This window comes from Streptomyces sp. NPDC048270 (assembly GCF_040652335.1).
Lineage (GTDB): Bacteria > Actinomycetota > Actinomycetes > Streptomycetales > Streptomycetaceae > Streptomyces.
Genome location: NZ_JBEZLV010000002.1, coordinates 56194 through 171536, shown reverse-complemented (window position 1 = coordinate 171536; position 115343 = coordinate 56194). Strand labels below are relative to the sequence as shown.

The 115343-nt window shown below is 73.5% G+C and carries 83 protein-coding genes (2 of these 83 only partly in view); 35 read left to right on the top strand and 48 right to left on the bottom strand.

What is annotated here, in order from left to right; genetic code table 11:
- From AB0D66_RS02220 to AB0D66_RS02195, 6 genes are all read right to left on the bottom strand, one after another.
- Window positions 1–34 carry the beginning of a bacterial proteasome activator family protein gene (locus AB0D66_RS02220; protein WP_362295309.1) on the bottom strand. It extends 500 nt beyond the left edge of the window, so the window shows 34 of its 534 coding nt (coding positions 1–34); its start codon is at window positions 32–34; the stop codon falls past the left edge of the window.
- A 98-nt stretch (window positions 35–132) separates the two neighbouring features.
- On the bottom strand, window positions 133–2973 hold the full coding sequence (locus AB0D66_RS02215; RefSeq protein WP_362295306.1) for an ABC transporter permease: 2841 nt from the start codon (window positions 2971–2973) through the stop codon (window positions 133–135).
- Window positions 2970–3713 carry an ABC transporter ATP-binding protein gene (locus tag AB0D66_RS02210; RefSeq protein ID WP_362295303.1) on the bottom strand — a complete coding sequence of 248 codons (744 nt, stop codon included), beginning with the start codon at window positions 3711–3713 and terminating at the stop codon, window positions 2970–2972. Before AB0D66_RS02210 ends, AB0D66_RS02215 begins: the two co-directional genes overlap by 4 nt.
- A 21-nt stretch (window positions 3714–3734) precedes the next feature.
- Window positions 3735–4391, bottom strand: coding sequence for a PadR family transcriptional regulator (locus tag AB0D66_RS02205; RefSeq protein ID WP_362295300.1), 657 nt, complete (start codon window positions 4389–4391; stop codon window positions 3735–3737).
- Between the two features lie 97 nt (window positions 4392–4488).
- Window positions 4489–5010: a hypothetical protein gene (locus tag AB0D66_RS02200; protein WP_362295297.1), complete on the bottom strand. Its 522-nt coding sequence runs from the start codon at window positions 5008–5010 to the stop codon at window positions 4489–4491.
- Window positions 5011–5202: 192 nt separating this feature from the next.
- The gene (locus AB0D66_RS02195; RefSeq protein WP_362295294.1) at window positions 5203–6864 is read right to left on the bottom strand and encodes a protein kinase; all 1662 of its coding nucleotides are present in this window, start codon (window positions 6862–6864) and stop codon (window positions 5203–5205) included.
- A 261-nt stretch (window positions 6865–7125) separates the two neighbouring features.
- On the opposite strand from AB0D66_RS02195, the gene AB0D66_RS02190 reads away from it, so the two are divergent.
- A complete protein-coding gene (locus AB0D66_RS02190; protein WP_362295291.1) occupies window positions 7126–8670 on the top strand; it encodes a protein kinase in 1545 nt (514 codons plus the stop codon).
- A gap of 94 nt (window positions 8671–8764) precedes the next feature.
- Here the strand turns inward: AB0D66_RS02190 and AB0D66_RS02185 are convergent, their stop codons facing one another.
- Entirely contained in the window at window positions 8765–9181 is a 417-nt protein-coding gene (locus tag AB0D66_RS02185; protein WP_362295288.1) for a pyridoxamine 5'-phosphate oxidase family protein, read from the bottom strand.
- A 152-nt stretch (window positions 9182–9333) separates the two neighbouring features.
- Complete coding sequence (locus AB0D66_RS02180) at window positions 9334–9996, bottom strand: response regulator transcription factor (protein ID WP_329382554.1); 663 nt, start codon at window positions 9994–9996, stop codon at window positions 9334–9336.
- A gap of 325 nt (window positions 9997–10321) precedes the next feature.
- On the opposite strand from AB0D66_RS02180, the gene pdhA reads away from it, so the two are divergent.
- The 6 genes from pdhA (at window position 10322) to AB0D66_RS02150 (ending at window position 18752) form a co-directional block, all read left to right on the top strand.
- Window positions 10322–11539 carry a pyruvate dehydrogenase (acetyl-transferring) E1 component subunit alpha gene (gene pdhA, locus AB0D66_RS02175; protein ID WP_362295284.1) on the top strand — a complete coding sequence of 406 codons (1218 nt, stop codon included), beginning with the start codon at window positions 10322–10324 and terminating at the stop codon, window positions 11537–11539.
- A gap of 5 nt (window positions 11540–11544) precedes the next feature.
- Complete coding sequence (locus tag AB0D66_RS02170; RefSeq protein ID WP_362295281.1) at window positions 11545–12525, top strand: alpha-ketoacid dehydrogenase subunit beta; 981 nt, start codon at window positions 11545–11547, stop codon at window positions 12523–12525.
- A 12-nt stretch (window positions 12526–12537) separates the two neighbouring features.
- On the top strand, window positions 12538–13944 hold the full coding sequence (locus tag AB0D66_RS02165) for a dihydrolipoamide acetyltransferase family protein (RefSeq protein WP_362295279.1): 1407 nt from the start codon (window positions 12538–12540) through the stop codon (window positions 13942–13944).
- 116 nt (window positions 13945–14060) lie between these two features.
- Window positions 14061–15026, top strand: a complete 966-nt coding sequence (locus AB0D66_RS02160) for a GNAT family N-acetyltransferase (protein ID WP_362295277.1) — start codon at window positions 14061–14063, stop codon at window positions 15024–15026.
- A gap of 26 nt (window positions 15027–15052) precedes the next feature.
- Window positions 15053–15817: a hypothetical protein gene (locus tag AB0D66_RS02155; protein ID WP_362295275.1), complete on the top strand. Its 765-nt coding sequence runs from the start codon at window positions 15053–15055 to the stop codon at window positions 15815–15817.
- A gap of 175 nt (window positions 15818–15992) precedes the next feature.
- Window positions 15993–18752, top strand: coding sequence for a PKD domain-containing protein (locus tag AB0D66_RS02150; protein ID WP_362295273.1), 2760 nt, complete (start codon window positions 15993–15995; stop codon window positions 18750–18752).
- A 94-nt stretch (window positions 18753–18846) separates the two neighbouring features.
- Here the strand turns inward: AB0D66_RS02150 and AB0D66_RS02145 are convergent, their stop codons facing one another.
- Window positions 18847–19266: a PPOX class F420-dependent oxidoreductase gene (locus AB0D66_RS02145; protein ID WP_362295271.1), complete on the bottom strand. Its 420-nt coding sequence runs from the start codon at window positions 19264–19266 to the stop codon at window positions 18847–18849.
- A 239-nt stretch (window positions 19267–19505) separates the two neighbouring features.
- On the opposite strand from AB0D66_RS02145, the gene AB0D66_RS02140 reads away from it, so the two are divergent.
- Together AB0D66_RS02140 and AB0D66_RS02135 are read left to right on the top strand one after the other, a co-directional pair.
- Complete coding sequence (locus tag AB0D66_RS02140) at window positions 19506–20720, top strand: C1 family peptidase (protein WP_362295268.1); 1215 nt, start codon at window positions 19506–19508, stop codon at window positions 20718–20720.
- Window positions 20702–21418 carry a hypothetical protein gene (locus AB0D66_RS02135; RefSeq protein WP_362295266.1) on the top strand — a complete coding sequence of 239 codons (717 nt, stop codon included), beginning with the start codon at window positions 20702–20704 and terminating at the stop codon, window positions 21416–21418. The genes AB0D66_RS02140 and AB0D66_RS02135 overlap by 19 nt, the downstream gene beginning before the upstream one ends.
- A gap of 89 nt (window positions 21419–21507) precedes the next feature.
- On the opposite strand, the gene AB0D66_RS02130 is transcribed toward AB0D66_RS02135, so the two are convergent.
- A complete protein-coding gene (locus AB0D66_RS02130; RefSeq protein WP_362295264.1) occupies window positions 21508–22683 on the bottom strand; it encodes a DUF418 domain-containing protein in 1176 nt (391 codons plus the stop codon).
- A 209-nt stretch (window positions 22684–22892) separates the two neighbouring features.
- On the opposite strand from AB0D66_RS02130, the gene AB0D66_RS02125 reads away from it, so the two are divergent.
- Genes AB0D66_RS02125 through AB0D66_RS02115 form a run of 3 tightly spaced genes read left to right on the top strand, consistent with a single transcriptional unit; the run spans window position 22893 to window position 25974 of the window.
- Window positions 22893–23549, top strand: coding sequence for a GntR family transcriptional regulator (locus AB0D66_RS02125; RefSeq protein WP_362295260.1), 657 nt, complete (start codon window positions 22893–22895; stop codon window positions 23547–23549).
- Window positions 23546–24886: an MFS transporter gene (locus AB0D66_RS02120; RefSeq protein ID WP_362295257.1), complete on the top strand. Its 1341-nt coding sequence runs from the start codon at window positions 23546–23548 to the stop codon at window positions 24884–24886. The genes AB0D66_RS02125 and AB0D66_RS02120 overlap by 4 nt, the downstream gene beginning before the upstream one ends.
- Window positions 24887–24945: 59 nt before the next feature.
- Window positions 24946–25974, top strand: coding sequence for a helix-turn-helix domain-containing protein (locus AB0D66_RS02115; protein ID WP_362295254.1), 1029 nt, complete (start codon window positions 24946–24948; stop codon window positions 25972–25974).
- Window positions 25975–26251: 277 nt separating this feature from the next.
- Here the strand turns inward: AB0D66_RS02115 and AB0D66_RS02110 are convergent, their stop codons facing one another.
- Entirely contained in the window at window positions 26252–27076 is an 825-nt protein-coding gene (locus AB0D66_RS02110) for a maleylpyruvate isomerase family mycothiol-dependent enzyme (RefSeq protein ID WP_069921006.1), read from the bottom strand.
- Window positions 27077–27232: 156 nt separating this feature from the next.
- Between AB0D66_RS02110 and AB0D66_RS02105 the strand changes: the two genes are divergently transcribed.
- Both AB0D66_RS02105 and AB0D66_RS02100 read left to right on the top strand, forming a co-directional pair.
- Window positions 27233–28030: a carbon-nitrogen family hydrolase gene (locus AB0D66_RS02105; protein ID WP_362295249.1), complete on the top strand. Its 798-nt coding sequence runs from the start codon at window positions 27233–27235 to the stop codon at window positions 28028–28030.
- On the top strand, window positions 28027–28689 hold the full coding sequence (locus AB0D66_RS02100; RefSeq protein ID WP_362295246.1) for a GNAT family N-acetyltransferase: 663 nt from the start codon (window positions 28027–28029) through the stop codon (window positions 28687–28689). Before AB0D66_RS02105 ends, AB0D66_RS02100 begins: the two co-directional genes overlap by 4 nt.
- A 54-nt stretch (window positions 28690–28743) precedes the next feature.
- Here the strand turns inward: AB0D66_RS02100 and AB0D66_RS02095 are convergent, their stop codons facing one another.
- Complete coding sequence (locus AB0D66_RS02095; protein ID WP_362295243.1) at window positions 28744–29238, bottom strand: LURP-one-related family protein; 495 nt, start codon at window positions 29236–29238, stop codon at window positions 28744–28746.
- A gap of 32 nt (window positions 29239–29270) precedes the next feature.
- Between AB0D66_RS02095 and AB0D66_RS02090 the strand changes: the two genes are divergently transcribed.
- On the top strand, window positions 29271–30071 hold the full coding sequence (locus AB0D66_RS02090; RefSeq protein WP_362295240.1) for a hypothetical protein: 801 nt from the start codon (window positions 29271–29273) through the stop codon (window positions 30069–30071).
- 28 nt (window positions 30072–30099) lie between these two features.
- Entirely contained in the window at window positions 30100–30621 is a 522-nt protein-coding gene (locus tag AB0D66_RS02085; RefSeq protein WP_362295237.1) for a DUF4240 domain-containing protein, read from the top strand.
- Window positions 30622–30759: 138 nt separating this feature from the next.
- On the opposite strand, the gene AB0D66_RS02080 is transcribed toward AB0D66_RS02085, so the two are convergent.
- Complete coding sequence (locus tag AB0D66_RS02080) at window positions 30760–31476, bottom strand: hypothetical protein (protein ID WP_362295234.1); 717 nt, start codon at window positions 31474–31476, stop codon at window positions 30760–30762.
- 74 nt (window positions 31477–31550) lie between these two features.
- Here AB0D66_RS02080 and AB0D66_RS02075 point away from each other — a divergent pair, with 74 nt between their 5' ends.
- Window positions 31551–33392, top strand: coding sequence for an NHL domain-containing thioredoxin family protein (locus AB0D66_RS02075; RefSeq protein WP_362295231.1), 1842 nt, complete (start codon window positions 31551–31553; stop codon window positions 33390–33392).
- Between the two features lie 66 nt (window positions 33393–33458).
- On the opposite strand, the gene AB0D66_RS02070 is transcribed toward AB0D66_RS02075, so the two are convergent.
- From AB0D66_RS02070 to AB0D66_RS02035, 8 genes are all read right to left on the bottom strand, one after another.
- Window positions 33459–35729 carry a hypothetical protein gene (locus AB0D66_RS02070; RefSeq protein WP_362295228.1) on the bottom strand — a complete coding sequence of 757 codons (2271 nt, stop codon included), beginning with the start codon at window positions 35727–35729 and terminating at the stop codon, window positions 33459–33461.
- An 87-nt stretch (window positions 35730–35816) separates the two neighbouring features.
- Window positions 35817–36563, bottom strand: coding sequence for a hypothetical protein (locus AB0D66_RS02065; protein WP_362295225.1), 747 nt, complete (start codon window positions 36561–36563; stop codon window positions 35817–35819).
- Between the two features lie 165 nt (window positions 36564–36728).
- Window positions 36729–37070, bottom strand: a complete 342-nt coding sequence (locus AB0D66_RS02060) for a hypothetical protein (RefSeq protein ID WP_362295222.1) — start codon at window positions 37068–37070, stop codon at window positions 36729–36731.
- A gap of 136 nt (window positions 37071–37206) precedes the next feature.
- Window positions 37207–38502, bottom strand: coding sequence for a M18 family aminopeptidase (locus AB0D66_RS02055; protein ID WP_362295220.1), 1296 nt, complete (start codon window positions 38500–38502; stop codon window positions 37207–37209).
- Window positions 38503–38604: 102 nt separating this feature from the next.
- Window positions 38605–39336: a hypothetical protein gene (locus AB0D66_RS02050; RefSeq protein WP_362295217.1), complete on the bottom strand. Its 732-nt coding sequence runs from the start codon at window positions 39334–39336 to the stop codon at window positions 38605–38607.
- A gap of 101 nt (window positions 39337–39437) precedes the next feature.
- Entirely contained in the window at window positions 39438–41264 is a 1827-nt protein-coding gene (locus AB0D66_RS02045; protein WP_362295843.1) for an acyl-CoA dehydrogenase, read from the bottom strand.
- 67 nt (window positions 41265–41331) lie between these two features.
- A complete protein-coding gene (locus AB0D66_RS02040; RefSeq protein WP_362295214.1) occupies window positions 41332–41748 on the bottom strand; it encodes an ATP-binding protein in 417 nt (138 codons plus the stop codon).
- Window positions 41745–41951 (bottom strand): hypothetical protein, encoded by a 207-nt coding sequence (locus tag AB0D66_RS02035; RefSeq protein ID WP_362295211.1) that lies wholly within the window; start codon window positions 41949–41951, stop codon window positions 41745–41747. Before AB0D66_RS02035 ends, AB0D66_RS02040 begins: the two co-directional genes overlap by 4 nt.
- A 117-nt stretch (window positions 41952–42068) precedes the next feature.
- On the opposite strand from AB0D66_RS02035, the gene AB0D66_RS02030 reads away from it, so the two are divergent.
- Genes AB0D66_RS02030 through AB0D66_RS02020 form a run of 3 tightly spaced genes read left to right on the top strand, consistent with a single transcriptional unit; the run spans window position 42069 to window position 43608 of the window.
- Window positions 42069–42920, top strand: coding sequence for a helix-turn-helix transcriptional regulator (locus AB0D66_RS02030; RefSeq protein ID WP_362295208.1), 852 nt, complete (start codon window positions 42069–42071; stop codon window positions 42918–42920).
- On the top strand, window positions 42901–43104 hold the full coding sequence (locus AB0D66_RS02025; protein WP_362295205.1) for a DUF397 domain-containing protein: 204 nt from the start codon (window positions 42901–42903) through the stop codon (window positions 43102–43104). Before AB0D66_RS02030 ends, AB0D66_RS02025 begins: the two co-directional genes overlap by 20 nt.
- 48 nt (window positions 43105–43152) lie before the next feature.
- Window positions 43153–43608, top strand: a complete 456-nt coding sequence (locus AB0D66_RS02020) for an SseB family protein (RefSeq protein WP_362295202.1) — start codon at window positions 43153–43155, stop codon at window positions 43606–43608.
- Window positions 43609–43642: 34 nt separating this feature from the next.
- Here AB0D66_RS02020 and AB0D66_RS02015 read toward each other — a convergent pair whose 3' ends face one another.
- A complete protein-coding gene (locus AB0D66_RS02015) occupies window positions 43643–44113 on the bottom strand; it encodes a hypothetical protein (protein ID WP_362295199.1) in 471 nt (156 codons plus the stop codon).
- Between the two features lie 135 nt (window positions 44114–44248).
- On the opposite strand from AB0D66_RS02015, the gene AB0D66_RS02010 reads away from it, so the two are divergent.
- Entirely contained in the window at window positions 44249–45232 is a 984-nt protein-coding gene (locus AB0D66_RS02010; protein WP_362295196.1) for a pirin family protein, read from the top strand.
- A 171-nt stretch (window positions 45233–45403) separates the two neighbouring features.
- The gene (locus tag AB0D66_RS02005; RefSeq protein ID WP_362295193.1) at window positions 45404–46423 is read left to right on the top strand and encodes a hypothetical protein; all 1020 of its coding nucleotides are present in this window, start codon (window positions 45404–45406) and stop codon (window positions 46421–46423) included.
- Window positions 46424–46437: 14 nt separating this feature from the next.
- On the opposite strand, the gene AB0D66_RS02000 is transcribed toward AB0D66_RS02005, so the two are convergent.
- Window positions 46438–48585 (bottom strand): SpoIIE family protein phosphatase, encoded by a 2148-nt coding sequence (locus tag AB0D66_RS02000; protein WP_362295190.1) that lies wholly within the window; start codon window positions 48583–48585, stop codon window positions 46438–46440.
- A 159-nt stretch (window positions 48586–48744) separates the two neighbouring features.
- On the opposite strand from AB0D66_RS02000, the gene aspS reads away from it, so the two are divergent.
- Complete coding sequence (gene aspS, locus AB0D66_RS01995; protein ID WP_362295187.1) at window positions 48745–50562, top strand: aspartate--tRNA ligase; 1818 nt, start codon at window positions 48745–48747, stop codon at window positions 50560–50562.
- 62 nt (window positions 50563–50624) lie between these two features.
- Here the strand turns inward: aspS and AB0D66_RS01990 are convergent, their stop codons facing one another.
- Window positions 50625–52148 carry a VWA domain-containing protein gene (locus tag AB0D66_RS01990; protein ID WP_362295184.1) on the bottom strand — a complete coding sequence of 508 codons (1524 nt, stop codon included), beginning with the start codon at window positions 52146–52148 and terminating at the stop codon, window positions 50625–50627.
- A gap of 294 nt (window positions 52149–52442) precedes the next feature.
- Here AB0D66_RS01990 and AB0D66_RS01985 point away from each other — a divergent pair, with 294 nt between their 5' ends.
- On the top strand, window positions 52443–54530 hold the full coding sequence (locus tag AB0D66_RS01985; protein ID WP_362295181.1) for a PhoX family phosphatase: 2088 nt from the start codon (window positions 52443–52445) through the stop codon (window positions 54528–54530).
- A 25-nt stretch (window positions 54531–54555) separates the two neighbouring features.
- Here the strand turns inward: AB0D66_RS01985 and AB0D66_RS01980 are convergent, their stop codons facing one another.
- The 4 genes from AB0D66_RS01980 to AB0D66_RS01965 form a co-directional block, all read right to left on the bottom strand.
- The gene (locus tag AB0D66_RS01980) at window positions 54556–55830 is read right to left on the bottom strand and encodes a HAMP domain-containing sensor histidine kinase (RefSeq protein WP_362295178.1); all 1275 of its coding nucleotides are present in this window, start codon (window positions 55828–55830) and stop codon (window positions 54556–54558) included.
- Entirely contained in the window at window positions 55818–56528 is a 711-nt protein-coding gene (locus AB0D66_RS01975; protein WP_362295175.1) for a hypothetical protein, read from the bottom strand. Before AB0D66_RS01975 ends, AB0D66_RS01980 begins: the two co-directional genes overlap by 13 nt.
- A gap of 86 nt (window positions 56529–56614) precedes the next feature.
- Window positions 56615–58618 carry an FUSC family protein gene (locus AB0D66_RS01970; protein ID WP_362295172.1) on the bottom strand — a complete coding sequence of 668 codons (2004 nt, stop codon included), beginning with the start codon at window positions 58616–58618 and terminating at the stop codon, window positions 56615–56617.
- A gap of 81 nt (window positions 58619–58699) precedes the next feature.
- On the bottom strand, window positions 58700–59527 hold the full coding sequence (locus AB0D66_RS01965; protein WP_362295169.1) for a hypothetical protein: 828 nt from the start codon (window positions 59525–59527) through the stop codon (window positions 58700–58702).
- A gap of 219 nt (window positions 59528–59746) precedes the next feature.
- Here AB0D66_RS01965 and AB0D66_RS01960 point away from each other — a divergent pair, with 219 nt between their 5' ends.
- Genes AB0D66_RS01960 through AB0D66_RS01950 form a run of 3 tightly spaced genes read left to right on the top strand, consistent with a single transcriptional unit; the run spans window position 59747 to window position 62006 of the window.
- Window positions 59747–60160: a hypothetical protein gene (locus AB0D66_RS01960; RefSeq protein ID WP_362295166.1), complete on the top strand. Its 414-nt coding sequence runs from the start codon at window positions 59747–59749 to the stop codon at window positions 60158–60160.
- Window positions 60157–61119: an ATP-binding cassette domain-containing protein gene (locus tag AB0D66_RS01955; protein ID WP_362295164.1), complete on the top strand. Its 963-nt coding sequence runs from the start codon at window positions 60157–60159 to the stop codon at window positions 61117–61119. The genes AB0D66_RS01960 and AB0D66_RS01955 overlap by 4 nt, the downstream gene beginning before the upstream one ends.
- Window positions 61116–62006 carry an ABC transporter permease gene (locus tag AB0D66_RS01950; protein WP_362295161.1) on the top strand — a complete coding sequence of 297 codons (891 nt, stop codon included), beginning with the start codon at window positions 61116–61118 and terminating at the stop codon, window positions 62004–62006. Before AB0D66_RS01955 ends, AB0D66_RS01950 begins: the two co-directional genes overlap by 4 nt.
- Window positions 62007–62161: 155 nt before the next feature.
- Here AB0D66_RS01950 and AB0D66_RS01945 read toward each other — a convergent pair whose 3' ends face one another.
- From AB0D66_RS01945 to AB0D66_RS01915, 7 genes are all read right to left on the bottom strand, one after another.
- Entirely contained in the window at window positions 62162–62335 is a 174-nt protein-coding gene (locus AB0D66_RS01945) for a hypothetical protein (protein ID WP_362295158.1), read from the bottom strand.
- A 65-nt stretch (window positions 62336–62400) separates the two neighbouring features.
- A complete protein-coding gene (locus AB0D66_RS01940; RefSeq protein ID WP_362295156.1) occupies window positions 62401–62766 on the bottom strand; it encodes a hypothetical protein in 366 nt (121 codons plus the stop codon).
- Window positions 62767–62868: 102 nt separating this feature from the next.
- Entirely contained in the window at window positions 62869–63579 is a 711-nt protein-coding gene (locus AB0D66_RS01935; RefSeq protein WP_362295153.1) for a hypothetical protein, read from the bottom strand.
- Between the two features lie 201 nt (window positions 63580–63780).
- Window positions 63781–64026, bottom strand: a complete 246-nt coding sequence (locus AB0D66_RS01930) for a hypothetical protein (protein WP_362295151.1) — start codon at window positions 64024–64026, stop codon at window positions 63781–63783.
- Between the two features lie 187 nt (window positions 64027–64213).
- A complete protein-coding gene (gene pucL / locus AB0D66_RS01925; RefSeq protein WP_362295147.1) occupies window positions 64214–65131 on the bottom strand; it encodes a factor-independent urate hydroxylase in 918 nt (305 codons plus the stop codon).
- A gap of 258 nt (window positions 65132–65389) precedes the next feature.
- Window positions 65390–66751 (bottom strand): aspartate aminotransferase family protein, encoded by a 1362-nt coding sequence (locus AB0D66_RS01920; protein WP_362295144.1) that lies wholly within the window; start codon window positions 66749–66751, stop codon window positions 65390–65392.
- 82 nt (window positions 66752–66833) lie between these two features.
- Window positions 66834–67574, bottom strand: coding sequence for an SDR family oxidoreductase (locus AB0D66_RS01915; protein ID WP_362295141.1), 741 nt, complete (start codon window positions 67572–67574; stop codon window positions 66834–66836).
- Window positions 67575–67742: 168 nt separating this feature from the next.
- Here AB0D66_RS01915 and AB0D66_RS01910 point away from each other — a divergent pair, with 168 nt between their 5' ends.
- Window positions 67743–68165, top strand: a complete 423-nt coding sequence (locus tag AB0D66_RS01910; RefSeq protein ID WP_362295139.1) for an ATP-binding protein — start codon at window positions 67743–67745, stop codon at window positions 68163–68165.
- Between the two features lie 112 nt (window positions 68166–68277).
- On the opposite strand, the gene AB0D66_RS01905 is transcribed toward AB0D66_RS01910, so the two are convergent.
- From AB0D66_RS01905 to AB0D66_RS01895, 3 genes are all read right to left on the bottom strand, one after another.
- Entirely contained in the window at window positions 68278–69129 is an 852-nt protein-coding gene (locus AB0D66_RS01905; RefSeq protein ID WP_362295136.1) for a SigB/SigF/SigG family RNA polymerase sigma factor, read from the bottom strand.
- A 277-nt stretch (window positions 69130–69406) separates the two neighbouring features.
- Window positions 69407–69787, bottom strand: coding sequence for a hypothetical protein (locus tag AB0D66_RS01900; protein ID WP_362295134.1), 381 nt, complete (start codon window positions 69785–69787; stop codon window positions 69407–69409).
- A gap of 95 nt (window positions 69788–69882) precedes the next feature.
- Window positions 69883–70086 carry a cold-shock protein gene (locus AB0D66_RS01895; protein WP_030011983.1) on the bottom strand — a complete coding sequence of 68 codons (204 nt, stop codon included), beginning with the start codon at window positions 70084–70086 and terminating at the stop codon, window positions 69883–69885.
- A gap of 398 nt (window positions 70087–70484) precedes the next feature.
- Between AB0D66_RS01895 and AB0D66_RS01890 the strand changes: the two genes are divergently transcribed.
- Window positions 70485–70910: a hypothetical protein gene (locus AB0D66_RS01890; protein WP_362295132.1), complete on the top strand. Its 426-nt coding sequence runs from the start codon at window positions 70485–70487 to the stop codon at window positions 70908–70910.
- A 36-nt stretch (window positions 70911–70946) separates the two neighbouring features.
- On the opposite strand, the gene AB0D66_RS01885 is transcribed toward AB0D66_RS01890, so the two are convergent.
- On the bottom strand, window positions 70947–72323 hold the full coding sequence (locus tag AB0D66_RS01885; RefSeq protein ID WP_362295129.1) for a chloride channel protein: 1377 nt from the start codon (window positions 72321–72323) through the stop codon (window positions 70947–70949).
- Window positions 72320–72859 (bottom strand): potassium channel family protein, encoded by a 540-nt coding sequence (locus AB0D66_RS01880; protein WP_362295126.1) that lies wholly within the window; start codon window positions 72857–72859, stop codon window positions 72320–72322. The genes AB0D66_RS01885 and AB0D66_RS01880 overlap by 4 nt, the downstream gene beginning before the upstream one ends.
- 149 nt (window positions 72860–73008) lie before the next feature.
- On the opposite strand from AB0D66_RS01880, the gene AB0D66_RS01875 reads away from it, so the two are divergent.
- Window positions 73009–73935 (top strand): YhjD/YihY/BrkB family envelope integrity protein, encoded by a 927-nt coding sequence (locus AB0D66_RS01875; protein ID WP_362295123.1) that lies wholly within the window; start codon window positions 73009–73011, stop codon window positions 73933–73935.
- Here the strand turns inward: AB0D66_RS01875 and AB0D66_RS01870 are convergent.
- Window positions 73853–75142 carry a hypothetical protein gene (locus tag AB0D66_RS01870; protein ID WP_362295120.1) on the bottom strand — a complete coding sequence of 430 codons (1290 nt, stop codon included), beginning with the start codon at window positions 75140–75142 and terminating at the stop codon, window positions 73853–73855. The two genes, AB0D66_RS01875 and AB0D66_RS01870, sit on opposite strands and share 83 nt — an antisense overlap.
- A 212-nt stretch (window positions 75143–75354) precedes the next feature.
- Between AB0D66_RS01870 and AB0D66_RS01865 the strand changes: the two genes are divergently transcribed.
- Window positions 75355–75630, top strand: a complete 276-nt coding sequence (locus AB0D66_RS01865) for an isoamylase early set domain-containing protein (RefSeq protein ID WP_069920970.1) — start codon at window positions 75355–75357, stop codon at window positions 75628–75630.
- A 7-nt stretch (window positions 75631–75637) separates the two neighbouring features.
- On the top strand, window positions 75638–76165 hold the full coding sequence (locus AB0D66_RS01860; protein WP_362295116.1) for a histidine phosphatase family protein: 528 nt from the start codon (window positions 75638–75640) through the stop codon (window positions 76163–76165).
- Between the two features lie 28 nt (window positions 76166–76193).
- On the opposite strand, the gene AB0D66_RS01855 is transcribed toward AB0D66_RS01860, so the two are convergent.
- Window positions 76194–76934, bottom strand: coding sequence for a protein phosphatase 2C domain-containing protein (locus tag AB0D66_RS01855; RefSeq protein WP_362295113.1), 741 nt, complete (start codon window positions 76932–76934; stop codon window positions 76194–76196).
- Between the two features lie 84 nt (window positions 76935–77018).
- On the opposite strand from AB0D66_RS01855, the gene AB0D66_RS01850 reads away from it, so the two are divergent.
- From AB0D66_RS01850 to AB0D66_RS01840, 3 genes are all read left to right on the top strand, one after another.
- Window positions 77019–77318, top strand: a complete 300-nt coding sequence (locus AB0D66_RS01850; RefSeq protein WP_362295110.1) for a hypothetical protein — start codon at window positions 77019–77021, stop codon at window positions 77316–77318.
- A gap of 492 nt (window positions 77319–77810) precedes the next feature.
- Window positions 77811–78653, top strand: a complete 843-nt coding sequence (locus AB0D66_RS01845) for an RNA polymerase sigma-70 factor (RefSeq protein ID WP_362295840.1) — start codon at window positions 77811–77813, stop codon at window positions 78651–78653.
- 147 nt (window positions 78654–78800) lie between these two features.
- Window positions 78801–79415, top strand: a complete 615-nt coding sequence (locus AB0D66_RS01840; RefSeq protein ID WP_362295107.1) for a TetR family transcriptional regulator — start codon at window positions 78801–78803, stop codon at window positions 79413–79415.
- A 40-nt stretch (window positions 79416–79455) separates the two neighbouring features.
- Here AB0D66_RS01840 and AB0D66_RS01835 read toward each other — a convergent pair whose 3' ends face one another.
- The 6 genes from AB0D66_RS01835 to ccrA form a co-directional block, all read right to left on the bottom strand.
- Window positions 79456–79656, bottom strand: a complete 201-nt coding sequence (locus tag AB0D66_RS01835) for a hypothetical protein (protein ID WP_362295104.1) — start codon at window positions 79654–79656, stop codon at window positions 79456–79458.
- A gap of 159 nt (window positions 79657–79815) precedes the next feature.
- Complete coding sequence (locus tag AB0D66_RS01830) at window positions 79816–103359, bottom strand: amino acid adenylation domain-containing protein (RefSeq protein ID WP_362295101.1); 23544 nt, start codon at window positions 103357–103359, stop codon at window positions 79816–79818.
- A 66-nt stretch (window positions 103360–103425) separates the two neighbouring features.
- Window positions 103426–113154, bottom strand: a complete 9729-nt coding sequence (locus tag AB0D66_RS01825; RefSeq protein WP_362295098.1) for a type I polyketide synthase — start codon at window positions 113152–113154, stop codon at window positions 103426–103428.
- 44 nt (window positions 113155–113198) lie between these two features.
- A complete protein-coding gene (locus AB0D66_RS01820; RefSeq protein ID WP_362295837.1) occupies window positions 113199–113399 on the bottom strand; it encodes a ferredoxin in 201 nt (66 codons plus the stop codon).
- A gap of 5 nt (window positions 113400–113404) precedes the next feature.
- Complete coding sequence (locus AB0D66_RS01815) at window positions 113405–114589, bottom strand: cytochrome P450 (protein WP_362295095.1); 1185 nt, start codon at window positions 114587–114589, stop codon at window positions 113405–113407.
- 228 nt (window positions 114590–114817) lie between these two features.
- Window positions 114818–115343, bottom strand: partial view of a crotonyl-CoA carboxylase/reductase gene (gene ccrA, locus AB0D66_RS01810; protein ID WP_362295092.1) — the 3' portion only. 725 nt of this gene lie beyond the right edge of the window; only the last 526 of its 1251 coding nucleotides appear in the window; the start codon falls outside the window, past its right edge; it ends in the stop codon at window positions 114818–114820.

The following is a 115343-nucleotide window of genomic DNA, read 5'->3' as shown; positions in this document are numbered from 1 at the left end:
TGTCCTGCGACCGTTCACTCCTCGGCATCTCCATGCCGTCATTCTCTCGCACACCTCCGTACTCACACGGTGTGCCCCCGTACAGGCGTGATCCAACCTGTACGGAGGCACGGGGTTACCGCGTGTGTCCGGCTATCCGGCGGCGCGCCGGGCCAGCGCCCCGCTGGAGCGGGTGACCAGGGCCGCGAGCAGGCCGGCGCCCAGCGGGACCGCGACGAGCAGCAGGCCGAGGGTCTCCCACGGCACGGCGATCGGGACGTAGACCTCCTTGCTCGCGGAGCCCAGGACGGCGGAGTAGCCGTCCTCCAGGCGCTTCTTCATCTCGTGGGCCTCGGTGAGCCGGAGCCCGACCGCGGGCAGCATGCCCGCCGCCGACCCCAGGACCACGCCCATCAGGGCGACCACGCCGCACTGGAAGCCGCTCAGCGTGCGCCGCACGCGCGGGGCCGCGCCGACCGCGGCCAGCGTCTTCAGGTCGGCCTCGGCGTCGGCCTGGGCCAGGCCGGTGGCGATGCCGGCGGCGCCGATGGTGACCAGGCCCGCGAAGATGGCCAGCGCCAGCATCACGACGGAGTTGTCACCCTGGTAGCCCTCCTCGATCTTGAACTCGGCATCCACGCCCATCGTGTCGAAGCGCCCGTCCAGTGCCTGGCGCTGCTCGGTGGTCGGCAGCCCGTCCAGTGCGAAGTACGAGCCGAAGGGGACGCTGGCCAGCCCGGCGGCCTTGGCCGCGGCCGGCGGCAGCACGAGCTCGACGCCCCAGCCCTTGACACCCTCGGGTGCCTGGTGGACGGCCAGCACCTTGTCCTCGCCCGGCTCCTCCTCGCCCTTGCTGCGCGCGGCCTCGGCCGCGTCGGGGTCGGTGATGACCCGCAGGGTCGCCTTGCCGTCCTTCACGTTCTGCTTCGAGAAGGAGACCGGCTTGCCCGACTTCAGCGCGGCGACGGTGCCGGGGTCGGTCACGGCCAGCGCGGTCAGCAGCTTCTCGTCGGCGACGACCACGGAGTTCGGCGTGAAGTGGGCGGAGTACTGGCAGCGCCAGTCCTTGCGGAGCTCCTTGCGCTGGTCGTCGGTGAACTCCGTCGACCGGTTCGCGGGATCGTAGAGCGGGCAGCGCAGCTCCTTGGGCTGGACGAGCTCGGCCCGCCCGCAGCCCGCCTCCGAGGAGTACGGCGCGCAGCCGGGCCGGCCGACCACGATCCGCTCCACGTCGGCCCGTACGGACAGCGAGAACTCCCTGGACAGGGCCTCGCGCACGGCGGGCACCTCCTTGTGGGAGCTGTTGTCGTTGACGGCGACCAGACCGTGCCGGCTCGGCAGTTCGGCGACGTACTCGTGCCGGTTCTGCAGGTCCTGGCTGTTCTGGTACGTGGCCACGGCCACGGTGCCGGCCACGGCGGCGAGCACGGCCGCGACCGCGGGCGCCGTACGCCCCCGGTTGCGCACGGAGTCGCGCAGCGCGAGCCGCGGCGACAGCGGCAGCCAGCGGCCGATCCGCCCGAAGAGCCCGACCAGGACCGGGGTCAGGGCGACGACGCCGAGCTCGGCGAGGGCGCTGCCGCCCGCGACGACCAGGCTGCCCATGTCCGACACGGCCCCGTAGAGGGCGATGGCGGCGCCCGCCACGACGGCGACCAGGCCGATGACGGGCAGCACCCGGTTGGCGCGGCGCACGCCGCGGCGTCCGGTGAGCGAGGCCAGCACGGTCTGCCGGGAGGCAGTGATCGCGGGGGCGATGGCGGCCAGCAGACCGGTCACGATCGCGAGCAGGGCGATGGCCAGCAGCTCCAGCGGCCGGACCTCGAACCCGCCCCAGCGCAGCCCCATGTACTCCTCGAGGAGCGGCCGCAGGGCGACGGTGAGGCCGATGCCGAGGACGGTGCCCGTGACGGCGGCCGCGGCGCCGACGACCAGGCCGCCGGAGAGCACGATGGCCCGGATGTGCCGCCGGTCGCCGCCGTTGGCGCCGACCAGTCCGAGCTGGCGGCGCGAGCGCCGGGCACCGACCGCGAAGGCGGGGCCGGCGAGCAGGCAGATCTCCAGCATGGCGAGGCCCACGACGGTGGCCAGGACGGCCATCTCGGCGGCGTTCCCGTCGTCCATGCCGTACGGGTCCTTGCCCTCCTGCGCGTACAGCGGCACGTCGGAGTCGGCGGGCGGGTTCAGGCCCACCGACCGGGACACCACCAGCAGGCCCTTGGCGTTGGCCTCCTTGACCATGTTCCACGTGAAACCGTCGCCGCCGACCTTGACGAGGTACTTCGTCTCGGCGCGCACCCCGGGCGCGTCGCCGGCGCGCAGGGCCTCGTCGACGGGCGTGAGCAGCGTCTGCGGCGGGGCGATGACCTCGACCGCGTCCAGGGCGCTGGGCCGTTCGTAGGCGCCCACGATCCGGTACGAGAGGTCGGTGCCGCGCGGGCTGACGGTGGAGCCGACGAAGAATCCGGAGTCCTCGAGGAAGGCGGTGCTGGCGATGATCTCGCCCGCCTCGCGGGGCAGCCGGCCCCGGTCGAGGGTGATGCGGCCCTTCACCATCGGGTCGGCCGCGTCGACCTCGCGCAGCTCCGTGGCGAGGAGCCCGTGGGTGGTGCGGATCTTGGCCTGGCCGACCGCGTCCTTGACGACCTCGGCCCCGGCCGGGAGCGCCTTGAGCGGGTCGGGCTGTTCGGCCTTCCCGCCCGGTACGTACGTGTCGTAGCCCCCGACGGGCGCGTAGCGGTCGCCCTTGGGGTTCTGGTGGATCGGCGCGTCCATCGAGGAGGCCGAGATCTCCGCGTCCGCGGCGCCCAGGTGCCGGTCGAGCTGCTGCGCCGTGGTGAGTTCGGCGCTGCGCACGGTCAGGTCGGCGGCGCTCACCCCGACGATGGGCAGGGCGATCATCGCGAGGACGAGGATGCTGCGGCCCTTGGCGCGCCAGGCGTCGCGGCGGGCGATGCGGATGGCCGCGACCCAGGAGTGGTACCAGGAGATCACTGTGCGGCCTGCCCCGAGAGCAGGGAGTCGGCGTGGCTGCGCAGGGTCTCGTCGACCACGCTGCCGTCCCGCAGGAAGACCACCCGGTCGGCCCAGGCGGCGAACCGCGGCTCGTGCGTGACCAGGACCCCGGCGGCGCCGGCGTCGCAGCGGGAGCGCAGCAGGGCGAGGACGGACTCGCCGGTCTCGGAGTCGAGGGCGCCGGTGGGCTCGTCGGCGAGGACGAGGCGGCGGTCGCCGACGAGGGCGCGGGCGATGGCCACGCGCTGCTGCTGGCCGCCGGACATCTCGTCGGGGAAGCGGTCGGCGAGCTGCCCCAGGTTCATCTCCTCCAGCGCGGCGAGGGCGGAGACCCGGGCCTTGCGGGCGGACATGCCGTCGAGTTCGCGCGGCAGGGCCACGTTCTCGGCGGCGGTGAGGGCGGGTATCAGGTTGTAGTCCTGGAAGACGTACCCGATGCTGCGGCGGCGCAGGGCGGCCAGCTGCTTGCGGTTGGCCGTGGTGATGTCGGTCCCCTCGACGACCACCCGGCCGCTGGTCGGGGTGTCGAGACCGCCGGCCAGGGTGAGGAGCGTGGACTTGCCGGAGCCGGACGGGCCCATGACGGCGACGAGTTCGCCGGGGTGGACCGAGAGGTTGATTCCGCGCAGGGCGTGCACCTCGGTGGCGCCGCTGCCGTGGGTGCGTACGAGTTGGTCCAACTGGAGCACGGGCTGCTGGTTCTGACGCTGGTCAGGCATGAGAGGTCTCCGGACGGTGGTTCAGCCCCGCCGCGTGCGGGCGGTGCGGGGCCGGTTGATGGTGGTCGGGGCGGGAGCCTCGGCTCCGGCGGCGGCCTGGGGTGGCTGGGGCTCGGCGGCTCCCCCGTCGGCCGGCCGGGAGAGCCGGACGAGCCGGGCTTCGCAGTGGTCCAGCCAGCGGGCCTCGGCCTCCGTCTGGAAGATCAGCTGTTCCAGTACCAGCAGCCAGGCCACGTCGTCGCGTTCGCGGGACTGACCGCTCTCGACCGCGGCCAGCGCGGTCGCCTTGAGCCGGGTGTAGTCCTGCATCGCCTTGATCGTGGCGTGCCGCTGGGACTGGATGACGGCGCGGATGTCCACGCCGGGGGAGCCCACGGCCATGGCGAGCTTGATGGACAGCTCGTCGCGGGGCGGGTTGGCGCGGTCGACGGGGCGTTCGTACCACTGGCGCAGTTCGGCGCGCCCGCCGTCGGTGATGGCGTAGAGCGTGTGCCCGGCGGTGTCCTCGCCGCCGGGGGCGACGAGGCCGTCGCGCTCCAGACGGGCGAGCGTGGTGTACACCTGCCCGACGTTGAGGGGCCAGGTGGAGCCGGTTCGGGATTCGAACTCGGTGCGCAGCTGTGAGCCGTACCGAGGACCCCGTTCCAGCAGGGCGAGAAGCCCGTGGCGGATCGACATACCGAGTATGTATACCGAGTATGTTCGGCTCGGGCAACCGTCTCGGGGCCTACGCCGGAAGGGGGACGCCGTGCGCGGCGCCGTGTGCGAGGTGGTGCTACAGGCCCTTGCGCAGCCGCATGCCGAGGTAGCCCAGGCCCACGCCCATCAGGGCGAACCCGGTGCCCAGCGGCAGTATGTGGGCGGCCAGGTCGGCGGCCCGGTCGTTCGTCCCGGTGCCGAGGGCGTTCACCACCGCGGGCGGGGTCGGCGCGAGCGGCGGCCGCGCGGGGGGTTCGGGGCGCTCGGGGCGGTCGGCGCGCGGCCGGACGGGCAGGGGGCGGGAGGCCACCAGCATCTCCGGGTTGGCGGGCTCGGTGACGGGCCTGCCGGGACGGGGCCGGCCGGCCCCGGCGGCACTGCCGGCCAGCCCGTCGCGAGGGGCCTGGGGCGCGGCCTGCGGTGCGGCGTCGGGCGCCGCCGGGCGGGGTCCCCAGGCGCGGGGCGCGGGGGCGGCGGGCGCGGCGGCGCCGGGGAACGGCGAGAGCGCCAGGGCGTGCGCGGGGGCCAGGGAGGCGAGCGCGGCGGCGGTCAGCGCGGCGCAGGCCAGCCGGCGCGGCGGACGGAAGCCTTGGATCACGGGTGCCCCTCCCGTCCCGCGGGGGTCCCCCCGGCCGGAGCCCGGGGAGGCCAGGATGTCTCGCCCAGATTTACATAGTGGGACAAAAGCGGCATCCCGGGCTCCTCATCGAGGTGCCCGGGATGCCGGTGTGTCGCGTGTGTCGCGCGGAAGGGTGCGCCGGGGCGGCCGTGCCGCGGCGCCGTGGCGGGATCAGCCCGGGTTGCCGCTGGACACGGTCAGCGTGTACTCCGTGCCCTCCTTCTCGATCTTGTCGTCGGGCTGCGGGCTCTGCTCCAGCACCATGTCCTGGCCGTACACGGACTCGTCCTTGTAGACGATCTTGTACTTGCCGCCCGAGGCCTGGATGCACTCCTTCACGGAGAGCAGGTTCTTGTAGCGCAGGTCCGGCGCCTGGTACTTGCCCGTCTCGCTGTAGTGCTTCGTCGGCTCCTTGCACTTCTTCGGATCGATCGTGCGCGTGGGGTCCGGCCCCTTGAACCCGGGCTTGGCGGAGCCCGACGCGGCCGTCGAAGCCCCCGGGCCCGCCTCGTCGCCGCCCTTGTCCTTGTCGTTGCCGTTCACCGCGATCGCGGTGATCAGACCGCCGACCGCCAGCAGGGCCACCGCGACGGCGCCCACGACCACGGGCATGTTCCGCTTGCCGCCGCTCCCGCCCTGGCCCGAGGCGCCCGTCGGGGAGATCGTGTACGGCGGCGGGGTCTGCGGCGCGTACTGCTGCTGCGTCGCGGGCGTGTGCGGGTAGGCGTAGCCGCCCTGGGCGTGCGGCTGCGGGGCGGGCGTCGGGGCGTACGGGGACGGCGTGGGCGTGTGGGGCGCCTGGTACGGGTGCTGCACGGACTGCGGCTGCGCCTGGAACCCGGAGTCCACCGGCGGGAACACGGCCGAGGCCACGCCCGCGCCGCTGCCGCCGGCCAGGGCGCCCGGGACGATGACCGGAGCCCCGGTCTGTCCCGCGCCCAGGATGCGCGCGATCTCGTCACCCATGGCCGCGGCCGTGGGGAAGCGCTCGTTCGGGTTCTTCTTCAGGGCCCGGGCCACCAGCGCGTCCATCGCCGGGGTGACCGCCCGGTTGATGGAGGACGGCGCGACCGGCTCCTCCTGCACATGGGCGTACGCGATGGCCAGCGGCGAGTCCGCGTCGAACGGGATCCGCCCGGTCAGCAGCTGGAACAGCATGATGCCGACCGAGTACAGGTCGGAACGGGCGTCGACCCCGCGCCCCAGCGCCTGCTCGGGCGACAGGTACTGGGGGGTGCCGACGACCATGCCGGTCTGCGTCATCGAGGTGACCCCCGACTGCATGGCCCGGGCGATGCCGAAGTCCATCACCTTGACGATGCCGCGCTTGGTCATCATCACGTTGCCGGGCTTGATGTCGCGGTGCACCAGGCCCATCTCGTGGCTGGTCTCCAGCGCGGCCAGCACGTCGGCCGTCACCTTCAGGGCCTTGTCCGCGGGCATCGCCCCGTACTGCCGGATGTCCGCCTCGAGCACCGAGCCGAGCGGCCGGCCCTCCACGTACTCCATGACGATGTACGGCATGACGGTGGCCTCGCCCCCGCCGGAGCCGGCGAACGTCACCTCGCCCTCGCCCGTGTCGAAGACCGAGACGATGTTCGTGTGCGACAGTTTGGCAACAGCCTGGGCCTCGCGGCGGAAGCGCTCGCGGAAGGACTGCTCGCGGCCGAGATCGCTGTGCAGCGTCTTGATGGCGACCTGCCGGTCGAGCGCCGAGTCGTACGCCAGGTACACGGAGGCCATGCCGCCCGCGCCCAGCAAGTCCCTTAGCTGGTAACGGCCACCGGCCAGAGAGCCGCCCGCGTACTGGCCCTGAGTGCCGTCCTGGCTCATGACTGTTGCTTCCCCTCGGGATGTGTCCCCACGCCACTGGCTGAGCGCATGTCGCGCCCAGTCTGCCGGAGGGCAAGCACACGTCAAGCCAGGTGCCCGTTCCGTGACCACACGGCCACGCTCGCCCTTGTCCGAACGGTGACCGGTTGCGAGGCTGTAGCGTTCGTCGGAACACCAGGGCAGAGGACACCGCTGAGCGGCGGCCGAGAGAGACGACGGCGAGGACTGATGGCACCCGAACCCGAGGGAAACGGCGCCGGGATGGCCGATGGTCCTGAGCACTGGGGGGCCGGCGGCCTCGTGGGAGACGGCCGCTACCGGCTGACCCACCGGCTCGGACGCGGCGGCATGGCCGAGGTGTTCGCCGCCGAGGACGTGCGCCTGGGGCGCACCGTGGCGGTGAAGCTGCTCCGCGCCGACCTGGCCGAAGACCCGGTGTCCAAGGCCCGCTTCACGCGCGAGGCGCAGTCCGTCGCCGGACTCAACCACCACGCCGTCGTCGCCGTGTACGACTCGGGCGAGGACCGGGTCGGCCCGAACACCGTCCCGTACATCGTGATGGAGCTCGTCGAGGGCCGCACCATCCGCGACCTGCTGATCAGCGCCGAGGCCCCGGGGCCCGAGCAGGCGCTCATCATCACCTCGGGCGTGCTCGAGGCCCTCGCGTACTCGCACCAGCACGGAATCGTGCACCGCGACATCAAACCGGCGAACGTCATCATCACGGACACCGGTGCGGTGAAGGTGATGGACTTCGGCATCGCCCGCGCGCTGCACGGCGTCCAGTCGACGATGACCCAGACCGGCATGGTCATGGGCACCCCGCAGTACCTGTCGCCCGAGCAGGCCCTCGGCAAGGCCGTGGACCACCGCTCCGACCTGTACGCGACCGGCTGCCTGCTGTACGAACTGCTCGCGCTGCGGCCCCCCTTCACCGGCGAGACCCCGCTGTCGGTGGTCTACCAGCACGTGCAGGACGCACCCGTGCCGCCCTCGCAGCTGCCGGAGGGGCGCCACCTTCCGCAGGAGCTCGACGGTCTGGTCATGCGGTCGCTGGCCAAGGACCCGGACGACCGGTTCCAGAGCGCCGAGGAGATGCGCGGGCTGGTCCAGTACGCGCTCCAGATGCTGCACGACCAGGGGCCGAACACCGGCACCTGGAACACCGGCCCGGTCACCATGACGCTGCCGCACGGCCGGGGCGGGGCGGCGGCCACCACGGCCATGCCCGTGGGCGGGGCCGGCGGGCAGCAGAACTACCCGGCGAACGCCTCGACCTCGCAGTTCCAGCAGCCGATGGTGCCGCCGCTGAACCCCGACGACGGCTCGGCCTTCCCGGGCGGCGGCGGAGGCAACGGCCAGGGCGGCCGCGGCGGCGGCTACGACGGCTACGAGGACCGCGGCGGGAGCCGCTGGAAGATGTGGCTGTTCGCGGTGCTCGCGATCATCGCGGTGGCCGGCGGCGTGGCGTACGCGGTCAGCAGCGTGGGCGGCAAGGGCGGCGGCAACGACCCGACGACCCCGGTCACGAGCCAGTCCGGCCAGCCGAGCGCGCCGACCACGCCGCCGACCAGCCCGTCGCAGCAGACTCAGGACAACAGCCCCACGCACAACGAGTCCACGTACACCCCGAGCCGCCGTCCGACGCAGACCTTCAGCCAGTCGCCCACCCCGTCGACGTCCCCGTCGACCTCCCCCTCGACCTCCCCGTCGACGTCGAAGTCGCCCTCTTCCTCGCCGTCGAAGAGCCCGTCGTCCACACCGTCCAAGCCGGTGGAGACGGGCGGAGGACTCTCCGAGGAATGACCCGGGCCCCCGGGGACCCGGGGCGGCCCGCATACGGGGACGGGCCCGGCGGAATCCATTCCGCCGGGCCCGTCCCCGTATCGGGATTCCGGTGTCAGAGCGCGTGCTGGTACTGCCGGGCCGGATTTCCGGCAAGGGCGTGCACGGTGACGAACTGCGGTTCGATTCGCATGTAGACCGGGTCGAAGACCGCTCCGTCGACGAAATGCGGACCAGGTCCGAAAAGCTCCAGTTCGGCGTTGGTCGGTTCGACGATCTGTGCGGTTCCGGTGAACTGGACGGACCACAGCCGGGGGTCTCCGGAATTGAAGTTGTCGGCCCCGTAGGCGACCACGCTCCCGTTGCACGCCTGGTGGTGCCCGAAGCCCGAGTGCATTCTCAGGACGACCCTGCCGTCCACCACGATGTGGCGGGCCAGGGCGAGGAAGGGCAGCGCGCGCATGCTGGTGGCCACCCTGCCGTACGGCACCCGGCGCAGCAGTTCGATGGCGTGGAGTTCCTCTGGGGACATGCGTCCACTCTCCGGCACCGACAGGCGGTCGGGAAAGAGGAGCCCGCCCCGACGATCGGGGACGTTGGTCCCGAGTGGAACCGCGCGCTCCGTGGAACCGCGCCGCCACGGGGGGTCACGCCCGGAGCCGGAGCCGACGGCGCCGGCCGCCGTCAGTGGCGCTTCTCGGCCTGCAGCCGGGCCACGTAGGCGGCGGCCTGCGAGCGGCGCTCCATGCCCAGCTTGGAGAGCAGGCTCGAGACGTAGTTCTTGATCGTCTTCTCGGCCAGGTGCAGCCGCTCGCCGATGACGCGGTTGGTCAGGCCCTCGCCGATCAGGTCGAGGATCTTCCGCTCCTGCTCGGTGAGGTTCGACAGGCGGTCGTCGCCCTTGCCGTTCTTGCCGTCGCGCAGCCGCTCCAGCACCCGCGCCGTGGCCACCGGGTCCAGCAGCGACTTGCCCGCCGCCACGTCCCGTACGGCGCTGAGCAGCTCATTGCCGCGGATCGCCTTGAGCACGTAGCCCGAGGCGCCGGCCATGATCGCGTCGAACAGCGCCTCGTCGTCGGCGAACGAGGTCAGCATCAGGCACTTGATGTCCTCGTTCTGGGAGCGCACCTCGCGGCACACCTCCACGCCGCTGCCGTCCGGCAGCCGGACGTCGAGGACGGCGACGTCGGGGCGGGTGGCCGGGATGCGGACCAGGGCGTCGGCCGCGGTACCCGCCTCACCGACGATCTCGATGTCCTCTTCGACCGACAACAGCTCATGGACACCCCGACGTACCACTTCGTGGTCGTCCAGGAGGAATACCTTGATTTTTCCGTCTTCGCGCACGAAGTCAGTTTCACACACTCACCCCTTCCCTGCCGGAGTTACCCGGGATAACGTGCCGTTGTTCCCGGCCCCTGCAAGGCTGTGACCAGTGGTTGTTCCCGCGCCGGCGGATTTACTTGGAAATCCAAGCAAAATCCCAGGTCAAACGGGGTTTCGCAGATATGCGGCGCACTGGGTAACGTGCATTGCGCAGGGCACTCGCCGGGGCACCTGTCACGCCTGAATCCCGTACACAGCGCGCACCCACCCCGTGCGCGGGTACAGGTTCAGGTGAGCCGCACTGGACCCCGGAGAACCCGGGTGCCGGACCGACGGAGGAGCACACGTGACCGTGGAGAGCACTGCCGCGCGCAAGCCGCGACGCAGCAGCGGCACCAAGCGGGCGGCAGGTGCGGCGGGCGCCGCCAAGCCCGCCGCTGCCACCGCGCAGACGCAGAACGCCGTACCTCAGCTCGTACAGCTGCTGACGCCAGAAGGGGTTCGGATCACCGATGCGGACCACCCCGAGAACACCGAGTACGCGGAGTTCGCCCCCTTCGTCGCCGACATCACCACCGAGGACCTGCGCGGGCTCTACCGCGACATGGTCCTGACCCGCCGTTTCGACGGGGAGGCGACCGCCCTGCAGCGCCAGGGCGAGCTGGGCCTGTGGGCCTCGCTGCTCGGGCAGGAGGCCGCCCAGATCGGCTCCGGCCGTGCCCTGAACGACGAGGACTACGTCTTCCCGACCTACCGCGAGCACGGAGTGGCCTGGTGCCGCGGGGTCGACCCGACCAACCTGCTCGGCATGTTCCGCGGTGTGAACCACGGTGGCTGGGACCCCAACACCAACAACTTCCACCTCTACACGATCGTCATCGGCTCGCAGACGCTCCACGCGACCGGCTACGCGATGGGTGTGGCCAAGGACGGCGCGGACTCCGCGGTCATCGCCTACTTCGGCGACGGCGCCTCCAGCCAGGGCGACGTGATGGAGGCCTTCAACTTCTCCGCCGTCTACAACTCGCCCGTGGTGTTCTTCTGCCAGAACAACCAGTGGGCGATCTCCGAGCCCACCGAGCGCCAGATGCGCGTGCCGCTCTACCAGCGCGCCCAGGGCTTCGGCTTCCCGGGCGTCCGCGTCGACGGCAACGACGTCCTCGCCTGCCTCGCGGTCACCCGCTGGGCCCTGGACCGGGCCCGCCGGGGAGAGGGCCCGACCCTGGTCGAGGCGTTCACCTACCGGATGGGCGCGCACACCACCTCCGACGACCCGACGAAGTACCGCCGGGACGAGGAGACCGCCGCCTGGGAGGCCAAGGACCCGATCCTGCGCCTGAAGGCCCACCTGCTGGCCACCGGCGGCGCCGACGAGGCCTTCTTCGAGGGGCTCGAGGCGGAGAGCGAGGCGCTGGGCAAGCGGGTGCGCGAGGTCGTGCGCGCCATGCCCGACCCCGACACCATGGCGATCTTCGAGAACGTCTACGCGGACGGGCACGCGCTCGTCGACGAGGAGCGCGCGCAGTTCGCCGCCTACCTCGCGTCCTTCGAGGGTGGGGAGTGACCGCCATGGCCATCGAGAAGATGTCGATCGCGAAGGCGCTCAACGAGTCGCTGCGCAAGGCCCTGGACACGGACCCCAAGGTCCTGATCATGGGTGAGGACGTCGGCAAGCTCGGCGGCGTCTTCCGTATCACCGACGGACTGCAGAAGGACTTCGGCGAGGAGCGGGTCATCGACACCCCGCTCGCCGAGTCGGGCATCGTCGGCACGGCCATCGGCCTCGCGCTGCGCGGCTACCGGCCCGTCGTCGAGATCCAGTTCGACGGCTTCGTCTTCCCCGCGTACGACCAGATCGTCACGCAGCTCGCGAAGATGCACGCCCGCGCCCTCGGCAAGATCAAGATGCCCGTCGTCGTGCGCATCCCGTACGCGGGCGGCATCGGCGCGGTCGAGCACCACAGCGAGTCCCCGGAGGCGCTCTTCGCGCACGTGCCGGGCCTCAAGGTGGTCTCCCCGTCGAACGCGAGCGACGCCTACTGGATGCTCCAGCAGGCGATCCTCAGCGACGACCCGGTGATCTTCTTCGAGCCGAAGCGCCGCTACTGGGACAAGGGCGAGGTCGACACCGGGGCCATCCCCGGCGAGCTGCACAAGGCGCGCGTGGCGCGCGAGGGCTCCGACATCACCCTGGCCGCCTACGGTCCGATGGTGAAGGTCTGCCTGGAGGCGGCGGCCGCGGCCGCCGAGGAGGGCAAGTCGGTGGAGGTCGTCGACCTGCGGTCGATGTCCCCGGTCGACTTCGACGGGATCCAGGCGTCGGTGGAGAAGACCCGCCGGCTCGTGGTCGTCCACGAGGCGCCGGTGTTCCTCGGCGTGGGCTCGGAGGTCGCCGCCCGCATCACGGAGCGGTGCTTCTACCACCTGGAGGCGCCGGTCCTGCGCGTGGGCGGCTTCCACGCCCCCTATCCGCCGGCCCGCCTGGAGGACGAGTACCTGCCGGGCCTGGACAGGGTGCTCGACGCCGTCGACCGCTCGCTGGCGTTCTGAGGAGCCACGTTCATGACCATCCGCGAATTCAAGATGCCCGACGTGGGCGAGGGCCTCACCGAGGCCGAGATCCTCAAGTGGTACGTCCAGCCGGGTGACACGGTCACCGACGGCCAGGTCGTCTGCGAGGTCGAGACGGCCAAGGCCGCCGTGGAACTGCCGATCCCGTTCGACGGTGTCGTGCACGCGCTCCTCTTCGAGGAGGGCACCACGGTCGACGTCGGCCAGGTGATCATCTCGGTGCAGACCGGCCCCGGCGACGCCGCCGAGGCCCCCGTCCAGGAGGCGGCCCCGGCCGCCGCCGAGCCGCAGGAGGCGGCCCCCGCGGCGCGCCAGCCCGTCCTGGTCGGCTACGGGGTCTCCACCGCCTCCACCAAGCGCCGCCCGCGCAAGGCTCCGGCGGGCGCGCCCGCGCAGAACGGCACCGCCCCGGCGGCCGCCGCGGCTCCGGCCGCCCCCGCCGCCCCGGTCCTGAACGGCAACGGGCACGCGGCCGCCGAGCGGCCGCTGGCCAAGCCGCCGGTGCGCAAGCTCGCCAAGGACCTCGGCATCGACCTGGCCGCCGTCGTCCCCACCGGTGACGGCGGGGTCGTGACCCGGGAGGACGTCCACGCGGCGGCCGCCGCGGCGATCGCCCCGCAGGCCGCTCCGGCCCCGGTGGCGGCGCAGGCTCCGGCCGTGGCCGCCCAGGCCCCGGCCCCGGCCGTGGAGTCCTCGGCCCGGGAGACCCGTATCCCGGTCAAGGGCGTCCGCAAGGTCACCGCCCAGGCGATGGTGGGCTCCGCCTTCACCGCGCCGCACGTCACCGAGTTCATCACGCTCGACGTGACCCGCACGATGAAGCTGGTCCAGGAGCTCAAGGACGACCCGGACCTGGCGGGGCTGCGGATCAACCCGCTGCTCCTCATCGCCAAGGCCGTGCTGGTGGCCATCCGCCGCAACCCGGACGTCAACGCGTCCTGGGACGAGGCGGCCCAGGAGATCGTGCTCAAGCACTACGTCAACCTGGGCATCGCGGCGGCCACCCCCCGCGGGCTGATCGTCCCGAACATCAAGGACGCGCACGCCAAGTCGCTCGGCGAGCTGTCGACGGCCCTGTCCGAGCTGGTCTCCACGGCCCGCGAGGGCAAGACCTCCCCGGCGGACATGCAGAACGGCACCCTCACCCTCACCAACGTCGGCGTCTTCGGCGTCGACACCGGTACGCCGATCCTGAACCCGGGCGAGTCCGCGATCCTCGCGATCGGCGCGATCAAGCTCCAGCCGTGGGTCCACAAGGGCAAGGTGAAGCCCCGTCAGGTCACCACCCTGGCGCTGTCGTTCGACCACCGCCTCATCGACGGCGAGCTCGGCTCCAAGTTCCTCGCCGACATCGCGGCGGTCCTGGAACACCCCCGCCGCCTGATCACCTGGGCGTGACGGGCGACGACGCACACCCCGGAGGCCGGCCCCGCGACACGGGGCCGGCCTCCGGCCGTTTCCGGCCCGCGGACAATCCCCTGGCCTGCCCGTCCGGCAGATGTGATCATCACCGGATGCGCTTTCGACCCGCCACCGCGGACCCCGCGGACCTGGACCGAGCCCTCGCCCATCCGGCAGAGGGCCCCGTCCCCGCTCTGACCGCCGAGCGGATCCGTGAGGAGCTCGCCGGGAACCGGCTGCGCCCCGAATGGACCTGGTTCGCCGAGGACGAGGACGGCGAGGTCCTGGCCCGCGCCCTGTGGTGGGGCCGCGCCGACAGCGAGCGGCCCATCGCGCTCGACTGCCTCCAGGTGCGGGCCTCGGTGGCCGACCCGGCCGCGCTCGCCGCCGGGCTGCTCGCCGCCGGCCACGCCGCCTTCGGCGGGCTCCCGCTCTACAACCTCTCGCTGCCCCGCGACTGGCAGTGCGACCCTGCCCTGGCCGAGGCCGTCGCCTGGCGGCGGAAGGCGGCGAACGAGGCCGGTCTGACCACCGAGATCGAGCGCCTGCGCTACGAGTGGACCCTCCCCCAGCCACCGCCGGGAGTACCGCCGACCGTCGGAACCCCGGCCGGGCCCACCGGCCGGCTGGTCTTCCGCGAGGGCACGGACGAGGAGTTCCTGGAGGCCTTCGCCCGGCTCTCCGAGGGCAGCCTCGACCTGGGCACGCAGAACGAGCTGCGCGTGATGGACCACCGCCAACTGGCCCGCGAGGACTTCGCCTTCTACCTCGACTGCCCCGGCGAGCGCTCCTGGTGGCGCCTCGCCGAGCTCCCGGACGGCACCCTCGCCGGCATGGCCGTCCCCTCGGCGACCCCGTACCACCGCAACGTGGGCTACCTGGGCGTCGTACCGGAGCAGCGCGGCCGGGGCCTGATCGACGAGATCCTGGCCGAGATCACCCGCTTCCACGCCGCCGCGGGCGCCGAGCGCGTCACCGCGACCACCGACACCGTCAACGTCCCGATGGCGGCCGCCTTCGACCGGGCCGGGTACGAGGTGACCGAGATCCGGCTGGTCCTGGAAGGCCCGTCACGCTGAGGGGACGGACCCGGTAGCCTCCCGGCGTGCCGATAGCCGAGTTGCAGGTGTACTCCGTCGAGGAGGCCGACGTCACGGGCGGCGTGTGCGTGGTCCGCTGCGTCGGCGGGGTGGCACGGGCCGGACAGGTCTACGCAGTCGGGGAACTGCGGCTGGGGCTGCGCCGCATCGAGCGCCACGGGCGCCCCGTCGGCTCCTTCGACGCCGGACACGTCGCGAAGGTCCACTTCACGGGCGCCGTGGCCGCGCTGCTCAGCCGGGGGCAGGTGCTGACCTCGGTGCCGCCCGACGGGCACTCCCTGGAGGAGCTGGAGGAGTGGCTGGCCACCGGCCCGCCCCTCGGCGACGAGCCCCGTCCGCGGGCGCTGCGCAGCCTGGCGGTGGGGTGGATGCAGGACGACCTGGTGCCCCAGGCCCTCCGGCTCCGCTGGGGCCGGGTGGCGCTGGCCGCCACCTCGCGCTGCGCGGAGGCCGAGGGGACGGACCGGCTGGCCCGCGGGGCCGAGCTGGCGGCCGTACGGGGCTACCTGATCCGGGAGTTCGGGCCGGAGCACGGCGGCGACCCGGCGGCCCTGTGCCGGGAGCTGCTGGCGCTGATCGACCTGACCCCGCAGCAGGCGGCCGCGGAGTCCCGCACCTGGCGCGACCTGCCGCGCCCGCGCATCGTGCACCTGCGGCGCATCAAGGTCCTGATCGCCCGGATGGGCCTGGTACGCCCCTGCCTGCCGGACGGCGAGCCCCTGGCGGAGGCGGTCGACGCGTGGGCGGCGGTGCGGCCGCGTCTGCCGTAGGGGCCGGACAACCCCCTGGGGGTGACATCGGCTTTCGGCCAATGGATGATGAGCCTGGTCTTCCCGGGTTTGCGTGCGCCCGACTGACGCTGGGGGAACAGAAACGTCTACCAGTCGTGCGGCGCCGCGCCCGTGATGGCCGGAAATGACCTCTTCGATGAAGGAAACCCTTCTGGTGCGTCCCACACGTGCGACGGTCCTGCTGACCGCAGGTCTCGTCACTCTCCTCGGTCTTCCGGCCGGCGCCGCGGCCGCCGCCGAGACCCCGGCCTCCCTCTACGTGAACAACCAGGACGGCTCGAACTGCTCCGACGCCGGGGCCGGTACGCAGGCCGTCCCGTACTGCTCGATCGCGGCCGCGGCCAAGGTCGTGGCACCGGGCCAGACGGTGCGGATCAAGCCGGGCAAGGCGTACGACGAGGCCGTCACCATCACCCGCTCCGGCGAGCCGGGCAAGCCGATCAGCTTCGTGTCCGACGTCCAGCCGAACCCCAATACCTACGTACACCTGGCCACCGGCAAGGGGCTGACCGTCAGCGGGGCCTCCCACGTGGCGGTGAACCGACTGCTGATGCGCGGCGCCGGCGTCCAGGTCAAGGGCTCCTCCGACGTGGAGCTGGACCGGGTCTACAGCCGCAACGGCAGCCTCGACTCCCTCGTGATCGGCGGGGGAAGCTCGAACGTGCGCGTCAGCCGCGCTTCGCTGCTCGGGGTCCGGATCGACGGCGGATCCCGCGACACCGTCCTCAGCCGCAACACGATCCTGAGCCAGTCCGGTCCGGCGGTCGCCGCGGTGGACGCGCCCGGCACCGTCGTCACCAACAACACGCTGATCGGTACCTGTGCGGCTACCGTCTCGCTGACCGGCGGCTCGACCGCTTCCGGCCTGTTCAACAACGTGCTCACCAACGGCGGCTGTGTGCTGCCCGATGCGCGCACCGCCGTCCTGGTGTCGCAGAGCGCGGCGGCGGGAACCCGTGTCGACTACAACGCGGTGGCCGCCGATCCCGAGTTCTACCCGGCGCCCTACAACTGGTCCGGTACCGCGTACAAGGACCTGAAGGCGTTCCAGGCCGCCACCGGCCAGGGTGCGCGGGACATCGTGACCGATTCGTCCGACAAGGTGGGCAACTACGAAGGCTCCCTCGTCATCGACTCCGCCGACGCGACGGCTCCGGGCGTACTGCTCACCGACGTCACCGGCAAGCCGATGGTGGACGACCCGCTCGTGCCCAACACCGGGAAGAACGGCGGGTACCTCGACCGGGGCGCCACCGAGGTGCAGGACGGGCTGACGCGTGTCTCGCTGACCGCCGACCCGACCCACGCGCCGGTCGGGACCGAGGTGGCGGTGCAGGCCGTCTCGGACAGCCGCTGGCCCACCACGGTCACCTACCAGGTCGACTTCGGTGACGGGTCGGCCCCGGTCGACGCGCCGCGGGGCGGCGGCGACCACGGCAGCGCCAAGCACACCTACGGCAAGCCGGGCGACTACGTCGTCAAGGTGACGGCCGTCAACGCCGCCGGTGTGAAGGTCACCACCGAGGGGCGGGTCAAGGCGGCCCCGGCGGGCCCGGGTACGGCCGCCTTCACCGCGAAGCAGGTCCTGCCGCCCGCGGGCGACACCGAGGAGCACGTCCCTCCGCTGACCTACGTCTTCGACGCCTCGGCATCGGTGACGCCGTGGCCGGTGGAGAACATGGAGGTGGACTTCGGCGAGGGCTGGTCCTCGAACAACGGGGCCACGACCAGCGTCCGGCGCACGTACGAGAAGCCGGGCGAGTACAAGGTGACGGTCAAGCTCACCGACACCAAGGGCGGCACCGTCACGGCCACCCAGACCGTGCGGGTGGACTACGCGCCGTCCGGCTACGTGGCGGTCACCCCCTACCGCGTGCAGGACACCCGCAACTGGGGCGGCCACCTGAAGGGCGGCGAATCCACCGTCGTCGGCATGCCGCTGGGCCTCAAGACGGGGGACACGACCGCGGCCGGCATGGCCGCGGTGGTCCTCAACGTGACCCTCACCGACGCCTCGCAGGACACGCACCTCACCGTGTCGCCGAACCGCGAGGACCGTCCGACCACGTCGAACGTCAACGTCCGCAAGGGCGGCACCTCGTCGAACACGGTGACCGTCCCCGTCAACGACATCGGCTGGGTGTGGATGCGGCTCAACTCCGGCCAGGCCCACATGATCGTGGACCTCGTCGGCTACTACCGGCCCAACGGGGGCGAGCGGTTCAGCCCGGTCACCCCGGCCCGCCTCTCCGACACCCGTACCTCGGGCGGCGCGCTGGGCGCAGGTGCCACCCGTACCGTCAAGGTCGCGGGCGTGGGCGGCATCCCGGCTGACGCCAAGGCCGTCGCGCTGAACCTGACGGGCACCGGGGCGACGTCGGACACGCACGTCATCGCCTACCCGGACCCGGCGAACCGCCCGACGACCTCGAACCTGAACCCCGAGCCGGGCAAGGACAAGTCCAACCAGGCCATCGTCCCGGTGGGCCCGAACGGGACGATCACCCTCTACAACAACGCCGGTTCCACGCACCTGGTCGTCGACGCGGTCGGCTTCTACGGCAAGGACGGCAAGACCCTGTTCACCCCGGTCCCGGCCAAACGCCTCGCCGACACCCGCACCACGGGCAAGGTCGCCCCGGGCGCGACCACGACCGTGGCGGGCCTGCCGGCCGGCGCGGTCGGCGCGGCGCTGAACGTGACCGCGACCGACACCACCGGTCCGGGCTTCCTGACCGTCCACGCGTTCGGTACCCCGCGCACGGACGCGAGCAGCCTGAACACGCTGCCTGGCCTGACCGTCCCGAACCACGTCACGACCCCGGTGGCGGACGGCAAGGTCAGCGTCTTCAACAGCTGGGGCGGCCCCAACCACGTGATCACCGACCTGCTCGGCTACTTCACCGCGGGCTAGCCGCAGCGGCAGCACGCACCGGAGCCCCGGCCCCCGCACCCGCGGAGGCCGGGGCTCCGGCCGTGTGCCGGCGCCTCAGCCGTCGGCCGGCGCCTCAGCCGTCGGCGCGCGCCGCGTTGCCGAGGACCTTGTCCGGGGTGATGCGGACGACCACGCGGACGGTGTCGGCCGGGGCGTCCTGGTACTCCTTGCCGGCGCCCGGGCCGAGGTACTCCTCGGCGATGCGGACGGCGACCGCGCGGTCCGCGTCCTCGGCGAGGGTGGCCCTGCCGCGGATCTCTGCGTACACGAAGGGGTTGGCCAGGTCGAAGACCGTCAGCCCGACCCGCCCGTCCCGGGCGATGTTGCGCTCCTTGCGGCGGCCCTGCTCGGTGGAGATCAGCAGCTCGCCGCCCTCGCGGGAGACCCAGACCACGGAACTCTGCGGGCTTCCGTCGGGGTTGATGGTCGAAAGGACGGCGGGATGCGGCGCGTCCAGCAGCCCGCGCACGGTCTCGTTCAGCTCAACAGTCATGCCGCTCACGCTAGTTGGAAGCCCCTTCATCCGCTCGCCGACTGCACGAAGTCGGGGCGCGGCCGGGCCGCGGACGAGGGGCCCGGGCCGCCGGCCCGGCCCGGGGACGGGCCCACGCGGAGCGCCGGGTGGAGCCCCCTCGTGCCACCGCGCGACCGTCCCGCCCCCCTTGACGGGGCCCGGGCGCGGGGAGACGCTCGCCCGTCGGGGATCCGAACGGGTGCAGCTGGGGGGCCGCCATGCCGGAGGAGTCTGTCCAGACCGCGGGGGAGTTGCGGGCACGGCTCGCGCAGCGCGGGGCCCGGTGGTCGGTCCTCGAGCACCTGGCCGACGAGGAGCCCGTGCCGCGGCCCTCGCTGGGTCTGGAGCCCGGGGTGAACCTGACCCCCGCCGCGGCCGTCCGGGCCGTCGACCTGCGGGCGCTGATCGGCCACGAGAGCGGCAACCCGCACCTCGACCGGCGCCGGGCCGCCCACGGGCTGCTCCCCGGCAGGGCGGAGGGCCCCGACAGGGCGGCGGGCCCCGGCCCGGCGGCGGGCGCGCGGCCCGCCGCCGTCGACTGGCGCAGCCGCTGGGGCCGGCCCTGGATCACCAGGGTGAAGGACCAGAACCCGGGAAGCTCCTGCTGGGCCTTCGGCGCCGTCGGCCTGGTGGAGTCCATGGCCCGCATCGAGCACTGCGTCTGGGCGGAGCGCTCCGAGGGGGACGTCCACGACGGGCTCAGGTCCAGCTGCGGGCAGGGCGGCAACCCCGAGACCGCCCTGGACTGGATCAGGACCCACGGCGGGCTCGCCGACCCGGAGTGCTGGCCGTACAGCACCCCGCCCGAGGGCCTGCCCGCCGCGCGGCGGGACGCCTGGCGGGCCGAGTACACGCCCAGTTGGGACCGCTCGGGCCGGACCGTCCGCATCCCGGACCACGTCCGCCTCGGCGACGTCGAGCAGCAGAAGGTCTGGCTGGACACCGTCGGCCCGCTGACCGCCTGCTTCGACGTCTACGACGACTTCTTCGCCCTCGGCGCGGGGGTCTACCACCGCACCAGCGACCGGCTCGCGGGCGGCCACTGCGTGCTGGTCGTCGGGTACGACGACGCGGCCGGATGCTGGCTGTTCAAGAACTCCTGGGGCACCGGCCACCACGTCGGCGGCTACGGCCGGATCGCCTACGGCGAGGTCAACATCGACTACTGGGCCAAGTGCGGCCTGCGCGGCACCAACATCGACCCGTGGAGCAAGCGCCGCCTGCACACCGGCAACGTCTACGAGAGCGGCAACGGCCGCGGCCACCGCAACTTCGAGCTGCTCTCCCGGGCCGGCGGCGGCCGCCTCCAGCACTGGTGGCGCGAGGGCGGCGCCCCCTTCGCGTGGGCCCGCGCCGGCACCTTCGCGACGCCTCGGGCCCGCCCGCCTTCACCGGCACCACCTACAACCGGAACATGGAGTCCCTGCACGTGACCACCGGCGGCCGGCTGCGGCACTGGTACTACGAGCAGTCCGCGGGGGTCTGGCGCGACGGCGGGGCCTTCGGGCCGGGCGACGCGTCCGTCGGCTCGACCCCCGCCTTCATCCAGAGCGACTACGGCAAGCCGGGCAACTTCGAGGTGGTCGTGCGGACCGCGGACGGCCGCCTGAACCACTGGTGGCGGATCAACGGCGCCCCCTGGGCCTGGAACGACGGCGGCCGTTTCGCCTCCGGCATCGCCCACTACGGCCCCGCCCTCGTCCAGACCCGCTCCCGGCGCCTCGACCTCGTCGCCGCCCGCGCCGACGGCCGGATGCAGCTGTGGTGGCGGGACGACGGATGCGGCTTCGTCTGGCGGGCCGGGGAGGTCTTCGGATCCGGGGCCGCCTCGGCGCCCTGCCTGATCGAGTCGCAGTACGGGGCGGTGGACGAGGACACCGCCGGGAACTACGAGCTGTGCGTGGCCGTTGCCGACGGGCGCGTCGAGCACTGGTGGCGCGGCAACGCGCGCGGCTCGGCGTGGACCCGCGGCGCGGTCTTCGGGCACGGCGTCCGGGCGGTCACCGGGATGCTCCAGGGCAGTTTCGGGTTCAACCTGGAAGTGGTCGTCCTGCGCACCGACCGCCTGCTGCAGCACTACTGGCGGGACGCCGCCGGCTGGCACGAGGGGGCGGTGATCGGCCCCGGGTGAGCGGCCGCCGGGCCCGGACCGGCTGCGCGCGGATCCGGCCGCCCCACCCGGACGGGGCCCGTACGACGGGTTCGTCCCGGACGCGGAGGTCACCTGAGCACGAACCGCTGTACGGATTCCAGCGGGCCCCGGTCGAAGCGGCGCAGCCACAGCCACGACCCGGCGGCGAGGAGCAGCCCGACGGCCGCCCACAGGCCCATGACCCACCAGGGGCCGGTGCCGGCGAACCGTGCTGCCAGGCCCAGTCCGAAGCCGTAGCAGAGCAGCATGCACAGCAGGTTCTGGGCGACGTAGCAGGTCAGGGCGGTGCGGCCGATGGAGCCGAGGGCGGTGGTGACGGGCCGCGGGATCCACAGCCGGTCCAGGGCGATGCCGATCAGGCCGATGTAGCCGACGGCGAGCAGCGGCGCGGCCCCGTAGCGGCCCAGGAGGAAGAAGGCGTCCCCGCCGAGGGCGGTCGCGGCGTTCAGGGGCAGTCCGAGGCCGAGTCCCCAGGCGGCCATCCGGCCCCGGATGCGGCGGCCCGCGGCGGTGGCGGTGAAGGCACCCGCACGGTGCAGCCGGACGCCGAGCAGGAAGAGGAACACGAGCAGGGCGAAGGAGAAGACGGGCTCGACGCGCAGGACGGGGAAGTTCTCCAGGCGGAAGGCGATCTGCTCCGCGTAGCCCCCTCGCGCGTACAGCTCGACGGCGGCCGGGTCCGGCCCCTCGGGCGAGCCGCCCCGGGCGCTCAGGGCGGCCAGGGTCAGCAGGGCGAGCAGGGCCAGGTGCACGGAGGCGGCCGTCCACAGGGCCCGCCGGCGGACCTTCTCGGAGCGGGCGAGCAGCCAGGCGACGAGGAGGGCGGTGACGGCGTACCCCATCAGCACGTCCCAGGCGAAGACGAGCACGAAGTGCACGGTGCCCTCGAGGAACAGGAACGCGGCCCGGCGCGGGTAGCGGCCGGGCCACGGCTCGCCGCGGCGGGCGGCGGAGTCGTACTGGATGGCCAGGCCGACCCCGAACAGGACCGTCAGCAGCGCCAGGAACTTGCCGTCCGCGAGGAAGCGGAAGACGCTCTCGGCGATGTTCGCCGGCGAGGGGTCGGCGACCGGGTCCGGGGTGGTCAGCCCGCCCGTGAGCACGCCCCACTCCGAACCGGGCGAGGCGAAGATCCACACGTTGGTCATCAGGGTGCCGAGGATGGCGGCGCCGCGCAGGACGTCGAGGAGGGGGAGCCGGGCGGAGGTACGGCTCACCGGGACGGTGGTCAGGGTGTCGGCCATGACTCCAGCGTCCCGGCGGGCGGGGCTCCGTACGTCGTGCCGGTGGACGAACCGGCGGTACATCCTTCGATGCAGTGCGGGGCGCTCGGAAGGCGGTCCTCGAAGCCGTCCCGGACCGGGGCGTGCAGCGGTCCTCGAAGCCGTCCGGGAGCGGTCTTGGATACTGAGACACGACAAGGCTGTACGCAACATGTATCTATGCTGTGCCCATGCCCGCATCCGCCCCAGCCCCCGCGGCGCCCGCCGCCGACCGCGTCTACCGGCACGTCAAACAGGGCGTCCTCGACCGCCGCTACGAGGGCGGCACGCTCCTGACCGAGGGCGAGGTCGCCGAGGCCGTCGGCGTCTCCCGCACGCCGGTGCGCGAGGCGCTGCTGCGCCTGGAGACCGAGGGGCTGATCCGGCTCTACCCCAAGAAGGGCGCGCTGGTCCTGCCCGTCTCGGCGCAGGAGATCGCGGACGTGGTCGAAACCCGGCTGCTGGTCGAGGAGTTCACCGTACGGCGGGCCGTCCCGGCCCCGGCCGCGCTCCTCGAGCGGCTGGCGGAGCTGCTGCGCGCGCAGCAGCGGCACGCGGACAGCGGCGACCTGGCGGCCTTCGCGGCCGAGGACCGCTGCTTCCATGCCGAGATCGTCCGGCACGCCGGCAACCAGATCCTCTCCCGCCTCTACGACCAGCTGCGCGACCGGCAACTGCGGATGGGTGTCGCGGTGATGCACGCCCACCCGGACCGGGTCGCGCAGAACCTCGCCGAGCACCGCGAGGTCCTGGCGGCGCTGCGGGCGGGCGACGCGGACCGCGCGGCCGCCTGCGTACGGGCGCACCTGGGCCGGGTCGGCATCCTGATGCGCGGGGACGCCCGGTGAGCGCCCTCGACCCGCCCGGCGGGCGCAGGGCCGTCGCCGTCTGGTCCATCGGCGTCGCCGTCTACTTCGTGGCGGTGATCTTCCGTACCAGCCTGGGCGTGGCCGGACTCGACGCCGCGGACCGCTTCCACGTCAACGCCTCGGCGCTGGCCACCTTCTCGCTGCTCCAGCTCCTGGTGTACGCGGGGATGCAGATACCGGTGGGGCTGATGGTGGACCGGCTCGGCACCAAGCGGGTGCTGACGCTCGGAGCCGTCCTGTTCACCGCCGGACAGCTCGGCTTCGCGCTGTCCCCCTCGTATGAGATGGCGCTGGCCGCCCGGGCCCTGCTGGGCTGCGGCGACGCCATGACCTTCATCTCGGTGCTGCGGCTCGGCACCCGGTGGTTCCCGGCCCGGCGCGGTCCGCTGATGGCGCAGCTGGCCGGGCTGGTCGGCATGGCGGGCAACCTCGTCTCCACCCTGGTCCTGGCGCCCGTCCTGCACGGGGCCGGCTGGGTTCCCGCCTTCGCCGGGAGCGCGGCGGCGGGACTGGTGGTCCTGGTCCCGCTGGTGTTGTTCCTGCGCGACCACCCGGAGGGGCACGCGGCGCCGCCCGCCGCGCCGGGCACGGGCGGGGGCTTCGTCCGCCGCCAGATCCGCGAGTCCTGGAGCGAACCGGGCACCCGGCTCGGCCTGTGGGTGCACTTCACCACGCAGTTCCCGGCGATGGTGTTCCTGCTGCTGTGGGGCATGCCGTTCCTGGTCGAGGCGCAGGGGCTGTCGCGGACCACCGCGGGCGGCCTGCTGACGCTGGTGGTCGCCTCCAACATGGCGCTCGGCCTCGTCTACGGCCAGGTCGTCGGCCGCCGCCAGTCCGCGCGGATACCGCTCGCCCTGGGCACGGTGGGCCTGACGTCCCTGCTCTGGGCGGCGGTCCTCGTCCACCCCGGCGACCGGGCCCCGATGTGGCTGCTGGTCACCCTGTGCCTGGTGCTGGGCTCCTGCGGACCCGCGTCGATGATCGGCTTCGACTTCGCCCGCCCGGCCAACCCGGCGGAGCGTCAGGGCACCGCCTCCGGAATCACCAACATGGGCGGTTTCATCGCCTCGATGACGACCCTGTTGGCCGTGGGCGTCCTCCTGGACGCCACCGGCGACAACTACCGCATCGCGTTCTCGACGGTGTTCGTGGTGGAGGCGCTCGGCATCAGCCAGATCCTGCGGCTGCGCGGCCGGGCCCTGGCCCGCGAGGCCGCCGGCGCCCGCGCCGTGGTCCCCGCGCCGCAGGCCGCGCAACCGGAGCGGGCCGCTCGGGCGTGTCCCCTTCCGGAGACGTCCGGGCGCGGGTCACAGTAGGCCCGCCGGCCGGGGCCGCGCGCACTGCCAGAGGGGGGACTGCCGGAATGTGGAGCCGTGTGTCCGCCGACCGCGTGCCGGTGGCCGACAGGTTCGAGTGGTTCAACGACCTCGTCGCCTCCGCCCTGATACCCACGGCCATCAGGAGCGAGCGGTCCGCCGACTTCCGGGCCGAGGCGGCGATGCTGGACCTCGGCGCCGTCCAGGTGTCCAGCTTCTCGCACTCGCCGCTGAGCTCGCGCCGCACACCCGCCCTGATCCGCCGCGGGGACCCGGAGCAGTACCAGCTGGCGCTGATCACCGGCGGCCGGTGGTGGATGTCCCACCAGGGTGGCGACGAGGAGATCGGCGTCGGCGACATGATCCTCTGGGACACCTCCCGCCCCCAGGAGACCGTCGCCCACCCCGGGGAGGGCTTGAGCCGGTCGATCATCCTGCACCTGCCGAAGGACGCCCTGCCCCTGCGCTCCGGCAGGGTCGACGGGCTGCTCGGCCGGCGCATCGCCGCGCACAGCGGCATGGCGGCCGTCCTGGCGCGGTTCGTCTCCTCGCTCGGCGAGCACGGCTCGGCCTGCGAGCCGCAGGAGCTGCGCCGGCTGGGTTCGGTGGCCGTGGACCTGGCCGCCGCCTGCCTCGCCCACCGGCTCGACGCCTACGGGGAACTCCCCGCCGAGGCCCGGGAACGGGCCCTGCGCGAGCGGATCGACAGGTTCGTCGAGCACAACCTGGGCGATCCGGCGCTCACCCCGGGGCTGATCGCCGCCGCGCACGGCATCTCCGTACGCAGCCTGCACGCGCTGGTGCGCGAGCGGGGCGAGAGCATCGGCGCCGCCGTCCGGCGCCGCCGCCTGGAACGCGCCCGCGCCGATCTGGCCCGCCCCGAGCTGGCCGGCCGGCCCGTCCACGAGATCGCGGCCCGCTGGTGCTTCACCAGCGCCCCGGCCTTCAGCCGCGCCTTCCGCGCCGCGTACGGGCTCAGTCCCACCGAGTTCCGGTGGGCGGCCGCGCGCGAGGCCGCCGCGGCGCGCCGAACCCGGGCCCCGGGCGGGGCGGACCCCCGTCCCACCCCGCCCGGACGCGCCGGGTGAGAACGAGACTAGGGAGGGCCGGCCGCGGGGCGTGTGCCGTGCGCGCAGGATCCGTTGATCTTCCGTGCGGGCGGGGCGGGGCGGGGCGGGCGGCGCAGGCCGCGCAGGCCGTGCGGGCCGCGCAGCCCGTGCGGGCGGCTCACGGGCGGATCGGCCGACGCGGCGTGGCGGGCCGCGGTGACGGGGTCACGGCCTCGCGCGCGGGCCGCGGTTACGGGGTCACGGCCTCGCGCGCGGGCCGCGGTGACGGGGTCACGGCCTCGCGCGCAGGCCGCGGTTACGGGGTCACGGCGAACCCGGCCAGGATGGCCTCGGCCAGTTCCGCGTCGCCCTCCACCTTCACCCGGTCGGCCACGGCGTGCGCGCGGACCCGGCCCGCGGCGAGGCGCACGTACGTCTCCCAGTCCAGCGTGAGCGTCACGGCCGGGCCCAGCGACGGGGCCTTGTCCACCGTCCCCCGCCCCTCCGCGTCGACCCGTACGGTCCGCATGAACTCCAGCGCGCCGTGCACGTCGACCACCACCGCCGAGTTCGCCGGCGCCCCCGCCCGCTTCGCGACCACCTTCGGCAGCCCGGCGAGCAGGAGGTCCCGTGCCACGTACGCGCCCGGCGAGTCCCAGTTCCCCGGCACGCCCAGCGCCGCCCGCAGGTCCTGCTCGTGCACCCACACGTCGAACGCCCGCAGCCGCAGCGCCTGCTCCAGCGTCACCTGGTCGCCCAGCGGGCCCCGCACCATCGTGTCCGGATCCCGCTTCTCGTTGCGCAGCTGCCGCGACCGCCGGATGACGGTGTACTCGAGCTCCGAGGTCATCTCCGGCGCGGTGTGGTGGCGCCGCACGTCGACCTGCACCTCCATGTACCGGCTGAACTCGTCCACCACGTGCCGCAGGTCGCGGGCCACGGTGTGGATCGGCCGCGGGTCTCCGAGCTGCTCGCATTCGATGCCGATGATGTGCGACACGACGTCACGGACCGACCAGCCCGGGCACGGCGTCGCCCGGTTCCACTCGCCCTCCGTCAACGGAAGGACCAGCTCGGATATCGCCTCGATGGAGTGCGTCCACGCGTCGGCATAGGGCTGAAGGCTGGGATGGACGGTCAACGGGACCCCTCGCGGTGCTGTTCAGTGGCGCGTTCTGGAAGCTCTGGACGTCAGACTCGGTTTCCAAAACTACGCTGCCGGTGAGCACCCCGGCAGTGCTTTCGTGTGACGATCGTAGGCCCGAGTTGACGGCTGGAAGGCCAGGACGGTGGTAATGTGCGCGCCTCGCTGATTCAAATCGCAGTGAACGAGGGCGAGTCGGTGGATTCCCGGCGCTCCCGCGTGGCCGAACTCGTACGGGAGCAGGCGGGCTCCGACCTCGTCGTCCTGCCCGAGCTGTGGACGGTCGGCGCCTTCGCCTACGAGCAGTTCGAGACCGAGGCGGAACCGCTGGACGGCCCGACCTACGCGGCCATGTCCGGGGCCGCCCGCGACGCCGGGGTCTGGCTGCACGCGGGCTCGGTCGTCGAGCGCGCCGGCGACGGCTCCCTGTACAACACCACCCTCGTGCTCTCCCCCGAGGGCGAGCTGGCCGCCACCTACCGCAAGATCCACCGGTTCGGCTTCGATCAGGGCGAAGCCGTGCTGATGGCTGCGGGCGACTCCCTGACCACGGTGGAGCTGCCGGAACAGACCCTCGGCATCGCCACCTGCTACGACCTGCGCTTCCCCGAGATGTTCCGCGGACTGGTCGACGCCGGGGCCACCACGATGGTCGTCGCGGCCGGCTGGCCCGCGCGCCGCCGCTCGCACTGGACGCTGCTGAGCCGGGCGCGGGCGGTGGAGGACCAGGCGTACGTCCTCGCCTGCGGGCTGGCCGGCACGCACGCGGGCGTGGAGCAGGCGGGACACAGCCTGGTGGTGGACCCCTGGGGCGAGGTCCTCGCCGAGGCGGGCCCCGGCGAGGACGTCCTCACCCTCGACCTCGACCCGGCGAAGGTCCCCGACACCCGCGAGCAGTTCCCCGCCCTCAAGGACCGGGTACTGGGACTGCGCCCGCCGGCCTCCCGGTGACCGGGGACGCCGCGGGGGCCACGGCCCGGCCGCGAGGGCGGGCGCAGGCCCAGGCCCACGCGCAGACCCACGCGCAGGCCCAGACCCACGCCCAGACCCACGCGCAGGCCCAGGCCCACGCGCAGACCCAGGCCCACGCGCAGGCCCAGGGCCTGCGGCGGCGCGAGCCCTCCGACCTCGACGCGTGCGTCGCGGTGCTCGCCGACGTCCACGCGCACGACGGCTACCCGCTGGACTGGCCCGACCGGCCCGCGCGGTGGCTGGCCCCGCCCGCCCTGCTCGACGCCTGGGTGGCGCACCGCGAGGGCCGCGTGAGCGGCCACATCGGCCTCGCCCGCAGCGGAGCCGCCGACGCGGCGGCCGCCCTGTGGAGCCGCCTCGCGGGGGTGCCCGTCGCGCGCACCGCCGTGATCAGCCGCCTGTTCGTCTCGCCCGCGGACCGCGGCCGGGGGACCGGCGCCCTGCTGCTGGAGCGGGCCGTACGCGAGGCGCGGGGGCGCGCGCTGCACCCCGTCCTCGACGTCCTGGCCTCCGACACGGCGGCGGCCGCCCTGTACGAGCGCCTCGGCTGGAGCCGCCTGGCCACCGTCGAACAGCGGTGGGGCCCGGACCGGACGGTCAGCGTCCACTGCTACGCGGCCCCGCCGCCGCCCGCCTGACGCCGGACCGCTACGCGCCGCCGCCCGCCTGACGCCGGACGGGAGGGGGCGGCGCTACCCGTCCTCGCGCTCCTTCTCGGCCATCCGGATCACGCACACCGCCACCGCGATCTGCAGGGCCGCGTCGGCGTCCTCGCGGATCACGTCGACCGCGTAGGTGTCGCGGATCCGGTACCACTGGCGCGAGATCAGGGCGAGCAGCTCGCCCTCGTACTCGACCTTGAACTCGCGGTCCAGGATCCGCCCGCTGACGTCGAGCTCGGTGCCCTCGGCCAGCGTCACGCGGTAGTGGTCGCGCAGCAGCGAGAGCCGCTTGCGCCGGATGACGGCCAGCCGGCGGTTGTCCCGCTCCAGGGTCATCGCGTCGCGGAAGGAGAGCATCTTCTCCCGCAGGGTGATCAGGATCCGGCCGTCCGGGTCCCTGAGCTCCAGGGTGTCGCGGACCCGCAGGGCCTTCCCGTCGACGAGGAAGGCGTGGCGCCCGTCCTCGTCCTCGATCCAGTAGTCGTCCCCGATGGCCAGCACTTTGTCCCGTACGAGGTATTTCATGCGCTGATCCGTGCCCGCGATAGGTTGCCCTCATGCCCCTGCTCTACGTCACCGACCTGGCCTATCCGGCGCGCGGCCGCCGCTACGGCGACGAGGACACCTTCCTCACCGCCCGGCTGCGCGAGCACTTCCCGCTGGCCCTGTGCCATCCGCTGGACGCGGAGCGGCTGATGCCCGGCTTCGACGCGGTGATCGTGCGCAACAGCGGGCCGGTGCTGCACTACCAGGAGGCCTACGACTCCTTCCGCGCCGCCGCGCTCGCCGCCGGCACCCGCGTCTACAACCCGCTCACGGGCCGCGGCGACATGGCGGGCAAGCAGTACCTGCTCGACCTCACGGCCGCCGGGTACCCGGTGATCCCGACGATCGACGACCCGGCCCGGCTGGCGGAGCTGCCCCAGGTCCCCTCGTACGCGGTCAAGCCCAAGCAGGGCGCCGACTCCATCGGCCTGACCTTCACCGCGCAGCCGTCCGGCCCGGCGGGCGAGATGCTCATCCAGCCCCGCATCGACTTCGCGTACGAGGTGTCCTTCTACTTCGTCGACGACGCCTTCCAGTACGCCCTCCACGCCCCGGACCCGGACCGCCGCTGGGAGCTGACACCGTACGAACCCACCGGCGCGGACCTGGAGTTCGCCCGGACCTTCGTCGAGTGGAACACGCTTCGCCACGGCATCCAGCGCGTGGACGCCTGCCGGGCGCCGTCGGGCGAACTCCTCCTCGTCGAACTGGAGGACCTGAACCCGTACTTGTCGCTGGACCTGGTCCCGCCCGCCGTCCGGGACGCGTTCGTCACATCACTCGCCGGATCTCTCCACTCCTTCCTCACCTGATGTCAGAGCCGGGTGCGAGGCTCTGTCCATGGACAAGCAGACGTTCTGGAAGCTGATCGACACGGCGCGCGCGGAGGCGGCGCAGGACCTGGTGGCGGAGCGTGCGGCGGCGCTGCTCGCACGCCTCCCGGAGGCGGAGGTGGCCGGGGCCCAGCAGGTGCTGTGGGACCTGCTGGCGGAGTCCTACCGCAGCCCCCTCTGGGCCGCGGCCTACGTGATCAACGGCGGCTGCTCGGACGACGGCTTCGACTACTTCCGCGGCTGGCTCCTCACCCAGGGCCAGGACGCCTTCGAGGCGGCCCTGGCCGATCCCGACTCGCTGGCCTCCCACCCGGCGGTCCGCGAGGCCGCGCGGGAGGGCCTGGAACTGGCCGACGAGGAGGCGCTCTCCATCGCCTGGACCGCCTACGAGAGCGCCACGGGCCGCGAGCTCCCGGCGGACTCCTTCACGATCAGCTACCCGCCCCTGGACCCGGCCTGGGACTTCGACTTCGACGACACCGCGCAAACCGCGGCCCGCCTCCCGCGCCTGAGCGCCCTGTTCGACTAGAACCCGACTGCCGCGCCGATCGGGAACGCGGACGTGTGCACGGATATGTGTATCGAGCACCCGGGCCCGGACCGGTCACATGACCTTCGTGCGGGAGTTCTCGGAAGTCGCCGTGGTCGAGCGTGCCCAGTGAGGGTGTCAGTCGCCGACCTGGTGCTCCACGCGGTGGCGGATGTACTCGTCCGGATGGGACCGGGCTATCGCCACGGCCGCGTCCACCAGGTCGTGCAGCTCCGGCGGGTAGGCCGACTTCCGGAGCGGCAGGCCCGGCAGGATGCAGCGCCGGACGTCCAGGTGCTCGTTGCTCACGAACTCGCGCAACGCGGTTTCGTACCACGCGGCCCTCACGGTTGCGGCGTCGTCGGGCTCCGCCGGACCGGTGGCTGCGGGGTGCTCAGCCCGTACGGTGGGCATACGCAGGGGTAGAGCCGACCAGTACCAGGCATTCGCCGCGCCCGCCCGCTCGAGGTCCGTGCCCGTCCGCAGGTATCCGAGCAGCGAGGCCTGGACCCGCCCGCGCCCGAACGCGTTCAGCGCCGGCTCGAGGAAATGGCGGTTGAAGCTCGGGTCGGGGTCGTAGACGGCTGCCTTGATCAGCGTCGGGAAGGACTCCTCGGAAAGGATCAGGTCCCGGCGGCAGGCCTTGTACAACGCCGTCCGAGCATGGTTCACCCGGGTGCGTGGGTCGCCGGGCTGCGGCTCGTGAGCGACATCGAGCCCGAGGACCCGGACGACCTCCGCCACGCATCCGGCGAACACCTCCCTACGGTCCTCCACCGGCCCCGGCAGCGCCATGAACCCCTGCACCGTCCGCGCCGTCTCGCCGGCAGTCGTCTCGTCCTCGTCCGTAGCCAACCTTCGCTCCCCTGTCGTAGGTCCTGCCGTACGCGTGTGATCCGGCGTTCATACCCGGATGGCAAGCTTGAAGGATGAACGATGCTGCCTCGGCGCCCACCCCTGCGCCCGCACCCCGCAAGCGTGCCCGTGTCCGTGCCCCCGAGCTGATCGGCAAGGGCGGCTGGCTCAACACCGGTGGCAAGCCGTACACCCTCGCCGACCTGCGAGGACGCATTGTCATTCTTGATTTCTGGACCTTCTGCTGCATCAACTGCCTGCACGTCCTCGACGAGCTGCGCGAGCTGGAGGAGAAGCACCGCGACACCGTCGTGATCATCGGGGTGCACTCGCCGAAGTTCGTGCACGAGGCCGAGCACGCCGCCGTCGTGGACGCCGTCGAGCGGTACGAGGTGCACCACCCCGTGCTGGACGATCCGGAGCTGGCGACCTGGAAGCAGTACGCCGTCCGGGCCTGGCCCACGCTCGTGGTGATCGACCCCGAGGGGTACGTCGTCGCGCAGCACGCCGGTGAGGGGCACGCGCACGCCATCGAGCGGCTCGTCGAGGAGCTGGAGGCCGCGCACGAGGCCAAGGGGACGCTGCGGCGCGGGGACGGGCCGTACGTGGCTCCGGAGCCGGTCGCGAGCGACCTGCGGTTCCCCGGGAAGGCGCTGGTGCTGCCCGGCGGGAACCTCCTGGTGTCCGACTCGACCCGGCACCAGCTGGTGGAGCTGGCGCCCGACGCGGAGAGCGTCGTGCGGCGCATCGGCAGCGGGGAGCGCGGGTTCACCTCCGGGAGCTTCAGCGAGCCGCAGGGGCTGGCGCTGCTGCCCGACGGGCGGGTGGTCGTCGCCGACACCGTCAACCACGCCCTGCGCGTGTTCGACCCGCGGACCGGGGCCGTGGAGACCGTCGCCGGCACCGGACGCCAGTGGTGGCAGGGCTCGCCCACCTCCGGGCCCGCGCTCGAGGTGGACCTGTCCTCGCCGTGGGACGTGGCCTGGTGGCAGGACAAGGTCTGGATCGCCATGGCGGGCGTGCACCAGCTGTGGACGTGGGACCCGGCCGGGGGGACCGTCGAGGTCGCCGCGGGGACGACCAACGAGGGGCTGCACGACGGGCCGGCCGCCGAGGCCTGGTTCGCCCAGCCCTCCGGGCTCGCGGCCGCCGGGGACCGGCTGTGGGTCGCCGACTCCGAGACCAGCGCCCTCAGGTACGTGCAGGACACCGCCGACGGATACGTCGTCACGTCCGCCGTCGGGACGGGGCTGTTCGACTTCGGGCACCGGGACGGGGACGCCGGACAGGCCCTGCTCCAGCACCCGCTCGGGGTCACCGCCCTGCCCGACGGCTCGGTCGCGGTGTGCGACACGTACAACCACGCGCTGCGCCGCTTCGACCCCGCCTCCGGCGAGGTCTCGACGCTCGCCACCGACCTGCGCGAGCCCAGCGACGCCGTCCTGGTCGGCGAGGACATCGTGGTCGTCGAGTCCGCCCGGCACCGGCTGACCCGGCTGCGGCTTCCGGAGGACGCGGTACGCGTGGACGCGGTCGCCCACCGCACGCAGCGCGCCGCCACCGAGGTGGCGCCCGGCACGCTCCGCCTCGACGTGGTGTTCCAGGCCCCGGCCGGCCAGAAGCTGGACACCCGCTACGGCCCCTCGACGCGCCTGCTGGTCTCCTCGACCCCGCCCGGGCTCCTCACGGCCGGCGAGGGCCCGGGGACCGACCTGTCCCGGGAGCTCGCCCTGAACCCGGAGGTCACCGAGGGCGTGCTGCACGTCTCCGCGATGGCGGCGTCCTGCGACGACGACCCGGCCAACGAGTACCCGGCCTGCCACGTCCACCAGCAGGACTGGGGCGTCCCGGTCCGCATCGCCGCGGCCGGGGCCACGCGGCTGCCCCTCGTCCTCGCCGGGATGGACGATCAGTAGCCGGAACGCGTGCGGGCCCGCACCGGCGTTCTGCCGGTCCGGGCCCTGCTCTTCCTCAGGACCGGGTCACTGGAGGTCCCCGTCCTCCTCGACCGTCTCCTCGTCCGCCTCCTCGTCCGGTGTGATCTTCCGGCGGAGGTTCTCGATGTCGGTCTGCAGGCCGATCAGCGAGGCCAGCAGTTCGTCCAGGAGCGTCTGCGGGATGACGGGAGTGTGCGAGCCCACCTCTCGTTCGAGCAGGTGGAGCCGGTCGAGCGCGTCCCGTGCGGTGGCCACGCCCTCGCGGAGCACCTGCCGCTGGTCGGCGGCCTTCTGGCTGGGGGGCCGGGAGTCCACCGACTCGTCGGCCTCGGTGTCGGCGTCCGCATGGGTACCCGTACCCGTGCCGGTGTCGCCGTCGAGCGGCTCGGCGCCGGGCTCTGCCGCCGACGAGCCCGGCGCCGCGGGCGCCGGACCGGGGTGGAGCTTGCGGGCCCGCTCCGGGTTGGACGCCCCGACGACGTCCCACTGCAGCAGGGGCTGCGGTACGCCGTCCGCATCCCGCGCGATCTTGTCGTCCTCCCCGAGGTCGGTCTTGAAGTGGATGTAGGCGTCCTGGGCGCCGTCGGCCGCGTCGCGCTTGTGGATGAGCTGGCGCATGGTCACGGCGTTGGTGGGCAGGGCGTCGCTGCGGAACCGGTTCGCGACCAGGGCGAGGGTCCACAGGCCGAGCTCGTTGTCCTGCCGTGACAGGTCCTCGATCACCTGGTTGACGTCGGCGCGGAAGGGTACGCCGCCGTTCGCCTTCGCGGTCGTCAGCCCAGAGCCGACGTTGCGCGTCAGCAGCTTGTCGGCGATGAGGGCCACACCGCCGGCCACGGCCAAGGTGCAGCGGGCGTTCTTGTCACCCGCTAGGGCAGGCGCGACGAGCTCGGTGAAGTCGTCCGTCGGGACAGGGTCCCAGTCCTTCGTGACATCGGCGGTGAGCACACCGCCGTTGTTCCAGGCGTTGCGGGCCTGCGTCGTGACCAGCTTCTTGTGGCTGCGCCACGGTACGTCGATGAGCGGGCCCAGGAGTTCCGCGAACCCCTTCAGCCCCATGCGCTTGCCGCCCTTGATCGCTTTGGCCTGGTCCTTCAGCCTTTCGAGCAGCTCCGGCCGGGTCAGGGCGTGTACGAGGTAGATGCTTCGCCACAAGGCGGTGCCCGGGGGCGTGCCGTTGAAGAGCCCGGTGATCTCCTCCACCGGTATCCGGCCGACCGCGAGGCCGTAGACGGTCTGGAGATCGCCCTGCGAGACCAGGGAGTCCCCCTGCTGGATCACGCGCTTGAGCGCGCGGGTGGCGACTTCCATGTTCTGGGCAGCCGCGTCCCACTGCTTGAACTCCACGTGGACGCTGGCCAGGACCGACCTGATCGCGTCGTCGAAGATGTCCTCCGCCGCGAGCAGCCGGCCAGGGTGCCCTTCCACCCCGACGGCGATCTGCGCGGGCAGCACGTACGTCTGGGCGATCTGGACGGCGCGGAGCCCCGGCTCCGTCGCGGCCATCTCCCGGGTGAACTCCTCCCGGATGGACCGGCGCCACCGCTCCCGGGCGGCCGCCAGCCGCTCTCCCAGGGAGCCACCGGATCCGCCGGGTGCCTTGGCCGGCACCTTCGCGAACAGCGCGTCCACCGCGGTCGTGGCCGCTTCGGCCGCGTCCGCCTCGGGACCGGCCAGCACGGCCCAGGCACTGGCCAGCCGGGTGATGCCGTCGCGGGTGACCACGGTGTGGAAGGACTCGGTGCCGTCCTCGAAGGCGATCTCGACCGGGTGCGTGATCAGGTTGCGGGTGACCTTGCGGGCCAGGATGGAGGGCGCGTAGCTGTTGAGCGACAGCGTGCCGTGAATCGTCTGCCACACGTGGTTCCGCAGGTGGTCGAGGTCCCGGTACTGGTAGCGGACCGTCGAGCGGGGACGGTTCCCGTCCGTGATCCCCTGCACCAGGGGATCGGGGGTCTCCATCACGGCCATGCCCGTGCGGGGCTGGATGCCGGGCAGCAGTTCGTTGAGGTGGACCCGGGTGACGACCGACCGCAGGGTCGCGCCTTCGACGTTCTCCTCCATCAGGAGCCCGGAGGGCGCCTGGGAGGTCGGCTGCAGCTGTACCGCGAGGTTGTCGGGCCTGGTGGTGGCACGGGCCACCGCCTCCCACGCCGCTTCGGACAGCAGGGTCGCCGGGTTGGCGGTTCCGGCCGCGACGGCCTTCTGGTGGACGGCCTTATCGGCTTGCCCCGGAAGGTCGTGCTCGATGTTGGAAACGAGGAAGGTGTCGGACCCCCAGCGGACCGTGGTGGACCGGGGCGAGAGCAGGGGCATGGGTGAAGGCCTCCGTGGTGAGGTCGGGCGTGGGGTGCGGCCCAGCCGGGCCGGGCCCGCAGGCCCGACCCGGCTGGCGCGTGCGTGTCAGAGCGCGACGGGGGGAGCGGCCTCCGGGAGGTGGGCCGAGAGCAGGCCGGAGGCGGAGCCGCGGTCCCGCTTCTGGTGCAGGAAGGCTCCGTACGCGGGGAACCCCGTGGCCTCCAGGAGGAGCCCGACGGCGGAGGCGTCCGGGAAGAGGGTCGCCGTGAGCGCCGAGTCCTCCTCCACGCGGGACGAGTTGGCCCTGCGCCACGAGGACCGGAGCCCTCCGGCGGGTACGACCGCGACGGCGGGGGTGCCCGTCTCGGCGTGCGCGCCGAGGAGCCGGTCCAGGTACAGCTCGCTCATCTGGGCCGACGAGGTGTCGTGGCGGAAGGCGGTGCTAGAAGTGGTGCCGGGCATCGTGCCGACCGTGCTGAGGCCACGGGGGAACACGCCCCGGTAACCGCGCTTCTCGAACCGCTGGAGGCCACGCGACGTGAGCTGCGGCCGACCGCGCCCGCTCGCCAGATCGCTGGCGTCGAGCCGGTCGGTGCGCAGGACGCGCACCGACCGGTCGGCGTACAGCTCGCGTCGGAGGAACAGCCACGTCTTCGCGGCCTCCGGGACCTTGCCGAGATCCATGGCCAGGCACCCGACGGTACCGACGGCGCGGTCACCCGAGGGAACCACGAAGGAGACGGTCCCGGGCTGCGGGCCGGGAGGGCCGAGGCGGACAACGGTGAACGGCGTGGACCCGTAGGGGCTCTCGCCGTTCGCGGCGAGAGCGGGAAGGGTCGTCGAGGTAGACATTTGCACTCCAGTTTGCAAATCGGAATTACTGGAGCCTCGCCTGTGATAGCTCGGGCCGCGGGTCACGGCTTCGAGCCCTTCCCTGCCCGCTCAACGTTAAACCCAAGTGCGCTGTCCTACAAGCAGATTGGCGTCGTGTGCTGACGCTCCGCCAGTTCCCGCAGGTCAGAGGAGGTCGTCGGCCATGGCGGGGTAGTTGTGAGGGCCGAGTGAAGAGAACGGGCTTGCGCCGATTTTGCTCAGATGTGCCATGGATGAGGCGATACGTACCGCTTGTCCGATCGAGCTCTCCTTCTCGATGACGAAGACGAACTCGTTCTCCGATGTCGGCAGGCGCACCGGGAGGGTGATGAGCCCCGACTTCTCCAACTCCGCCGTGATCTGGTCGCAGAACTCGCGGCTCAGCCGATCGCGGCCGGGATCCGCGTACTTCTTGATGAAGCGCATCGACAGCCGCTTTATCCCGTGGTCTACCTCGACGGCGTGCGCGATAACGGTGAAGTCCATAAGTAAGCACGCTACTCAGTTAACTACCCTGCTATCAAGGGGTGTTGCGCTTCACGTCCGCGACCTGCGCTGATACGCGAGAACCCCGCCCCGGACCTGGGTCCGGAGCGGGGTTCTCGTGCGGGAACGGGCGGGGTCAGCCCTCCAGGAAGGCGACCAGGGCGTTCGCGAGGAGGTACGGGTCGTCCGCGCCGCACAGTTCGCGGGCGCTGTGCATCGAGAGGATCGCGACGCCGATGTCGACGGTCTGGATGCCGTGGCGGGCTGCCGTGATGGGGCCGATCGTCGTGCCGCAGGGCATCGAGTTGTTGGAGACGAAGGTCTGCCACGGCACGCCGGCGCGCTCGCAGGCGCTCGCGAACACCGCGCGTCCGCTGCCGTCCGTCGCGTACCGCTGGTTCACGTTGACCTTCAGGATCGGACCGCCGTTGGCCCGCGGGTGGTGCGTCGGGTCGTGCCGCTCGCCGTAGTTGGGGTGCACGGCGTGGCCGGTGTCCGAGGACAGGCAGATGGTGCCGGCGAAGGCCCGCGCGCGGTCCTCGTACGAGCCGCCGCGGGCGAAGACTGAACGTTCCAGCACGTTGCCCAGCAGGGGCCCGTCCGCGCCGGTGTCCGACTGCGAGCCGTTCTCCTCGTGGTCGAAGGCGGCCAGGACCGGGATGTACTCCAGCTTGCTGCCGGCGGTGGAGACCGCCGCCAGCGCCGCGACGCCCGCGTGCACCGACAGCAGGTTGTCCATGCGCGGGCCGGCCAGCAGCTCTCGGTCGCGACCGAGGTAGGCGGGCGGCTCGATCGAGTGGACCATCAGGTCCCAGCCGGCCACCGAGCCCTGCTCCAGGCCCTCTTCCTCCTCCAGGAAGGCGATCAGGTCGCCTTCCTGGACCTCGCCCAGACCCCAGATCGGCTGCATGTGCCGCTGCTTGTCGAGCTTGAGGCCGTCGGTGTTCACCGACCGGTCCAGGTGCACGGCCAGTTGGGGTACGCGCAGCAGGGCGCGGTCCACGTTCACCAGGCGCTCGGTGCCGTCGCGCAGGGTCAGCCGCCCGGCGAGGCCGAGGTCGCGGTCGAGCCAGGTGTTGAGCAGGGTGCCGCCGTAGATCTCGACGGCGATCTGCCGCCAGCCCTGGGAGCCGGTGTCCGGCTGCGGCTTGACCCGCAGGTTGGGGGAGTCGGTGTGCGCGCCGATGATCCGGAAGGGGGTGTGGGCGTTCGCGCCCTCCGGGACGAACCAGGCGATGAGCGCGCCGCCGCGGAGCACGAACTTGCCCCCGGTGCCCGCGTCCCAGGCGTCCGTTTCCGACAACTGCCTGAAGCCTGCCTTCTCCAGCCGCTCGGCCGCGTTGGCCACGGCGTGGTACGGCGACGGACTGGCCGTCAAAAAGGTCATCAGATCGTCGGTGTGGCCGCGGTCGAAGCGGGCGGGAGAGCTCATGTGGTTCACCTTAACGACGGTCGTGTACGCCATGGCCGGACTGTGGCGGATGGCCGCAGACACCGGGACCGCGGGGAGGTTGGCCCGCGGGCCCGTCGATGCTCAGCCCGGCGGACGCTCGAAGCGGCGCTGCAGCTGCCTGCGCTCGCCCCGGCGGATGCGCGGGAGCATCTCCGGGGTCTGCGCGGAGCGCTGCGCGCGTCTCTTGCGTCCGGCGCAGAAGATACAGCCCTCGCCGGGTGGTGCGTCGGGGTCGATGGGAGCCCCGGGGTGCTCGGAGCAGCCGGAGGCGTTGCGCGGCCGGGACAGCTCGCGGGCGACGATGAAGGCGCGGTGCAGGTCGTCGGCGATGCGGACGAAGTCCTCCGCGGGTGAGGACAGGGCGAGGTGGAAGCGCTGGTCCTCGACGGTGCGCAGGAAGGCGCGCAGCGTCTCCAGGGTGTACGGGCCCTCCGGCACGGGGTAGCCGAGGCGCCGCTGCTCCGCCGCGGGCGCGGGGCCGGCGGGCCGGCCGCCCTGCAGCCGCCGTCCGAGCCGGCGCCGGTCGTTGCAGATGAGGCAGCGGCCCCAGCCGTCGGGGGCCTCGGGGTCGAGGGCGCCGTTGGGGTGCTCGGGGCAGCCGGTGTAGCTCTTGGCGGGGGCCAGCCCGGCGGCGGTCTGGAAGGCCACGTACAGCGCGTCGGCGATGCCGTCGTACTCGGCGGGGTGCGCGCCGTCGTACAGCTCGCGGAGGTGGTCGCCGAGGCTGCCCAGGGTCGCCTGCAGCTCCTTGAGGGCGTACGGCCGCCCGGTCGGGACGGAGTACCCCCTGCTGTGCTGCTCCTGTGGACTCATACGTACGAGCGTCCCATGAACGACCGACAACGGAAGAACCTGCTGGTAAGCGAGCGGCCGGGCCCCCGTGGAAGGGGACCCGGCCGTCGGCGCGGGGCTGCTTAGAAGGCGGCCTCGTCGAGCTCCATCAGGGAGTTGTCGACGCTCTCGGCGAGCGAGCGGGCGACCGAGACGTTCGGCAGGACCTGCGAGGCGAAGAACTTCGCGGCGGCGATCTTGCCGGTGTAGAAGGCCACGTCCTTGGCGGAGGCGGTGGCGAGCTTCTCGGCGGCCACGGCCGCACCCTTGAGCAGCAGGTATCCGACGACCACGTCGCCGGAGGCCATCAGCAGGCGGGTGGTGTTCTGGCCGACCTTGTAGATGTTCTTGACGTCCTCGCCGGTGGCGGTGAGGTCGACGATCATCTGGCCGACGATGGCCTCGAGGTCGACGGCGGCCTTGGCGAGCGCGTCGCGGGCGCCGGCCAGCTCCTCGCCGCCGACGGCCTCGGCCAGGAACTTCTTGATCGTCTCCGAGAGGACGTTCAGGGAGGCGCCCTGGTCGCGGACGATCTTCCGGAAGAAGAAGTCCTGGCCCTGGATCGCCGTGGTGCCCTCGTAGAGGGTGTCGATCTTGGCGTCCCGGATGTACTGCTCGATCGGGTATTCCTGGAGGTAACCGGAACCGCCGAAGGTCTGCAGCGACTGGGCGAGCTGCTCGTAGGACTTCTCCGAGCCGTAGCCCTTCACGATCGGCAGCAGCAGGTCGTTCAGGCCGATCTCGGCGGAGGCGTCCTCGCCCGCGGCCTGCTTCAGCTGGATCGTGTCCTGGACGGAGGCGGTGTACAGCACCAGGGCGCGCATGCCCTCGGCGTACGCCTTCTGCGTCATGAGCGAGCGGCGCACGTCGGGGTGGTGCGTGATGGTGACCTTGGGGGCCGTCTTGTCCATGAAGTTGGCCAGGTCCGGGCCCTGCACGCGCTCCTTGGCGTACTCCAGCGCGTTGAGGTAGCCGGTGGAGAGGGTGGCGATGGCCTTCGTGCCGACCATCATCCGGGCGAACTCGATGATCATGAACATCTGGCGGATGCCGTCGTGCTTGTCGCCGATCAGCCAGCCCTTGGCGGGGTGCTGGTCGCCGAAGGTCATCTCGCACGTGTTGGAGGCCTTGAGGCCCATCTTGTGCTCGACGTTCGTGGCGTAGACGCCGTTGCGCTCGCCCAGCTCGCCGGTCTCCCAGTCGAAGTGGAACTTCGGGACGAGGAAGAGCGACAGGCCCTTGGTGCCGGGGCCGTGGCCCTCGGGGCGGGCGAGGACGTAGTGGAGGATGTTCTCCTCCATGTCGTGCTCACCGGAGGTGATGAAGCGCTTCACGCCCTCGATGTGCCAGGAGCCGTCGGCCTGCTCGACCGCCTTGGTGCGGCCGGCGCCCACGTCCGAACCGGCGTCCGGCTCGGTCAGGACCATGGTGGAGCCCCAGCGCTTCTCGACGGCGAGCTGGGCGACCTTCTTCTGCGCCTCGTTGCCCTCCTCGAAGAGGATGCCGGCGAACGCCGGGCCGGAGGAGTACATCCAGATGGCCGGGTTCGCGCCGAGCAGCAGCTCCGCGTACGCCCATATGAGGGAACGCGGCGAGGTGGTGCCGCCGATCTCCTCGGGCAGGCCCAGGCGCCAGTACTCCGAGTCCATGAAGGCTTCGTAGCTCTTCTTGAAGGAGGCCGGGACCGGCGCGGTGTTGGTGGCCGGGTCGAAGACCGGCGGGTTGCGGTCGGCGTCCTCGAAGGAGGCGGCCAGCTCGTTCTCGGCGAGACGGGTGAGCTCGGAGAGGACGCTCTTGGCGGTCTCGGTGTCCATCTCCTCGAACGGACCGGTGCCGTACAGCTTGTCGCGGCCGAGCACCTCGAAGAGGTTGAACTCGATGTCGCGGAGATTCGACTTGTAGTGCCCCATGGCGACGGCTCCGTTAAGGCTCGGGGAGACAGGTTCCTCGTACATACCAATCGGTAATGTCATGATGCTACCCACCGGTAATAACGGCAACCCCTCGGTCGGGAGTGTGACCAGGGTCAAGCTCACACCAGACCGTCTTCGTCCCGCTCGCGGGCCCCTGGACCACCCCCCACCGCAGCGCCAGGGCGTCCAGCAGGGCGAGCCCGCGCCCCGACTCCTCCGTCTCCCCGGCCTGCCGCAGTACGGGCCACGCGCGCGGATCGGGATCGGTGAGCTCGACCCGCGTACGGGTTGCCCTTCCGCTCCCGCTGACGTGCAGGGTGACCGGGGTGCCCTCGCCCAGGTGGGCGATCACATTGGCCAGCAGCTCGCTGACGCACAGCTCGGCGTCGCCCGCATCCCCACCGAGGTGCTCGCGCACGGCGTGGCGGGCCAGGGGGACGGCCTCGGGGGTGGCGCGCAGCCGGATCGTGAGCCCGTTCACCGCGCGGCCAGCGCTTCGGCCAGGCGCCGGGCGGTGGCCGGGTTGCAGTTGCCGAGGCTGATCAGGGGCGGGGAGTCGTACCGCCCGGCGTAGGAGAGGAGGTGGAGGTCGAGGGAGGGCAGGGTGATGTCGTGCGCGGCCAGTGCTGCGCGGAGCGCGTCGAGGGCCGATGCGGCTTCGCGGTCGTGGGGGTGGTCGCTCATGGGCACGCCCGTTCTGGTGTGGACTGACTGTGACGAACTCCTCACAGGCTGTCGGGCCGCCGGTACCGTGGGAAGGGTTTCTGACTCCACAGTGCGAAGCGTGGAAAGTGAGCGATTGTGGCCGCGAGTAAGGACATTGACGGATCCGCGAGCGTGCCGGCCCTCTACGGCAAGGAGCTGCGCTGGAAGCGGGAGGCTGCGGGTCTCACGCTTCAGCAGACGGTCGAGGGCAGCTTCTACGGCGTCAGCTACCTGAGTGAGATCGAGCGAGCCCAGCGACGCATGCCCGTGGATCTGGCACGGCACGTGGATCAGGTGCTGGCGACGGACGGCTTCTTCCAGCGGCGCTGCGAGGACGTTCGGAACGCCCGGCGGGGCGTGCAGGCCGAGTATTTCGCGCCCGTCGCCGAGATGGAGAAGCGGGCTCGGTCCATCGAGGAGTGGGGCCCTGCGCTCGTTCCCGGGCTGCTTCACACGGCTCCGTACACCCAGGCGATCACGCACGTCACGCACCCGCTGGACCTGCCGGAGGAGGTGGATGCGAAGGTGCGGGACCGACTTCAGCGGGGACGGCTCTTCGACGACCCGCAACGGCCGGAGTACTGGGTGATCCTGCATGAGTCGCTGCTGCGGAGTCCGCTCCTGCAGCCGCGGGAGATGGCGGACCAGCTGGACCACGTGGCGGCACTGGCCCGGCGTCGCCGGATCGTTCCACAGATCCTCCCGTGGAACGCGCCTCTCGGTCCTTTCATGGCCCACTCGATGAAACTCATGGAGTTCGACGACGAGCCGCCGGTCATGTACACCGAGGGCCCGTATCACGGGCAACTCATTGACGATCCGGCCACCGTCAAGCGGTACAGGAAGGCATACGATCGGCTCAGGGCCGCCGCACTGTCGTCCGAGGCGTCCCTTGCCATGATCGAATCGACAGCCGAGGACCTCCGAAATGGCAAGCAGCGGGACTGATTTCCCCAAGGCCGTCTGGCGGACGAGCAGCTACACCAACGGCGACGGCGGCGACTGCGTCGAGGTCGCCGACGACCTGCCCGGCATCGTCCCCGTACGGGACTCCAAGCGGAGGGGCGGCCCCGTAGTCGTGCTCTCCGCGGCGGCCTGGGGCGGGTTCGTCGCGGGGCTGAAATCCCAGTGACCGGAACTGGGCGGCCCCCGGCCCCCCGGCCTCGATAGGCTTCGCCCCATGTACGGCTACGACCAGAACCCGGGCGCCCAGCAGCAGTACGCCCCGCAGCAGCCCGCGCAGGGCTACGGGCAGGCACCGCTGTACCCCGAGCCGTCCCCGCCCTCCCTCGCGGACGCGGTACGGGCCTTCACCACCGGGTCGCTGTCCGCCGAGGACTTCCAGCAGATCTTCGCCACCTCGAAGGTCTACTGCCCGCGCGGCGACACCCCGGGTTTCCTGGCCCTGCACAACACGCAGCAGCCGGTCATCCCGATGTTCACCACGCTCAAGGAGCTGCGCCGGTACGCCGGCAAGGAGTCCAAGTACTTCGTGATCACCGGCGCCGAGGTGATCGACCTGCTGCCGACCGGCTACGGCTTCGTCCTCGACATGGAGGGCGACCACCGGATGGTCTTCGACGCGAAGGCGGTCGAGCAGATGGTCGACTTCGCCATGCGCCGGATGTACGGCTGAGGGGCGCGCCCCTCCATACCCCGCCCGCCCCCGCTCAGGCGCGTCCCGGACCGCCGTCCGGCCGCCCGGCGCGGCCGTGGGTCCATGCGGCGTACCCGGCCCACGCAGCGGCGGCCAGCACCGACGCGGCGGCCCCCGCGGCCAGCGGTCCCGGCTCCGGGCGGAAGCCGAGGGCGAGCCGGGTCCCCAGGAAGACCAGGACGAAGGCCACCCGGCCCGGTGCGTAGACGGGGATCCGCGCCGCGGCCCCGCGCAGCAGCCCGGCCACGGCCAGCCCGACGGCCCCGCACACGGCGAGCAGGGCCCAGGGGGAGCCCGGGGCGGCGGCGGGGATGCCGTACTCGGGGGGCCCCAGGCGCCAGGCCGAGGCGGCCCAGCCGAGGGCGAGCGCGCACGCGGCCACGCCCAGGGCGATGAGGGCGTGCCGCCACAGGGGGCCCGACCTGCGGTTGTCTCCTTGGCCTGCGCTGTCCGCCGGGTCGTCGGCGGTGAATAACCCGATCACGACCGGTAGGACGCGGGATCGCGCGCCGGGGTTGGCTCCCGCGCGGGAATTCCCGCGGGGCCCCCTCCGTTGAGCGCAGGTGTGGCAGAAAGTTCGAGTTTCAACTAAACTCGACGCCAGAAGGAGGTCCTGACCATGCCCGCAGTGACTGTTGAGAACCCGTTGACGCTCCCGCGCGTGGCCGAGCCGACCGCGGTCGTCCCGCGCAAGGTGCTGGCCGTCACCACCGCTCCCGGTGGGTTCGAGGGCGAGGGATTCCCGGTGCGCCGCGCGTTCGCGGGGATCAACTACCAGTACCTCGACCCGTTCATCATGATGGACCAGATGGGCGAGGTGGAGTACGCCCCGGGCGAGCCCAAGGGCACCCCGTGGCACCCGCACCGCGGCTTCGAGACCGTGACCTACCTGATCGACGGAACCTTCGTCCACCAGGACAGCAACGGCGGCGGCGGAGTCATCAACGGCGGCGACACGCAGTGGATGACCGCCGGGTCGGGCCTGCTGCACATCGAGGCCCCGCCGGAGTCGCTCGTCGTGTCCGGCGGGCTGTTCCACGGCCTCCAGCTGTGGGTGAACCTCCCGGCGTCCGACAAGATGATGCCCCCGCGCTACCAGGACATCGGCGGCGGCCAGGTCCAGCTGCTGACCACCCCGGACGGCGGCGCGCTGCTCCGCGTGATCGCGGGCGAGCTGGGCGGCCACGAGGGCCCGGGCATCACCCACACCCCGATCACGATGATCCACGCGACCGTCACCCCGGGCGCGCAGATCACCCTGCCGTGGCGCGAGGACTTCAACGCCCTGGCGTACGTCCTGGCCGGGCGCGGCTCGGTCGGCGAGGACCGCCGCCCGCTCCACACCGGGCAGACGGCCGTCTTCGGCGAGGGCGGCTCGCTCACGGTGCGGGCGGACGAGTCCCAGGACTCCAACGCCCCGGCCCTCGAGGTCGTCCTCCTCGGCGGCCGCCCGATCCGGGAGCCGATGGCGCACTACGGCCCGTTCGTGATGAACAGCCGGCACGAGCTCCAGCAGGCCTTCGACGACTTCCAGGCCGGCCGGCTGGGCACCGTCCCGACCACCGCCCGGGAGCGGACGAAGTCAGCGGAGCAGCACTCCTAGGCCCTGCGCGCAGGACCGCCCGCAGGACGGGGCCGTCGCCCTCGGCGGCCCCCGCTGCCGTCCAACCCCCGCCAGGCTCCGCCGTCTTGACGGAACGGCTGCGTCCGCCGACCTGGCCGGGCCACAATCCGAAGGAGATCCGTCCCGGCACGCCCCGGCCCTGAGGAGCAGATGGTGTCGTCGCAGGAAGTCGACGTAACGATCACTCCGCAGCAGGCGGCCCACGGGGTGATCCTCACGGTCACGCTCCCGACCGGGCCGGCCCGGCTGCGCATCCCGTCCGGCACCCGGGACGGCGAGCTCGTCCGCGTGCGGGCCGGCGGCGGCGAGGTGCCCGTGCGGGTCCGCGTGGCGGGGCCCGGGCAGCCGGCGCCCGCCCGGCCGGCGCCCGCCGCGCCCGCGTCGGCGCAGACCGTCCCCGTTCCGACGCCGCCCCAGCCGGCCCGGCCCGGCGGCGGCAACCCCTTCGCGGCGCCGACGCAGCAGGTACCGGCGGGCGCCGGCAACCCCTCCGCGACGCAGCCCGCCGGCCAGAGCGGCGGCAACCCCTTCGCGGCGCAGTCGGCCCGGCCCGGCGGCGGCAACCCCTTCGCCACGCAGCCGTCCGGGCCCGGCGGCGGCAACCCGTTCGCCGCCGCGCCCGTCCCGCCGCGCCGGACCGGCGGCGGCAGGCCCGCGGCCCTGGGGTGCCTGGTGGTGGGCGGCCTCATCGCGGCCGTGCTCGTCGCCGTCGCCGCGACCGGCTCCGGGGACAGCGCCGACGGCAAGGCCTCCGGCTCCGCGACACCGAGCTACTCGGCGGGCCCCGAGCCCTCGTCCTCGTACAGCCCGTCCTACAGCCCGTCCTACAGTCCGGCCCCGGCCTCGCCGACCTACAGCGCCCCGGCCCAGGCCCCCGAGCCGACGCAGGAGGCCGCACCCACCCCGTACGACCGGGGCACCTGCCTCAACGGCACCCTGCCGGACTCGACGACGGCGCAGCGCGTCGACGACGTGGAGGAGGTGCCCTGCTCGGCCGCCGACGCGCACTACCGGGTGATCGGGAGCATCCCGATGACCTCCGACATGGACCGCTGCGAGGACTACCCGAAGACGCAGTACGCCTTCTCCCACCGCTACACCCTCAACGGCGCCGTCATCAACCAGTACGTGTACTGCCTGGTCGGCCTCGGTTCCTACGCACGCGACTAGGCGGCGAAGCCCCGTCAGGAGTCGGGCCGCTTGGAGCGCTCGTAGAGCTCGAACCAGATGGACTTGCCCTCGCCGCGCGGGTCCACGCCCCAGGAGTCGGCCAGCATCTCCATCAGCAGCACCCCGCGGCCGCTGGAGGCCATCTCGCCCGGGTGCCGCTTGTGCGGGAGCTCGTCGCTGGCGTCCGCGACCTCGACGCGCAGCCTCCGCTCGCCCAGCTCGCCCAGGGCCTCGGCGACCAGCAGCGCGTCGCCGTCGGTGTGCAGGAGCACGTTCGTCACCATCTCGGAGACCATCAGCACCGCCGAGTCCGCCTGATCGGTGTCGGCCCAGTCGTGCAGCAGCTCCCGGATCTGCTGCCGGGCGCCCGCGATCCGTTCCGGTTCGGCCTGGGCCACGGTCAGCATCGTGCGGCGCGCCGGGCGGACCGGGTGCCGCGGCGCGGGGCCGCAGCCGGCGCCGTCGCCCTCGCGGCACAGCAGTACGACGGCTATGTCGTCCTCGCGGCGGTCGGCCAGCGGGCCGGTGGTGTGGTGCGAGGACGGTCCGTGCACGGCCTGGACGAGCAGGTCGGCGAGCTTCTCCAGGGACTCCGCGCCGTGCGTCTCGGACTCCAGGATCGCGCGCAGCCGCGCCCAGCCGGTGTCGAGGTCGTGCCCGCCGGTCTCGATGAGGCCGTCGGTGCACAGCATCATCGTCTCGCCGGGTTCCAGGGTGAACCGGGTGGTGGGGTAGTCGGTGTCGGGGACGATGCCCAGGGGGAGCCCGCCCGCGGTGGGGCGCATCAGGACGGTGCCGTCGGGCATCCGGATCGCGGGGTCGGGGTGGCCGGCACGGGCCACCTCCAGCAGGCCGGTCCGCGGATCGCACTCCACGTACAGGCAGGTCGCGAACCGGGGGCTCTGGAAGTCCGGGTCCTCGTCCCCGTCGGAGTCCTGCGAGGAGCCCAGCCCGGCGAGGAAGCGGGAGGCGCGGGAGAGCACCGCGTCGGGCCGGTGGCCCTCCGAGGCGTAGGCCCGCACCGCGATCCGCAGCTGCCCCATCAGCCCGGCGGCGCGCACGTCGTGGCCCTGGACGTCGCCGATGACCAGCGCGAAGCGCCCCGAGGGCAGCGGGATCATGTCGTACCAGTCGCCGCCGACCTGGAGCCCGCCGCCGGTCGGGACGTACCGGGCGGCGAGCCGCATGCCGGGGATCTCGGGGCCGAGCTGGGGCATCATCGACCGCTGGAGGCCGGTGGTGAGCTCCCGCTCGGATTCGGCCACCCCGGCGCGCTGGAGGGCCTGCGCGAGCATCCGGGCCACGGTGGTCAGGACGGACCGCTCGTCGGGGGAGAAGGACACCGGGTGCTTGAAGGCGGCCATCCACGCCCCCATGGTGCGTCCGGCGACGATCAGCGGCAGGAAGGCCCAGGACGCCCGTCCGAAGCGCTGGACGAGCGGCCAGGTGGCCGGGAAGCGCCGTTTGTACTCCTCCGGGCTGGGGAGGTAGATCGCCCGGCCGGTGCGGACGACCTCGGTGGCCGGGTAGTCCGTGTCCAGCCGCATGTCCGCGAAGGGGGCCTCGTCCCCGACGTCGTGCCCGTGGTGCCCGATGATCGACAGCCGGTCGCCGGCCACGCCGAAGACGGCCAGTCCGTCGGGGCTGAAGCCGGGCATGGACAGGGAGGCCGCGACCCGCAGCACCTCCTCGGTGGAGCGGGCCTCGGCCAGCGCCCGGCCGGCGTCCAGCAGGAAGGCCTCGCGGGAGCGCCGCCAGTCGCCGGTGATCGGGGTGTGCGCGGCGGTGGTGCCGGGCTGCGGCTCGGCGATCTCCTGGATGGTGCCGATCAGCTCGTAGTCGACGCGGCCGTCGGCGGTGCGGTTCTCCACCGGTTTGGAGCGGCTGCGCACGGTCCGCAGGACCCGCCCGTCCTCGTCCATGATCCGCAGCCGGGCCTCGGCGAGCGTGCCCTCGGCGACGGCCAGCGTGACGATGCCGTTGATCTCGTTCCAGTCCACGGGGTGGAACCGCGAGCGGACGGCGACCTCCGGCAGCACCACCGGGTCGGCGGGCAGCCCGAGGAGCCGGGCGGCCTCGCCGTCGAGCGTGACCGTCCCGGAGGCGTTGTCCCATCGCCACAGACCCGTCGCGATGGCGGCCAGGACGTCCTCGGTGCGCACTCGGTCATCTTTACAGGTCATCCGTCCCACGTGCCTGTTCGCCCCGTGCGCCGGGCGCGCTCGCGCGGGCCCGCCGGGCGTGCCCGACCGGCCCCCCGCCCGGACGGTAACCTTGTGAGGGTTGAATCCACCCTGGTATCGCGAAGAACTGGATGACTGATGCATCGGTACAGGTCCCACACCTGCGGCGAGCTCCGCGCCTCTGACGTCAACGCCGACGTCCGGCTGAGCGGCTGGCTGCACAACCGTCGAGACCTGGGCGGCATCCTCTTCATCGATCTGCGTGACCACTACGGCATCACGCAGCTCGTGGCCCGTCCCGGCACCGCCGCCGCCGCGGTCCTCGACAAGCTCTCCAAGGAGACCGTCGTCCGGGTCGACGGCAAGGTCGTCTCGCGCGGTGCCGAGAACATCAACCCCGAGCTGCCGACCGGCGAGATCGAGATCGAGGCCGTCGAGGTCGAGGTGCTCGGCGCGGCCGCCCCGCTGCCCTTCACCATCAACACCGACGACGGTGTGAACGAGGAGCGGCGCCTGGAGTACCGCTTCCTCGACCTGCGCCGCGAGCGCATGCACCGCAACATCATGCTGCGCTCGGCGGTCATCGCCGCGATCCGGCACAAGATGGTGGCCCTCGGCTTCAACGAGATGGCGACCCCGATCCTCACCGCGACCTCCCCCGAGGGCGCCCGTGACTTCGTCGTCCCCTCCCGGCTGAACCCGGGCAAGTTCTACGCCCTGCCGCAGGCGCCGCAGCAGTTCAAGCAGCTGCTGATGATCTCCGGCTTCGACCGGTACTTCCAGATCGCGCCCTGCTTCCGCGACGAGGACGCCCGCGCCGACCGTTCGCCGGGCGAGTTCTACCAGCTCGACGTCGAGATGTCCTTCGTCGAGCAGGAGGACGTCTTCCAGCCGATCGAGCGCCTGATGACCGAGCTCTTCACCGAGTTCGGCGGCGGCCGCGAGGTCACCTCGCCCTTCCCGCGGATCCCGTTCCGCGAGTCGATGCTGAAGTACGGCAACGACAAGCCCGACCTGCGCGCCAAGCTGGAACTCGTCGACATCACCGACGTGTTCGAGGGCTCGGAGTTCAAGGCCTTCGCCGGCAAGCACGTGCGCGCCCTGGCCGTCCCGGACACCGCCGCGCAGCCGCGCAAGTTCTTCGACGGGCTCGGCGAATACGCGATCTCGCTGGGCGCCAAGGGCCTGGCCTGGGTCCGCGTCGGCGAGGACGGCGCCCTGACCGGCCCGATCGCCAAGTTCCTCACCGAGGAGAACGTCAAGGTCCTCACCGAGCGCCTGGGTCTGGCCGCCGGCCACGCCGTGTTCTTCGGCGCGGGCGAGTTCGACGAGGTCTCCAAGATCATGTCCGGCGTCCGCGTCGAGGCCGCCAAGCGGGCCGGGCAGTTCGAGGAGAACGTCTTCCGGTTCTGCTGGATCGTCGACTTCCCGATGTACGAGAAGGACGAGGAGACCGGCAAGATCGACTTCTCCCACAACCCCTTCTCCATGCCGCAGGGCGGGATGAAGGACCTGGAGGAGAAGGACCCGCTGGACATCCTGGCGTGGCAGTACGACATCGTCTGCAACGGCATCGAGCTGTCCTCCGGCGCCATCCGCAACCACGAGCCCGAGGTCATGCTGAAGGCCTTCGAGATCGCGGGCTACGAGGCGGAGACCGTCGAGCGCGAGTTCGCCGGCATGCTGCGCGCCTTCCGGCTCGGCGCCCCGCCGCACGGCGGCATCGCCCCGGGCGTGGACCGCATCGTGATGCTGCTGGCCGACGAGCCGAACATCCGCGAGACCATCGCCTTCCCGCTGAACGGCAACGCGCAGGACCTGATGATGGGTGCGCCGACGGTGCTGGAGGAGGCCCGCCTGCGCGAGCTGAACATCGCGCTGCGCAAGCCGGTGGAGACGAAGCCGGCCGACGCCAAGCCGGTCGCCGAGGCCGTCCACCCGGACGCCGCGCGGTAGTTGGACCAGATGTGACGAAGGGCCCGGGATCGGTTGATCCCGGGCCCTTCGGCGTGTTCCGGCTAGAAACGCTCCAGGATGCCCTTGAGGAGGGCGGCGGAGGTCAGTTCGCGCGGGGCCGGGCCGGCGTGGAAGAAGCCGGCGTTCTCGGCGTCCAGCTTGCGCAGGAAGTCGAAGGCCTTGTTGTCGTGGTCGCCGAACGCGACGAACTGCCAGTGGAGGCCGGGGGCGGCGGTGGCCGCCTCGGCCAGGGCGGCCTTGGCGGGCTGCCGGTTGTCCGGGGCGCCGTCGGTCTGGAAGACGACCAGGGCCGGGCCCTCGCCGCCGTCCTTGCGGTAGCGCTCGACGACGGCCTCCACGGCGACGTGGTAGCTGGTACGGCCCATCCGGCCGAGCTCGGCGTGGCGGGCCTCGACCCAGGCCTCGTCGTGGCCGTCCAGAGCCAGGTCGGCGGTGCCGTCCAGCTCGGTCGAGAAGAACACCGTGTGCACGGTGGCCTCCTCGTCCAGGTGCGCGGCGAGGGCCAGGGCGTGGTCGGCGAGGTACTGGGCGCTGCCGTCCTTGTAGAACCCGCGCATGGATCCGGACCGGTCCAGCACCAGGTACACCTTGGCGCGCGCCCCGGCCCTGCCCCTGCTGCGGAGCACCTGACCGGCGGCCTTGTAGGCCCCGGCCACTCCGGGCGCCCGCCGGCGTACCGAGGCCGCGGCGTGCGCGGGCCCGTCCGCCTCGGCCTCGGCGGCCGCGGGCTCCGGCTCCGGCGCGGCCGCGATCTCGGCCTCGGCGGCCGCGGGTTCGGCCTCGGGCTCGGCCGCGGGGGCGTCGGCCTCGGCCTCGGCGGCCACCGGCTCGGCCTCCGGCGCGGGCTCGGCCTCCGCCTCGGCGGCGACGGGCTCGGCGGCGACGGGCTCGGCCTCCGCGACGGGCTCCGGTACGGCCTCCGCCTCGGCGGCGACGGGCTCGGGCTTCGCCTCGGCGGCCACCGGCTCGGCCTCTGCGACCGGCTCCGCGGCGGCCTCGGCGGCCACGGGCTCCGCCGGCTCCGCGACGGGCTCGGCCGTGATCTCGGCCTCGGCGGCCGCGGGTTCGGCTTCGGGCTCCGCGACGGGCGCGGCGGCCTCGGCCTCCGCCCCGGCGGCCGCAGGCGCGGCTTCCGCGACGGGCTCCGCCCCGGCGGCCACCGGCGCGGCTTCCGCTTCGGCGGCCGCAGGCGCGGATTCCGCGACGGGCTCCGCCTCGGCGGCCGCCGGCTCCGGCTCCGCCGCCGACTCGGGCTCCGGCTTCGCCGGCCCCGACTGCGCGCCCGCCGGAGGCAGCGGGCGGCGGGCCTCCGGCACCGTGGGGTCCGCGACCGGGGAGGGGTCCGGGGCCGGGGCCGTCAGGACCGTGCCCGGCTCGCGGTCCCGCGGTGCGGACTGCGGCGGAACGGTGGGGTTGTCGAAAGAGGCGGCCACCAGTTCGGCCGCCGCGTCCAGGGGAGTGCGTTCCGCCTGGCTCGGGAGGGCCGCCGAGGGCGTGCCCGACGTTTCCGGTACCGGTTCCGCAGACCGTCCGAACACCTTGCGCAACAAGCTCCGAATACCCATGGGCCAGGCCTTTCGCATGTGTGCGTGCGTCATTTGTCCGTGCTGCGCGGTTGATCCCTGCCCAGAGTGGACACGTAAGGTTATCGGCCGCCCGGCTGGATCTTCGGGAGGGGCGCCTTTCGTGGCGTCCGGCCCCCCGTCACGCCCACGGCCCGTCCGAACTCCCGCCCCGACGTACCGGGTTCACCGATCGTTCATCCGCCCGCCGCCGCTGCGGCGCCACCCGGGCCTAGCCTCACCGCTGGATCGTTCCGACACGTTGTCGGCGCCCACGCAGCTACTCGGAGGACACTCGTGCGCAAGCTCCTGCCGCTCATCGGCAACCCGCATGGGGGCGGCCGTTCCGCCCTCACCTGCCGCTACCGCTGCGGCGACGCATGCTTCCACGAGGTGCCCAACACCAGCGACAACGAGTACGCCGGAGACGTCATAGCCCGCGCGTACTCCCGCCGCTCGATGCTGCGCACCGCCGCCGTCGTGACGGTCGCCACCGCCGCCGGTACCGCCATCACCCTCAGCGGCCCCGGCCAGTCCGCCAACGCCGTCCCGGCCGGCGAGGCCGAGGCCGCCGGCGCGGGCAGGAGCGGCGAGGCCGCGCGCGGCCTGCGCTTCAAGGCCGTCGCCCCGAACACCGCCGACCAGGTCACCATCCCCGAGGGCCACGAGCAGAACGTGGTCATCCGCTGGGGCGACCCGATCATCAAGGGTGCCCCGGGCTTCAACGCCGACAAGCAGACCGCCGCCGCGCAGGCCGGACAGTTCGGCTACAACAACGACTTCCTCAGCCTGCTCCCGCTCGGTGACGCGTACGAGCGCCAGCAGCTCCTCGTGGCCAACCACGAGTACACCGACGAGCACCTGATGTTCAAGGCGTACGACCCGGCCAACCCGACCCGCGAGCAGGTCGAGATCGCCTGGGCCGCGCACGGCCTGTCCGTGGTCGTCGTCCAGGAGGACCACCGCAGCGGCAAGCTGACCGCGGTCTCCCGCCACCAGCTCAACCGCCGGCTGACCACCACCAGCGAGTTCCGGATGACCGGCCCGGCCGCGGGCGGCGCCCTGCTGAGGACCTCGGTCGACCCCACCGGCACCAAGGTGTTCGGCACCCTCAACAACTGCGCCGGCGGCACCACCCCGTGGGGCACCACCCTCCACGGCGAGGAGAACTTCAACCAGTACTTCGCCAACGCCGGCCAGGTCACCGACCCCGTCCAGGCCGCCCGCCTGAAGCGCTACGGCATGACCACCGGTGCCACCGAGCGCAAGTGGGAGCGGTTCGACAAGCGCTTCGACGTGGCCCAGGAGCCCAACGAGTCGCACCGCTTCGGCTGGGTCGTCGAACTGGACCCGTACGACCCGAACTCCGTCCCGCGCAAGCGCACCGCTCTGGGCCGCTTCAAGCACGAGGCCGCGCAGCCCCGCCTGACCGAGGACGGCCGCCCGGTCGTCTACATGGGCGACGACGAGCGCTTCGACTACTTCTACAAGTTCGTCTCCTCGAAGCAGATGAAGAAGGGCAACTCGCGGGCGGCGAAGGAGCACAACCTCACGCTGCTCGACGAGGGAACCCTCTACGTCGCCAAGCTGACCGGTGACACCCCGCCCGCCGAGCTCGACGGCTCCGGCAAACTGCCCTCGGACGGCGAGTTCGACGGTTCCGGCGTCTGGATCAAGCTCGCCACCGGCAACGTCTCGCACGTCGAGGGCATGACCGCCGAGGAGGTGTACGTCTTCACGCGCCAGGCCGCCGACAAGGTGGGCGCCACGAAGATGGACCGCCCCGAGGACGTCGAGCCCTCCCCGCGCACCGGCCGCGTCTACGTCGCGCTGACCAACAACACCGACCGGGGCAAGGCCGGCAAGGAAGGCGCCACCGAGGCCAACCCGCGCAACCTGAACAAGCACGGCCAGATCCTGGAGCTCGCCGAGAACTTCGACGACCCGGCCGGCGACGGCTTCGCCTGGCGGCTGTTCCTGGTCGCCGGCGACCCGAACGACCCGGCCACCTACTTCGCGGGCTTCCCGAAGGAGAAGGTCAGCCCGATCTCCTGCCCGGACAACGTGGCCTTCGACCCGCACGGCAACCTGTGGATCTCCACCGACGGCAACCAGCTCGGCTCCCACGACGGCCTGTTCGGCGTCGCGACGGCCGGTGAGCGCCGCGGTGAGCTGAAGCAGTTCCTGACGGTCCCGCGCGGCGCCGAGACCTGCGGCCCGATCATCCAGGACAAGCGCGTCCTGGTGGCCGTGCAGCACCCGGGCGAGCTGGACGGCGCGTCCGTCGAGAAGCCGCAGTCCGTGTGGCCCGACGGCCCCGGCAAGATCGTCCGTCCGGCCGTCGTGTCGGTCTGGCGCAAGGACGGCAAGAACATCGGCGTCTGAGCCGGCCGGTGGCCGGTGACCACCCTCAGCCCGCCTCCGGCAGCCGTCCGACGGGCAGCCTGAGGGTGGTCACCGCGCCTCCGTCGGGGGCGTTGGCGAAGGTCAGCCCGATCTCCAGGACGGCGGCCTGGCCGACGACGATCGTGAGCCCCAGCCCGTGGCCCCGACCGCGCCCCGGGTCCCCGGTGCGGAACCGCTGGGGGCCCTGCTCGATCAGCTCGGCCGGGTAGCCGGGGCCGTGGTCGCGCACCACCACCACCGGGCCCTCCACCGTCACCTCGACCGGTGGACGGCCGTGCTTGTGCGAGTTGACCAGCAGGTTGGCCAGGATCCGGTCCAGGCGGCGCCGGTCGGTGAGCACCACCGTGTCCCGCAGGACCCGTACCACCGCCTCGTGCCCGCTCCCGGAGACCGCCCGCCGTACCGCCCGGCCCAGCTCCACCTGGGCCGGTTCGGCCCGTTCGACGCCCGAGTCCAGCCGGGAGATCTCCAGCAGGTCCTCGGTGAGGCGGTGCAGGGCCTTGAGCCGGTCGTTGATCATCTCCTTGGGGCGGCCCTCCGGCAGCAGGGCCGCCGCGGCCAGCGAGCCCGTGAGCGGGGTGCGCAGCTCGTGCGCGACGTCCGCCGTGAACCGCTTCTCCGCGTCCAGCCGGGCCTGGAGCGATTCGGCCATCGAGTCCAGGGCCTGCGCCACGTCCCGTACCTCGTCCCGGGAGCGGGCCGGGCGCCGGTCGCCCCCGTCGCCGCCCCCGCCGTCGGCCGGGAAGTTCACCCGCGCGTCCAGGTCCCCGGAGCTGATCCGGCGGGCCACGGCGGCCGTGGTCGCGAGCCGGCGGCTGATCCGGTCGGCCAGGAAGAGGCCGGCCAGCGCGACCACGCCGGCCGCCAGGCCCGCGGAGGCGAGGATCGCCGTGTCGATGTCCCGCAGCCGGTCGCGGGTGTTGCCGAACGGGATCCAGATCGCGAGGGCCTGCTCGTCGGCGGGGCCGGCCGCCCACATGACGGGCTGCTCGCCGCGGTGGCCGACCATGCTGCCGGTGTCCCCCCGTGCGACCAGTTCGCGCAGTGGTCCCGGCAGGTCGGGCGGGTCCAGGGCGACGTCCACGTCGCCGTGCGAGGTGCCGTACTCGTAGTGGCCGAGGGCATGGTCGAGGTCCGCCTCCGCCTTCGCGCGGACCTCCCCGACGATCTGCCGGGCGACGACGTTGTGCACCAGGATCCCGAGCGCCGCGGCGACCATGCAGCACACGGCCGTGGTCGTCAGGGCGATCTTCCAGCGCAGGCTGCTCAGCGCGCGCATCGCGCCCCGTCCTCGCCGAGGGGGACGTCCGTGAGGGCCGGGCACTCGTCGAGCGTGAGCTGGGAGAGGCTCATGACCCCGGCCTCGGGGTCCCACTCGTAGTCGGAGACCGCCACGTACTTCGGGTTCGAGGTGGGCTCGCGCACCGCCAGGTGCTCGGCGGCGACCTCCACGCCCTCCAGTACCGCGCGCCGGGCCAGGATCCGGGCGACGGAGCCGTCGTCCCGGAGGGTGTAGACGCGCAGTTCGCTGAGCCGGCCGTCGATGTCCAGGGCGGTGATCAGCTCCTCCCGGCCGTTGCCCGTCAGGTCGTGCAGCACGCCGGGGCGCACCGGGCAGTCGGGGCCCCCGCCCGGCTCCTGGGTGCACAGCGCGAGCCGCTGCACCGCCCGGGGGTCGACGAGCCTGCCCGTCCCGCCGTCCTGCCGGGTGGCGGAGGCGATGTCGGCGCGTACGACGTCCAGCGCGTCCACGCCGCGCATGCCCGGCCCGGGCGGTTTGGGGAGTCCGGGCACGGCGGCGGCCGTGCCCGGCTTCTGGCCGGGGTCGGGCGGTGCGGGGCGGATGTCCTTCCACAGGCTCCGGGGGGCGTGCACCGTGCCGAGGTCGCCCTGGTTGCGCAGCCCCTCCACGTCGGCGCATCCGGCCAGGGCCGCCAGGGCGGCGGCGAGGACCATCACGGCCGGGGCGCGGTGCATGTACCGATGCTCCCCCGCCGTGGCCCCGGGGGCCCGGGCACAGGTCCATCCGGGCGAGCCGCGCCGCCGCCCCGGCCGGCGGGCGGTCAGCGGTCGGCGGTCGGCCGGACCAGGGCGCGGGCCGCCGCCACCTCCTGGTGGACCGGGCCGAGGACGCCGGATGACGCCTCGCCCGCGGGCTCCGCGTCGGCCCGGACCGGGGTGGTGCTGCTGCGCACCCGCTCGGCCAGTTCGCGCAGCCGGTCCGCGAGGGATTCCACCTCGTCCGCCGTCGGCGGCTCGGCCCCGTGGTTGACCCGGACGCGGGCGGCGGTGGTCGCGTCCACGATCCGTTCGACGGCCACCACCAGCGGCCACCAGGCGGCGGCCCGGGCCCCCGTCGGCGGCGGCTCGGTCAGGGCCCGCTGGAACTCGCTGCGCACGCCCGACAGGTCTCGGTAGATGCGCCGTCTGGCCTGGACGCGGATGGTGCGGGCCTCGGCGAGCGCGGCCTCGTCGGGGGCCGGGGCGAAGGCCCGTTCGAGGTACCGGGCGGCGTCGTACACGGTGTCGGCGAGCCGGTCCCCGATCCGGGCGTGCCAGCTCTCGGGCCACAGCAGGTAGCCGGCGACGAGGGTGATGGCGCAGCCGATCAGGCTGTCCAGCAGGCGCGGCCGGATCAGGTCGAAGCCCTGGTGGTTGAGTTGGTCCGAGAGGAGCAGGATCACCGGGGTGATCGCGGCGGTCTGGAAGGCGTACCCCTTGACCGAGAAGGCGGGGATGAGCGCGGCGAGCACCACCATCACCGGTACGTCCCACCAGCCGCGCGGCACCTCGGCGAGCACGGCGGCCGCGACCACCAGCCCGGCGGCGGTGCCCAGCGCGCGCAGCACGGCCCGCGAGAACACCGAGCCGAAGTCGGGCTTGAGGACGAAGGTGACGGTCAGCGCGACCCAGTAGGACCGTTCGACCTCGACCAGCGAGACGAGGGACTGGGCGAGCCCGATGCAGAGCGCGAGCCGCAGCCCGTACCGCCAGGAGGCCTCGGAGAGCATCATGTCGCGCACCGCGCGCCGTGCGCGGACCCCCAGGGCGGCGGGCCTGCCGAGCCGGTCGTCGACGTTGTGCAGGTCCGGTTCGGCGAGGTGCACGACGGCCGCAGCGTGCCGCAGGGCCGAGTCGACGGCCCGCTCGGACGGGGTGTGCGGTGCGGGCAGGTCGAGTACGGGGGTGCCGGTGCGGCCCTCCTCGACGGCGTCGGCCAGGTCCCGTACGGCCGCCGGGACCTCGGGCGGCAGCGGGCGGCCGCGCAGGTGTGCGGCGGGGGCGGCCTCCACCAGCGGGATGACCACGTTGAGCTGGGCCAGCATCCGCACCAGCGAGGGGCTGCGCCCGTGCACCCGGGCCCGCCGGCCCAGCACGAGGTCGTAGGCCTGGTTCAGGGCCTGGGTGACCTGCCGGCGGCGCTCGTCGTAGACGGAGGCGGGGCCGCCGGCCGCCTCGAGCGAGTCCGCCAGCGCCCGGTAGGTGGCGGCGACGGCGGTGCGCTCGGGTAGGCGGCCGCGCAGCGGCCAGCCCAGCAGGGAGAGCAGGAGGACGAAGAGGCCGCCCGCGGTCAGCAGCAGGGGGGCCGTCCACCAGGGTTGCGGCAGCGGCAGCCCGGCGCCGATCACGGCGTTGAGCAGGAGCAGCAGTCCGGAGACGGAGGCGACCGTGCCGATCGAGGAGATCATGCCGGAGACCAGGGCGACGAGGGTCAGGACGCTGACGGCCAGCCAGCCGTGTCCGAAGACCAGGGTGCCGAGGGTGACGCCCACGGCGCCGACGAGCTGCGGCACGGCGATGTTGAGGATCCGCATCCGGTAGGCGTCGGCGGTGTCGCCGATGACCCCGGACAGGGCGCCCATGGAGACGAGTGCGCCGTACTCGGGCTCGTCGAGGGCGAATCCGACGGCGAGCGGGACGGACAGCGCGAGCGCGGCGCGCGCCGCGGCGGCCCAGGGGATCGGTGCGGCGCTCGGCCGCAGTCCGCCGAGCAGCCATGCGGGTGGGGCCAGTGGATGGGGCCGGCCCCGCCCGGACGCTATGTGTTCGGTGCGTTCGGTGCTCATTCCGCTTCCGTGCCGCCGCTCGAGAATCGGTTCTTCTGGGTTCTTCTGCGTCGTTCTGCGTACGTTGGGTACCTTCCGAGCTTATGGGGTGCGGCGCAGCCGGCCCGTCAGCCACCCGCCCAGCGCGGCGGCGAGCCCGACCGCCAGCACCACCCAGGCGGTGGTGCGCAGGAACGCGGTGAGGGCGTCGTACACCGCACCGGCGGCCTGCCGGTCGATGTCGGCCGGCAGGTCGTCCAGCGTGATCCGGCGGCAGACGTCGACGGCGATCCACAGCAGGGCGGCCCCGACCGCGAGCCCCAGCCCGGTGGCCGCCACGGCCCGCCGGCGGCGCACGGCGACGGCGATGGCCGCGGCGGCCAGTACCACGGTCAGCACGGGGAGCCAGACGCCCGCGATCTGGAGCATGCGGAAACCCTTCCGGAGCGCGCCGAGGTTGTCGTACTCCATGACCTTGACGGAGAGGTGGGTCACCGGGATGCGGTCGGCGAACGGCACGCCGTCGGCGACGAGCTCCTCCTTGACCTGGGCGACGACGGGTGCCAGGTCGATGGTGACGGCGTCGCCGTGGCCGGTGGTGAGCGCCTGGAGGAAGGCGGCGTGGGCGGCGCGGTTGGCCGCGTCCCAGGCGGTGCGGTAGGCCTCGGTGCCGGCGAACGAGCGCAGGGCCTCGCCGAGCAGGGCGTCGACCCCGCTCTGGAAGGGGCCCGCGTCGATCTGCCCGGCGAGGGCGCGGCTGGCCTGGGTGACGACGACGCCCTGGACGGCGGGGTCCGCGGCGAGCGGGGACATGGCGGCGGTGTAGCGGTCGGCGTTGCCCAGGTCGCGGTCGGCCCAGTACGCGACGGCGCTCGCGGGCACCAGCAGGGCCACGAGCGCGATCAGTACCGCCGACAGGATGGTGCGCACGTCACCAGGGAATGCCGGGGCGGTGCCCGGCGCGAGCGGTGTTGCTGCGGGCGGGTGGCGCGGCGCCCTGGCGGGAGGAATTCCGGATACCTCCGCTCCCGGCCCCCGCGGCGGCTTCCGGCGGGCGGTGCGCCCCGCCTGACCGGCCCGGGGCGGTTGATCCACTTGCCGGTCGGGGGCGGCGGGTGTGCCCTGGAGGATGGGAGAGAGGAGCCCGTCATGGCACATGCGGCACCCACCGCCTCCCGGCGGCACCACTACCGTCCGACCGCGACGGCCACTGACCACACCGCCAGGAACGCCCTCACACGGGCCCTGCTCGCCGGACTCGTCTACGGGGTCTGGGCCGCCTTCATCCACCGCCAGATGGGTCCGGTGGACGCGGGCAACGTCTTCTACGGGATCCTGTGCGGGGTGATCTTCGCAGGCATCATGTTCGCCCTGGGCCGGGTCGGCCCCCGGATGAGGCGCGAGGTCCACGCCGCCGCGTACGGAGTCTTCACCGGCATCGCCGCGGGCTACCTGCACAGCCTGACCAACTCCAGCGTGCTCCGGGCGACCGTCATCGGGCTCTTCGTCGGCATCGGCGTCGGCGTGACCGCCTTCTACCGCTACTACACGCGCGAGGAATGAGTCCCACGGATCGCGCCGGCCACGCGATCGAGACCGCCGGCCTCGTCAAGGTGTTCGGGGAGACCCGGGCCGTCGACGGGGTGGACCTCGCCGTGCCGGCGGGAACCGTCTACGGGGTCCTCGGCCCCAACGGAGCCGGAAAGACCACCGTGGTGAAGGTGCTGGCCACCCTGCTGCGCCCGGACGGCGGGGAGGCCCGCGTCTTCGGCAAGGACGTCACCCGCGAAGCGGACGCCGTGCGCAGCCGGGTCAGCCTCACCGGCCAGTACGCCTCCGTCGACGAGGACCTGACCGGGACCGAGAACCTGGTGCTGCTCGCGCGGCTGCTCGGCCACTCCCGGCCCGCCGCCCGGGAGCGCGCCGGCCAGCTGCTGGAGGCCTTCGGGCTCTCGGCCGCTGCCGCCCGCCAGGTCAAGCAGTACTCCGGCGGCATGAGACGGCGCATCGACATCGCCGCCTCCATCCTCAACACCCCCGACCTGCTCTTCCTCGACGAGCCGACCACCGGCCTCGACCCGCGCAGCCGCAACCAGGTCTGGGAGATCGTGCGGGCCGTGGTCGCGCAGGGCACCACCGTCCTGCTCACCACCCAGTACCTCGACGAGGCCGACCACCTGGCCTCCCGGATCGCCGTCATCGACCACGGCAAGGTGATCGCCGAGGGTACGAAGGGCGAGCTGAAGGCCTCCGTCGGCTCGGGCAGCGTGCACGTCCGGCTGCGCGACCCGGCCCAGCGGGAGGAAGCCGTGCGCCTGCTGGCCGCCGTACTCGACGAGTCCGTCACGCCGGATCCCGACCCCGTCGCGCTCACCGCCCGCGTCGACGACGCCCGGTCGGCCGCCGCGGCCCTGGCCGAGCTGGCCCGGGCCGGGATCGTGGTCGACACCTTCGCGCTCGGCCAGCCCAGCCTCGACGAGGTGTTCCTCGCGCTCACCGACGACAAGGGGGTGACGACATGAGCGTCCCCGCCGCCGAGGAGACGGCCGCCGGCCCCGCCGGGACGACCGGTACGACCGCCCCCGAGCCGGAGTTCACGGCCCCGCGCGCCGATCAACTCGCCGCCCTCCTGGTCTCCGGCCGGCGCCCGCCGCGCCCGAGCGCGCTGTCGACCTCGCTCACCTTCGGCTGGCGGGCGGTCCTGAAGATCAAGCACGTCCCCGAGCAGCTCTTCGACGTGACGGCGTTCCCGATCATGATGGTGCTGATGTACACGTACCTCTTCGGCGGTGCGCTGGCCGGCTCCCCGGGGACGTATATCCAGACCCTGCTGCCCGGCATCCTCGTCATGTCGATCGTGATGATCACCATGTACACGGGGGTGTCCGTCAACACCGACATCGAGAAGGGCGTCTTCGACCGCTTCCGCACGCTGCCCATCTGGCGGCCGTCGACGATGGTCGGCTACCTGCTCGGGGACATGCTGCGCTACGCCATCGCCTCCGCCGTGATGCTGGCCGTCGGCCTGCTCCTGGGCTTCCGCCCGGCGGGCGGGGTCATGGGCGTGCTGGCCGGAGTGGTGCTGCTGATCGTCTTCTCGTTCGCCTTCTCATGGGTGTGGACGATGTTCGGGCTGCTGCTGCGCAGCGAGAAGTCCGTCATGGGCGTGAGCATGATGGTGCTGTTCCCGCTCACGTTCCTCAGCAACATCTTCGTGGACCCGAGCACGATGCCGGGCTGGCTGCAGGCCTTCGTCAACAACAGCCCGGTCACCCACCTCACCACCGCCGTGCGCGGTCTGATGGCGGGCGAGTGGCCCGCCCCCGAGATCGCCTGGTCACTGGGGTGGGCGGGACTTCTGGTCCTGGTCTTCGGGCCCGTCACGATGCGGCTGTACAACCGCAAGTAGCCGTTCTTTCGGCCGGGTCGGGCCGGTACCTCTGCCCGAGGCGGCCGGGCTGCCGCCGGGCGCAGACTGGTGGTGGCGCCGGTTCCCCTGCCCGTGGTCGAACCTCACGTGACCACTCTCCGTTGCCGAGGGCGTGGGAGCCGGCGCCTTCCCTCTTACGCGGCGGAGTCCGCGGCTGCGCTCTGCTGGGGTTCGCTCTCGGGCTCGGGCGCCGAGCCGGCGGTCCTCTGCGACACGGCCGGGTCGGCGCTCTTGCGCACCGGCGGCGTGAACCGGGTGACTTCGGCGCGGAGCATGGCGTTCAGGGCGGCGTACGCGTCGATGGGCATGGCGGAACCTCACGGTGCTCAGGGGGGTGTGGGGGGGACTGCGCTGCTCCGGAGCCTCGGCCCGCTCAGCAGCGCAGCACCACGCTCCGCACCGTCCGCGCGGACAGCGGCGGCACCGCCGTCCGCCATACCGGGGCGGCCACGGGCCGGGCCTCGGCATGTTTCACGTGAAACACCGGCAGCGGAGTGCGCCGTACACCGGGCGTCCCGCGCGCCGGCGACCGCACGGCCGCCCGCGACTCGGGTTCGGCGGCCGGGTCGGACTGGCCCTCGGTGGGTTCGGCGGGGGCGGTGGAGGCGGGCCGGGACTCGGCGACCGTCGCCGCGGCCGGACCGGCACCGAACACGCACAGCAGCACGACGCAGGCCGCTGTCAGGACCTTCGTCAGGGCCCTGGTCAGGGCCGCGCGCACGTGCTGCCTCCCGCTCATGCGAGGGGTGTGCCCCGACACGCCGGGCAACTCCCGGCCCGGTTGCCAGAAGCGCCCGACCGGCGGAACGAACAGCGTCCCCAGGGCTGACGCGGGGGTCGGTCAGCGGCCCCGGCGCTGACCCGTCAGGCGGGCCAGTACGGCGGTCTCACCGCCGACCAGCCGCAGTTGGGGCCGCCCCGGCCGGTCCTCGCGGCCGCCGGACGCGCCGGGGGAGATGCTGATGACGGTGAACACGGCCGTCCGGCCGTCCTCACGGGCGACCTCGACGGTCCGGCCCCGCCGGAGCCCGGAGAGGTCCAGGCCGGGCCCCCCGATCACGGCGGTGCCGGCCGCTCCGGGCGCCGGACCGGGGCCGTGCCAGGAGACCTCGGCCGGCCGCTCACGGCGGCCCTGCCCGGCCTGACCGCCCTGTCCCTCGCGCTCCTCGCGCCCGTCGGTCCGCCCGTCGGTCCGGCCCGCACCCCCGGGCCCGTCCGGCGGTGCGGGCGTCCACGACACGGGTACGTCGATGCCCAGGCTCGGTACGCGCAGCCGCAGCGGCCGGGCGGCCGCCAGCGGTCCCGTGACCGGCCGGGGCGGTCCCGCCGCCGACCCGGGCGGCGGGCCCCCGTGCCCGGGGGCGTGCTCACCGGACCACTGCCCCTGCCGGGCCAGGCGCCGGTGGTCGGACAGCCCCAGCGCCCGCGAGGGCAGGGCGTCGTCGGTGGCCGCGACCGCGGGGTCGGCACCCTCGGTGCGCTGCAGCACTCCGATGCCGGTGGCCAGCAGGACCACCGTCAGCGCGGCGACGACCGACTTGGCGCGGGGCATGCGGGGTCCCTCCGTCCGGCTCGGGCGGCCGGGTCATAGGAGCAGTGGATACCTCCTCTGCCCACCGGCACCCGGTGCAACACGGGAGACTGACAGAACGTCACGGGCGTGTCGCACCCCTGATCCGTGCGTTCGCCCAGCTGACGGCAGGTCCGGCCGCTCCGGCCCGGGGAGGGGCCGCCCTACGCCCGAACGGGTGATTCAGGTCGTCACCAGCGTCGCCGTCGCCACGCCCATCAGGACGGCTGCGAGGTGGACCGCCGGGTGGCCGTAGTCCCCGCACCAGAGGTGGCGGGCCAGGCCGCCCAGCGCGGCCAGGGCCGCGATCACACCGAGCTGGCCGAAGAGGGTGACGGCGGTGAACGGGGCCAGGAGCAGCAGGAAGGAGTTCAGCCAGAAGGGGGCGGCGCCCGTCCAGCCCCGCCATTCCCTGATCGCCCTCGGCATGGACTACCGGCCCCCTCGCCCCATCGTGGTCAACTCGTCGGCAGCACAGCCTCCTTGGGTGCGGCCATCGGCACAAGGGTCTGTTTCGGCTACCGAACCGGAACCGCGGCTGGAACTCGTCCACTCAGCGGAACGGCCCGGACCCCGCAGCGGGGTCCGGGCCGAACGGAGCGGCAAACGGAAGGTGTCAGGCGACGATCCAGTCGGAGGTCGCGATCACCGGCTGTACGCCGTCGCGGTGGACGGTGCCCTCGATGAGGCCGTACATCCGGTCCGCCGCGAAGTAGACCTCGTTGTCGTTCTTGAGGCCGAAGGGCTCCAGGTCGACGAGGAAGTGGTGCTTGTTGGGGAGGTTCAGGCGCACCTCGTTGACCCGGGGGCAGGCGTCGAGCACGCGCTCGGCCATCTGGTTCAGGGTCTGCTGGAGCGAGTACGAGTAGGTCTCCGCGAAGGCTTCCAGCATGTTCTTGCGGACCTTCTTGTACGCCTGGTCCCAGTCGGTGGAGGCGTCGTCGGCGGCCAGCGCCGAGTGCGCCCAGCGCGCGGTGACCTTGGTCGCCAGGATGCGGTCGTACGCCTCCTGGAGGGTCGTGTACTTGTCCTTGATGAAGCCGTGGAACTCGGAGTTCGTCGAGTTCATCACCGTCAGGTCCTTGAGGCCCGAGATGACCTGGAGGCCCGTCGTCTCGCTGTACGTGATCTGCGCGGTGCGCACCTCCTGGCCCTTGCGGACGAAGGAGTGCTGCTCCTTGCGCGTCGGGACCGGGATGCGGTCCCACACGTACTCCTCGATGCGGATCTGCGCCTCGCGGATCGGCTGCTGGGAGGAGACGAAGTGCTTGGCGAGCAGGATGCCGAAGGCCTCGGGGGACTCGATGCCGTGTTCCTTGCCGAAGGCGTACACCGTGTTCTTGGTGGTGTCGGTCGGCAGGCAGTTGGCGTTGTCGCCGGTCAGGTGGACGTCGCGGAACTCGCCGCGGAGCGCGACCGACACGTTGAGGTCGCGGATCTCGTGCCACGAGCCGTCGCCGCCCTTGCGGGTCACCTTGACGATGCGGTTCTCGGCCTTGCCGTACTGGTTCTGCGCGAGGACGTGCTTGCTCATGTGCTGTCTTCCTTCGGCTTCGGGAACACGGAGTCCGGTCGTCTGGATCCCGTACGCCCGGCGTCCAGCGGCCGCCCGAAGACGTCCCGCCCCCCGCCGTTCGGCCCTCGGCAGGACCGCCCCGGGACTGACGTGCATCCCGGTCCGTAGGTGCTTGTTCGTACTCACGGATTGCAGCATGTGTACGGCGGGTTAACCACCGTACGGATCATCCGAACACCAGCACCCACGTCTTGGGCGACCCCACAGATTCGCAGGTCAGAGCATGTGCGCATCGGCGACCGAGAGGGCCTCGTCGAGGATCGCCAGCCCCTTGGCGACGTCCTGCGGCGCGATGTTGCAGGGCGGCGCGACGTGGACGCGGTTGCCGGCGAGGAGCGGCCAGAGCCCGCCCTTGCGGCAGGCGGCGCCGAACGCGGCCATCGGCGCGTTGTCCGCCCCGGAGGCGTTGTACGGCACGAGCGGTTCGCGTGTGGCGCCATCCCGGACGAGTTCCAGGGCCCAGAAGGTGCCCAGGCCCCGGACCTCCCCGACCGAGGGGTGCCGCTCGGCGAGCGCGCGCAGCCCGGGACCGAGCAGCTCGGCGCCGGTGCGGGCGGACCGCTCGACGATGCCCTCCTCCTCCATGACGTTGATCGTCGCCACGGCGGCGGCGCAGGCCAGCACGTGCCCGGAGTACGTCAGCCCGCCCGGGTAGGGGCGGCGGGCGAAGGTCTCGGCGATGGCGGGCGAGATGGCGACCCCGCCGAGCGGTACGTACCCGCTGGTCACGCCCTTGGCGAAGCAGAGCAGGTCGGGGACGACGTCCCAGTGCTCGGCGGCGAACCAGCGGCCGGTGCGCCCGAAGCCGACCATGACCTCGTCGAGGACGAGGACGATGCCGTGGCGGTCGCAGAGCTCGCGCACGCCGGGCAGGTAGCCGGCCGGGGGCACCAGGACGCCCGGCGCCCCGCCGACGGTCTCCAGGATGACCGCGGCGATGGACTGCGGGCCCTCGAACACGATGGTGTCCTCGAGGTGGCGCAGGGCCCGCTCGCACTCCTCGGCCTCGGTGGCCGCGTAGAAGGGCGAGCGGTAGGCGAAGGGGCCCCAGAAGTGCACGACGCCGGCGGTCGCGCTGTCGTTGCCGAAGCGGCGGGCGTCGCCGGTCAGGTTGATCGCGGCGGAGGTGGCGCCGTGGTACGAGCGGTACGCGGACAGCACCTTGGGCCGGCCGGTGTGCAGCCGGGCCATGCGGACCGCGTTCTCCACGGCCTCGGCCCCGGCGTTGGTGAAGAAGATCTTGTCGAGGTCGCCCGGGGTGCGCTCGGCGATCAGCCGCGCCGCCTCGGAGCGGACGTCGACGGCGAAGCCGGGCGCGACCGTGCAGAGCCGCGCCGCCTGCTCCTGCAGGGCCGCGGCGACCTTCGGGTGCTGGTAGCCGATGTTCGTGTAGACGAGGGCGCTGGAGAAGTCGAGGTAGCGGTTGCCGTCGTAGTCCCAGAAGTACGAGCCCTCGGCCCCCGCGACGGCCAGCGGGTCGATGAGCTCCTGGGCCGACCAGGAGTGGAAGACGTGCTTCCGGTCGGCGTCCTTCACAGCGTCCCTCGCGGCGGCGGGGTCGTGGGCTTCTGCGTTCATGAAACGAGAGTAGTTGTCCACGATGTGGAATAGCGGGCCGCCCGCGTCCGCGGGCGACCCGGACCCGGACCCGGACCCGGACTCAGACGACGTGGCGGCCGCCGTCGACGGTGAGGACGTCGCCCGTGGTGTAGGCGGCGTCCACCAGGTAGAGGGCGGCCTCGGCGACGTCCTCGGGGGTGCCGACCCGGCGCAGGGGCGTGTTCTCGGTGATCCACTCCCGGGAGCTCTCCCAGACCTCCTCGGCGCCCTCGTACCAGGGGGTGTCGATGAGGCCGGGCGCCACGGCGTTGACGCGGATGGCGGGGCCGAGCTGGGAGGCGAGCAGGCGGGTCATGTGGTTGACCGCGGCCTTGCTGACCGCGTACGGCACCGAACTGCCCAGGGCCCGGGTGGCGGAGACCGAGGAGATGTTGACGATCGAGGCGGCCCCGGACGCGCGCAGGTGGGGCACGGCGGCGGTGATCATCTGCCAGGCGCCGATGACGTTCACGTCGAAGATCTCGCGCCAGGCGCCGGCGTCGGCGGCCTCCAGGTCGTCCAGCGGGACGAACCGGGTGACGCCCGCGTTGTTGACCAGGATGTCGAGCCGCCCGTGGGCGTCGACGGCGCTCTGCACGATCCGCCGGGCGTCCTGCCCGTCGGCGACGTCGCCCCGCACGTACACGGCGCCCGGCAGCTCCGCGGCCAGTGCCTTTCCGGCGCTCTCGCTGCGCGCCGAGTTGACGACGACGCGGATGCCCGCCGCGCTCAGCCGGCGGGCGACGGCCGCGCCGATCCCGGAAGAGGAGCCGGTGATCAGGGCGACGCGGCTCTCGGTCATGGATTTTCCTCCTGGGTGGGTGGATTGGATCTTAGATTACCGCATGGCGGAATCTTGTTTCCGACATGTGAAATTCCTGGGGAAGGCGGGCCGTGGCGGCCGCCCTAGGATTGGCAGCCCCGGGTAGGGGTACATGCGGCGCGGAGAGGCGCGGAGACGGGAGGCCTTGTGGCCGAGCAGACGCGGAGGCTCGTTCTCGGCGGCGCCACGACCGGTGTCGTGGGGCGGTGCCGGGACTTCACCCGCAAGGCGCTGGCCGACTGGCAGTGGCCTGGAGGGGCGGAGTCCGTGGAGGACGTGCTGCTCCTGGTCTCCGAGGTGATCACCAACGCCTGCCTGCACGGAGGCGGCCCCCGGGAGCTGGTGCTGCGGCACGGCCCCGAGCGGCTGCGCGTGGAGGTCAGCGACGACAGCCCCGAGGTCCCCAGGCGGCGGCCGCCCGGCGACCGCACACTGCCGGGCGGCCACGGGCTGATCGTGCTGGAACGGCTCGCCCGCAGCTGGGGCGCGGTGCCCTCGCCGGACGGGCGGCCGGGCAAGACGGTCTGGCTGGAGGTCGCGGCGCCCCGAGCGGGTCAGGACGGGCGCTGAGGGCTCTGAGGGCTCTGAGGGTTCTGAGGGCCGTCGTGGCCCGGGCCTGGCAAGAGCCCCTCGGGGCCGCAACGGTCATCGGGGCCGCAGGCCGGCCCCCTGACCCGGACCCTCAAGCCTGGCCGCCGGCTCGGGCCGGGCCCTGGACCAGGTCCCCGGCTTCGGCGGGCTCGTCGGTGAGCAGGCCGGAGCGCAGCCGCTCCAGGGTGCGGGTCAGCAGCCGGGACACGTGCATCTGGGACAGGCCCAGCCGGTCGCCGATCTCGGACTGCGTCAGCTCCTGCCCGAACCGCAGGGAGAGCAGGATGCGCTCGCGCTCCGGCAGGCCGGCCAGGATCGGCTTGAGGGACTCCAGGCACTCGATCCGGTCGTACGCCTGCTCCTCCTCGCCGAGGGACGGCCGGTCGGCGCCGGAGTCCCGCTCGCCCTCCTCCTGGGCCGGCGCGTCGAGAGAGCGCGCGGAGTACGCCGAGGCGGCCTTGCGGCCCTCCGCCAGCTCCGCGGGCGTGACGTGCAGCTGCTCGGCGAGCTCGGAGTCCGTGGGCTCGCGCCCGAGGGCCTGCTCCAGCGCGTCGTGCGCCTTCGCGGCGTCGATCCGCAGCTCCTGGAGCCTGCGCGGGACCTTGACCGCCCAGCTGGTGTCGCGGAAGAACCGCTTGATCTCGCCGGTGATCGTCGGCATCGCGAACGAGGTGAACTCCACCCCGCGCTCCGGATCGAACCGGTTGATGGCCTTGATCAGGCCGATCGTGCCGACCTGGACGATGTCCTCCATCGGCTCGCTGCGGCCGCGGAAGCGCCGGGCGGCGTACTTCACCAGGCTGAGGTTCAGCTCGACCAGCGTGTTGCGGACGTAGCTGAACTCCGCGCTGCCCTCCTGCAGCTCGGCCAGCCTCCGGAACAGGGCCACGGACAGGGCCCTGGCCTCGTGGGTCGAGACGTCTGTCAGGTCTGTGTGGTGCATGGCGCTGCGCTCCTCCGACGGGCGGCCCCGGTGGGTCCCGGGGATACGTCGTCGCGGTCTCCCGAGCTCTTTCGCGCTGTCTCAGTCTCAGGGGATATACCCGCCAGAACCGGTACGTACCCCACCCGGACCATCCGCCGCGGGCCGGCATCGGCGCCCCACCCGCAGATCGGCCCCGATACGTCGCCCCGTACCTCCGGGCCTCCGGCACCGGAACGCGCATGACGCCGTTCCGCGGGAGGCCCGTCGGGCACAAGGGCGGGGTGGGCGAGGGGGGTTATCTGTCCGAGTAGCTGAAGTCGCCGACGGTCCAGGCGCCGACGTCCTTCAGGGCGATGCGGTACATGCCGCCGGTCTCGGGGATGCCCAGGGTGCCCTGGAGGATGCGGGCCACGTGGAAGTGCAGGTGGGAGGGTGTCCCGGTGGTGGGCGGGGTGCGGCCCGCGGAGCCGCCGGGTTCTCTGAACACCTCGGCGAACGGGGCCAGCTGGTCGGAGTCCTGGAGGACCTCGGCGACGCGCTGGCGCCAGACGCTCTCGGGGGCGAGGCGGCCGGTGATGACGGCGCCGTGGACCACGACGGTCAGGGACATCTGATTGGTTTGCTCCGACTCGACCATGGCCGCGAGATCGATGAGCAGGTCGTCAGGGGTCGACATGGGCGGGACTCTAGCAAGCGCGGGCGACCGGGAAGACGACAAGGCCGGGGCCCGCACCGTGAGGTGCGGGCCCCGGCCTGCTGTGCGTGTCGGCGTCAGGCGGGAACGATGTTCTCGGCCTGGGGGCCCTTCTGGCCCTGCGTGACGTCGAAGGTGACCTTCTGGCCTTCCTGGAGCTCACGGAAGCCGGAAGAAGCGATGTTCGAGTAGTGGGCGAACACGTCAGCGCCGCCGCCCTCCTGCTCGATGAAGCCGAAGCCCTTTTCCGCGTTGAACCACTTTACGGTGCCGGATGCCATCTGAATTCTCCTTTGGGGCACTGCCCGGAATCGCACTGTGCGAAAACCGGCGTCGCTGTGATGATTGCCCCGCCGGAAAGATCACCGGTAAATAAGAAGTATTTTGGGAACCACAACTGCAACTGGGATCACCGTAACACAGAGGCTGCGTGAGCAGGGCGGACTTCCCCTTCCGGCACCGCCTAAACGAATTTCCGCCAGTGAAATTAATATAAGTCAAATTCTGGGGTCCCGGTGGGGCCGGGGCCCGGCGCGGACGGGGTTCTCGCCGGGTGTCCGCCGGATGGAGTAGGCGCGCGTCGGCGTTTTCCCGGCCGAACGCCCTGCGGACGCTCGCGCCCCCGTGCGGCCGACTGCCCCGCACGGCCGTTCCCATCTCTGTGAGGAAGGCCCCACCCATGAAGCGATTCCCGGTGATCGGCGTGCTCTGCGTCGGCGCGGCGTTCGGCCTCGCCGCGTGTTCCGACGACAGCTCGCCCTCCGAGGAGGCCACCAAGGCCGCGGCCGAGGCCTGTAGCGACCTGACCGAACTCAGGGCGGACAACGCCAAGCTGAAGGCCCTGGACCCCGCGGCCGCGACCAAGGACCAGGTCAAGGACGCCTACGACGCCGTGCGCGAGGACTGGGACGGGGTGAAGGACAACCTGGGCAAGCTGCGGGAGGCGGAGCGCTCCGCGGTGCAGGCGGCCTCCGACGACCTCAAGAAGGCCTACGAGGGCCTGCCCGGCGACACGACCGGCAAGGACGCGCTCACCAAGCTCCAGCCGCAGATCCAGAAGCTGGAGGAGACCTCCGCGGCCGCCGCCGCCGGTCTCCAGTGCTGACACCCCTCCCGCGGCCACCGGTCCCGCGGCCACCGGTCACGCGGCCACGGGCCGTCCGGGCGGCAGCAGTTCGGTGACCACGAAGGCGACCACGGTCGCCAGGATCACCACGGGCATCATGGCGGTACTGCCGAGGACCAGGACCACGAGCACCACGCTGCTCACCGGCAGCCGCAGGGTGGCGGCCGTGGCCGCCGCCATGCCGGCGGCCATCGCGGGGACCACGCCCAGGCCCGGCAGGGGCGCGAGGAGCACGCCCGCGGCGGCTCCGAGGAACAGCGCCGGGAACACCGGGCCGCCGCGCAGGCTGCCGAGGCACAGTGTGTAGGCGGCGCCCTTGAAGGCCAGCACGGCGACCAGTGCGCCGGTCCCCCACGCCTGCGGGTCGGCGGCGAGCGCGGACAGGGCGGCCTGGCCGGAGGACGCCACCTCGCCGGAGGACCGCCCGGTGGCCAGCGCGTACACGGCGGCGCAGACCCCGGCGCCCAGGGCGAACGGCACGGTCCGTACGAGGGGCCGTTCCCTGACGTACGCGGCGACGAGCCGGGCCCCGGCCCGTACGGGGTGCATCGCGGCGGCCACGGCCGCCGCGACGGCCAGCGCCCACAGGACGTCCGCCACGTCCAGGCGGGGGAGCGGCGCGGACAGCTTCAGCGACAGCTCGCCCGTCCCCAGCCCGGTCCAGCGCCCCAGGCCCGTGAACACCAGGGACCCGACCCCGCTGGACAGCAGGGCGGGCAGCATGACCGCGAAGAGCTGGGGGCCGCCCACCCCCGCCACCTCGATCAGCAGCACCGCGGCGACCACCGGATTGCCGAAGATCGCGGAGATGGCCGCCGCGGCCCCGGCCGCGCCCAGCAGCGCGGTGTTCTGCGGGGTGGCCGGGGCCTGCGCGAGGTCGCGGAACAGCAGGGCCAGCCCGCCGCCCAGGGCGATCAGCGGGGCCTCCGGACCCAGGACGGCGCCGAGCGGCAGACTGGCCGCCGCGGCGAGCAGGACCCCGGGCAGCACGGCCGGCGAGGACCCGCCCACCTGCATTCCGGCGGCGGGCACGTGGCCGCCGGCGCCGGGCAGGTGCGTGACGGCCAGGCCGACCAGGATGCCCGACAGGAGCAGCAGGGGGAGCGGCCACCACCAGGGCGGGCCGTCGTGGCCCAGGGCCCGCGGGAGGTCGGCCCACAGCACGCGCTCCAGCTCGTGGAGGCCGACGAGGAACCAGAAGGCGGCGAGGGACACCGGTATGCCGATGAGGGCGCAGAAGACGAGCAGCTTCGGATAGCCGGGGCTGCGGAGCAGGTGGCGCAGGACGTCCGGCTCCTGCGGACCGCTCCCGCTCCCGCCCTCCTTCCCGGTGCCGGCCTCCTTCCCGGTGCCCTTCCCGTGTCCGGTCCCGCCCGAGCGCGGCTGCGTCATGGGTCATTCCCTTCCGCCGTCCCCCGTCTGCGCACCCCGATCCGTACCGCGCCGAAGAGCACCTTGGCGATCACGCCCACCACGATCAGATCGGCGACCATCTGCACGGTCGTCAGCGCGCGGCTGAGCTCGGAGGTGGGCACGATGTCCCCGAATCCCACGGTGGCGAACACGGTGACCGCGAAGTAGAGCGTGTCGGTCCGGTTGAGCGGCTCCGAGAACGACTCCGGCACCTGCTGGGAGAGCAGGAAGTACGTGGCGGAGAACAGCACCAGGAACAGCGGCACGGCGGTGGCCAGTGCCTCGATCGCCCGCAGCCGGGGATACTCCGCACGGGTGATGGCCCGGACCTGCCAGGCGACCAGCCACCCGAACAGACCCAGCCCCGCCGCCAGCGTGACGACGGTGAGCGCGCCGAACCCGCGGTCCAGGGGAGCCAGGTAGAACAGCGCGGTGATCAGGACCGCCCAGGCCACGGACCGGAGCGTGTGACCGGCCAGGACGCGTCGGCGGCGCCGGGCCGCGTTGCCTTCCATGGCTTCAGGAGAACGGGCCGGAGCGCATCCCGCGACCGGAGCGGACTCGGGATGCGGGTGCGGCGCATGCGCGGTATGCGGTAGTGCGTCACTCTTCGTGGAAGGGTGGTCACCGCCGTCGGCGGATCGTCCCCCGTGAGGAGCACACCGTGCCGCAACCGCAGGCCAGGCCCCGCCGCCTCGTCCTGCCCGGCCGGCTGCGCGGCTGGATGGGCCGGCACACCCCGCTGCTGGGAAGGCTCCTCGAGCAGCTGGGAGCCGTCAACGTGCTGGACTGTGCGACCAGACTCGCCGCCCAGGCCTTCCTCGGGGCGGTGCCCGCCCTGTTCGTCATCGGCGCCCTCGCCCCCGCCTGGCTCCAGAACCAGTTGGTCTCCTCCGTGCGCACGACGCTCGGCCTCCAGGACGCCGCTCTGGACCAGGTGCGGGCGGTGTACTCCGCCACCGACTCCGCGGCCACGGCGAGCACCGGCGTGGTGGGGCTCGTGGTGACCCTGCTGTCGGCGACCGCGTGCAGCCGCGCCCTGCAGTCGATGTGCGAGCGCTCCTGGCACCTGCCCAAGGCCAAGGCCCGCCTCGCGGCCTGGCGGTGGCTGGCCTGGCTGCTGGTCTGGCTCACCGCCCTGCTGTTCCAGGGGCCGGTGCAGAACGCCTTCGGCACCGGCCTGGCCTTCGGCTTCGTCCTCGCGACGGTCAGCGGCACGCTGCTGTGGTGGTGGACCCAGCACCTGCTGCTCGGCGGCCGGATCCCGTGGCTCCCGCTGCTGCCGGGTGCGGTGCTGGCCGGGGCGGGGGAGCAGGTGCTGTCCGCGGCGTCGCGGATCTACATGCCCCTCGCGGTGGAGCGCAGCCTGCGCCAGTTCGGCAGCCTCGGCTCGGTGTTCGTGCTGCTGTCCTGGCTGATCGTGCTGTTCGTCGTGATCACGGTCGCGGTCGCCGTCGGGTACGTGGTGGCCCGCGAGCCGGCCCCGGCGCGCCGGCTGCGTACTCCCCTCAGCCCGGCCGAGGAAGCCCGGGATCCCCGGGATCCCCGGGGTCCCCGGGATCCCCGGTCCGCCCGGCCGCCCGGCCGCTGACCCGGCCGTCCGCCGCCAGCAGGGCCAGTACGGCGAGCACCGCCGACAGGACGAGCGCCAGCAGCAGCACGGCCGGCACGGTCGGGTGGTTCCACAGCGCGAACCCGAGGGCGGCCAGCAGCACCGCCCCGGCGGTGAGCGGGCGCCGGCGGGCCTCCACCCACCCGCCGGCCCGGCCGGTGCCGAGGCCGTGGGCGGCGCCCCAGCGCGCGGCGGAGTCGGCCGTGCGCTCGGCGCCCCCGCGCAGGGCGCGCGGCAGCCGGCCGCCGCCGGACAGGTAGGCGCCGAGCGCCACGACCACCCCGAGGACCAGCGTGGTGCGCAGGCTGACCCGCAGGAACCGCACCAGGGTGTCGAAGACCGCTGCTGCCGCCGCCGGGGACTGGACCTGCGCCGGGAGGTGCTCGAGGTAGGAGCGGCGGGCGAGGGCCAGGCCGATGGCGAGCAGCAGACAGGCGGCGGCCGTGCAGAGCGCCGTGGTCACCAGGGCTCGGCGGCGGCGGTGCGCGAGCAGGACCCCGGCCGCCGCGAGGACCGCCGTGAGCACGGGCAGCCAGTTGCCGAGGACGTCGAGCAGGCGGACCGCGCCCCTGATCTTCCCGAGGGCGTCGGATGGCAAGAGCACCATGCGCCCGTCGGCCTCGGGGATCCGCTCGGCCGGCGCGAGGCCGGCCTTGACCAGCTCCTCCCTGACGTTCTCCACGGCGCTGCCGAGGTCGAGGGTGACGGTGCCGCCGTCGATGCCGACCGCGCCGCGGCCCCGGCCGGTGAGCGCGTGCACCACGGCCGTGTGGGCGGCGCGGTTGGCCCGGGTCCACAGGGCCTCGAACCGGTCGCTCTCGACGAAGCGGGCCGCCACCTCGGAGACGGCCTGGTCGGCGGCCGAGTCCAGCCCCGGGCCCAGCGCCTTGACCGCCGCTCCCACGCGCGGCGGCAGCCCCTGCTCCTCGAGCCACCGCGCGAGGTCCGCCGTGACCCGGGCGCCGTCCACCCGGATGTCGGCGGCCTCCGCGATGCGGCGGACGGCGGCCTCCTCGACCGCCGGGTCCGAGGCGAGCGGGGCGACGGTGGCCACGTACCGGTCGTTGTCGAGCACGATGTCGTGCACCCAGACCGTGAGCAGGCAGACCGGTACGAGGAGGCAGGCGAGGGTGATCAGGACGGCCGAGAGGGTGCTCCTGACGAACCGTCCGGCGCGCGGACTCATGGCACTCCCGGGGACGGCCGACGCGGGAACCGCTTCCCGTCCATTGGACACGCGGCGGCCGGGAGCGGCCCGTCCGGTTGGGCCCACCGTGTCGCGCACCGTGGTGGACGGGTGATACCTCGGCGCGCGCGGAGGCGTCGGCATGCGGGCCGCCCGCCCGGCCCCGAGGATGGGCGCCATCCCTTCCGCCTCCGCAGTCAGGAGCTGTTTCCATGCTGGAGCGCAAGCTGCGCAAGGACCGCACCGAGGTCACCTTCGTCCTTCCGGCGGACACGCCGCCCGGGCCGGTGAGCGTGGTCGGCGACTTCAACGACTGGCAGCCCGGGGCGCACACCCTCAAGCCGCGCAAGGACGGCAAGCGGGCCGTCACGGTCGAGCTGCCGTCCGAGAGCGCGCACTCCTTCCGCTATCTGGCCGCGGGGGACTACTGGTTCAATGACGACAGCGCCGGCGACCGGGACGGCCCCAACAGCCGCCTGCACACGTGAGGCACCCATGACAGCGGGCACGGTCCGGCGGCTGGTCGTCCTGCGGCACGCCAAGTCCGCCTGGCCGCCGGACGTGCCCGACGCCGAGCGTCCGCTCGGCCCGCGCGGTCTGCGCGACGCGCCGGCCGCCGGCCGCTGGCTGCGCGAGGCCGGCTGCGTGCCCGACCGGGTCGTGTGCTCGCCGGCCCGCCGCACCCGCCGGACCTGGGACCTCGTCGCGGCCGAGGCCGGGCTCACCGCGCCGGTGGCGTACGAGGAGCGTGCCTACGGGGCGAGCGCCGGGGAACTGCTGGACCTGGTACGGGAGACCCCCGCGCAGGCGCGGACGCTGCTGCTCGTCGGGCACAACCCGGGCGCGCAGGAGCTGGTCCTGCTGCTCGCCGGTGACGGGGACGCCGCCGCGCTGGAGCAGGCCGCCGTGAAGTTCCCGACGTCCGCGATCGCGGTGCTGGACCTGTCCGGCCCCTGGTCGTCGCTGGCGCCGGGGGGCGCCCGGCTCGCCGGGCTCGCCGTGCCCCGGGGCGCCAGGCCCTGAGCCGGCGGGAGCGGGACGGAGCCCGGGCTCACTCGCCGATGCGGACCAGGGCGAGCGTGATGTTGTCCGGGCCGCCGGCCTCGATGGCCGCCTTCCACAGTTCGAACGCGGCCTTGCCGTCGTCGTGCACCCGCAGCAGTCCGTCGATGGTCTCCTCGGGCACCGGGTCGGTCAGCCCGTCGCTGCACACCAGGTAGCGGTCGCCGGGGGACAGCGGGACGTCCGCCACGTGCGGAGTGATCGCGCTCTGTCCGCGGCTGCCGCCGAGCACCTGGGTGACGGCCGACGTGGTGCGGTGCCCGGGCGCGGGCGGCGGGCTGTCGTCCACGCTGAGCTGGCGCAGCCCGTCCGCGGTCGCGTGGAACACCTTGCTGTCGCCGACGTTGAAGACCAGCAGCGACTCCTCCAGGACCAGGGCGCCGGCGACCGTGGTGCCCATGGAGGTCAGGTCCGGGCGGCCCTCGGCGGCCGCGTACACCGCGCGGTTGCAGAGGTCCAGGGCGTTGCGGACGGCCTCGCCGCCGTCCAGGGCGGGGCCGAGCAGGGACAGCTCGCGCACGACCAGCTCACTGGCGACCTCGCCGGCCGGCTGCCCGCCGAGCCCGTCGGCGACGGCTACCACGAGCGGCCTGCCGAGCGGGAACACGAGCGTCTGGGGGCTCTCGGTCGCGGTCCCGCACAGCGTCCACGGCCCGATGGCCAGGCTGTCCTCGTTGTGCTCGCGCACGAGCCCGGTATGGCTCAGGGCGGTCACGGCTATGTACGGCACCCCACCATTGTCGCGCCGCTCGGCATGCGGCGCGTGACCTGCCGGAGCAGTCTGGTCGGGGGGCCCGAGAAAGGACTGCGGCAGATGTTCGCGAGGCTGAGCACCTACCAGGGATCACCGGTACCCGCCGAGGGGGACCTGACCGCGCATTCGGAGGAGATCGTCCGGCAGGTCGAGGACCTGCCGGGCTTCCGGGGCGTCTACTACCTCGTCGACCGCGCCTCGGGAAGGGCCGCCTCGCTGACCCTGTGGGACGACGAGCGGACCATGCGGGAGAGCGAGGAGCAGGCCGGCCGGATCCGAGAGGAGACGGCACGGCGGGAGGGCCAGCGGGTCGTGTCGGTCGAACGCTTCGAGGTCGGCTTCAGCCGGCTGCGGCCGTAGCGACGGCCCGCCGTGCCCCGGCCCGGTCGTACGAACCAACGGGAGTCCCCATGACGCAGCCGAAGCCCGCTCCGCCGGGCCCGCCCTTCCCCCCGGATCCGGCCGGCCGTCCCGCGCCCCCCGGACCCCCCTTCCCGGCCGACCCGCAGGCACCGAGGCCCGCCCGCGGACCCGTCCCGCGGCCCTCGCGGCCGGCGCCGCAGCCGCCCGCGGACTCCCGTTCGTCCGCACCGGGCCGGTAGGAGCCGCACCGCAGGCCCGGAGTGATCCCGCTCACACCCTGTCACAGGGGGCGGTCCCGCGGTGTCTCCATGCCGGGACCCTGACGACGGAGGAGACACCGTGGGCGAGTACACCGATGCCGTGCGCCTCGGCGGCGGGCGCGAGGAGCCGCTCGGGGCCGGGCGGCCCGAAGCGGGCCGGCCGGGGGGTCCGGAGGCGGACCGGCACGCCCCCGACCCGGCGACGGATGCCTTCGTCGCCCACCGGAACCTGCTGTTCACCGTCGCCTACGAGATGCTCGGATCGGCGGCCGACGCGGAGGACGTCCTCCAGGAGACCTGGCTGCGGTGGGCCGCGGTCGATCTGGACCAGGTGCGCGACCAGCGCGCCTACCTGGTCCGGATCACGACCCGCCAGTCGCTCAACCGGCTGCGCACGATGACGCGCCGCAAGGAGTCGTACGTCGGCCCCTGGCTGCCCGAACCGCTGCTCACCGCGCCGGACGTGGCCCAGGACGTCGAGCTGGCCGAGAGCGTGTCGATGGCGCTGATGCTCGTCCTCGAGACGCTCTCGCCGACGGAGCGCGCCGTCTTCGTCCTGCGCGAGGTCTTCGAGGTCGGCTACGACGAGATCGCGGCCGCCGTCGACAAGACGCCGGCGGCCGTCCGCCAGATCGCCCACCGGGCCCGCCGGCACGTCGACGCCCGCCGCCCCCGCGAGGTGGCCACCGCGAGCGAGACCCGGGCGGCCCTGGAGTCCTTCCAACGCGCCCTCGTCACCGGGGACATCCAGGGCCTGCTCGACGTACTCGCCCCGGAGGTCGTGCTGTTGAGCGACGGCGGCGGCATCAAGCAGGCCGCGCGGCGGCCGATCGCCGGCGCCGACAAGGTGGCCCGCTTCATGTCCGGCGGCCTCGGCAAGAACGACCGCCCGATGACCGTGGGCCCCACCGTGGTCAACGGCAGCCCGGCCCTCGCCGTGCACTTGGACGGCGAGCTGGACGGCATCATGGCGGTCCGCGTGGAGGCCGGCCGCATCACGGGCCTCTACTACGTCCGCAACCCGCACAAGCTGACCCGGGCGGCATCCGAGACGGCGCTCACCCTGCGGTGAACACCGGTGCCGGGCCGTCCGCTCGGTCGGCAGGAGGAGCCGTTCCCCGGGACGCGGCCGCGCCATGGTGGTGGTACGGAAGTACCATGAAAATCGGCCCGGGCTCCGGGCCGTGGAGCCCCCACCGACGAGCGGAGAAACCGGCGCATGCCCAAGCGCGTGGACCACGAGGAACGGCGTGCCCAGATCGCCGAGGCGCTCATCCGGGTCGCGGGGCGCCGGGGGCTGCACGCCGTCGGCATGCGCGAGGTGGCCGCCGAGGCCGGGGTGTCGCTCCGGCTCGTGCAGTACTACTTCGAGACCAAGGAGAAGCTGCTCTTCTACGGGCTCCAGCACCTGACCGACCGCTTCACCGCACGGGTCGGCGCCCGCCTCGCCGCGATCGGCCCCGACCCGGGCCCCCGCGCGACCATCGAGGCGCTGCTGCTGGCCTCCCTCCCGCTCGACGAGGAGAGCCGCACCTTCCACCTCTTGTACAGCTCGTATTCGATCCTGTCCGTGACCGACGGGGCGCTGGCCGCCCAGCCCTTCATCGACAAGCCCGACGCCGCCGAGAACGCCGTCACCGGCCTGCTCGAACAGGCCCGGGCGGCCGGGCTGGCCGACCCGGGCGTGGACGCGCGCACGGAGGCGGTCAGCCTGCTCGCGATGACGGCGACCATGGGCACCAGCATCCTGGTGGGGCAGCGGACCGAGGAGTCGGCCGTCGCGGTGCTCCACCACCACCTGGACCGGATCTTCAGGACCGCCGGCCCCTTGTGACGGGCTGGTCTACGCGTTTACGCGGTCGAGCGGCGCCCCGTCACATCGTCTCGTCGTGCAGGTCCTCCTCGCGCAGCAGGTCGTCCTCGCGTCGGCGCGGGGCCTCCTTCGGGCCCTCCTTCTGGCCCTGCTTGTGGGACTGCCTGCCCGGCTGGGCGTGCGCGGGGTCCCCGGGGCGGTGGTGGCTCTGCGCCTCGCGGCCCTCGCCCGGCTCGTTTCGCTTGCCCTTCTTACCGTCCATGACGGCGGCTCCTCGTGGTGCGGGGGGTAGGGATTCCTCCTGTATGACGCTGGCACGCGCCGTACCGGCCCGCATCACGCCGGCCACGAGGCGGGGCACACGGGTGATGCCCCGCCGCCGTGGCGTCCGCCGCCGGGCGACGGCGGACGCCACGTGCGCTCATGCGGGGAGGGTGGGCCCGCCCGGGATGGCCGAGACCAGCTGCCGGGCCATGGCCGCCGGGTTCTCCAGCGGCGCCGCATGCGCGCCCTCGATGCTCCGGGCCGCGAACGCGCCCCGGGTCAGCGCGGACCAGCCGGCCATCGTGCCCTCCGGCAGCACCGGGTCGGCCGCGGCCGACACCGCCGTGAGCGGGATGTCCAGCGGACCCCTGCGGTCGGCCTCCAGCACGAGCTGGTACCGGTTCCACATCGCGGAGTCGGCGCGCAGGTTCTCCAGGTAGCCGGCGAAGACCTCGTCGTGGGCGAGGACCTCGTCGGGCAGCACCCCCCGGAACGCCTCGACCAGGTCCTGCGGCGCCGCCGTGTCCCACACCGTCGACACCTCCTGGAACCGCTTGAGGGCCTGCGGCGCCTCGCTGAACGGCGGCAGCGCACACGCGACCACGAGGGAGAGCTCCGGCCCCCCCGCCCGGCTGCCCAGCCGGTGGGCGATCTCCCACACTCCGCACGCGCCCTGGCTGTGCCCGTACAGGACGACCGGCACGTCGAGGCGGTCGGACATCTCCGCCACGACCCGGTCGACCAGGACGTCCACATCGCCGAGCGGGGCCTCCCCGCCGCCTCCCTCACGGCCGGGCATCCGGATGGCGAGCAGCTCCACGTCCTCGGGAAGGTGCGGGACCAGCGGGAGGTGGGAGGTGGTGGTGCCCCCCATGCCCGCCATGGACAGGATCCGCGCCCTGGGCTGCCGCGCCGGCTTGAGCACCCGCACCAACGGGACGGGCACGGCCTCGGCGACGGGCCGGCGCCCGGTGAGCTCGTCGACCAGGTGCCGCGCGATGCCCGCACAACTGCCGTGCCGGAACAGCACGTCGGTGGCGAGCGGCAGTCCGGTCCGCCGGGCGAGCCTGGCGCGCAGGCCGACCGCCATCAGCGAGTCCATCCCGAGCTGCTGCAGGGGCTGCTCGGCGGGAACCTCCGCCAGCCCGAGAGCGGCCGCGGCCTCGACCCGGACCAGTTCGAGCACCGTACGCAGCCGGGCGTCCGGCCCCATGCCGGCCAGCCGCTCCTCGAGCCCGCTCTCCCGGCGCCTGCCGGTCATCGCCGCGCGCGCCTCCGGGACGCCCAGCAGCAGCGGACTCCGCCGGGCGACGCAGAACGCGGGGGTGAACCGGGACCAGTCGATGTCGGCGACACCCAGCGCCACGCGGTCCGTTCCGAGCACCAGGTCCAGAGCGCCCAGTGCGCGGTCCGGGGCCATCATGCGCAGCCCCCGCAGCCGCAGCTGCTCCTCGACCTCCTCCGTCACCATGCCGCCGTCGGCCCAGCCGCCCCAGTGCACCACGGTGGCCGTGCGGCCGCCCGCCACCCGGTGCCGGGCGAGGGCGTCCAGCGCGGCGTTGCCGGCCGCGTAGGTCGTCCCGCCGCCCGCACCCCACAGGCTCGCGCCACTGCCGTAGAGCAGGAACGCGTCCAGCGGCCGGTCGCCGAGCAGTTCGTGCAGGTGCCAGGCACCGGACACCTTCGCGGAGAGCTCCGCGGCGGCCCGGTCCCCGTCGAGATCGTCCAGGAGCGTCATCCCGGAGACCCCCGCGAGGTGGGCGACAACCGCCAGCGGCGGGCCGCCGGCGTCGATCCGCCCGATCAGGCGGGCGACCTGGTTCCTGTCACCGACGTCGCAGGCCGCCGTCACGAGCTCCGCCCCGGTCGCCTCGAGTTCCTCGCGGAACCGCGCGGAGACCTCGCCGGAGCGGGAGGCGAGGACGACGCGCCGCGTCCCGCGTTCCACCAGCCAGCGGGCGAGCCGCCGGCCGAGGGATCCCGTGCCGCCGGTGATCAGGGCGGTGCCGCCGGTGGTCCACGGCGACCGCGGAGCGAGGGTGGTGCGCCGCAGCCTGCGCACGTACCGGCCCCCGGCGCGGAGCGCGATCTGGTCCTCGTCGTCACCGGCGAGCACGGCGCGGACGAGCTGCGCGGCCCAGTCCGGGTGCGGCTGTTCCGGCAGGTCCGCGGTGCCGCCCCAGCCTTCGGGGCGTTCCAGGGCGGCGACCCGGCCCAGTCCGTGGAGCAGCGCCTGTTCGGGACGCGTGACCGGGTCGGCGGCGTCCACGCCGACGGCGCCCCTGGTGACCAGCCATACGGGAGTCTTCGGGTGGCTCGCCCCGAGTCCCTGGAGCAGGGCCACGGTGCGGAGGAAGCCCTGCCGGGTGTCGTCCCCGTCCAGGGGCGTCAGGACGATCACGCCCTGCAGCTCCGACGGCAGGGAGCCCAGGGCGCCCGGATCCGCGTCGGCCCGGTGCGTGCCGGCTCCCGCCCGGCGCAGGGCCGCCACCAGCTCCGCGGCGGGTGACGCGGTGTCCCCGAGCACGGCCCAGTCGCCGTCCGCCGTTGCCGGATCGGGCTCGGCGCACTGCCAGGCCTCCTCGTACAGCCAGTCGGCGATCTCGGTGTGGCCGTCGCGGCCCTCGTGCCAGCGCCGGAGCAGCGGCAGCAGGTCCACGACGCTGTCCCGGTGCTGCCCGGCCGCGCCGAGCAGCTCGGCGAGCCGGTCCACCTCGCCCGCGCCGACGGCCTCCCAGAACCGCTGGTCGGTCGTCTTGCGGCGGGCGGGTTCCTTCCAGTGGCGCTGCCCTTGGAACGCGTAGCCGGGCAGGGCGAGAAGGCGGCCGTCGGGGACGGCCGCGGACCAGTCGATCCCGACTCCGTGCGCGTGCAGGGCGCCCAGGGTGCGCTGGAGCCGGTCCAGGCCGCCCTGGTCCCGTTCCATGGCCGCCAGGACCACGGCGTCCCGGTCCGCGCCCCCGTCGGCCAGCGGCATGGCCAGCACGGGATGCGGGCTGACCTCGACGAACACCGTGTATCCGTCGGCGAGCAGCTGTTGTTGGGCGAGGTCGAGCCGGACGGGTTCGCGCAGGTTGCGGCACCAGTGGGCGGCGTCCAGCTCCTCACCCGCGGCCCGCCGGCCCAGCACCGTGGAGTACAGCGGGATCCCGGACGGACGGGGGCGCAGCGGGGCGAGCTGCTCCCGCAGGCCCGGCAGCAGCGGGTCCATGTGCGCACTGTGGGACGCACAGGCGGCGTTCAGCTTGCCGCACCACACGTCCTGGTCGTCCCACGCGTAGAGCAGCTCCTCCACGATCGCGCGGTCCCCCGAGATGACCGTGGATCCCGGGGTGTTCACCACGGCGACCGAGACGGCGTCCCCGTAGGGGGCCAGTGCCGCCTCGACCTCGGCGAGCGGGAGCTCCACCGTCGCCATCTCGCCGTCCGAGGACAGAGCGGCGAGGGCCGCGCTGCGTACGGCCACGATCCTGGCGCCCTCCTCCAGGGTCAGGGCGCCGGCGACGACGGCCGCGGCGATCTCGCCCTGGCTGTGTCCGACCACGGCCTGGGCTTCCAGGCCCAGGTCCCGCAGGGCGGCCGCCAGGCCGAGGTACATGGTGAACAGCACCGGCTGGGCGACGTCCAGGCGGTCCCACGCGATGCGGTCCTCGTCCCGGAGCAGTTCGAGGACCGACCAGCCGGTCCACGGGCGCAGTGCCTCGTCGCAGCGGGCCACCGCGTCGGTGAAGGCCGGGCTCTCGGCGAGCAGCCGCCGGGCCATGCCCGGCCACTGCGAACCCTGGCCGGGGAAGACGAACACGACCTTGCCCGGCCGCGCGGTGGCCAGGGTGACCGACGCGTCCGGCCGGTCACGGGCGATGGCGTTCAGCCCTTCGATGACCGCGGGCAGGTCGGGTCCGGCCACCGAGGCGCGTTCGGCGAAGTGCCGGCGGCGCCGCGTGGTGGTCCACGCGAGGTCGGCGAGTTCGGTCCCGGGGTGTTCGGTCAGCCAGTGGGCCCACTGGCGGGCCTGGTCCCGCAGGGCCTGCGGGGTCCGTCCGGAGACCACGACGGGCGCCGTGCCCCGCGCGGGGGCGGGCGCCGCCTGCTGCGGGGGCTGTTCCAGCACCAGGTGGGCGTTGGTGCCTCCGATGCCGAACGAGGAGACCCCGGCGCGGCGGGTGCCCGCCCAGGGGCGGGTGTCGTCGCTGATGCGCAAGGCCGCCGGGTCCAGGCCGAGTTCGGGGTTGACCCGCCGGAAGTTGACGGTGGGGACCAGTTCGCCGTGGTAGACGCACAGGGCCGCCTTGACCAGTCCTGCCAGGCCCGCGGCCACGTCGGTGTGGCCGATGTTGGACTTCACCGAGCCGACCGCGCAGGGCTCGTCGCGGTCGGGGGTGAAGACCTCCTGGAGGGCCTGGATCTCGATGGGGTCGCCCATGGCGGTGGCGGTGCCGTGCGCTTCGACGTAGCCGATGTCGGCGGCCGACAGTCCGGCGTCGGCGAGGGCGTCGGTGATCACGGTGGCCTGGCCGTTCACGCTGGGCGCGGTGAAGCCGACCTTGTCCGAGCCGTCGTTGTTGACGGCGCTGCCGCGGATGACCGCGTAGATCCGGTCCCCGGCCTCGACCGCGTCGGACAGCCGGCGCAGCACCACCGCCACCACACCGTTGGCGAGGACCGTGCCCGCGCCGTCGGCGTCGAAGGGCCGGCAGTGTCCGTCCGGGGAGGCGACGAAGCCTTCCTGGTACTGGTAGCCCTGCTCCAGCGGGAAGGTGAACGCGGAGGCGCCGACGAGTGCCACGTCGGACTCCCCGCGCAGCAGGCTCTGCCGGGCCAGATGCGTGGCCACCAGGCCGGTGGAGCAGGCGGTCTGCACCGTCAGCGCGGGGCCGCGCAGGTCCAGCTTGTGCGCCAGGCGCGTCGCGAGGAAGTCGTTCTTGTTGCCGATCGCCGAACGGAAGACCTCCGAGGCGTCCTCGGGATCCCCCTGGTCGTAGCCGCCGAAGCCGACTCCGCCGAAGACCCCGATGCGGCCGGGCTCGGCGCCGGGCAGGATGCCGGCGTCCTCCAGGCCCTGCCAGGCGGTCTCCAGGAAGAGCCGGTGCTGCGGATCCATGTTCTCCGCATCGGCCGGAGAGCACTGGAAGAACTCGGCGTCGAAGAGGTCCGCGTCCGCCACGTAGCCCTTGGCCGGGACGAACCCGGGATCCTCCAGGGCGCTCCGGGGCACGCCGGCGTCCAGCAGCTCCTGTTCGGTGAAGCGGCGGACGGACTCCACGCCGTCGCGCAGGTTCGCCCAGAACTGCTCCGCGCCCCGGGCGCCCGGCAGCCGCAGGGCCATGCCCACGATCGCCACGGCGTCCTCGTCCGCACGGGCCCGGGGCGCCGTCGCCGCGGCCACCGCACGGGGGGCGTCGCCGCGCAGGAACGCGGCCAGCCGGCGCACCGTGGAGTAGCGGAACAGCGTCGAGAGCGGGAACTCGCGGTCCAGGCCGGAGCTGACCAGCTCGTGGACCCGCAGCGCCGCCATGGACGTGCCGCCCAGCTCGAAGAAGCCCCTGTCCGGGTCGACCTCGGCCAGTCCCAGGACCCGCGACCAGGCCGAGACCACCGTCTCCCACACCCGGTCGCCCTCGGCGGCCGGCGCCGCGGGCTCCGGCTGCGGCGCGGGCAGGGCGGCCAGCGCCAGCCGGTCGATCTTGCGGTTCGGCGTCAGCGGCAGGCCGTCCCGCCGCACCCACCGCGCGGGCAGCATCGACACCGGCAGGCGCGCCGCGGCGTGCTCGGCCAGGGCCCGTTCGTCGGCGTCCCCGGAGTAGTACACCCACAGGGCCGCCGAGCCGGCGTCCTCCCGTACCACGGCGGCGGCCTCGCGCACGCCGGCGCACCCGGCGGCCACGGACTCGATCTCGCCGAGCTCGATGCGGTGTCCGGCCAGCTTCACCTGGCTGTCCACGCGGCCGCAGTACTCCAGTGAGCCGTCCTCGCGGTAGCGGACCACGTCCCCGGTGCGGTACATCCGCCCCGCGCCCGCGAACGGGTCCACCACGAACCGCTCGTCCGTCAGTTCGGGCCGGTGGAGGTAGCCCCGCGCGACCCCGCGCCCGCCGATCCACAACTCGCCGCGGCAGCCCCGCGGCACCGGCTGCCGCTGCGCGTCGAGCACGGCCAAGCGGGTGTCGAGGACGGGCGATCCCAGCGAGACCGGGCCGGGTTCGACCCGCCAGCTCGTGGACCAGACCGTGGTCTCCGTGGGCCCGTACATGTTGAGCACGTCGCCGCCGCAGGTCCGCAGCAGTCGGCCGGCCAGGCCGCGGTCGAGGGCTTCGCCGCCGACCAGGAGCAGCCGCAGCCCGCCGAGCAGTTCACGGCCGCCCGCGTCCGCCAGCAGCATCCTGGCCAGGGACGGCGTGCACTGCAGGTGCGTCGGCGCGTGCCGGCGGTATCCGGCCCAGGCGCCGAGTTCTCCGCCGGCGATGACCACGCGGTAGCCCCTGGTCAGGGTCCACAGCAGTTCGAGGCCGGAGATGTCGAAGGACACGCTGGTCACGGCGAGCCAGGTGTCGTCGGCGCCGCCGCCGACGCGGTCGTCCATGGCCCGGCAGAAGCCCGCGAACTGCGCGTGCTCGACGACCACGCCCTTGGGGGCGCCCGTGGAGCCCGAGGTGTAGAGGACGTAGGCGGGGTCGGACGGTTCCGGCGGGGCCGGCAGTGCGCCGTCCGGCCGTCCGTCCCGCGCGGCCCCGGCGGCCTCCTCGACGGACAGCACCCGCAGGCCGTCCGGCAGGGCGTCCGTGAGGGAGCCGCTCGAGATCACCACCGCGAGCCCGCTGTCGGACACCACGTGGTCCAGACGCGCCTTCGGGTACTCCGGGTCCAGCGGGACGTAGGCGGCCCCGGCCATCCAGGTGCCGAGCATCGCCACCGGCAGGTCGGCCGTGCGGGGAAGGCAGAGGCCGACCAGGTCACCCCGGGCCACGCCCAGGGCGGCGAGCCGCCGGGCGATCGCGCGGGCTCGCGCGGACACCTCCCCGTAGGTCAGCTCGCGTCCGTCCGCCACCACGGCCACCGCGTCGGGCGTCCGCGCCGCCTGTCCCAGGATCCGTTCATACGCGCTCTCCCCGGCGGGCCCGGCCGCGACCTCGCCGCCGTGCCCGGCGAGCCACCGGCGCTCCGCGGCGCAGAGCAGCCCGGCCTCCCGGACCGGACGGTCGGGCCGGTCCGCCAGCGACGCCAGCAGGGTCTCGAAGTTGGCGGCCATCCGGCGGGCCGCGTCCTGGTCCAGCACGTGCGCCTGGAACTCCAGCTCCCCGCGCAGCACCTCGCCGTCGGCGGTCAGCGTCAGGCCCAGCTCGAACTTCGACGCGCCCTGGACGTTGCCGGAGACGCTTCCCGTTGTCGGGAGCCGCCAGGCCGCCTCGCCCGAACCGATCGTGGGGAACGCCGTTCCGCCGTAGTTGAACACCGCCCGGAACAGCGGGTTCTCCTCGCCGGTCCGCTCACCCCCGGCGATGCGCACGACCTCGGTCAGCGGAACGCTCTGGTGCTCGAACACCCCCCGTACCCGGGTGTGCGTGCGGGCGAGGACGTCCTCGAAGGACACCGCGCCGGTCAGGTCGCAGCGCAGCGGCAGGGTGTTCGCGAGGAACCCGAAGGTCTGCGCGACCTGCGGCAGCTCCCTCGCCGACCAGATCGTGCCGATGCCGAAGTCGTACTGGTCGGCGTACCGGGCGAGCAGCACCGCGAAGGCGCTGACGTACACCGTGTACCCGGTGACGGAGTTGCGCGCGGCCAGTTCCTCCAGGGCGGTCCGCAGCTCCGCGGGCACGGTGAAGTGCACGGCGCCGCCCCGGTCGTCCCCGGCCGGCTCCCGAGCGGGCAGTTCCAGGCGCTGGGAGCCCTCCAGCTCGGACGCGAAGTACGCGAGCGAACGCGCGAAGGCGCCCTCCTCGAGGGACCGCTTCTCCCACCGCGCGTAGTCGCCGAGGTGGTAGCGGACCTCCGGGAGCCGCAGGGACTCCTGCCCCGCAAGGGCCCGGTACGCCGCGTGCAGCTCACCCAGCAGCAGGGACAGCGACCAGCCGTCGGTGACGGCGTGGTGCAGGGTGAAGCACATGGTCCACGTCTCGCCGGACTCCGCCAGCAGGCAGCGGAACAGGGTCTCGGCGTCCAGCGCGAACGGGATCCGCTCCTCCGCGCGCAGCATCCGGTCGAGCTCGTCGGGGCCGGCCGCCCGCTCGTGGCGCAGCGGCACGGTGAACTCCTGGTGCACCACCTGGACCAGTTCGCCGTCGCGGAGCTCCAGTCCGGTGCGCAGTGCCTCGTGCCGTTCCATCACCGCGCGCAGTGCCAGGCCGAAGGTCTCGGGACACAGCGGACCGGCCGCCTCGAGCCGGAGAACGGCGTTGTACTGCGCGGAGTCCGGATGCATCCGCTCCAGGAACCACAGCCGGCGCTGGCCCTCGGTCGCCGGATGGACGTCGCGCCGCTCGGCGCGTTCCATCGCCGGGCCTGCGGGCGGCAGTTCGGCGAAGGCGCCGGCGAGCAGGTAGTCCACGACCGCTCGCGGCGTGGGGTGTTCGAAGGCGAGCGTGGACGGCAGCGGGGTGCCGGTCACCTCGCTGAGCCGGTTGCGCAGCTGAAGGGCCATCATCGAATCCAGCCCGCGTTCCTGGAACCGCTCGTCCACCGGCATGGGTTCGCCGAGTCCGAGCACGCCGCGGAGCACCTCCTGCACGGCCTCCAGCACCGTGGGGGCGCGGTCGGCCTCGGGCAGTGCCGACAGCCGGGCCGCCAGGTCCGCGGGGGGCGCCTGCCGCTCCTGCCGGGTACGGGCTCCGCCGTCGATCCAGTAGCTCTGCCGCTGGAAGGCGTAGCCGGGCAGGCCGACCCGGCGGCCGGGCCCGTCGAGGACCCGGGTCCAGTCCACGGCGTGGCCGTGGACGTGCAGTTCGCCGAGGCCGCGCAGGATCTGTGCGAGGCCGCCGTGGTCCCGGCGCAGGCTGCCGAGGACCACTCCGCCGCTGTCGGCGGCGAACGTGGTCAGCGGGATGGCCAGCAGCGGATGCGCGCTGATCTCGGTGAACACGCCGAAGCCGTCGGCCCGCAGGGCGTCGAGCGCCAGGTCCATGCGCACCGGTTCGCGCAGGTTGCGGCACCAGTACCGGGCGTCCAGGGCCTGTCCGCCGATCGGCGCGCCGGTCACCGTGGAGTACAGGGGGACCGTCGTCGCGCGGGGCCGCAGATCGCTCAGCGCGGCTTCCACCTCGGGCAGCATCGGGTCGACCAGACTGCAGTGGCCGGCCCGGTCCGCCTTGATCCGGCGGGAGAACACGTCACGGTCCGCCAGCTGCGCGAGCAGGCCGGACACCGCGTCCGCCGCGCCGGCGACCGCCACCGAACCCGGGGTGTTCACCGCGGCCACCGACAGCGATCCGCCGTACTCGGCGAGCAGTTCCTCCACCTCGGCCAGCGGCAGTCCGAGCAGGGCCATGCCGCCCGAGCCGCTCTCGATGCGGTCGAACGCCTGGCTGCGGACGGCGACCACCTTGGCGCCCTCCTCCAGGGTCAGCGCGCCGGCGACCACGGCCGCGGGCACCTCGCCCTGGCTGTGGCCGACCACGGCCTCCGGTTCCAGACCGAGGGACCGCCACACCTCCGCCAGGCCGAGGGCGACCGTGAACAGCGCGGGCTGGGTGACGTGGACGTCGTCCAGGCTCAGCGCGCTGGCCCCGGGGTCCCGGAGCAGTTCGAGGACCGACCAGCCGGTCCAGGGGCGCAGTGCCTCGTCGCAGCGGGCGACGGTGTCGGCGAAGGCCCGGCTTTCGGCGAGCAGCCGCTGGGCCATGCCCGGCCACTGCGAACCGTGCCCGGCGAAGACGAACACGACCTTGCCGCGCTCCGCGGCCACCCCGGTGCACACCGCGTCGTCGACGTGTCCCTCCGCGAGCGCCGTCAGCCCGCGCACCGCCTCGTCCAGGTCGTGGGCGAGGACGGCGGCCCGGTGCCCGAAGTGCCGGCGGTGCCGGGCGGCGGTCCACGCGAGGTCGGCGAGTTCGGTCCCGGGGTGTTCGGCCAGCCAGCCGGCCCACTGGCGGGCCTGGTCCCGCAGAGCCTGCGGGGTCCGACCGGAGACCACGACGGGCGCCGCGGCCCGCGCCGGAGCGGGCGGCGCCGCCTCCTGCGGGGGCTGCTCCAGCACCAGGTGGGCGTTGGTGCCTCCGATGCCGAACGAGGAGACCCCGGCGCGGCGGGTGCCCGCCCAGGGGCGGGTGTCGTCGCTGACCCGCAGGACCGCCGGGTCCAGACCCAGCTCGGGGTCGGCCCGCCGGAAGTTGACCGTGGGAACCAGCTCGCCGTGGTAGACGCAGAGCGCCGCCTTGACCAGTCCCGCCAGACCCGCGGCCACGTCCACGTGACCGATGTTGGACTTCACCGAACCGACCGCGCACGGCTCGTCGCGGTCGGCGGAGAAGACCTCCTGCAGCGCCTGGACCTCGATCAGGTCGCCCATGGCGGTGGCGGTGCCGTGCGCCTCGACGTAGCCGATGTCGGCGGCCGACAGTCCGGCGTCCGCGAGGGCGTCGGTGATCACGGCGGCCTGCCCGCTGACGCTGGGCGCGGTGAAGCCGACCTTGTCCGAGCCGTCGTTGTTGACGGCGCTGCCGCGGATGACCGCGTAGATCCGGTCCCCGGCCCCGACCGCGTCGGACAGCCGGCGCAGTACCACCGCCACCACACCGTTGCCCACCACGGTGCCCTGGCGCTCGGCGTCGAAGGCACGGCAGGAGCCGTCCGGGGAGAAGACGAAGCCTTCCTGGTGGTAGTAGCCGTACTCCAGGGGGAAGGTGAGCGCGGAGGCGCCGACCAGTGCCACGTCGGACTCCCCGCGCAGCAGGCTCTGCCGGGCCAAGTGCGCCACCACCAGGCCCGTGGAGCAGGCCGTCTGCACCGTCAGCGCGGGGCCGCGCAGGTTCAGCTTGTGCGCCACCCTGGTGGACACGAAGTCGGACTTGTTCCCGAGGAGGTTGCGGTAGAACTCGTGGAGTTCGGTGATCTCGTCGCCGCGCACGGTTCCGCTGTTGTAGCCGCCGAATCCGGCGCCGGCGAAGACCCCGATGCGGCCGGGGTGGGAACCGGGCTCGACGCCGGCGTCCTCCAGGCCCTGCCAGGCGGTCTCCAGGAAGAGCCGGTGCTGCGGATCCATGTTCTCCGCTTCGGACCGCGAGTACCCGAAGAACTCGGCGTCGAAGAGGTCGGCGTCCGCCACGTAGCCCTTGGCCGGGACGAACGCGGGATCGTCCAGGACGCTCCGGGGCACGCCGGCGTCCAGGAGCTCCTGTTCGGTGAAGCGGCGGACGGACTCCACCCCGCCGCGCAGGTTCGCCCAGAACTCCTCCGCGTCACCGGCCCCCGGCAGCCGCAGGGCGATGCCCACGATCGCCACCGCGTCCCCGTCGGGACGCTCCCCGGACGCCACCGCCACCGCCACCGCAACCGGAGCCGGCGCCGGCTCCGGCGCCGCGGCCGCCGCACGGGGGGCGTCGTCGCGCAGGAAGGCGGCGAGCTGGCGCACGGTGGAGTGGCGGAACAGGGTCGCGAGCGGGAAATCCCGGTCCAGGCCGTCGCGGACCAGTTCGTGGACCCGTACCGCGGTCAGCGAGGTTCCGCCCAGGTCGAAGAACCCGCTGTCCGGGTCCACTTCGTCCGGTTCCAGCTCCAGTACCTGCGACCAGGCCGAGAGCACCGTCTCCCACACCCGGTCACCGCCGGCGGCCGGCTCCGCGGACCGCGGCCCGGACGCGGCCGGCTGCGGCGGCACGCTGTCGGCGTGCCGCCGGAACGAGCCCTCTTCCCCGGCGTGGAGCAGGGCCAGCCGGCTGACCGGCTGACCGCCGTCCCGGACGAAGGAGCCCAGCAGGGCCTCGAAGTTGGCGACCATGCGCCGTGCGGATTCCCGGTCCAGTACGTGTGACCGGAACTCCAGCTCCCCGCGCAGTCCCCCGGCGGCGGGTGCGAGGCTCATGGTCAGCTCGAACTTGGCGGTCCCCGCGACGTTGCCGGTGAAGAACCCGGCGAACGGCTGCCACGTGCCGTCGTCCGGCTCGGCTCCCAGGCCGTAGTTGAACACCGCCCGGAACAGCGGGTTCTCCTCGCCGTTGCGCTCGGCGTCGACGACCTTGACCACTTCGGACAGCGGCACGTTCTGGTGTTCCATCACGCCGAGCACGCGCGATTTCAGCGCCGACAGCAGACCGGGCACGTCCGGGTCGGCGGAGAGGTCGCAGCGCAGCGGCAGGGTGTTGGCGAGGAAGCCGACGATCTCCGCCGAGCCGGGCAGCCCGCGCCCGGACCACACCGTGCCGATGCTGAAGTCCCGCTGGTCGCTGTACCGGGAGAGCAGCACCGCGAAGGCGCCGGCCAGCACCGTGTACAGCGTGACCCCCGCATCGGAGGCGAGGGCCTCCAGCTCGCCCCGAAGGGCGTCGGGCACGGCGAAGACGACCTTGCCCGCACCGGAGTCCGGTGCGCTGCTCGGCAGTTCCAGGCGCGGGGCTCCGGCCAGTTCGTCCCGGAAGAAGCCGAGACCCGCCCCGAAGGCTCCCTGCTCGAGGGAGTCCCGCTCCCAGCGGGCGTAGTCGCCCAGGTGCACGAGCGGGTCGCCCGCGCCGTCGGGCACCAGGCCCGCGCGGAACGTCCCGTACGCGGCGAACAGCTCGTGCAGCACCATGACCAGCGACCAGGCGTCGATGACCGCGTGGTGCAGGGTCAAGCAGACCACCTGCTCGTCCGCGCCGGTCAGCACCAGGCAGCGCAAGAGCACGGGGCCCGACAGGTCGAAGGGCGTCTCTGCCTCGTCCCGGATCAGGTCGGCCGTCTCCGCGGGACCGGCCGTCTCCGCGAAGCGCAGCGGGGCGGCGAACTCCTCGTGCACCACCTGGACCAGCTCACCGTCGCGGCTCTCCAGGCCGGTGCGCAGCGCCTCGTGCCGCCGCACCACGAACTCGACGGCGGCGGCGAACGCCGCGCGGTCCAGCGGCTCGGAGACCCGGACCGGCATCGTCACGTTGTACTCGGCGGTGCCGGGGCGCATCCGCTCCAGGAACCACAGCCTGCGCTGACCCTCGGTCGCCGGATGCACGTCGCGCCGCTCCGCGCGCTCCACGCGCGCCCGCGCCGTGTCGTCGCCGCGGTCGGTCAGGCAGCGGTTCAGGTACCGCGCCAGGCCGGCGGGCGTCGGGTGGTCGAAGACGGCCGTCGCGGGCAGGGACAGCCCGGTCTCGGCGGACAGCCTGCGGCGCAGTTCCACGGCCATCAGGGAGTCCAGCCCGAGCCCGGTGAACTCCGCGTCGGGGCGGATCTCGTCGGTGCGGCCCAGCGCCACGGCCGCTTCGCGCCGCACGAGGTCGGTCAGAGCACTGGTGCGCTGCGGTTCCGGCAGGCCGGACCATCCGGTGTCGACGCCCTCCGTCCGGGCGTCCGCCAGCCTCCGTATCCGGGTCCTGCCCCGCAGCAGTGGCGAGCGGGCGTCCTCGGCGCCCGAGAGATCCACCCGCAGGGGCACGAGGTGCGCTCGCCGGCTGGTCAGCGCGGTGTCCAGGGCGCCCAGCGCCTGTGCGCCGGTCAGCGCGGCCACGCCCTGCCTGCGCATCCGGGCCAGTTCCGCCCGGCCGAGGTGCGCGGTCAGTCCCGTACCGGCCTGCTCCCACAGGCCCCAGGACAGGCTCAGTCCGGGAAGTCCCTGCCGGCGCCGCTCGACCACGACCGCGTCCGCGAACGCGTTCGCCGCGGCGTAGCCGCTCTGCCCGGCGCTCCCGAGGACACCCGCGGCGGAGGAGAACACCACGAACCGGGTCAGCGGACGGTCGGCGGTCAGCTCGTGGAGCCACCATGCCGCGCGGGCCTTGGGTGCCCAGACCCGTTCCAGGCGCTCCGGGGTCTGGTCCGTGAGCAGTCCGTCGTCGAGCACGCCGGCCAGGTGCCAGACGCCGCTGAGGTCCGGGACGGACTCCACGAGGCGGGCCACCTGGTCGCGGCTGGTGACATCGCAGGCCACCACGCGCACCCGCTCGGCCCCGGCGGCGGTCAGCTCGGCGACCAGCTCGGCGGCGCCGTCCGCGCCGTCGCCCCGGCGGGAGGCCAGCACGAGGCTGCGCACTCCGTACGCGCCCACCAGGTGCAGTGCGATCTGACGCCCCAGTTCACCGGTGCCGCCGGTGATCAGTTCCGTGCCCGGTGCCCGGTCCGCGGTACCAGCGCCGTCGGCGCGTGCCGTGTCGCGCGGGGAGAACCGGACCAGCCGGGGGACGCGTACCGTGCGGCCGCGGACCGCCGACTCCGGCTCGGCGAGGGTCAGCGCCGCCCGGACCGTGTCCGGATCGGCGTCCGCGTCGACGTCCACCAGCCGCACCGGGTGCCCCTCGGCGCGCGCCGCGCGCAGCAGACCCCACAGGGGTGCCGAGGCCAGGTCGAGGGTCTCGTCCTCGTCCACGGACACCGCCCGGCTGGTCACCCACACCAGTTCGGCGCCGGCCGGCCGGGGGCCGGCCAGCAGCTCGCGCGCGCGGGCCAGGGCCGCCGCGGTGAACTCCTGCGGGGTGCCGGAGGGTTGCGTCGCGTCCACGACGATGCGGGAGGGAGCCGGTCCGGTTCCGCTGTCCAGCGTGGGCAGTCCGAGTGCGGCCGCGAGGGGTCCGGCGGTGACCACGGTGTCCGCCGGTTCACCGGCGGGCGACGGGTGCTCCTGGAACTCCAGCCGGTACAGGTGCTGTTGGGTCGCCGTCCGCAGGCCCTCCGCACTGGCCTCCCGCAGGCGCAGGCCCGCGGTGACGACCGGGTCCCCGTTCTCGTCCGTCACCCACAGCCCGGCCTGCTCGCGCGTGCGGTCGAGGCGTACGCGCACCCGTACGACGGACGCGCCGGTCGCGTACAGCCGGGTGCCGCTCCACTCGAACGGCAGCAGGACCCGCTTGCCGCGCGTGGGACCGGCGGCGTCGCCGGCCTCCTCGGCGGTGAGGATCGTGTGGAGGGCGGCATCCAGGAGTGCGGGGTGGATCCCGAAGCCGTCGGGCCGCAGGCTCTCCGGCAGGCGGAGGACGGCATGGAGCTCGTCGCCCTGCCGCCACAGGGCGCTGAGGCCCTGGAAGGCGGGGCCGTAGTCGAGTCCGCGTGCTCGGAAGCGCTCGTAGAAGCCGTCCAGGGGCACGGGTTGCGCGGTCTCGACCGCTGCCGCCCAGTCGACCGGTTCCGGGTCGGGCGCGGCCGTGTCGTGGGTGAGCTGGGCGGTGGCGTGGGTGGTCCAGGGCGTGTCGGGGTGGGTGTCGGGGCCGGGGTGGGTGTGGACGGTCGCCTGGCGGTTCCCGTTGCCGTCGATCTCGCCGACGGCGATCTGTACGCGCAGGCCGCCGGTCTCGGGCAGGACCAGGGGGGCGGTGAGGGTGAGGGTGTCCACCGCGACGGCTCCGACCCGCTCGGCGGCGGTGAGGACCATGTCGAGGATGCCGGTGCCGGGCAGGAGCACGGTGTCGAACACCTTGTGATCGTTCAGCCAGCGCTGTCCGGGTGCGGTGGCGTCGATGATGCCGGTGAGGATCAGGCCGTCGCCGGAGGCCAGCGGTGTCGACAGCGTGAGCCACGGGTGGTCCAGGCCGTCCACGCCCCCACCCGAGCGGGCCGCCGCCGGAGCGGCGCCGGGGGCGGGGAGCCAGTAGCGCCGCCGGTCGAAGGCATAGGTGGGCAGTCCGTCCGCCACCGAGGCCCGGGGGACCAGCCGGTGCCACGGCCACGCGTCCGCGTGGGCGAGTCCGGCGCGGACCCAGGAGGACAGGACGTCGGTGGTGTCGGCCCGGTCCCGGTGGGCGGTGGCCACGGCGACGCCCCCGTGCTGCCGGGTGACCTCGTCGAGGACCATGGCCATGACGGGGTGGGGGCTGATCTCGATCCAGGTGTGGTGGCCGTCGAGGGTGGCTGCCTGGCCGGCCTGGTCGAAGCGGACCGGTCGGCGCAGGTTGGCGCACCAGTAGTCGGCGTCCAGTTCGGTGCCGTGGAGCAGGCGGCCGTGGACGGTGGAGTAGAGCGGGATGTCTCCGGCGGCCGGTTGCAGGCCGTGGAGTTCCTCGGCGAGGGCGGGCAGCAGGGGGTCCATGTGGGCGCTGTGGGAGGCGTAGTCCACCTGTACCCGGCGGGCGAACACGTTCTCGGACCGCAGCCGGGTGAGGAGGGCGTCGAGGGCGTGGGCGTCTCCGGAGACCACGGTGGACGTGGGGGTGTTGACCGCGGCGATCGACAGGCCGGTGTCGGCCAGCCGTTCGCCGATCCACTCGTGGCCGCGTTCGACGACGGCCATGCCGCCCTGCCCCTGGCAGGTGGCGACGGCCCGGGAGCGGGCGGCGACGATCCGTGCGCCCTGTTCGACGGTGAGGATCCCCGCGACGACGGCGGCGGCGACCTCGCCCTGCGAGTGTCCGATGACGGCCTGCGGGGTGATGCCCATGGACTGCCACCAGGCGGCCAGGCCCAGGCTCATCGCGAACAGCGCGGGCTGTACCTCCTCGACCCCGGCCAACGGTCGCTGCCCGGTGAGGACTTCGGTGACCGACCATCCGGTCCAGGGCAGCAGGGCGGCGTCGCAGGCGGCCACGGTCTCGGCGAACACCGGGGAGTGGTCGTACAGGGCACGGCCCATGCCCTCCCACTGCGACCCCTGCCCCGGGAACACCCACACGCCGCCGGAACCGGCCGCGGCGAGCGCCGCTGCGCCCAGTCCCTCGACGGGGGCGATCACGCCCTCCGCGTCGGCGCCTTCGGCGAGTGCTTCCAGCCGGCTGATGGCCTCGTCGCGGGTGGTGGCGAGGACGGCGCCCCGGTGGTCGAACCAGCTGCGGTGCCACAGGGCCGTGGACGCCACCCGGTGGAGCGAGACCTCCGGGTGCGCCCGCCACCACGCGGCCCAGCGCCGGGCCTGCGCCCTCACCACCTCCGCGTCCCGGCCCGACACCACGACCGGGAACACACCCTCCGGCACCGCCGTCTCGATGACGGGCTCCGCGGCAGGGGGCTCTTCGAGGATGAGGTGGGCATTGGTCCCGCTCAGTCCGAACGAGGACACACCCGCACGCCGGACCCGGGACTCCTCCCGCGGCCAGGAGCGCGCCGCGTCCAGCAGCCGCAGGCCGCTGCCCTCCCACTCGACGTGGCCGCTGGGCTGCTCGGCGTGCAGGCTGGCGGGCAGCCGCTCGTGCTGGAGCGCGAGCACCATCTTGATCACGCCGGCCACGCCCGCGGCGGCCTGGGCATGACCGATGTTCGACTTGGACGATCCGAGCCAGACCGGCCGCTCCGCAGACCGTCCCGGACCGAAGACGGCCGCCAGCGCACCCGCCTCGATCGGGTCACCGAGCGGGGTCCCCGTACCGTGCGCCTCGATGGCGTCCACGTCCGAGGGGGACAGCCCCGCGCGGGACAGCGCCTGCTCGATCACCCGCTGCTGCGAGGGGCCGTTCGGCGCGGTCAGCCCCTGGGACCGGCCGTCCTGGTTCACGGCCGAGCCGCGGATGACGGCCAGCACCCGGTCCCCGTCCGCCTGCGCGGCCGACAGCCGCTTGAGGACCAGGACGCCGCAGCCTTCGGACCAGCCGGCCCCGTCGGCGTCGGCGGAGAAGCTCTTGCACCGGCCGTCGGTAGCGGTGCCGCGCAGCCGGGCGAACTCCACGAACACCGACGGTGTCGACATCACCGTCACACCGCCGGCCAGCGCGATGTCGCACTCCCCCTGGCGCAGCGCCGTCACCGCCAGGTGCAGGGACACCAGCGACGAGGAGCACGCCGTGTCCACCGTCACCGCCGGGCCCTGCAGCCCCAGGGCGTACGAGACCCGGCCCGACAGCACACTTCCGGCGCTGCCCATGGAGCCGTACGCGTCGAGCGCACTCAGGTCGTGCTTGTGGAAGCGGTCGTAGTCCGACCCCATCGCGCCGAGGTACACACCGGTGTTGCTGCCCTCGAGGGTTTCGGGGCGGAGGCCGGCCCGCTCCAACGCCTCCCACGAGGCCTCCAGCACGAGCCGCTGCTGCGGGTCCATCGCCTGGGCCTCGGGCGCCGGTATCCCGAAGAAGCCCGCGTCGAACTCCGCGACGTCCCGCAGGAATCCGCCCGTCCGCGCATAGCTCTTGCCGACCGCTTCCGGGTCCGGGTCGTAGACGTCCCAGCCGTCCCACCGCGAGGGGAACCCCTCGATCGCGTCCCCGCCCGAGGACAGCAGCTCCCAGAACTCCTCCGGCGTCCCCACCCCGCCCGGCAGCCGGCACGCCATCGACACGATCGCGACCGGATCGTCGTCCTGGTCCGCGGCCCGGACCACGGCTCCGGCGGGCAGCGCCGCCGGTGACAGGTCCATCCGTTCCAGGAGGAACTCCGCCATGGCGGACGGGGTCGGGTAGTCGAACGCCAGCGTCGCGGGCAGCGGCACCTCGGTCTCCTGCGAGACCCGGCGCCGCAGCTCCACGGCCATCAGCGAATCGAGGCCGAGGTCCCTGAGCACCTGCTGCGCCGACACCGCGGCCTCGTCCGGCAGGCCGAGCACGTCCGCCGCCGCGGACCGCACCAGCAGCGTCAGCGACTCCCGCCGCTGGTCGGGGGAGAGCGCGGCGAGCCTGGCGCGCAGGCCCGCCGGGGCCTCCACCGTGTTCGCCCGCCGCAGCCGCCTCCTGACCATGCCGCGCAGCAGCACCGGCACCTCGTCCTGGCCGCGATGCAACGAGGCCAGCCCGAGTCGGACCGGGACCAGATGCCCCCCCGCCCGCGTCGCCAGCGCCGCGTCCAGCGCACGCAGCCCTTCGTCCACGGACAGCGGCTCGATGCCCATGCGCCGGATCCGGGCCAGCTCGGCCCGGCCGAGGTGCGCGGTGAGCCCCGTGCCGGACTGCTCCCACAGCCCCCAGGACAGACTCCTGGCGGGCAGGCCCGCGTGCACCCGCCATTCGGCGAACGCGTCCAGGAACGCGTTGCCCGCGGCGTACGTGCTCTGGCCGGCGCTGCCGAACACCCCGGCCAGCGAGGAGAACATCACGAACTCGGACAGCGCGTGCCCACGGGTCAGTTCGTGCAGGTGCAGCGCGGCGTCCAGCTTCGGGGCGAGCACGCGCTCCAGCCGCTGCGCGGTCTGGTCCGGCAGCAATCCGTCGTCCAGCACTCCGGCCAGGTGCCACACCGAATCGAGGTCGTCGAGGGAACCGATCAGGCCGGCGAGGGCCTCCCGGTCGGCGACGTCACAGGCCACGATCCGTACGCTGTCGGCCCCGGCCGCCGTGAGTTCGGCGGCCAGGCCGGCAGCCCCCGGGGCCCGGTCGCCCTGCCGCGAGGTCAGTACGAGGCGCCGCACCCCGCGGGTGCGCACCAGGTGCCGGGCGAGCTCCCTGCCCAGCTCACCGGTGCCGCCGGTGACCAGTGCGGTTCCCGACGGTGCCGGGGCTCCCGCGGTGGCGTCTTCCGGGTCCGGTTCGACCGTGACCAGCCGCGCGACCCGGATCTCCCCTCCCCGGACCGCGATCTCGGGCTCGTCCGCGACGGACACCGCCCTGGCGAGCGCGGCGGCGTCCTCGGCCCCGGAACCGGTGTCCACCAGGCGCAGCGACCGCTGCGGATACTCGGCGCGCGCGGCCCGGACCAGCCCCCACAGCGGGGCGTGCACCAGGCCCTCGACGCCGTGGCCCGGCTCGGCCGCTACGGCCTCCCGGGTCACCCAGACCAGTTCGGTCCCGTCCAGTCGGGACTCGGCCAGCAGACCCCGCACGGTGTGCAGTGCCGTGGCGGTGGTCGTGCGCACCGCGTCCGCCAGAGCGCCCGGCTCCCGCGTGGTGCTGTCGACGACCAGGCGGGCCGGGGGCTCGCCGCCGGCGTCGAGGAGGGCGCGCAGCTCGTCCGCGTCGGTGACGGGCCGTCCGCCGACCACCTGCGCGAGGTCACCGGAGCCGCCGAGGACCCAGGTCTCGGCCGGTGCCTCGCGCGTCGTGCCGGCAGGCTGGAAGTCGAGCCGGTAGAGGTGGCCGCCCGTGCGCCGCCGCAGCTGCTCCTCGGTCGCCGAACGCACCACGAGCGCGTCCACATAGGCCACCGGTTCGCCGTGGGCGTCCGCCATCCACAACCGGGCCTCGGAGGACGCGGGGTCCCGCTCGATCCGGACGCGGAGTTCGGTCGCCCCGGTGGCGTACAGCTCGGCCCCGGCCCACTCGAAGGGGAGCGGCACCCGTCCGGTGTCGGCGTCCAGTACGGAGAGCGCGTGCAGCGCCGCGTCCAGCAGGGCCGGATGCACCGCGAAGCCGCCGGCCGCCGCACTCTCGGCCTCGGCCTCGGACTCGGCCTCGGGCAGGCGGACCACGGCGTAGGCGGTGTCGCCGCTGCGGGACAGCTCCACCAGGCCCTGGAAGGCGGGCCCGTAGTCGATTCCGCGCTCGCGCAGCCGGTCGTAGAACCCGTCCAGATCCACGGGCGTGGCGCCCGCCGCCGGCCAGTCGTGGAGCTGCCGGAAGCCGTGGCCGTCGGTGTCGCCGGCCGCCAGGGGGGTGAGCCGGGCGGTGGCGTGGGTGGTCCAGGGCGTGTCGGGGCGGGAGTCGGGCTCGGGGTGGGTGTGGACGGTGGCCTGGCGGAAGCCCTCGGCGTCGGCGCCGGTGACGGCGATCTGTACGCGCAGCCCGCCGGTCTCGGGGAGGACGAGGGGGGTGGTGAGGGTGAGGGTGTCGATCCCGGCGGCGCCCACCCGGGCGGCGGCGGTGAGGACCATGTCGAGGATGCCGGTGCCGGGCAGCAGCACGGTGTCGAACACCTTGTGGTCGTTCAGCCAGCGCTGTCCGGGTGCGGTGGCGTCGATCCGGCCGGTGAGGAGGAGGCCGTCGTCGTCGGCCAGCGGGGTGGAAAGGGTCAGCCAGGGGTGGTCGAGCCCGTCCGCGCCCCAGGCCGAGGGGTCGGCCTGGGTGTTGGCGGGGGCGGGGAGCCAGTACCGCCGGCGGTCGAAGGCGTAGGTGGGGAGGGCGGTTTCCACCGGCGTCCGCGGTACCGCGCGCTCCCACGGCCATCCGGTGCCCCGGGCGAGTCCGGCGCGGACCCAGGAGGACAGGACGTCGGTGGTGTCGGCCCGGTCCCGGTGGGCGGTGGCCACCGTGGTCCCGCCGTGCTGCTGGGCGATCTCATCGAGGGCCATGGCCATGACGGGGTGGGGGCTGATCTCGATCCAGGTGTGGTGGCCGTCGGCGGTGGCTGCCTGGCTGGCCTGGTCGAAGCGGACCGGTCGGCGCAGGTTGGCGCACCAGTAGTCGGCGTCCATCTCGGTGCCGTGGAGCAGGCGGCCGTGGACGGTGGAGTAGAGCGGGATGTCTCCGGCGGCCGGTTGCAGGCCGTGGAGTTCCTCGGCGAGGGCGGGCAGCAGGGGGTCCATATGGGCGCTGTGGGAGGCGTAGTCCACCTGTACCCGGCGGGCGAACACGTCCTCGGACCGCAGCCGGGTGAGCAGGGAGTCGAGGGCGTCGGCGTCTCCGGAGACCACGGTGGATCCCGGGGTGTTGACCGCGGCCACGGACAGACCGGTGCCGGTGAGGCGTTCGGTGATCCAGTCCACGCCGCGTTCGACGACGGCCATGCCGCCCTGCCCCTGGCAGGTGGCGACGGCCCGGGAGCGGGTGGCGACGATCCGCGCGCCCTGTTCGACGGTGAGGATCCCCGCGACGACGGCGGCGGCGACCTCGCCCTGCGAGTGTCCGATGACGGCCTGCGGGGTGATGCCCATGGACTGCCACCAGGCGGCCAGGCCCAGGCTCATGGTGAACAGCGCGGGCTGTACCTCTTCCACGCCGGCCAACGGCCGCTGCCCGGTGAGGACTTCGGTGACCGACCATCCGGTCCAGGGCCGCAGGGCGGCGTCGCAGGCGGCCACGGTCTCGGCGAACACCGGGGAGCGCTCGTACAGGGCACGGCCCATGCCCTCCCACTGCGACCCCTGCCCCGGGAACACCCACACGCCGCCGGTGCCGCCCGCCAGGAGGGCCTCGTCGGCCGGCGCTTCGACGGGGGTGATCACGCCGAGGACATCGGCGCCTTCGGCGAGTGCTTCGAGCCGGTCGATGGCCTCGTCGCGGGTGGTGGCGAGGACGGCGCCCCGGTGGTCGAACCAGCTGCGGTGCCACAGGGCCGTGGAGGCGACCTGCTCCAGGGGTACCTCCGGGTGTGCGCGCCACCACGCGGCCCAGCGCCGGGCCTGCGCCCGCACCACGCCCGCGTCCCGGCCCGACACCACGACCGGGAACACCCCGCCGGCCCCGGCCCCGGAGACCTCCGCGGGTTCCTCCGGGGAGCCCGCGGGCGCCGGGGCCTCTTCGAGGACCAGATGGGCGTTGGTGCCGGACAGTCCGAAGGAGGACACGCCCGCGCGCCGCGGCCGGGACTCCTCCGGCGCCCAGGAGCGGGCCTCGCCCACCAGTTGCAGCCCGCTGCCCTCCCAGGCGATGTGCTCGCTGGGCCGCTCGGCGTGCAGGCTCGGGGGCAGCTGCTCGTGCTGGAGCGCGAGCACCATCTTGATCACGCCGGCCACGCCGGCGGCGGCCTGGGCATGACCGATGTTCGACTTGGACGATCCGAGCCAGACCGGCCGCTCCGCGGACCGTCCCGGACCGAACACCTCCGCCAGCGCGCCGGCTTCGACCGGGTCGCCCAGGGGAGTCCCGGTGCCGTGCGCCTCGATGGCGTCCACGTCCGCGGGGGACAGCCCCGCGCGCGACAGTGCTTCCCGGATCACCCGCTGCTGCGAGGGGCCGTTCGGCGCGGTCAGCCCCTGGGACCGGCCGTCCTGGTTCACGGCCGAGCCGCGGATGACGGCCAGCACCCGGTCCCCGTCCGCCTGCGCGGCCGAGAGCCGCTTGAGGACCAGGACGCCGCAGCCTTCGGACCAGCCGGCCCCGTCGGCGTCGGCGGAGAAGCTCTTGCACCGCCCGTCGCCCGCGGTGCCCCGCAGGCGGGAGAACTCCACGAACACCGACGGTGTCGACATCACCGTCACACCGCCGGCCAGCGCGACATCGCACTCGCGCTGGCGCAGCGCCGTCACCGCCAGGTGCAGGGCCACCAGCGACGAGGAGCACGCCGTGTCCACCGTCACGGCGGGGCCCCGCAGCCCCAGGGCGTACGAGACCCGGCCCGACAGCACACTGCTCGCCCGGCCGGTGTTGACGTAGCCGTCCTGGTCCCCGAGACCGTGCCCGAGGCTGCCGTAGTCGCCGTTCATCGTGCCCAGGTACACACCGGTGTTGCTGTTCTCGAGGGCCTCGGCGGGGTATCCGGCCCGTTCGAGGGCCTCCCAGGAGGTCTCCAGGGCCACGCGCTGCTGCGGGTCCATCTGCCGCGCCTCGCGCGGCGGTATCCCGAAGAAGCCCGCGTCGAACTGCTCGACGTCCCGCAGGAATCCGCCCGTCCGCGCATAGCTCTTGCCGACGGCCTCCGGGTCCGGGTCGTAGACGTCCCAGCCGTCCCACCGCGAGGGGAACCCCTCGATCGCGTCCCCGCCCGAAGACAGCAGCTGCCAGAACTCCTCCGGCGTCCCCACCCCGCCCGGCAGCCGGCACGCCATCGACACGATCGCGACCGGTTCGGTCAGCTGCGCCTCCAGATCGGTCGCCCGCCGCTTGAGCTCCCGGATCGCGGGCAGGGCGAGTTCCAACCGACTCTGTTCAGACATCAGGGGTTCCTTCCGGGAAGTGCGGGGAGGCGGGAGGCGGGAGGGGGAGCTGGGCGCTGGGAGCTTCTAGAGTTCGAGGAGGGCGTCGAGTTCGGCGCCGATCTCGGCGACCGACCGGGCCGGTGCGGGCGCGGCCGGATCCGATGGCGACTGCGGTTCCGCTTCCGCCGTCCCGGACTCCGCGCGGCCGACTCCCAAACGCCGCATCAGCAGTTCCGCGATGTCCGCCGGGGTCGGGTGGTCGAAGGCGAGGCTCGACGGCAGTGCGACCCCGCCGGCGTTCGCGAGCCTGCGCCGCAGCTCCACGGCCATGAGCGAATCGAGGCCGAGCTCGCTCAGTACGGCCTTGCTCCTGAGCGCACCGGGGCCGGGCAGCCCCAGGACGACGGCGACCTCCTCCAGGACCAGCCGCGTGACCGCGGCGGCCTGTTCCTCGGGCGTCCGGCCCCGCAGGCGCTTGCGCAGCCCGCCGTCCGCCGTGTCCGCGCCGGCGCGGCGCAGCGAGGGCCGGACCAGCACCCGCAGCAGCGCCGGGGGTTCGCCGTCCAGCGCGGCCAGGTCGAGCCTGACGGGCACGAGGTTGCCGTCCGGCGAGCGCAGCGCACGGTCCAGCAGCCGCAGGGCCTTGGCGACGGGCAGCGGCGCGATGCCCTGGCGGCGCAGGCGCCCCAGTTCGGCCTCCGTGAGGTGCGCGGTCATTCCCGAGCCCGCCTGCTCCCACAGGCCCCAGGCCAGGCTGGTGCCGCCGCTGCGGGCGGCGAGGGCGTCCAGGTAGGCGTTGGCCGCCGCGTACGCGCCCTGCCCGGCGGAGCCGAGGGTGCCGGATATCGAGGAGAACAGTACGAACGCCGACAGGCCCAGATCCGCGGTGAGTTCCGCCAGGTGCGCGGCCCCGTCGAGCTTGGGGGCCAGCACCTTCCGCAGGCGTCGCTCGTCGTAGTCGAGCAGCAGGCCGTCGTCGATGACGCCGGCGAGGTGCAGTACCGCCGACCAGTCGTCCGCCGAGGACAGTACGCCGGCCACCTGCGCCCGGTCCGAGACGTCGCAGGCCAGCACCCGCACGGATCGCGCACCGGCCTCGGCCAGCTCCGCGGCCAGACTCCGGGCCTGCGGGTGTGCGGGGCCGGAGCGCGAGGTCAGCACGAGGTCGCGGACCCCGTGCTCGGTCACCAGGTGCCGGGCGACCGCCCTGCCGAGCTCGCCGGTACCGCCGGTGATCAGCACCGTTCCGTCGGCCACGGAGGCGGCCACGGAGGCGGCCGCGGAGGCGGCCGCGCCGGCCCCACCGGGCGCGCCGGCCGCGGTCAGCCGGGGCGCCAGGAGCTCCCCGTCCCTGACGGCGAGCTCCGGCTCGCCGGACACCGACAGCGCCGAGAGCAGGGTCGCGGCCTCGATCCGGTCGCAGTCGACGATCCGGACCACGGCCTCCGGGTGCTCCCGCCGCGCCGCCCGCAGCAGCCCCCACAGGGGCGCCTGGGCGAGGCCGCGCACGCGGTCCCCGGGGCGTGCGGCCACGCTGTCCCTGGTGATCCACACGAGCTCGGTGTCCTCGCGGGGCAGCAGCCGGCGCAGCAGGTCCAACGCGTGCGCGGTCGACGCGTGGGCGGCGGCCGCTCCTTCGGCATCCGCTCCTTCGGCTTCCACTCCCTCGGCGTCCCCGGTGGCGTCGATCAGGATCCGGCGCGGGCCGTCCTCCGAGACCGTCTCGGACGGCGCCACCCCGAGGGCCTCGGACACCGGGCCGCGGCCCAGGACCCGTACCGGCTCCGGGACCGCGGGCACCTGCGGCACGGGCCGGAAGGCCACGCGGTAGAGGTCGGGCACGGTGAGGGCGGCGCGCAGCAGGCCGGCGCTGACCGGACGCAGCCGCAGGGCGCCGACGTACGCCACCGGCGCCCCGCCCGGGTCGGTGACGGTGGCCCGGATCTCCTCGTCCCGGACGTCGACCCGGACGTGGAGCTCGGTGGCCCCCGTGGCGTACAGGCGGACGTCGCTGAACTGGAAGGGGAGTTGGGCCTCGGCGGAGGCCGGCACCACCGCGCGCATCACCTGCAAGGCGGCGTCCAGCAGGGCCGGGTGGACACCGAATCCGCCCGCCCCGCCGACCGGCAGCCGGACCACACCGCACGCGGTCCGGCCCTGACCGCGCAGATCGGCCACCCCGCGGAAGGCGGGGCCGTAGTCGACGCCCTGGGCGGCGAAGCCCTCGTAGAAGCCGGAGGGGTCGGCGGCGGGCAGTGCGGGCACCGACCAGTCGGCGGGCTCCGGACCGAACGCGTCCACCAGCACGCCCTCGGCATGGGTGCTCCACGCACCCGAGCCGTCCGCCCTGCCGTGCAGGGTCACCGGCCGCCGTCCGCCTTCGGAGGGGCCGATCCTGACCTGCACGTGTACCGCGTCCTCCAGCACCATCGGCCGCGACAGGGTCAGTTCGCCGACCCCGGCCGCCCCGGCCCGGCCGGCGCCCGCCAGGACCATGTCCAGCAGCGCGGTGCCGGGTACGACGACGGTGCCGAAGACCACGTGATCGGCCAGCCAGGGCTGGGTCGAGGCCGACACCCGGCCGGACAGCACCCAGCCGCCGTCGGCCAGTTCGGTGCTCTCGGTCAGCCACGGGTGCCCGGCGCCGGAGCCGTCCGGCCAGAAGCGCCTGCGCTGGAAGGGGTAGGTGGGCAGGTCGACGCGGCGGCGCCGCCCGCCGAGGAGCGCGGTCCAGTCCGGCCGCGCACCCGCCGTGTGCGCCCGGGCGACCGCCAGGGTCAGCGCCTCGGGTCCGGACCGGTCGGGACGCTGGGTCGCCACCACGACGGCGTCGCGGTCCAGGCAGTCCTCGATCATGGCGGCGGGGGTTCCGTCGGGGCCGATGTCGAGGAACCGGGTGACGCCCTCGCCGAGCGCGGTGCGGACCGCGTCGGCGAAGCGGACCGGTTGCCGCACCTGGCGCACCCAGTGGTCGGGACCGCAGGCGGTGACGGCCCGCCCGGTCAGGTTCGTCACCAACGGGATGCGCGGCGGGTGGAAGGTGAGGCCTTCGGCCACCCGGCGGAACTCGTCGAGCATGCCGTCCATGTGCGCGGAGTGGAAGGCGTGGGACACGTTGAGCCGTTTGGTGCGGCGTCCGGGGAGCCGTGCGGCCGCCTCGGCCACCGCATCGGCGTCGCCGGCGATCACCACGGACTCCGGCCCGTTGACCGCGGCGAGTGCCACCCGCGCGGACAGCAGCGGGGCCACCTCGTGCTCGCCGGCCTGGAGCGCGAGCATCACGCCGGTGTCCGGCTGGGCCTGCATCAGCCGGCCCCGGGCCACGACCAGCGCGCAGGCGTCCTCCAGGGAGAGGACCCCCGCGACGTGTGCGGCGGCCAGTTCGCCGACGGAGTGCCCGAGCACCAGGTCGGGTGTGACGCCCCAGCTCTCCAGGAGCCGGAACACCGCCACCTCGAAGGCGAACAGGGCGGGCTGGGTGAACTCGGTACGGCGCAGTGCGTCCGGGTCGTCGATGACCGCGGCGACCGGAAGGCGCAGGTGCCGGTCGAGCGCGGCGCAGATCTCCCGCCACGCGGCGGCGAACACCGGGTAGGCCTCGCACAGATCGGCTCCCATGCCCGCGCGCTGGGTTCCCTGCCCGGCGAAGACGAACGCCGTCCGGCCGTCGCCCGCCGATCCCCGCACCACCGACGCCGAGGACTCCCCGTCGGTGATCGCGCGCAGCCCGGCGAGCAGGTCGCCGGTGTCGCGGCCGATGACGACGGCGCGCTCCTGGAAGGGCGTGCGCGAGGTGGCCAGGGAGAACGCCAGGTCGGCCGGGTCGGTTTCGGGGTGCGTCCCGACCCGGACGGCCAGCCGGGACGCCTGTTCGCGCAGGGCCTGCGGGCTCCGCGCGGACAGCGCCCAGGGCAGCAGGGCCGGACGGGACCCGGCCACCGGTTCCCGGGCCTCGGCGGCCTGTTCGAGGATCAGGTGGGCGTTGGTGCCGCTGATGCCGAACGAGGAGACGCCCGCACGCCGCGGGCCGTCCCCGTCCCAGGCCACGGGGTCCGTGGCCAGCCGGAGGGAACCCGCCGACCAGTCGACATGGCGGGAGGGGGTGGCCGCGTGCAGGGTACGGGGCACCGTGCCGTGGTTCATGGCCAGCACCATCTTGATCACCCCGGCCACGCCCGCCGCCGCCTGGGTGTGCCCGATGTTGGACTTCACCGAGCCCAGCCACACCGGCCGGCCGGAGGCGCCGTAGGTGGCCTGCAGCGCGCGTGCCTCGATGGGGTCGCCCAGCGTCGTGCCGGTGCCGTGGGCCTCCACGACGTCCACGTCGGAGGCTTCGAGCCCCGCCGCGGCGAGCGCCTTGCGGATGACCTGCTGTTGGGCCCGGCCGTTGGGCGCGGTGAGCCCGTTGGACGCGCCGTCCTGGTTGACGGCCGAACCGCGGATCACGGCCAGCACCGGATGCCCGTTGCGCCGCGCGTCGGACAGCTTCTCCAGCAGCAGCAGCCCGCTGCCCTCGGACAGGGCCGTGCCCGAGGCGCCGTCCGAGAAGGCGCGGCACCGCCCGAGGGGGTCGAGGCCGCGCTGGCGGCTGAACCCGACGAACAGTCTCGGCGTGGCCATCACGGTGGCGCCGCCGGCCACGGCCAGCGTGCACTCGCCCCTCGCCAGGGCCTGCGCGGCGAGGTGGATGGCGACCAGGGAGGCCGAGCACGCGGTGTCGACGGTGACCGAAGGCCCCTGGAGGCCGAGCGCGTAGGAGACGCGGCCGGAGACCACGCTGGCGGCGCTGCCGGTGAGCCCGAAGCCCTCGGAGCCGTGCGGGGTGCCCAGCGAGGCGTAGTCCTGGCCGTTGGTGCCGAGGTAGATGCCGGTGTCGCTGCCCCGCAGCGCGGCCGGCGCCATCCCGGCCCGTTCCAGCAGCTCCCAGGACCCCTCCAGGAGGAGCCGCTGCTGCGGATCCATGGTCAGCGCCTCGCGGGGGCTGATCCCGAAGAACTCCGGGTCGAAGTCGGCGGCGGCCACGAAGCCGCCTTCGCGGACGTAGCTCGTACCGGCGTGGTCCGGATCCGGGTGGTAGAGCGCGGACAGGTCCCAGCCGCGGTCCTCGGGGAACGGGGTGATGGCGTCGCCGCCGTCGGAGAGCAGCCGCCAGAACCCCTCCGGATCGCGTACTCCCCCGGGGAACCGGCAGCTCATGGCGACGATCGCGATGGGCTCGGCCGCGCCCGCGGCCGCGTCCTCGGGGACCACCGCCGGGGCGGTGGCGGTGGCGGCGGCGGTGGTGGCGGCGGGGCGGGCGGCCGGGGCGGGCTCCCCGCCGGCCGGGCCGGGCTCGCCGGCCGGCAGGCCGCCTTCCTCGCGCAGGTACTCCTCGAGGACGTGGGCGGCGACCTGCGCGGGCGTGGGGTGCTCGAAGATCAGCGTGGCGGGCAGCCGCAGCCCGGTGGCCGCGCCGAGCCTGTTGCGCAGCTCGACGCCGAGGACCGAGTCGAAGGCGAGCTCCTTGAACGTGCGGCCGACGTCCACCGCGTCGGGCGCCGCGTGGCCGAGTACGAGCGCGGTCTGCGCCCTGACCTCGTCCAGTGCGGCGCGCGCCCGGCCGTCCGCGGGCAGTGCGGCCAGGCGCTGGCGGAACGCGGGCTCCCGGACGCCCGAGGGGTCCCGCCCGTCGGGCAGGTCGCCGAGCAGGGCACTGGGGCGGGTGGCGGTGAAGACCGTGCGGAAGCGGTCCCACCGCACGTCCGCCACGGTGACGCAGGGCTCCGGGGAGGCCACCGCCCGGTCCAGGGCCAGCAGGGCCAGATCCGGCGCCATCGGGGGTACGCCGTGGCGGTCGAGGACGTCCTTCACCGACCCCCGCGCCATGCCGTCCCCGTCCCAGGGGCCCCACGCCACCGAGGTCGCGGGCAGCCCCTGGGCGCGGCGGAGCGCCGCCAGGCCGTCCAGGTAGGCGTTGCCGGGCGCGTAGTTGCCCTGGCCCGGGACGCCGACGGTCGCGCCCCACGAGGAGAAGAGCACGAACGCGGCCGGCCCGGGGCTGAGTTCGTGCAGGTTCCACGCGCCCTGCGCCTTCACCCGCAGCGCCGCTTCGACCTGCTCGGGGGTGAGGTCCTGGACGAGCCCGTCGTGCAGGGCCCCGGCGGCGTGCACCACCGCGTCCGGCCGGGTCCGCCCGACCAGCCCGCGGACCGCCTCCCGGTCGGCGACGTCGCAGGCGACGACCTCGACCTCTGCCCCGAGCCGGCGCAGTTCGGCGGTGAGGGCGGCCGCCCGGGGTGCGTCCGGCCCGCTCCGGCTGACCAGCACCAGGCGTTCGGCGCCCTGGCCGGCCAGCCGCCGCGCCACCTCGGCGCCCAGCGCGCCCGTTCCGCCGGTGATCAGCACCGTCCCTGCGGGGCTCCAGGCGCGGGCCGGCCCCGCGGCGGCGCGGACCAGCCGGCGGCCGTGCGCCGCGGAACCCCGGATGGCCACCTGGTCCTCGCCGTGGCCGCCCGTGAGCACCCCAGCCAGGACCGTCCCGTCGTACGCGGCGGACACGTCGATCAGACCGCCCCAGCGCTCCGAGTGCTCCAGGGCGACGACCCGGCCCAGCCCCCAGAGCAGCGACCCGTCCGGGTCGACGGCCTCGTCGGCCACCGCGACCGCGTCCCGCGTCACGCACCACAGCGGGGCGTCCACACCGGCGTCCCCCAGCGCCTGTACGGCGGTCAGGGCCGCGGCGTAGCCGGCGGGAACCCCCGTGTACCCGGCGTACGGGCCGTCCTGCGCGGCCGGCAGGCACAGCACGCCGTCGCAGGCCGTGCCGCGCAGGCGGGCGGCCAGCGCACCGCGCTCCAGACCGGGTTCGACCTCCATGAGGGTGACGCGCAGTCCCCGTCCGGTCAGGTCCTCGGCCACCGAGCGCGCCCAGGCGTCGCCGGCGGGCGTGAGGGCCAGCCAGTCTCCGGGGCGCACCGCCGGTGCGGGAACCTGCTTCCAGCCGACGCGGTACTCCCAGCCGTCCAGGACGGACTCCGAGGTGCGGCGCCTGCGCCAGGAGGCCAGGGCGGGCAGGACGGGGGCGAGGGCGTCCCGGTCGAGGCCCAGGGTGCGGGCCACCCCGTCGAGGTCCTGCCGGCCCACGGCGTCCCAGAACGGCGCGTCCTGCGTCCCCCCGCCGGCGGCCGCCTCGGCGTCGATCCAGTACCGCTGGTGCTGGAAGGGGTACGTGGGCAGGTCCACGACGTGCGCGTCCGCCCGCTCGAAGGCGCGGCTCCAGTCGACGTCCACCCCGGCGGCGTAGGCCTCGGCCAGAGCCGTCAGGAACCGGCCGCCCTCCCGCCGGCGCAGCGTTCCGACGGTGCGCACCTCGGCGCTCTCCTCCACGCCCATGGTGAGCACGGGGTGCGGAGTGCACTCGATGAACACGCTGCGGCCTTCGGCGGCCAGCTCGCGTACGCAGGCGTCGAGTTCGACGGTGGAGCGCAGGTTCCGGTACCAGTAGCCCGCGTCCAGGGTCGCGGTGTCGATCCGGCCGACGTCCACGGTGGAGAAGAAGCCCGCCATTCCGGGACGCGGCCGGATCCCGGCCAGGTCGGTGAGGATGTCCTCGCGGATCGCCGCCACCTGCGCCGAGTGCGAGGCGTAGTCGACGGGGACCCGCTTGGCGCGGATCCCGGCGGATCCGCAGTGCGCGAGCAGCTGCGCGAGCGCCTCCGGTTCGCCGGAGACCACCGTGGCCCGCGGACCGTTGGCGGCGGCCACCGACAGCCGGCCCGGCCACCGCGCGGCCAGCCGCTGCGCGTCCGCGCGCGAGCACACCAGCGAGACCATGCCGCCCCGGCCCGCGAGGCCTCGGCGGATGGCCCGGGACCGCAGCGCCACCACGGCCGCCGCGTCCTCGAGCGACAGCGCGCCGGACACGCACGCCGAGGCGATCTCGCCCTGCGAGTGGCCGAGCAGGACCTCCGGGTCGACGCCGTGGTGGCTCCACAGCCGGGCCAGGGACACCATCACCGCCCACAGGGCGGGCTGTACGACGTCCACCCGTTCCAGGGCGTCCGCGTCGCCGATCACCTCGCTGAGGTTCCAGTCGACGTACGGACGCAGGGCCGCCTCGCACTGCGCGAACCGTTCGGCGAACACCGGTGAGGAGTCCAGCAGTTCGGTGGCCATGCCGGCCCACTGCGCGCCCTGTCCGGCGAACATCAGCACCGGGCGTTGCCCGCGGCCGGATCCGACGACCAGGTCCGGCAGCTGGGCCCCCGACGCGAGGGCTTCCAGGCCGCGGACCAGGTCCGCGGTCCGCGACCCCAGCAGGACGGCCCGGTAGGCGTGGTCGGCGCGGGTGGTGGCCAGGGAGAGGCCGACGTCGGCGGCCGAGAGGCCGGGGTGGGCGGCGAGGTGGGCGCGCAGCAGGCGGGCCTGTTCCCGCAGGGCGGGTTCGGAGCGCGCCGACAGCACCCAGGGGATCCGCGTCCGCGCGTCGGGAGCCCGGCCGCCGGCGGGTTCCCGGCCGTCCGCCGGCTCCCCGGCGGGGACGGTCTGCGTCGGCGGTCCGGCCAGGGCGAGGTGGGCGTTCGTACCGCCGTAGCCGAAGCTGCTCACCCCGGCCAGGCGCGGCCCCTGCGGCCACGGCCGGCGTTCGGTGACCACGGCCAGCTTCGCCGCGTCGAAGTCGATGTCCGGGTTGGGCGTGCGGAAGTGCAGGCTGGGGGGCAGCTCGCCGTGGAAGAGCGCCAGGGAGGTCTTGAGCACGCCGAGCACCCCGGCGGCCGGTTCGAGGTGGCCGAAGTTGGTCTTGGCCGACCCGATCCGCAGCGGGTCCCCGTCCTTCCTGCCCTCGCCGAACACGCTGCCCAGTGCCGCCGCCTCGATCGGATCGCCCCGGCGGGTCCCCGTGCCGTGCGCCTCCACGTACGCCACCGTGCCCGGGGCGGCCCCCGCCTCCCGCCAGGCCGAGCGCAGCACTTCGGCCTGCGTGTCGGCGCTCGGGGTGGCCAGGCCGTCGGTGGTGCCGTCGTTGTTCACGGCGCTGCCGCGGATCACCGCGTAGATCCGGTCGCCCTGCCGCCGGGCGTCCGCGAGCCTGCGCAGGACGACCACGCCGCAGCCCTCGCCCCGGACGTATCCGTTGGCGTCCGCGTCGAAGGCGCGGCACTGCCCGTCGGGGTTCTGCGTGCCGAACTTGGACATCGCCACGGTGGTGTGCGGATGGAGGACGAGGCTGACCCCGCCCGCCAGCGCGAGGTCCGACTCGCCGGACCGCAGGCTCCGGACCGCCTGGTGGACGGCGACCAGGGAGGAGCTGCATCCGGTGCCTATGGACATCACGGGGCCGCGCAGGTCGAGGGCGTAGGCGATGCGGGCCGGGATGATCGAGGTGTCCGTGCCGATGGCGGTGTGCGTGCGGATCTCGCCGGGGGACGCGCCGGTGGCCAGGTGGTACTCCTGCCACATGGTTCCGAAGAACACGCCGGTGGCCGATGCGGCGAGCCGGTCGGCCCGGATCCTGGCGTCCTCCACCGCGGCCCAGGCGACCTCGAGGGCGAGGCGCTGCTGCGGGTCCATCTGGGCGGCCTCGGTGGGCGAGATGCCGAAGAACGCGGCGTCGAACCCCGCGACGTCGTCGAGGAACCCGCCCCACCGCGTCGTCATCTTGCCGGGCGCGGAGGGGTCGACGTCATGCCAGTCATCGGCTCTCCACCGCTGCGGGGGGACCTCCGCGATGGCGTCGATCCCGTCCAGCAGGCCCTGCCAGAGCGCCCCGGGGGAGTCGATCCCGCCGGGGAGGCGGCAGCCGAGCCCGATGATGGCAATGTCGTCGGCGTTCATCACGCATCCTCACTTCGGGGCGGTCGCGGCCGACCACCCGGTCCCTACGGCTGCTCGTCGAGGCTGATCGCCTGGGAGGGGCACACCCGCACGCACTCCTCGACGCTGTCCCACAGTTCCTCGGGCGGGTGCGGGAGGAGCAGCACGACGGTCCCGTCCTCCGGGCTCTGGTCGAAGACCAGGGGTTCGGTCAGGGCGCACATCCCCGCGCCGCAGCACTGCGAACGGTCGACGTCGACCCTCATCGCCGTCACCAGCCGACCGGAAGGCGCCGCACGCCGTACATGGACGACAGGTGGGCCGTCTCGATCTCCTCGGGAGCGGCGGCCAGGTGCAGGTCGGGGAACTCGCGGATCAACTGGCGGAAGGCGATCCGCATTTCGACGCGGGCGAGCTGCTGCCCCACGCACTGGTGCACGCCGTAGCCGAAGCCGAGGTGGCGTCCGGCGTTGCGGGTCAGGTCGAGGAGGTCCGGATCCTGGAAGGCGCCGGCGTCGCGGTTGGCCGCGGACAGGGCCACGGTCACGACCTCGCCCGCCCGGATCTGCCGGCCCTCCAGCTCGACGTCCTGCAGTGCTCCCCGGATGATGCCGAACTGGACGATGCTCAGGTAGCGCATCATCTCCTCGACCGCGCCGTTGACCAGCGCCGGGTCCTTGCGCAGCAGCGCCAGCTGGTCCGGCCGGGAGAGCAGCAGACAGGTGCCGAGCCCCAGCATCTTCGCGGTGGTCTCGTGGCCCGCGGTGAGGACGAGCATCGCCGAGCCCGCGGCCTCCTCGTCCGTGAGGTCGGAGGCGGCGACCCGGCTCAGCAGGTCGTCCTCGGGCCTGTCGCGCTTGCGGCGGACCAGCCCGGTCAGGAATTCCGCCATCAATTGGAAGGCCTCCACGACCTCTTCCATCGAGCGGTCGTAGTCGAGCATGGTTTCCGAATGCTTCTGGAAGAAGGCGTGATCCTCGTACGGAACACCCAGAAGTTCGCAGATCACCAGCGAGGGAATCGGCAGGGCGAATTCTCGTACGAGATCAACCGGCGGGCCCATCTCGCGCATCGCCGCGATCCGGTCCGCGGTGATCCGTTCCACCTTCGGTTCCAGGTTCCTGGTCCGCCGTACGGTGAATTCGCCGGTGAACAGCTTCCGGAAACGGGTGTGCTCCGGGGCGTCCATGAAAATGAAGACACCGGGCCTCGTCGGCCCCGGTGCGCCCTCGCCGACCGCCATCCGGCGGTGTTCTCCGCGCGAGCTGAACCGGGGGTCGTTCAGCACGGAACGCGCCGCTGAGTACCCGGTGACCAGCCATCCGTTGGTGCCGTCCGGATAGGCGAGTCTGCTCACCGGGTGCTCGTCCCGCAGCTCGGCCAGCCCCGGCGGGGGGCTGAAAGGGCAGGTGCGCTCGGTGGGAAAGACCACCGGTTTCAGGTCGGTCCTGGTCAAGGTCGACTCCGTGGTTGTAAGGGCCTGTTCGGCCGGCCAGGCGGAACCCCTGCTCGGAGGACATCCGGTCACGCCCGGCCGCGGAAGCGGATTCCCTTGCTGACTTCGGGAAAAGTCCCGCGGAACGGCGTGACCCGATGATGCCAGACAACCCGGATATCGATCGGTCTGTTCATGTGGTGTGCAGCTTTCTCGCGATTGCGGCACCACCACTTCTTGAGCGCTCTCCTAGGAATTCTGTCCGGGGCTCCGGGTCGCGCCGACCAGTGCGGCCGAGTTGCCCGGTGCCTGCACACCCTCGAGCAGGTCCTGATGGGCCTGGCCGATTTCCTCGAAGGCGTAGGTGTGCCCCAGGTGGGGGTCCAGGAGGCCCATGTCGATGAGGCGGGTCACGGCGTGGCATTCGCGCGGATTGGCGAAATGGGATCCCTGGAGCCGCTTCTGCCTCATCCACAGGTATCTGAGGTCGACGTCCACGTTGAATCCGGACGTGGCCCCGCAGATCACGATCATGCCGCCGGTGCCGCACACGTAGACCGACGTGGGGATGGTGTCGCTGCCTGGATGCTCGAAGACGATCTTGGGCGAGGCCTTCTCGCCGAGGATGTTCCAGATCTCCCGCCCGAAGCGCCGGAGTTCGGCCGTCCACCGCTTGTGCTCTTCGGTGCCGGCCGGGGGCACGCGTCCCCAGTGGCTGTACTCGGTCCTGTCGATGACGCCCGCGGCGCCCAGGTCGAGGCAGTACTTGGCCTTC

What these genes read in the sequence shown, in the direction of transcription:
- AB0D66_RS02210 (WP_362295303.1), bottom strand. Translation starts at nt 3,713, where the DNA reads ATGCCTGACCAGCGTCAGAACCAGCAGCCCGTGCTCCAGTTGGACCAA.
- AB0D66_RS02205 (WP_362295300.1), bottom strand. Translation starts at nt 4,391, where the DNA reads ATGTCGATCCGCCACGGGCTTCTCGCCCTGCTGGAACGGGGTCCTCGG.
- AB0D66_RS02195 (WP_362295294.1), bottom strand. Translation starts at nt 6,864, where the DNA reads ATGAGCCAGGACGGCACTCAGGGCCAGTACGCGGGCGGCTCTCTGGCC.
- AB0D66_RS02190 (WP_362295291.1), top strand. Translation starts at nt 7,126, where the DNA reads ATGGCCGATGGTCCTGAGCACTGGGGGGCCGGCGGCCTCGTGGGAGAC.
- AB0D66_RS02185 (WP_362295288.1), bottom strand. Translation starts at nt 9,181, where the DNA reads ATGTCCCCAGAGGAACTCCACGCCATCGAACTGCTGCGCCGGGTGCCG.
- AB0D66_RS02170 (WP_362295281.1), top strand. Translation starts at nt 11,545, where the DNA reads ATGGCCATCGAGAAGATGTCGATCGCGAAGGCGCTCAACGAGTCGCTG.
- AB0D66_RS02165 (WP_362295279.1), top strand. Translation starts at nt 12,538, where the DNA reads ATGACCATCCGCGAATTCAAGATGCCCGACGTGGGCGAGGGCCTCACC.
- AB0D66_RS02160 (WP_362295277.1), top strand. Translation starts at nt 14,061, where the DNA reads ATGCGCTTTCGACCCGCCACCGCGGACCCCGCGGACCTGGACCGAGCC.
- AB0D66_RS02145 (WP_362295271.1), bottom strand. Translation starts at nt 19,266, where the DNA reads ATGACTGTTGAGCTGAACGAGACCGTGCGCGGGCTGCTGGACGCGCCG.
- AB0D66_RS02140 (WP_362295268.1), top strand. Translation starts at nt 19,506, where the DNA reads ATGCCGGAGGAGTCTGTCCAGACCGCGGGGGAGTTGCGGGCACGGCTC.
- AB0D66_RS02135 (WP_362295266.1), top strand. Translation starts at nt 20,702, where the DNA reads ATGGAGTCCCTGCACGTGACCACCGGCGGCCGGCTGCGGCACTGGTAC.
- AB0D66_RS02130 (WP_362295264.1), bottom strand. Translation starts at nt 22,683, where the DNA reads ATGGCCGACACCCTGACCACCGTCCCGGTGAGCCGTACCTCCGCCCGG.
- AB0D66_RS02125 (WP_362295260.1), top strand. Translation starts at nt 22,893, where the DNA reads ATGCCCGCATCCGCCCCAGCCCCCGCGGCGCCCGCCGCCGACCGCGTC.
- AB0D66_RS02095 (WP_362295243.1), bottom strand. Translation starts at nt 29,238, where the DNA reads ATGAAATACCTCGTACGGGACAAAGTGCTGGCCATCGGGGACGACTAC.
- AB0D66_RS02090 (WP_362295240.1), top strand. Translation starts at nt 29,271, where the DNA reads ATGCCCCTGCTCTACGTCACCGACCTGGCCTATCCGGCGCGCGGCCGC.
- AB0D66_RS02085 (WP_362295237.1), top strand. Translation starts at nt 30,100, where the DNA reads ATGGACAAGCAGACGTTCTGGAAGCTGATCGACACGGCGCGCGCGGAG.
- AB0D66_RS02075 (WP_362295231.1), top strand. Translation starts at nt 31,551, where the DNA reads ATGAACGATGCTGCCTCGGCGCCCACCCCTGCGCCCGCACCCCGCAAG.
- AB0D66_RS02070 (WP_362295228.1), bottom strand. Translation starts at nt 35,729, where the DNA reads ATGCCCCTGCTCTCGCCCCGGTCCACCACGGTCCGCTGGGGGTCCGAC.
- AB0D66_RS02065 (WP_362295225.1), bottom strand. Translation starts at nt 36,563, where the DNA reads ATGTCTACCTCGACGACCCTTCCCGCTCTCGCCGCGAACGGCGAGAGC.
- AB0D66_RS02060 (WP_362295222.1), bottom strand. Translation starts at nt 37,070, where the DNA reads ATGGACTTCACCGTTATCGCGCACGCCGTCGAGGTAGACCACGGGATA.
- AB0D66_RS02055 (WP_362295220.1), bottom strand. Translation starts at nt 38,502, where the DNA reads ATGAGCTCTCCCGCCCGCTTCGACCGCGGCCACACCGACGATCTGATG.
- AB0D66_RS02050 (WP_362295217.1), bottom strand. Translation starts at nt 39,336, where the DNA reads ATGAGTCCACAGGAGCAGCACAGCAGGGGGTACTCCGTCCCGACCGGG.
- AB0D66_RS02045 (WP_362295843.1), bottom strand. Translation starts at nt 41,264, where the DNA reads ATGGGGCACTACAAGTCGAATCTCCGCGACATCGAGTTCAACCTCTTC.
- AB0D66_RS02035 (WP_362295211.1), bottom strand. Translation starts at nt 41,951, where the DNA reads ATGAGCGACCACCCCCACGACCGCGAAGCCGCATCGGCCCTCGACGCG.
- AB0D66_RS02025 (WP_362295205.1), top strand. Translation starts at nt 42,901, where the DNA reads ATGGCAAGCAGCGGGACTGATTTCCCCAAGGCCGTCTGGCGGACGAGC.
- AB0D66_RS02020 (WP_362295202.1), top strand. Translation starts at nt 43,153, where the DNA reads ATGTACGGCTACGACCAGAACCCGGGCGCCCAGCAGCAGTACGCCCCG.
- AB0D66_RS02010 (WP_362295196.1), top strand. Translation starts at nt 44,249, where the DNA reads ATGCCCGCAGTGACTGTTGAGAACCCGTTGACGCTCCCGCGCGTGGCC.
- AB0D66_RS02005 (WP_362295193.1), top strand. Translation starts at nt 45,404, where the DNA reads ATGGTGTCGTCGCAGGAAGTCGACGTAACGATCACTCCGCAGCAGGCG.
- aspS (WP_362295187.1), top strand. Translation starts at nt 48,745, where the DNA reads ATGCATCGGTACAGGTCCCACACCTGCGGCGAGCTCCGCGCCTCTGAC.
- AB0D66_RS01990 (WP_362295184.1), bottom strand. Translation starts at nt 52,148, where the DNA reads ATGGGTATTCGGAGCTTGTTGCGCAAGGTGTTCGGACGGTCTGCGGAA.
- AB0D66_RS01980 (WP_362295178.1), bottom strand. Translation starts at nt 55,830, where the DNA reads ATGCGCGCGCTGAGCAGCCTGCGCTGGAAGATCGCCCTGACGACCACG.
- AB0D66_RS01975 (WP_362295175.1), bottom strand. Translation starts at nt 56,528, where the DNA reads ATGCACCGCGCCCCGGCCGTGATGGTCCTCGCCGCCGCCCTGGCGGCC.
- AB0D66_RS01970 (WP_362295172.1), bottom strand. Translation starts at nt 58,618, where the DNA reads ATGAGCACCGAACGCACCGAACACATAGCGTCCGGGCGGGGCCGGCCC.
- AB0D66_RS01960 (WP_362295166.1), top strand. Translation starts at nt 59,747, where the DNA reads ATGGCACATGCGGCACCCACCGCCTCCCGGCGGCACCACTACCGTCCG.
- AB0D66_RS01955 (WP_362295164.1), top strand. Translation starts at nt 60,157, where the DNA reads ATGAGTCCCACGGATCGCGCCGGCCACGCGATCGAGACCGCCGGCCTC.
- AB0D66_RS01950 (WP_362295161.1), top strand. Translation starts at nt 61,116, where the DNA reads ATGAGCGTCCCCGCCGCCGAGGAGACGGCCGCCGGCCCCGCCGGGACG.
- AB0D66_RS01945 (WP_362295158.1), bottom strand. Translation starts at nt 62,335, where the DNA reads ATGCCCATCGACGCGTACGCCGCCCTGAACGCCATGCTCCGCGCCGAA.
- AB0D66_RS01940 (WP_362295156.1), bottom strand. Translation starts at nt 62,766, where the DNA reads ATGAGCGGGAGGCAGCACGTGCGCGCGGCCCTGACCAGGGCCCTGACG.
- AB0D66_RS01935 (WP_362295153.1), bottom strand. Translation starts at nt 63,579, where the DNA reads ATGCCCCGCGCCAAGTCGGTCGTCGCCGCGCTGACGGTGGTCCTGCTG.
- AB0D66_RS01930 (WP_362295151.1), bottom strand. Translation starts at nt 64,026, where the DNA reads ATGCCGAGGGCGATCAGGGAATGGCGGGGCTGGACGGGCGCCGCCCCC.
- pucL (WP_362295147.1), bottom strand. Translation starts at nt 65,131, where the DNA reads ATGAGCAAGCACGTCCTCGCGCAGAACCAGTACGGCAAGGCCGAGAAC.
- AB0D66_RS01920 (WP_362295144.1), bottom strand. Translation starts at nt 66,751, where the DNA reads ATGAACGCAGAAGCCCACGACCCCGCCGCCGCGAGGGACGCTGTGAAG.
- AB0D66_RS01915 (WP_362295141.1), bottom strand. Translation starts at nt 67,574, where the DNA reads ATGACCGAGAGCCGCGTCGCCCTGATCACCGGCTCCTCTTCCGGGATC.
- AB0D66_RS01905 (WP_362295136.1), bottom strand. Translation starts at nt 69,129, where the DNA reads ATGCACCACACAGACCTGACAGACGTCTCGACCCACGAGGCCAGGGCC.
- AB0D66_RS01900 (WP_362295134.1), bottom strand. Translation starts at nt 69,787, where the DNA reads ATGTCGACCCCTGACGACCTGCTCATCGATCTCGCGGCCATGGTCGAG.
- AB0D66_RS01895 (WP_030011983.1), bottom strand. Translation starts at nt 70,086, where the DNA reads ATGGCATCCGGCACCGTAAAGTGGTTCAACGCGGAAAAGGGCTTCGGC.
- AB0D66_RS01890 (WP_362295132.1), top strand. Translation starts at nt 70,485, where the DNA reads ATGAAGCGATTCCCGGTGATCGGCGTGCTCTGCGTCGGCGCGGCGTTC.
- AB0D66_RS01885 (WP_362295129.1), bottom strand. Translation starts at nt 72,323, where the DNA reads ATGACGCAGCCGCGCTCGGGCGGGACCGGACACGGGAAGGGCACCGGG.
- AB0D66_RS01880 (WP_362295126.1), bottom strand. Translation starts at nt 72,859, where the DNA reads ATGGAAGGCAACGCGGCCCGGCGCCGCCGACGCGTCCTGGCCGGTCAC.
- AB0D66_RS01870 (WP_362295120.1), bottom strand. Translation starts at nt 75,142, where the DNA reads ATGAGTCCGCGCGCCGGACGGTTCGTCAGGAGCACCCTCTCGGCCGTC.
- AB0D66_RS01865 (WP_069920970.1), top strand. Translation starts at nt 75,355, where the DNA reads ATGCTGGAGCGCAAGCTGCGCAAGGACCGCACCGAGGTCACCTTCGTC.
- AB0D66_RS01860 (WP_362295116.1), top strand. Translation starts at nt 75,638, where the DNA reads ATGACAGCGGGCACGGTCCGGCGGCTGGTCGTCCTGCGGCACGCCAAG.
- AB0D66_RS01850 (WP_362295110.1), top strand. Translation starts at nt 77,019, where the DNA reads ATGTTCGCGAGGCTGAGCACCTACCAGGGATCACCGGTACCCGCCGAG.
- AB0D66_RS01840 (WP_362295107.1), top strand. Translation starts at nt 78,801, where the DNA reads ATGCCCAAGCGCGTGGACCACGAGGAACGGCGTGCCCAGATCGCCGAG.
- AB0D66_RS01835 (WP_362295104.1), bottom strand. Translation starts at nt 79,656, where the DNA reads ATGGACGGTAAGAAGGGCAAGCGAAACGAGCCGGGCGAGGGCCGCGAG.
- AB0D66_RS01830 (WP_362295101.1), bottom strand. Translation starts at nt 103,359, where the DNA reads ATGTCTGAACAGAGTCGGTTGGAACTCGCCCTGCCCGCGATCCGGGAG.
- AB0D66_RS01825 (WP_362295098.1), bottom strand. Translation starts at nt 113,154, where the DNA reads ATGAACGCCGACGACATTGCCATCATCGGGCTCGGCTGCCGCCTCCCC.
- AB0D66_RS01820 (WP_362295837.1), bottom strand. Translation starts at nt 113,399, where the DNA reads ATGAGGGTCGACGTCGACCGTTCGCAGTGCTGCGGCGCGGGGATGTGC.